At 64.2% G+C, this 111,829-nt stretch carries 111 protein-coding genes, 1 tRNA gene and 6 pseudogenes (1 of these 118 cut by a window edge); 68 read left to right on the top strand and 50 right to left on the bottom strand.

Annotated elements, in window-relative coordinates:
• Positions 1–1,372: pseudogene (locus FOM02_RS16200) on the top strand (EAL domain-containing protein) (it extends 1,371 nt beyond the left edge of the window).
• A 20-nt stretch (positions 1,373–1,392) separates the two neighbouring features.
• Here FOM02_RS16200 and FOM02_RS16195 read toward each other — a convergent pair.
• Entirely contained in the window at positions 1,393–1,653 is a 261-nt protein-coding gene (locus FOM02_RS16195; protein WP_092215985.1) for a hypothetical protein, read from the bottom strand.
• 265 nt (positions 1,654–1,918) lie between these two features.
• Between FOM02_RS16195 and rocF the strand changes: the two genes are divergently transcribed.
• From rocF to FOM02_RS16170, 5 genes are all read left to right on the top strand, one after another.
• A complete protein-coding gene (gene rocF, locus FOM02_RS16190) occupies positions 1,919–2,893 on the top strand; it encodes an arginase (protein WP_265441879.1) in 975 nt (324 codons plus the stop codon).
• A gap of 164 nt (positions 2,894–3,057) precedes the next feature.
• Positions 3,058–4,329, top strand: a complete 1,272-nt coding sequence (gene soxC / locus FOM02_RS16185) for a sulfite dehydrogenase (protein ID WP_265441878.1) — start codon at positions 3,058–3,060, stop codon at positions 4,327–4,329.
• Positions 4,316–4,858: a c-type cytochrome gene (locus tag FOM02_RS16180; RefSeq protein WP_265441877.1), complete on the top strand. Its 543-nt coding sequence runs from the start codon at positions 4,316–4,318 to the stop codon at positions 4,856–4,858. The genes soxC and FOM02_RS16180 overlap by 14 nt, the downstream gene beginning before the upstream one ends.
• 113 nt (positions 4,859–4,971) lie before the next feature.
• Positions 4,972–5,256 carry a hypothetical protein gene (locus tag FOM02_RS16175; protein WP_027562461.1) on the top strand — a complete coding sequence of 95 codons (285 nt, stop codon included), beginning with the start codon at positions 4,972–4,974 and terminating at the stop codon, positions 5,254–5,256.
• A 186-nt stretch (positions 5,257–5,442) separates the two neighbouring features.
• Positions 5,443–5,631 carry a hypothetical protein gene (locus FOM02_RS16170; protein WP_027562462.1) on the top strand — a complete coding sequence of 63 codons (189 nt, stop codon included), beginning with the start codon at positions 5,443–5,445 and terminating at the stop codon, positions 5,629–5,631.
• A 146-nt stretch (positions 5,632–5,777) separates the two neighbouring features.
• On the opposite strand, the gene FOM02_RS16165 is transcribed toward FOM02_RS16170, so the two are convergent.
• On the bottom strand, positions 5,778–7,064 hold the full coding sequence (locus FOM02_RS16165) for an NRAMP family divalent metal transporter (RefSeq protein WP_027562463.1): 1,287 nt from the start codon (positions 7,062–7,064) through the stop codon (positions 5,778–5,780).
• A 255-nt stretch (positions 7,065–7,319) separates the two neighbouring features.
• Positions 7,320–7,505 carry a hypothetical protein gene (locus FOM02_RS16160; protein ID WP_027562464.1) on the bottom strand — a complete coding sequence of 62 codons (186 nt, stop codon included), beginning with the start codon at positions 7,503–7,505 and terminating at the stop codon, positions 7,320–7,322.
• Between the two features lie 157 nt (positions 7,506–7,662).
• On the opposite strand from FOM02_RS16160, the gene FOM02_RS16155 reads away from it, so the two are divergent.
• Entirely contained in the window at positions 7,663–8,109 is a 447-nt protein-coding gene (locus FOM02_RS16155; RefSeq protein ID WP_265441876.1) for a hypothetical protein, read from the top strand.
• Between the two features lie 90 nt (positions 8,110–8,199).
• Here FOM02_RS16155 and FOM02_RS16150 read toward each other — a convergent pair whose 3' ends face one another.
• Positions 8,200–8,376: a hypothetical protein gene (locus FOM02_RS16150; protein WP_156950834.1), complete on the bottom strand. Its 177-nt coding sequence runs from the start codon at positions 8,374–8,376 to the stop codon at positions 8,200–8,202.
• A gap of 64 nt (positions 8,377–8,440) precedes the next feature.
• On the opposite strand from FOM02_RS16150, the gene FOM02_RS16145 reads away from it, so the two are divergent.
• Entirely contained in the window at positions 8,441–8,641 is a 201-nt protein-coding gene (locus tag FOM02_RS16145; RefSeq protein WP_265441875.1) for a hypothetical protein, read from the top strand.
• 229 nt (positions 8,642–8,870) lie between these two features.
• The gene (locus tag FOM02_RS16140; protein ID WP_027562466.1) at positions 8,871–9,119 is read left to right on the top strand and encodes a hypothetical protein; all 249 of its coding nucleotides are present in this window, start codon (positions 8,871–8,873) and stop codon (positions 9,117–9,119) included.
• A 40-nt stretch (positions 9,120–9,159) separates the two neighbouring features.
• Here FOM02_RS16140 and FOM02_RS16135 read toward each other — a convergent pair whose 3' ends face one another.
• Positions 9,160–9,297 carry a hypothetical protein gene (locus FOM02_RS16135; RefSeq protein ID WP_167336485.1) on the bottom strand — a complete coding sequence of 46 codons (138 nt, stop codon included), beginning with the start codon at positions 9,295–9,297 and terminating at the stop codon, positions 9,160–9,162.
• A gap of 143 nt (positions 9,298–9,440) precedes the next feature.
• On the opposite strand from FOM02_RS16135, the gene FOM02_RS16130 reads away from it, so the two are divergent.
• A complete protein-coding gene (locus FOM02_RS16130) occupies positions 9,441–9,656 on the top strand; it encodes a hypothetical protein (RefSeq protein ID WP_092215973.1) in 216 nt (71 codons plus the stop codon).
• Between the two features lie 339 nt (positions 9,657–9,995).
• Positions 9,996–10,190: a hypothetical protein gene (locus FOM02_RS16125; protein WP_084334722.1), complete on the top strand. Its 195-nt coding sequence runs from the start codon at positions 9,996–9,998 to the stop codon at positions 10,188–10,190.
• Here FOM02_RS16125 and FOM02_RS16120 read toward each other — a convergent pair.
• Both FOM02_RS16120 and FOM02_RS16115 read right to left on the bottom strand, forming a co-directional pair.
• Positions 10,168–10,392, bottom strand: coding sequence for a hypothetical protein (locus FOM02_RS16120; RefSeq protein ID WP_265441874.1), 225 nt, complete (start codon positions 10,390–10,392; stop codon positions 10,168–10,170). The two genes, FOM02_RS16125 and FOM02_RS16120, sit on opposite strands and share 23 nt — an antisense overlap.
• Positions 10,389–10,589, bottom strand: coding sequence for a hypothetical protein (locus tag FOM02_RS16115; protein ID WP_027562468.1), 201 nt, complete (start codon positions 10,587–10,589; stop codon positions 10,389–10,391). Before FOM02_RS16115 ends, FOM02_RS16120 begins: the two co-directional genes overlap by 4 nt.
• Before the next feature lie 336 nt (positions 10,590–10,925).
• Between FOM02_RS16115 and FOM02_RS16110 the strand changes: the two genes are divergently transcribed.
• The 4 genes from FOM02_RS16110 to FOM02_RS16095 all read left to right on the top strand — a co-directional run bounded on the left by FOM02_RS16110 (position 10,926) and on the right by FOM02_RS16095 (position 15,286).
• Complete coding sequence (locus FOM02_RS16110) at positions 10,926–11,102, top strand: hypothetical protein (RefSeq protein ID WP_167380798.1); 177 nt, start codon at positions 10,926–10,928, stop codon at positions 11,100–11,102.
• A gap of 217 nt (positions 11,103–11,319) precedes the next feature.
• Complete coding sequence (locus FOM02_RS16105; protein WP_265441873.1) at positions 11,320–12,039, top strand: DUF4261 domain-containing protein; 720 nt, start codon at positions 11,320–11,322, stop codon at positions 12,037–12,039.
• A 209-nt stretch (positions 12,040–12,248) separates the two neighbouring features.
• A complete protein-coding gene (locus FOM02_RS16100) occupies positions 12,249–12,881 on the top strand; it encodes an imm11 family protein (protein WP_265441872.1) in 633 nt (210 codons plus the stop codon).
• 743 nt (positions 12,882–13,624) lie between these two features.
• The gene (locus FOM02_RS16095; protein ID WP_265441871.1) at positions 13,625–15,286 is read left to right on the top strand and encodes an AHH domain-containing protein; all 1,662 of its coding nucleotides are present in this window, start codon (positions 13,625–13,627) and stop codon (positions 15,284–15,286) included.
• Between the two features lie 152 nt (positions 15,287–15,438).
• On the opposite strand, the gene FOM02_RS16090 is transcribed toward FOM02_RS16095, so the two are convergent.
• Positions 15,439–16,965 carry an FAD-dependent monooxygenase gene (locus FOM02_RS16090; RefSeq protein ID WP_265441870.1) on the bottom strand — a complete coding sequence of 509 codons (1,527 nt, stop codon included), beginning with the start codon at positions 16,963–16,965 and terminating at the stop codon, positions 15,439–15,441.
• A 143-nt stretch (positions 16,966–17,108) separates the two neighbouring features.
• Positions 17,109–17,318: a hypothetical protein gene (locus FOM02_RS16085; RefSeq protein WP_265441869.1), complete on the bottom strand. Its 210-nt coding sequence runs from the start codon at positions 17,316–17,318 to the stop codon at positions 17,109–17,111.
• Between the two features lie 616 nt (positions 17,319–17,934).
• Here FOM02_RS16085 and FOM02_RS16080 point away from each other — a divergent pair.
• Positions 17,935–18,273 (top strand): hypothetical protein, encoded by a 339-nt coding sequence (locus FOM02_RS16080; protein WP_322596965.1) that lies wholly within the window; start codon positions 17,935–17,937, stop codon positions 18,271–18,273.
• Between the two features lie 141 nt (positions 18,274–18,414).
• Here FOM02_RS16080 and FOM02_RS16075 read toward each other — a convergent pair whose 3' ends face one another.
• Entirely contained in the window at positions 18,415–18,867 is a 453-nt protein-coding gene (locus tag FOM02_RS16075) for a hypothetical protein (protein ID WP_265441868.1), read from the bottom strand.
• Positions 18,827–19,375, bottom strand: coding sequence for a hypothetical protein (locus FOM02_RS16070; protein WP_265441867.1), 549 nt, complete (start codon positions 19,373–19,375; stop codon positions 18,827–18,829). The genes FOM02_RS16075 and FOM02_RS16070 overlap by 41 nt, the downstream gene beginning before the upstream one ends.
• Positions 19,376–19,659: 284 nt before the next feature.
• On the opposite strand from FOM02_RS16070, the gene FOM02_RS16065 reads away from it, so the two are divergent.
• The 5 genes from FOM02_RS16065 to FOM02_RS16045 all read left to right on the top strand — a co-directional run bounded on the left by FOM02_RS16065 (position 19,660) and on the right by FOM02_RS16045 (position 22,998).
• Positions 19,660–20,946 (top strand): PBSX family phage terminase large subunit, encoded by a 1,287-nt coding sequence (locus tag FOM02_RS16065; protein ID WP_265441866.1) that lies wholly within the window; start codon positions 19,660–19,662, stop codon positions 20,944–20,946.
• A gap of 204 nt (positions 20,947–21,150) precedes the next feature.
• Complete coding sequence (locus tag FOM02_RS16060; protein WP_265441865.1) at positions 21,151–21,390, top strand: hypothetical protein; 240 nt, start codon at positions 21,151–21,153, stop codon at positions 21,388–21,390.
• Positions 21,391–21,412: 22 nt separating this feature from the next.
• Positions 21,413–21,667, top strand: a complete 255-nt coding sequence (locus FOM02_RS16055) for a hypothetical protein (protein WP_265441864.1) — start codon at positions 21,413–21,415, stop codon at positions 21,665–21,667.
• Positions 21,668–21,831: 164 nt separating this feature from the next.
• A complete protein-coding gene (locus FOM02_RS16050) occupies positions 21,832–22,407 on the top strand; it encodes a hypothetical protein (RefSeq protein ID WP_265441863.1) in 576 nt (191 codons plus the stop codon).
• Between the two features lie 330 nt (positions 22,408–22,737).
• On the top strand, positions 22,738–22,998 hold the full coding sequence (locus FOM02_RS16045; protein ID WP_265441862.1) for a hypothetical protein: 261 nt from the start codon (positions 22,738–22,740) through the stop codon (positions 22,996–22,998).
• A gap of 177 nt (positions 22,999–23,175) precedes the next feature.
• Here the strand turns inward: FOM02_RS16045 and FOM02_RS16040 are convergent.
• Positions 23,176–23,505, bottom strand: a pseudogene (locus FOM02_RS16040) (arylsulfatase); the annotation flags it as partial.
• Here FOM02_RS16040 and FOM02_RS16035 point away from each other — a divergent pair.
• The 4 genes and pseudogenes from FOM02_RS16035 to FOM02_RS16020 all read left to right on the top strand — a co-directional run.
• Positions 23,503–24,114 (top strand): annotated as a pseudogene (locus tag FOM02_RS16035) (hypothetical protein); the annotation flags it as partial. The pseudogenes FOM02_RS16040 and FOM02_RS16035 overlap by 3 nt on opposite strands.
• Positions 24,107–24,913: a WecB/TagA/CpsF family glycosyltransferase gene (locus FOM02_RS16030; RefSeq protein WP_027563152.1), complete on the top strand. Its 807-nt coding sequence runs from the start codon at positions 24,107–24,109 to the stop codon at positions 24,911–24,913. The pseudogene FOM02_RS16035 and the gene FOM02_RS16030, both read left to right, overlap by 8 nt.
• Positions 24,914–24,932: 19 nt before the next feature.
• On the top strand, positions 24,933–25,925 hold the full coding sequence (galE, locus tag FOM02_RS16025) for a UDP-glucose 4-epimerase GalE (RefSeq protein WP_027563153.1): 993 nt from the start codon (positions 24,933–24,935) through the stop codon (positions 25,923–25,925).
• A 230-nt stretch (positions 25,926–26,155) separates the two neighbouring features.
• Positions 26,156–26,497 (top strand): hypothetical protein, encoded by a 342-nt coding sequence (locus FOM02_RS16020; RefSeq protein ID WP_027563154.1) that lies wholly within the window; start codon positions 26,156–26,158, stop codon positions 26,495–26,497.
• Here the strand turns inward: FOM02_RS16020 and FOM02_RS16015 are convergent.
• On the bottom strand, positions 26,471–30,580 hold the full coding sequence (locus FOM02_RS16015) for a GAF domain-containing protein (protein WP_027563155.1): 4,110 nt from the start codon (positions 30,578–30,580) through the stop codon (positions 26,471–26,473). The two genes, FOM02_RS16020 and FOM02_RS16015, sit on opposite strands and share 27 nt — an antisense overlap.
• 296 nt (positions 30,581–30,876) lie before the next feature.
• On the opposite strand from FOM02_RS16015, the gene FOM02_RS16010 reads away from it, so the two are divergent.
• Genes FOM02_RS16010 through FOM02_RS16000 form a run of 3 tightly spaced genes read left to right on the top strand, consistent with a single transcriptional unit; the run spans position 30,877 to position 34,119 of the window.
• Positions 30,877–31,929, top strand: coding sequence for an Ldh family oxidoreductase (locus tag FOM02_RS16010; RefSeq protein WP_027563156.1), 1,053 nt, complete (start codon positions 30,877–30,879; stop codon positions 31,927–31,929).
• A gap of 21 nt (positions 31,930–31,950) precedes the next feature.
• On the top strand, positions 31,951–33,318 hold the full coding sequence (locus FOM02_RS16005) for an LLM class flavin-dependent oxidoreductase (RefSeq protein ID WP_027563157.1): 1,368 nt from the start codon (positions 31,951–31,953) through the stop codon (positions 33,316–33,318).
• A 15-nt stretch (positions 33,319–33,333) separates the two neighbouring features.
• Entirely contained in the window at positions 33,334–34,119 is a 786-nt protein-coding gene (locus FOM02_RS16000) for a fumarylacetoacetate hydrolase family protein (protein ID WP_027563158.1), read from the top strand.
• 102 nt (positions 34,120–34,221) lie between these two features.
• Here the strand turns inward: FOM02_RS16000 and FOM02_RS15995 are convergent, their stop codons facing one another.
• Positions 34,222–35,142 carry a LysR family transcriptional regulator gene (locus tag FOM02_RS15995; protein WP_027563159.1) on the bottom strand — a complete coding sequence of 307 codons (921 nt, stop codon included), beginning with the start codon at positions 35,140–35,142 and terminating at the stop codon, positions 34,222–34,224.
• Positions 35,143–35,203: 61 nt separating this feature from the next.
• On the opposite strand from FOM02_RS15995, the gene FOM02_RS15990 reads away from it, so the two are divergent.
• Together FOM02_RS15990 and FOM02_RS15985 are read left to right on the top strand one after the other, a co-directional pair.
• On the top strand, positions 35,204–35,674 hold the full coding sequence (locus FOM02_RS15990) for a hypothetical protein (RefSeq protein WP_108914623.1): 471 nt from the start codon (positions 35,204–35,206) through the stop codon (positions 35,672–35,674).
• 132 nt (positions 35,675–35,806) lie between these two features.
• Positions 35,807–36,244 carry a hypothetical protein gene (locus FOM02_RS15985; protein WP_231164148.1) on the top strand — a complete coding sequence of 146 codons (438 nt, stop codon included), beginning with the start codon at positions 35,807–35,809 and terminating at the stop codon, positions 36,242–36,244.
• A gap of 125 nt (positions 36,245–36,369) precedes the next feature.
• Here the strand turns inward: FOM02_RS15985 and FOM02_RS15980 are convergent, their stop codons facing one another.
• Positions 36,370–36,825 (bottom strand): Lrp/AsnC family transcriptional regulator, encoded by a 456-nt coding sequence (locus FOM02_RS15980; protein WP_027563162.1) that lies wholly within the window; start codon positions 36,823–36,825, stop codon positions 36,370–36,372.
• Between the two features lie 144 nt (positions 36,826–36,969).
• On the opposite strand from FOM02_RS15980, the gene FOM02_RS15975 reads away from it, so the two are divergent.
• Positions 36,970–40,419, top strand: a complete 3,450-nt coding sequence (locus FOM02_RS15975; RefSeq protein WP_028146506.1) for an indolepyruvate ferredoxin oxidoreductase family protein — start codon at positions 36,970–36,972, stop codon at positions 40,417–40,419.
• 75 nt (positions 40,420–40,494) lie between these two features.
• Positions 40,495–41,913 (top strand): indoleacetamide hydrolase, encoded by a 1,419-nt coding sequence (gene iaaH / locus FOM02_RS15970; protein ID WP_027562978.1) that lies wholly within the window; start codon positions 40,495–40,497, stop codon positions 41,911–41,913.
• 119 nt (positions 41,914–42,032) lie between these two features.
• Here the strand turns inward: iaaH and FOM02_RS15965 are convergent.
• Positions 42,033–42,945, bottom strand: a pseudogene (locus FOM02_RS15965) (LysR family transcriptional regulator).
• Between the two features lie 299 nt (positions 42,946–43,244).
• Here FOM02_RS15965 and FOM02_RS15960 point away from each other — a divergent pair.
• From FOM02_RS15960 to FOM02_RS15950, 3 genes and pseudogenes are all read left to right on the top strand, one after another.
• Positions 43,245–44,428 (top strand): annotated as a pseudogene (locus FOM02_RS15960) (HlyD family secretion protein).
• A 115-nt stretch (positions 44,429–44,543) separates the two neighbouring features.
• Complete coding sequence (locus FOM02_RS15955) at positions 44,544–46,160, top strand: MDR family MFS transporter (protein WP_027562975.1); 1,617 nt, start codon at positions 44,544–44,546, stop codon at positions 46,158–46,160.
• Positions 46,161–46,189: 29 nt separating this feature from the next.
• On the top strand, positions 46,190–46,651 hold the full coding sequence (locus tag FOM02_RS15950) for a carboxymuconolactone decarboxylase family protein (RefSeq protein ID WP_027562974.1): 462 nt from the start codon (positions 46,190–46,192) through the stop codon (positions 46,649–46,651).
• A 134-nt stretch (positions 46,652–46,785) separates the two neighbouring features.
• Here FOM02_RS15950 and FOM02_RS15945 read toward each other — a convergent pair whose 3' ends face one another.
• From FOM02_RS15945 to FOM02_RS15920, 6 genes are all read right to left on the bottom strand, one after another.
• Positions 46,786–47,646 (bottom strand): D-amino-acid transaminase, encoded by an 861-nt coding sequence (locus FOM02_RS15945; RefSeq protein ID WP_027562973.1) that lies wholly within the window; start codon positions 47,644–47,646, stop codon positions 46,786–46,788.
• A gap of 212 nt (positions 47,647–47,858) precedes the next feature.
• Positions 47,859–48,590, bottom strand: coding sequence for an amino acid ABC transporter ATP-binding protein (locus FOM02_RS15940; protein ID WP_027562972.1), 732 nt, complete (start codon positions 48,588–48,590; stop codon positions 47,859–47,861).
• 12 nt (positions 48,591–48,602) lie between these two features.
• Complete coding sequence (locus FOM02_RS15935; RefSeq protein WP_027562971.1) at positions 48,603–49,295, bottom strand: amino acid ABC transporter permease; 693 nt, start codon at positions 49,293–49,295, stop codon at positions 48,603–48,605.
• 3 nt (positions 49,296–49,298) lie between these two features.
• Complete coding sequence (locus FOM02_RS15930) at positions 49,299–50,030, bottom strand: amino acid ABC transporter permease (RefSeq protein WP_027562970.1); 732 nt, start codon at positions 50,028–50,030, stop codon at positions 49,299–49,301.
• A 125-nt stretch (positions 50,031–50,155) separates the two neighbouring features.
• A complete protein-coding gene (locus FOM02_RS15925; protein WP_027562969.1) occupies positions 50,156–51,067 on the bottom strand; it encodes an amino acid ABC transporter substrate-binding protein in 912 nt (303 codons plus the stop codon).
• Positions 51,068–51,155: 88 nt separating this feature from the next.
• Positions 51,156–52,541 (bottom strand): M20 family metallopeptidase, encoded by a 1,386-nt coding sequence (locus FOM02_RS15920; protein WP_027562968.1) that lies wholly within the window; start codon positions 52,539–52,541, stop codon positions 51,156–51,158.
• A 252-nt stretch (positions 52,542–52,793) separates the two neighbouring features.
• Between FOM02_RS15920 and FOM02_RS15915 the strand changes: the two genes are divergently transcribed.
• Positions 52,794–54,176: an LLM class flavin-dependent oxidoreductase gene (locus tag FOM02_RS15915; RefSeq protein WP_027562967.1), complete on the top strand. Its 1,383-nt coding sequence runs from the start codon at positions 52,794–52,796 to the stop codon at positions 54,174–54,176.
• A 187-nt stretch (positions 54,177–54,363) separates the two neighbouring features.
• On the opposite strand, the gene FOM02_RS15910 is transcribed toward FOM02_RS15915, so the two are convergent.
• Positions 54,364–56,025, bottom strand: coding sequence for a thiamine pyrophosphate-binding protein (locus tag FOM02_RS15910; protein ID WP_027562966.1), 1,662 nt, complete (start codon positions 56,023–56,025; stop codon positions 54,364–54,366).
• Positions 56,026–56,180: 155 nt separating this feature from the next.
• Between FOM02_RS15910 and FOM02_RS15905 the strand changes: the two genes are divergently transcribed.
• Positions 56,181–56,642: a TfoX/Sxy family protein gene (locus FOM02_RS15905; RefSeq protein WP_027562965.1), complete on the top strand. Its 462-nt coding sequence runs from the start codon at positions 56,181–56,183 to the stop codon at positions 56,640–56,642.
• On the opposite strand, the gene FOM02_RS15900 is transcribed toward FOM02_RS15905, so the two are convergent.
• From FOM02_RS15900 to FOM02_RS15890, 3 genes are all read right to left on the bottom strand, one after another.
• On the bottom strand, positions 56,596–57,102 hold the full coding sequence (locus FOM02_RS15900) for a GFA family protein (RefSeq protein WP_027562964.1): 507 nt from the start codon (positions 57,100–57,102) through the stop codon (positions 56,596–56,598). The two genes, FOM02_RS15905 and FOM02_RS15900, sit on opposite strands and share 47 nt — an antisense overlap.
• Positions 57,103–57,273: 171 nt before the next feature.
• On the bottom strand, positions 57,274–58,401 hold the full coding sequence (locus FOM02_RS15895; RefSeq protein ID WP_027562963.1) for an alkene reductase: 1,128 nt from the start codon (positions 58,399–58,401) through the stop codon (positions 57,274–57,276).
• A gap of 121 nt (positions 58,402–58,522) precedes the next feature.
• The gene (locus FOM02_RS15890; protein WP_027562962.1) at positions 58,523–60,019 is read right to left on the bottom strand and encodes an aldehyde dehydrogenase family protein; all 1,497 of its coding nucleotides are present in this window, start codon (positions 60,017–60,019) and stop codon (positions 58,523–58,525) included.
• A gap of 184 nt (positions 60,020–60,203) precedes the next feature.
• On the opposite strand from FOM02_RS15890, the gene FOM02_RS15885 reads away from it, so the two are divergent.
• The 3 genes from FOM02_RS15885 (at position 60,204) to FOM02_RS15875 (ending at position 62,848) form a co-directional block, all read left to right on the top strand.
• Positions 60,204–61,049 carry an SDR family NAD(P)-dependent oxidoreductase gene (locus tag FOM02_RS15885; protein ID WP_027562961.1) on the top strand — a complete coding sequence of 282 codons (846 nt, stop codon included), beginning with the start codon at positions 60,204–60,206 and terminating at the stop codon, positions 61,047–61,049.
• Positions 61,050–61,289: 240 nt separating this feature from the next.
• A complete protein-coding gene (locus FOM02_RS15880) occupies positions 61,290–61,487 on the top strand; it encodes a hypothetical protein (protein ID WP_265441861.1) in 198 nt (65 codons plus the stop codon).
• Positions 61,487–62,848 (top strand): flavin monoamine oxidase family protein, encoded by a 1,362-nt coding sequence (locus FOM02_RS15875; RefSeq protein ID WP_265441860.1) that lies wholly within the window; start codon positions 61,487–61,489, stop codon positions 62,846–62,848. The genes FOM02_RS15880 and FOM02_RS15875 overlap by 1 nt, the downstream gene beginning before the upstream one ends.
• 5 nt (positions 62,849–62,853) lie before the next feature.
• Here FOM02_RS15875 and FOM02_RS15870 read toward each other — a convergent pair whose 3' ends face one another.
• The 11 genes from FOM02_RS15870 to FOM02_RS15820 all read right to left on the bottom strand — a co-directional run bounded on the left by FOM02_RS15870 (position 62,854) and on the right by FOM02_RS15820 (position 72,458).
• Positions 62,854–63,060 carry a hypothetical protein gene (locus FOM02_RS15870; RefSeq protein ID WP_027562959.1) on the bottom strand — a complete coding sequence of 69 codons (207 nt, stop codon included), beginning with the start codon at positions 63,058–63,060 and terminating at the stop codon, positions 62,854–62,856.
• 181 nt (positions 63,061–63,241) lie between these two features.
• Entirely contained in the window at positions 63,242–63,655 is a 414-nt protein-coding gene (locus FOM02_RS15865) for a Rieske (2Fe-2S) protein (RefSeq protein WP_027562958.1), read from the bottom strand.
• 15 nt (positions 63,656–63,670) lie between these two features.
• Entirely contained in the window at positions 63,671–64,783 is a 1,113-nt protein-coding gene (locus FOM02_RS15860; protein ID WP_027562957.1) for an amidohydrolase family protein, read from the bottom strand.
• Between the two features lie 14 nt (positions 64,784–64,797).
• Complete coding sequence (locus FOM02_RS15855) at positions 64,798–65,862, bottom strand: amidohydrolase family protein (RefSeq protein WP_027562956.1); 1,065 nt, start codon at positions 65,860–65,862, stop codon at positions 64,798–64,800.
• Between the two features lie 151 nt (positions 65,863–66,013).
• Entirely contained in the window at positions 66,014–67,009 is a 996-nt protein-coding gene (locus FOM02_RS15850) for a hypothetical protein (protein ID WP_027562955.1), read from the bottom strand.
• Positions 67,006–68,127 carry a hypothetical protein gene (locus FOM02_RS15845; RefSeq protein ID WP_027562954.1) on the bottom strand — a complete coding sequence of 374 codons (1,122 nt, stop codon included), beginning with the start codon at positions 68,125–68,127 and terminating at the stop codon, positions 67,006–67,008. Before FOM02_RS15845 ends, FOM02_RS15850 begins: the two co-directional genes overlap by 4 nt.
• Complete coding sequence (locus FOM02_RS15840; protein ID WP_265441859.1) at positions 68,124–69,323, bottom strand: hypothetical protein; 1,200 nt, start codon at positions 69,321–69,323, stop codon at positions 68,124–68,126. Before FOM02_RS15840 ends, FOM02_RS15845 begins: the two co-directional genes overlap by 4 nt.
• The gene (locus FOM02_RS15835; RefSeq protein ID WP_027562952.1) at positions 69,320–70,195 is read right to left on the bottom strand and encodes a HesA/MoeB/ThiF family protein; all 876 of its coding nucleotides are present in this window, start codon (positions 70,193–70,195) and stop codon (positions 69,320–69,322) included. The genes FOM02_RS15840 and FOM02_RS15835 overlap by 4 nt, the downstream gene beginning before the upstream one ends.
• Positions 70,192–71,247 carry a hypothetical protein gene (locus FOM02_RS15830; protein ID WP_051378335.1) on the bottom strand — a complete coding sequence of 352 codons (1,056 nt, stop codon included), beginning with the start codon at positions 71,245–71,247 and terminating at the stop codon, positions 70,192–70,194. Before FOM02_RS15830 ends, FOM02_RS15835 begins: the two co-directional genes overlap by 4 nt.
• A 185-nt stretch (positions 71,248–71,432) precedes the next feature.
• Positions 71,433–71,708 carry a YiaA/YiaB family inner membrane protein gene (locus tag FOM02_RS15825; protein ID WP_027562950.1) on the bottom strand — a complete coding sequence of 92 codons (276 nt, stop codon included), beginning with the start codon at positions 71,706–71,708 and terminating at the stop codon, positions 71,433–71,435.
• A 54-nt stretch (positions 71,709–71,762) separates the two neighbouring features.
• Positions 71,763–72,458 carry a PspA/IM30 family protein gene (locus FOM02_RS15820; protein ID WP_027562949.1) on the bottom strand — a complete coding sequence of 232 codons (696 nt, stop codon included), beginning with the start codon at positions 72,456–72,458 and terminating at the stop codon, positions 71,763–71,765.
• Positions 72,459–72,559: 101 nt separating this feature from the next.
• On the opposite strand from FOM02_RS15820, the gene FOM02_RS15815 reads away from it, so the two are divergent.
• Both FOM02_RS15815 and hydA read left to right on the top strand, forming a co-directional pair.
• A complete protein-coding gene (locus FOM02_RS15815) occupies positions 72,560–73,168 on the top strand; it encodes a TetR/AcrR family transcriptional regulator (RefSeq protein ID WP_027562948.1) in 609 nt (202 codons plus the stop codon).
• 109 nt (positions 73,169–73,277) lie between these two features.
• Complete coding sequence (gene hydA / locus FOM02_RS15810) at positions 73,278–74,732, top strand: dihydropyrimidinase (RefSeq protein WP_027562947.1); 1,455 nt, start codon at positions 73,278–73,280, stop codon at positions 74,730–74,732.
• A 4-nt stretch (positions 74,733–74,736) separates the two neighbouring features.
• On the opposite strand, the gene FOM02_RS15805 is transcribed toward hydA, so the two are convergent.
• Positions 74,737–75,414 carry a peroxiredoxin-like family protein gene (locus FOM02_RS15805; protein ID WP_027562946.1) on the bottom strand — a complete coding sequence of 226 codons (678 nt, stop codon included), beginning with the start codon at positions 75,412–75,414 and terminating at the stop codon, positions 74,737–74,739.
• Positions 75,415–75,510: 96 nt separating this feature from the next.
• Between FOM02_RS15805 and FOM02_RS15800 the strand changes: the two genes are divergently transcribed.
• Positions 75,511–76,392 (top strand): LysR family transcriptional regulator, encoded by an 882-nt coding sequence (locus FOM02_RS15800; protein ID WP_027562945.1) that lies wholly within the window; start codon positions 75,511–75,513, stop codon positions 76,390–76,392.
• Between the two features lie 88 nt (positions 76,393–76,480).
• The gene (locus tag FOM02_RS15795) at positions 76,481–78,103 is read left to right on the top strand and encodes an ABC transporter substrate-binding protein (protein ID WP_027562944.1); all 1,623 of its coding nucleotides are present in this window, start codon (positions 76,481–76,483) and stop codon (positions 78,101–78,103) included.
• On the opposite strand, the gene FOM02_RS15790 is transcribed toward FOM02_RS15795, so the two are convergent.
• Positions 78,100–79,443, bottom strand: coding sequence for a glycoside hydrolase family 3 N-terminal domain-containing protein (locus FOM02_RS15790; protein WP_027562943.1), 1,344 nt, complete (start codon positions 79,441–79,443; stop codon positions 78,100–78,102). The genes FOM02_RS15795 and FOM02_RS15790 overlap by 4 nt on opposite strands.
• 187 nt (positions 79,444–79,630) lie before the next feature.
• Between FOM02_RS15790 and FOM02_RS15785 the strand changes: the two genes are divergently transcribed.
• Genes FOM02_RS15785 through FOM02_RS15775 form a run of 3 tightly spaced genes read left to right on the top strand, consistent with a single transcriptional unit; the run spans position 79,631 to position 83,434 of the window.
• Complete coding sequence (locus tag FOM02_RS15785) at positions 79,631–81,127, top strand: DUF4153 domain-containing protein (RefSeq protein WP_027562942.1); 1,497 nt, start codon at positions 79,631–79,633, stop codon at positions 81,125–81,127.
• 19 nt (positions 81,128–81,146) lie between these two features.
• Positions 81,147–81,851, top strand: a complete 705-nt coding sequence (locus FOM02_RS15780; RefSeq protein ID WP_027562941.1) for a response regulator transcription factor — start codon at positions 81,147–81,149, stop codon at positions 81,849–81,851.
• Positions 81,848–83,434: an ATP-binding protein gene (locus tag FOM02_RS15775; RefSeq protein ID WP_027562940.1), complete on the top strand. Its 1,587-nt coding sequence runs from the start codon at positions 81,848–81,850 to the stop codon at positions 83,432–83,434. Before FOM02_RS15780 ends, FOM02_RS15775 begins: the two co-directional genes overlap by 4 nt.
• Here FOM02_RS15775 and FOM02_RS15770 read toward each other — a convergent pair.
• A complete protein-coding gene (locus FOM02_RS15770; RefSeq protein ID WP_007597071.1) occupies positions 83,431–83,571 on the bottom strand; it encodes a hypothetical protein in 141 nt (46 codons plus the stop codon). The two genes, FOM02_RS15775 and FOM02_RS15770, sit on opposite strands and share 4 nt — an antisense overlap.
• A gap of 80 nt (positions 83,572–83,651) precedes the next feature.
• Between FOM02_RS15770 and FOM02_RS15765 the strand changes: the two genes are divergently transcribed.
• The 5 genes from FOM02_RS15765 to FOM02_RS15745 all read left to right on the top strand — a co-directional run bounded on the left by FOM02_RS15765 (position 83,652) and on the right by FOM02_RS15745 (position 88,075).
• Positions 83,652–84,221, top strand: coding sequence for an alpha-ketoglutarate-dependent dioxygenase AlkB (locus FOM02_RS15765; RefSeq protein ID WP_027562939.1), 570 nt, complete (start codon positions 83,652–83,654; stop codon positions 84,219–84,221).
• 202 nt (positions 84,222–84,423) lie between these two features.
• Complete coding sequence (locus FOM02_RS15760) at positions 84,424–84,852, top strand: DUF3606 domain-containing protein (RefSeq protein WP_027562938.1); 429 nt, start codon at positions 84,424–84,426, stop codon at positions 84,850–84,852.
• A 23-nt stretch (positions 84,853–84,875) separates the two neighbouring features.
• Positions 84,876–85,370, top strand: coding sequence for a hypothetical protein (locus FOM02_RS15755; protein WP_027562937.1), 495 nt, complete (start codon positions 84,876–84,878; stop codon positions 85,368–85,370).
• A 121-nt stretch (positions 85,371–85,491) separates the two neighbouring features.
• Positions 85,492–86,421, top strand: coding sequence for an alpha/beta hydrolase (locus FOM02_RS15750; RefSeq protein WP_322596987.1), 930 nt, complete (start codon positions 85,492–85,494; stop codon positions 86,419–86,421).
• A 430-nt stretch (positions 86,422–86,851) separates the two neighbouring features.
• Positions 86,852–88,075 carry an ABC transporter substrate-binding protein gene (locus FOM02_RS15745; RefSeq protein WP_027562935.1) on the top strand — a complete coding sequence of 408 codons (1,224 nt, stop codon included), beginning with the start codon at positions 86,852–86,854 and terminating at the stop codon, positions 88,073–88,075.
• Positions 88,076–88,347: 272 nt separating this feature from the next.
• Here FOM02_RS15745 and FOM02_RS15740 read toward each other — a convergent pair whose 3' ends face one another.
• Complete coding sequence (locus FOM02_RS15740; protein ID WP_027562934.1) at positions 88,348–89,910, bottom strand: adenylate/guanylate cyclase domain-containing protein; 1,563 nt, start codon at positions 89,908–89,910, stop codon at positions 88,348–88,350.
• Positions 89,911–90,104: 194 nt separating this feature from the next.
• On the opposite strand from FOM02_RS15740, the gene FOM02_RS15735 reads away from it, so the two are divergent.
• A complete protein-coding gene (locus FOM02_RS15735; protein ID WP_027562933.1) occupies positions 90,105–91,193 on the top strand; it encodes an enolase C-terminal domain-like protein in 1,089 nt (362 codons plus the stop codon).
• Positions 91,194–91,230: 37 nt separating this feature from the next.
• Here the strand turns inward: FOM02_RS15735 and FOM02_RS15730 are convergent, their stop codons facing one another.
• Both FOM02_RS15730 and FOM02_RS15725 read right to left on the bottom strand, forming a co-directional pair.
• Positions 91,231–91,653, bottom strand: a complete 423-nt coding sequence (locus FOM02_RS15730; protein ID WP_027562932.1) for a RidA family protein — start codon at positions 91,651–91,653, stop codon at positions 91,231–91,233.
• Between the two features lie 190 nt (positions 91,654–91,843).
• A complete protein-coding gene (locus FOM02_RS15725; RefSeq protein WP_027562931.1) occupies positions 91,844–93,271 on the bottom strand; it encodes a sulfatase in 1,428 nt (475 codons plus the stop codon).
• A gap of 173 nt (positions 93,272–93,444) precedes the next feature.
• Here FOM02_RS15725 and FOM02_RS15720 point away from each other — a divergent pair, with 173 nt between their 5' ends.
• The 6 genes from FOM02_RS15720 to FOM02_RS15695 all read left to right on the top strand — a co-directional run bounded on the left by FOM02_RS15720 (position 93,445) and on the right by FOM02_RS15695 (position 98,972).
• Positions 93,445–94,209 (top strand): FadR/GntR family transcriptional regulator, encoded by a 765-nt coding sequence (locus FOM02_RS15720; RefSeq protein ID WP_051378333.1) that lies wholly within the window; start codon positions 93,445–93,447, stop codon positions 94,207–94,209.
• Between the two features lie 31 nt (positions 94,210–94,240).
• Positions 94,241–95,593 carry an ABC transporter substrate-binding protein gene (locus FOM02_RS15715; RefSeq protein ID WP_027562930.1) on the top strand — a complete coding sequence of 451 codons (1,353 nt, stop codon included), beginning with the start codon at positions 94,241–94,243 and terminating at the stop codon, positions 95,591–95,593.
• Positions 95,594–95,626: 33 nt separating this feature from the next.
• A complete protein-coding gene (locus tag FOM02_RS15710; RefSeq protein WP_199820253.1) occupies positions 95,627–96,502 on the top strand; it encodes a carbohydrate ABC transporter permease in 876 nt (291 codons plus the stop codon).
• The gene (locus FOM02_RS15705) at positions 96,499–97,326 is read left to right on the top strand and encodes a carbohydrate ABC transporter permease (protein ID WP_027562928.1); all 828 of its coding nucleotides are present in this window, start codon (positions 96,499–96,501) and stop codon (positions 97,324–97,326) included. The genes FOM02_RS15710 and FOM02_RS15705 overlap by 4 nt, the downstream gene beginning before the upstream one ends.
• 67 nt (positions 97,327–97,393) lie before the next feature.
• Positions 97,394–97,855, top strand: coding sequence for an NUDIX hydrolase (locus tag FOM02_RS15700; RefSeq protein WP_027562927.1), 462 nt, complete (start codon positions 97,394–97,396; stop codon positions 97,853–97,855).
• A gap of 256 nt (positions 97,856–98,111) precedes the next feature.
• A complete protein-coding gene (locus FOM02_RS15695) occupies positions 98,112–98,972 on the top strand; it encodes a glyoxalase superfamily protein (RefSeq protein ID WP_027562926.1) in 861 nt (286 codons plus the stop codon).
• A 22-nt stretch (positions 98,973–98,994) separates the two neighbouring features.
• Here FOM02_RS15695 and FOM02_RS15690 read toward each other — a convergent pair whose 3' ends face one another.
• Positions 98,995–99,240 carry a hypothetical protein gene (locus FOM02_RS15690; protein WP_035732048.1) on the bottom strand — a complete coding sequence of 82 codons (246 nt, stop codon included), beginning with the start codon at positions 99,238–99,240 and terminating at the stop codon, positions 98,995–98,997.
• A gap of 11 nt (positions 99,241–99,251) precedes the next feature.
• Positions 99,252–99,725, bottom strand: a complete 474-nt coding sequence (locus FOM02_RS15685) for an L-2-amino-thiazoline-4-carboxylic acid hydrolase (protein WP_027562924.1) — start codon at positions 99,723–99,725, stop codon at positions 99,252–99,254.
• 296 nt (positions 99,726–100,021) lie between these two features.
• Here FOM02_RS15685 and FOM02_RS15680 point away from each other — a divergent pair, with 296 nt between their 5' ends.
• A complete protein-coding gene (locus FOM02_RS15680; protein WP_231164150.1) occupies positions 100,022–100,480 on the top strand; it encodes a DUF4440 domain-containing protein in 459 nt (152 codons plus the stop codon).
• A 69-nt stretch (positions 100,481–100,549) separates the two neighbouring features.
• Here FOM02_RS15680 and FOM02_RS15675 read toward each other — a convergent pair whose 3' ends face one another.
• The 3 genes from FOM02_RS15675 to cpdR all read right to left on the bottom strand — a co-directional run bounded on the left by FOM02_RS15675 (position 100,550) and on the right by cpdR (position 101,414).
• The gene (locus tag FOM02_RS15675; protein ID WP_027562922.1) at positions 100,550–100,777 is read right to left on the bottom strand and encodes a DUF2945 domain-containing protein; all 228 of its coding nucleotides are present in this window, start codon (positions 100,775–100,777) and stop codon (positions 100,550–100,552) included.
• Positions 100,778–100,904: 127 nt separating this feature from the next.
• Positions 100,905–100,979, bottom strand: a tRNA-Val gene (locus FOM02_RS15670).
• 75 nt (positions 100,980–101,054) lie between these two features.
• Positions 101,055–101,414 (bottom strand): cell cycle two-component system response regulator CpdR, encoded by a 360-nt coding sequence (cpdR, locus tag FOM02_RS15665; protein WP_007597092.1) that lies wholly within the window; start codon positions 101,412–101,414, stop codon positions 101,055–101,057.
• A gap of 326 nt (positions 101,415–101,740) precedes the next feature.
• Between cpdR and FOM02_RS15660 the strand changes: the two genes are divergently transcribed.
• The 6 genes and pseudogenes from FOM02_RS15660 to FOM02_RS15635 all read left to right on the top strand — a co-directional run bounded on the left by FOM02_RS15660 (position 101,741) and on the right by FOM02_RS15635 (position 110,123).
• Positions 101,741–102,631 (top strand): N-formylglutamate amidohydrolase, encoded by an 891-nt coding sequence (locus FOM02_RS15660; protein WP_027562921.1) that lies wholly within the window; start codon positions 101,741–101,743, stop codon positions 102,629–102,631.
• A 47-nt stretch (positions 102,632–102,678) separates the two neighbouring features.
• On the top strand, positions 102,679–102,933 hold the full coding sequence (locus FOM02_RS15655; protein WP_141263227.1) for a hypothetical protein: 255 nt from the start codon (positions 102,679–102,681) through the stop codon (positions 102,931–102,933).
• 224 nt (positions 102,934–103,157) lie between these two features.
• A complete protein-coding gene (gene hisN, locus FOM02_RS15650) occupies positions 103,158–103,940 on the top strand; it encodes a histidinol-phosphatase (RefSeq protein WP_027562920.1) in 783 nt (260 codons plus the stop codon).
• Positions 103,941–103,962: 22 nt separating this feature from the next.
• On the top strand, positions 103,963–104,928 hold the full coding sequence (locus FOM02_RS15645) for a Bug family tripartite tricarboxylate transporter substrate binding protein (RefSeq protein WP_027562919.1): 966 nt from the start codon (positions 103,963–103,965) through the stop codon (positions 104,926–104,928).
• A 298-nt stretch (positions 104,929–105,226) separates the two neighbouring features.
• Positions 105,227–108,619, top strand: a pseudogene (locus FOM02_RS15640) (response regulator); the annotation flags it as partial.
• 13 nt (positions 108,620–108,632) lie between these two features.
• A complete protein-coding gene (locus tag FOM02_RS15635) occupies positions 108,633–110,123 on the top strand; it encodes an HWE histidine kinase domain-containing protein (RefSeq protein WP_027558248.1) in 1,491 nt (496 codons plus the stop codon).
• Here FOM02_RS15635 and FOM02_RS15630 read toward each other — a convergent pair.
• Positions 110,120–110,341, bottom strand: a complete 222-nt coding sequence (locus FOM02_RS15630) for a hypothetical protein (RefSeq protein WP_027558247.1) — start codon at positions 110,339–110,341, stop codon at positions 110,120–110,122. The two genes, FOM02_RS15635 and FOM02_RS15630, sit on opposite strands and share 4 nt — an antisense overlap.
• Positions 110,342–110,482: 141 nt before the next feature.
• Here FOM02_RS15630 and FOM02_RS15625 point away from each other — a divergent pair, with 141 nt between their 5' ends.
• Both FOM02_RS15625 and FOM02_RS15620 read left to right on the top strand, forming a co-directional pair.
• On the top strand, positions 110,483–110,740 hold the full coding sequence (locus FOM02_RS15625; RefSeq protein WP_027558246.1) for a hypothetical protein: 258 nt from the start codon (positions 110,483–110,485) through the stop codon (positions 110,738–110,740).
• Between the two features lie 94 nt (positions 110,741–110,834).
• Positions 110,835–111,068 carry a hypothetical protein gene (locus tag FOM02_RS15620; RefSeq protein ID WP_235539807.1) on the top strand — a complete coding sequence of 78 codons (234 nt, stop codon included), beginning with the start codon at positions 110,835–110,837 and terminating at the stop codon, positions 111,066–111,068.
• A gap of 79 nt (positions 111,069–111,147) precedes the next feature.
• Here the strand turns inward: FOM02_RS15620 and FOM02_RS15615 are convergent, their stop codons facing one another.
• Positions 111,148–111,708: a type 1 glutamine amidotransferase domain-containing protein gene (locus FOM02_RS15615; RefSeq protein ID WP_027558244.1), complete on the bottom strand. Its 561-nt coding sequence runs from the start codon at positions 111,706–111,708 to the stop codon at positions 111,148–111,150.
• Positions 111,709–111,829 lie beyond the last annotated feature (121 nt).

Genomic DNA, 111,829 nt, shown 5'->3' with positions numbered 1-111,829 from the left:
TTTCCAGTATGGAGCGATCCTGCGCGACATTTCGGTTCGCAAGCGCGAAGCCGAACGTGTCCGATATCTTGCCGAACACGACGCGCTGACGGGGCTTGCCAACCGCAATATGCTGCATGCCGGGCTGGTCGACATGATTGCGGATGCGGAGCGGCGCTCCTGCGAGGTTGCGCTGCTAGTGATCGGGCTCGACGGCTTCCAGCGCATCAACGACATGCTGGGTCATTCCGCCGGCGACCTCGTGCTGCAGGCGGTCGCTGATCGCCTGAAGGAGCAGGCCGGAGATCGCTCAGTCGTTGCCCGGCTCAGCGGCGATGAATTTGCCATTGGGCGCGAAAGCGCAGATGGCGGCGAGCCGATTGCGGAGTTCGCCGAGGGCATCACGCGCGCGTTCGAGGCTCCGCTCACGACGGGCACGCGCCAGCATCGCGTGCGGATCAGCCTCGGCGTCGCCGTCTATCCGGAAGGCGGGCACAACGCCGACGATCTCCTGAGCAACGGCCATCTCGCACTTACCAAGGCGAAGCTGACGCGGCGCGGCAGCCACGTGATCTTCGAGAACGCGATCCGGCAAGAACTGGAGAACCGGCTGACGCTGGAGAGCGAACTGGCGCTTGCCGCAGACCGAGGCGAGTTTGAGTTGTTCTACCAGCCCCAGGTTCGGCTGGTTGACGGCGGCCTGGTCGGCGCTGAAGCGCTCATCCGCTGGCGGCATCCCCTGCGCGGCCACGTGTCGCCCGGCGAGTTCATGCCGGTGGTCAACACCTCGGCGCTCTCCGAGCGAATCGCGACCTGGGTGATGGAGACTGCCGCTCGTCAGGCGCGCGCCTGGGAGTTGTCAGGCAGCAGCGTGCGCGTCGCGATCAACCTGTCGCCGTCGCAGCTCCACTCCGGCGATCTCGCGCATTCGGTTGCGACCCTGCTCGACACGACGGGGCTCACGCCCTCGCTGCTCGAGCTCGAGGTCACCGAAGACATCCTGCTCCATGACGAGGCTCGCGTGCTCGACATGTTCAAGCGGATCCAGCAGCTCGGCGTGCGCATCCTGTTCGACGATTTCGGTACGGGCTACGCTAGTCTGAGCTATCTGAAGAAGTTTCCGCTGGATGGCCTCAAGATCGACCGCTCGTTCGTGCTCGACCTGCTCGCCGATTCCGACGATGCTGCGATCGTCGGATCGACGATTGGCCTCAGCAAGCAGCTCGGTCTGACAGTCGTGGCCGAAGGCATCGAGAATCGCGCCACGGCCGACTTCCTGGTCAGCATGGGATGCGAGGAAGGGCAGGGCTATTTCTTCGGCCGTCCGATGCCTGCCGCGGCGTTCGAGACACAATTTCTCACGGCTGAACTCGAAGCCGTCAGCGCCGCCTGAAGCACCCTCGATAGCGGCCGCTAGCGCCGGCGCGCGACCGCCACGCCAAACAGGAAAGCGACGAACAGACTCGCCAAGGGCGCTTCGCGCGTGATCGCTGCGACAGTCGCGAGCGGTCGTCCGGGCTTTCGCGCCTCATCGATTGCATGGGTGAGACGGTCGACGGCGGCGTGCAAGCCTCCCGCGACCTCGCCGATGGTCTGGGAGACGTCGGTTGCTGCGTCCATGGCGCGTTCGGCCATGCCGGGCTGGGGACTGGGCTGCGGTATTTCCGTGCTCAAGCGCGCGATCTCCGAACCTGACCGAAAGATTGAGACCGGCACCTTTGGCTATCCGCGCGAGCGCTCGTTTTGGAACAGCGGGCCCGAAGACCTTTGGCTATCCGCGACAGGCGCCGTTTTGAACGGCGGGTGCCGGCCTTGCAGTGGAAATGCGCCGTACGCCAATTAGTTCCGGCGGGACGCATTTCGTTGCGAAATCCCCGGGAAACGACGGGAGCGAATCTCTGTTAGGCTGGTGCAGCCTTGCTGAACTCGGGAGATTGCCGTGACCGACCGGACCATGGACCGAGCCCGGCGCATCGCCTTGCTCGGCGCGCCCATCGACATGGGGGCCTCGCAGCGCGGTACCTTGATGGGCCCTGCGGCGCTGCGCACGGCCGGCCTTGCGACGCTGCTCGAAAGTCTCGATTTCGACGTCGTCGATTACGGCGATCTCTCCGTCGCCGAGGTCACGGACCTCGCCGACAGGCCGCCCGTGAAGGCAAATCACTACCGCGAGATCCAGCGCTGGACGCGCGTGTTGAGCCGCAGAGGCTACGAGATCGCGCAAACCGGTGCGTTGCCGATCTTCCTCGGCGGCGATCACACCTTGTCGATGGGCTCGGTCAATGCGATGGCACGTCACTGGCAGGAGCGTGGGCGCGAACTGTTCGTGGTCTGGCTCGATGCCCATGCCGACTACAACACGCCGGAGACGACGATCACGGCCAACATGCACGGCATGTCGGCGGCATTCCTGTGCGGCGAGCCGGGCCTTGACGGCCTCCTGGGCGACGATCCGCGCGCCTCGATCGACCCTGACAGGCTCGATCTGTTCGGCGCACGCTCGATCGACAAGCTCGAAAAGGAATTGATGCGCGCGCGACGGATCAGGGTCGTCGACATGCGCCAGATCGACGAGTTCGGCGTCGCCGTCTTGATCCGCCGCGTCATCGAGCGGGTCAAGGCGAGCAATGGCGTGCTGCATGTCAGCTTCGACGTCGACTTCCTCGACCCTTGCGTGGCGCCGGGCGTCGGCACCACCGTGCCGGGCGGTGCGACCTATCGCGAGGCACATCTGATCATGGAGCTGTTGCACGATTCCGGCGTGGTCGGATCGGTCGACATCGTCGAGCTCAATCCATTCCTCGACGAGCGCGGCCGGACCGCGCGCACTGCGGTCGAACTGATCGGCAGCCTGTTCGGCCAGCAGATTACCGATCGGCCGACGCCGAGCAACGCGATCGCCCCGGGGGAGTGAGTCAAGCTGATCGCGTTTGTGCGCTGCAAGGAAAGGAACTGCTCCTGCGGCCGCTGGATTTAGACCAGCCCCGATCAAAATCGCCGGCTTTTGAAACAGCTGCGAATTGCAAATACCGCAGTCGGATTGTTTGATGCGGGGTCAGCGCCAGCCGAGGGCCCGCAATGAGCAGTACGATGCATCCCGACGACAATCCCGTGACGACCACGCGCCGCCGCCTCCTGACCGCCGGTTCGGCAGCCATTGGAGGTGCCGTTCTCGGCGCGGGCGCTTCTGCGGCCGCGGAGACGGACAATCTTCCGCCCAACGTTCCTGAGTGGATGAAGGCGCCGGGCGACCCCATGGGAAGCCAGCCTTACGGCGCGCCCTCGCCGTTCGAGAAGGGCGTGGTCAAAAACATCTCGAAGACTCTCAAGCAGTACATCTCGGCGTCCAGTCGTACGCCCTTGCAGGAGCTCGATGGCATCATCACGCCGAACGGGCTGTTCTACGAGCGGCATCACGGCGGCGTCCCCACCATCGATCCTGTGCAGCACCGGTTGATGCTGCACGGGCTCGTCGAACGGCCCCTGATCTTCACGATGGACGATCTCAGGCGATTTCCATCGGAGTCGCGCATCCACTTCCTCGAATGCTCCGGCAATCCCGGCTACAGCAGGCCCTACGGCAAGACGGCTTCGGACCTCGTGGGTCTGGTGAGCTGCGCCGAGTGGACCGGCGTCAGCCTGAAGCTGGTGCTTCAAGAGGCCGGGCTGAAGCCGGAGGCCAAGTGGGTGATCGCCGAAGGCGCCGACGCGGCAGCGCTGACGCGCAGCATCCCGATCGAGAAATGCCTCGAGGATGCCATGCTGGTCTACAGCCAGAATGGCGAGCGGCTGCGGCCGCAGCAGGGCTATCCGCTGCGGCTGCTCCTGCCGGGCTTCGAAGGCAACATGAGCGTGAAGTGGCTGCGGCGCCTGCATGTGACGGCGGAGCCGGTCTATTCGCGCGAGGAGACGTCGAAATACACCGATCTCTTGCCGGACGGCACTGCGCGCGAGTTCTCCTTCTACATGGAGGCGAAGTCGATCATCACGCGTCCCTCGGGCGGCCAGCGTCTGAGCGCGCCGGGCTTCCACGAAATCACCGGCATCGCCTGGAGCGGACATGGCAAGATCGCGCGCGTCGAACTGTCGGTGGACGACGGCAAAAGCTGGCAGGAAGCGCGCTTGCAGGAGCCGGTGCTGACGCGTGCCCTGACGCGCTTCCGTCTGCCGTGGCAATGGGACGGCAAGCCCGCCGTGATCCAGAGCCGCGCGATCGACGAGACCGGCTATGTGCAGCCGACGCTGGCCGAGCTGCTTGCAGTGCGCGGCGAGAATTATTTCTACCACAACAATGCGATCTGGCCCTGGCGCATCGCTCAAGACGGCGAGGTGACGAATGCGCTGGCGTAACACTTGCGGCGTGGTCTCTGCGATCCTCGCCGGCATCTGGGTAAACGTAGCGCAGGCACAAAGCCCCTTCGGTATCGGTCGGCCGGCAACGGCCGCCGAGATCGCAGGCTGGAATATCGACATCGGCCGCGACGGCAGCAATTTGCCGAAGGGAAGCGGCTCGGTCGCTCATGGGCGTGAGTTGTACGCTCAGCAATGTGCCTCGTGTCACGGCGACAAAGGCGAAGGCGGCCTAGGCGACCGGCTCGCCGGCGGACAGGGCACGATCGGAACGGCAAAGCCGGTCCGAACCGTTGGCAGCTACTGGCCTTATGCGCCGACATTGTTCGACTACATCCGCCGCGCGATGCCGCAGAATGCGCCGCAATCGCTGGGCGACGATGACGTCTATGCGGTGTCGGCCTACGTCCTGAGCCTGAACGGGCTTGTTGGGGCGGATGCGATCCTCGACGCCAAATCGCTGGCGGCCATCAGAATGCCGAACCGAGACAAATTCGTCGGCGATGCGCGTCCGGATGTGAAGAAGTGACCTATGGGAACGATCAAGTTCCGGGCTTCAGCTCGGAACTTGCCAAAGCTTAAGGGGAACTTGCGAGGACCAATTTGAATTAACCTCCGAGAGGAAACAGAGTGGGTCTTTCGATGGCAATGGATCGTTTCGCAAACTCCATGTCCTCGGCGCTTCGCCATCCCGGCGTGATTGCGCTGATCGTGGCCGGCTTGACGATCGCTGCAATGTTGATCGTCGACCACGGTCCTTGGAACCGAGCCAAGACTCAGCCGGCCCATGTCGCGATGTACGCAACCACGGGCGAGGCTGCGCGTGCCGCAGGCGCCGCAGTGCTTCCGACTGAATCGAGGTCGTCGCTCGAACCGGCGCGGCCGGGGCCGAAGACATCCCCGACGGTCAATCCCGTGACGCCGTAGCTCGCGCGGGCGGATCGCGACGCCGTCGAGCCAAGGCTTGCGTCGAACTCGCTCCAGGTCCGGGCGCAAGCCCCACTCCAGCCGCAACTGTTAAACTCGCTCCGGATCGCCGTGAATCCCGAAGGGGCGCGGCCGGCCCTGGCGTCCTTGGTGGGAAAGGGCCGTAGAATCGGATTGAGGATAGCCATGATCTTGCCAGGGATCGTCGCGAAATCGCACCAGGCTCTGACATCTTTGGCCACAATCCGAGCCGAGCTTCCGGCCATGCAATTCTTGGCCGTGATTTCGATTCTGGCGCTGCTCACGTTGAGCGGCGCTGCCATTTCCGATCAGCTTCTGACGGCCGATCAGCACGCCGCGCAAGGGGTGGAGTAGCGCGGCGGGCGAGGGCGCTTTTGTCTTCTGGGGGGACGACAGCAATGCTTTCGATTGATCAGTTTCTGCGGTTCATCGCCGTGCCGGCCGTGTTCGCGGCCTTCATCATCGCCTCGCAGATCTCGGCGGCGTTGTCGCCGCACTAGTCAGCCGATCAGGGACGAGCCGAGCAGCGCGAGGACGGCCAGCGCCATCAGCGCCGTGCCGAGCCAGCCCAGCGCGATCAGCCATGACCGCGCCCGGAAGCGGCCCATGATCGCGCGGCTCGAGACGATCAGCATCATCATCACCATGATCGGCACCGCGACGACGCCGTTGAGCACCGCGCTCCACACCAGCATGTGGATCGAATCGATCCCGGTGAAGCCGAGGCCGAAGCCGATCGCGGTCGCGGCGGCGATGATGGTGTAGAACCCGACCGCCTCGTCCGGCTTTGCCTCCAGCGTGGCGCGCCAGCCGAAGATCTCCGCGACGCCGTAAGCCGCCGAGCCCGCCAGCACCGGGATCGCGAGCAGGCCGGTGCCGATGATGCCGGTTGCGAACAGGGCGAAGGTGAAGTTGCCGGCGAGCGGCCGCAGCGCTTCGGCCGCCTGCGTCGCCGAACTGATGTTGGTGACGCCGTTGGCGTGCAGGACCGACGCCGTGGTCAGGATGATGAAGAAGGCGATGACGTTGGAGAGCAGCATGCCGGAGATGGTGTCGGCCCTGATGCGCGCAAGCTCCGGCTTGCCGCCGTGCTTCAGCTCGCGCAGCGGTTGGTCGTGCTTGCCGCAATTCATCTCCTCGACCTCCTGGGAGGCCTGCCAGAAGAACAGATAGGGGCTGATGGTGGTGCCGAGCACGGCGACCACCATCATGAAATAGTCGGCGCTGACATTCGCCTTCGGCCACACCGCGGCGAGCAGCGCCGTGCTCCACGGGATCTTCACGGTGAAGGCGGTTGCGACATAGGCGAACAGCGCCAGCGTGAGGAATTTCAGCAGCGGCGAATAGCGGCGATAGGGCAGGAACACCTGGAGCAGGGTCGAGCCGGCCGCGAAGATCAGGGCGTGCTCGTGGTTGAGGCCGCCGATGACGAGCGAGAGCGCCTCCGCCATCGCGGCGATGTCGGCGGCGATGTTGAACGTGTTGGCGGCGACGAGCATGGCGACCAGCGCCAGCACCGCCCAGCGCGGCGCGATCTGCATGACGTTGGCGGCAAGCCCCTTGCCGGTGACGCGCCCGATCTGCGCGCTGACGAGCTGGATCGCGATCATGAACGGCGTGGTCAGGAAGACCGTCCAGAGCAGTCCATAGCCGAATTGCGCCCCGGCCTGCGAATAGGTGGCAATGCCCGACGGGTCGTCGTCCGCCGCCCCGGTGATGAGGCCCGGCCCCAGCCGTTGCAGCAGGCTCGGCGTGGATTTCGTCGGGGTCAGGGCACTGTCGGTCATGGACAAGGGGGCTCGGGGTCGGTGCGGCGTCTTTTTAGCAAATGCAGGGGAGGGAACAAAAGTTCCTCGTGGCCATCCGCGGATGGCCACCCCTCGCACATTTCTGATTATGCTAAATTCGCTTGACCCGTCGGGCAAAACACCTGTAGATTGGCATCATCCCGAAAGCTTCGAAGCGCTGCCGCCCGGCAGCGAGCCTGGCCGCATCCGCCGGCGGAATCCGGGCGCCGAACATGCGCAGGCCCGCCTCGCGATCTATTTGACGCTGACGAACATGCCCCAGGCCGCGGCGAGCGCCGCGCCGGAAAAGACGATCAGCGGGTTCTCGCAGAACGCGCTGCCATAGCTGCACATGTTCGCGCCGAACTGGCCGAGCTCGTGATGGCTCGCGGAGTAGAACAGTCCCGACAGCACCAGCAATGCAGCGGCGACGTAATACATCGCAATCTCTCCAGCGCCCTATGTCCGGGCGACATCATGTCTGCCCGACATGTCCCAGCATGGCGCGAAGAAATTTCATTCCGCCGAATCCGCTTTGCTGCATTTGAGTTAAAGTTTGACCGTTCGGTGAAAGCACCTGCAAGATGACGGGATCAGGATGGCCGTCATGACGGATCGGGAAACAGAGATCTCGGCGGACGTCAAGGGCTGGTTCGCCGGCTGCGCGGCGGCAACGGCGGTCCTCTTTCTGTACGGACTGGTCGCGGCGCTCGCGAAGGGACTGACGTTTCCCTTGCTGTTCGCCGGGCTGTTCGTTGCCGCCGTCCACTTCGCTTTCATCGCCATGTTCACGGCCGTTCCGGCCGGACTGTTGATGTGGGGCGTGCGCAAGGCGCGGCTGGAGCTTGTCGCGCCTCTCTTTGTCGCCAGCGGTGCGGCGCTGGGCTTGTCCGGGAATTATCTCTTCAGCCCGTTCGACCGGGACCGCATGCTCTACGCCGCCGCGGGAGCGGCTGCGGGCCTTGCTGCGTGGTATTGCAGCAGAAGGCCTTGGCCAAGACGACGGAGCGCGCAGCGTCAGAGGGCGGGACGACCTAAAGAATGATCCGGAAAGATGCGCAGCGGTCTTCCGAAAAGATCATGCGCGAACAACAGGCTAGAGCGCGATGACGATTCATCCTGATCTCGTTGCCGCTTAGTCCGGGGACTTCGGTAGCCGCGTGATCCGCTCTTCCTGATCCGCCATGGCGTCGTAGGCTTCCGCCATCCGCAGATATTGAGTGCGCGTCGCTTCGTCGGCCATCAGCTCGGACTTCGCGCGCAGCTCTTCGGCCTGGTGGCGGTGCCGGGCTGCTTCGCTCACAAAGTCCATGGGTGATTCCCTCCGGGGCGGGGTTGAGACACTTCACTTAACGCATGTGAACGCGGAGGTTTCCATGGTTTGGCATATCTCGCCGATGTCGGATTCGCTGCACTCACGGGCACTTCTTGTCATGGAGGAAAATCGCAGGCTGCGCGAGGACAAGATGCGTCTCGACCGCGAATATGCCGAGCAGATCGAGGCGCTTCGCTTCGCGATCCTCGAAAGCGCGATGTCGCGCGCCGAGAGCAAGGCGCGCCGCGACAACAGGGGTTGAGGCCACCCAGGCAGGCGCAAGATTCTGACGAAACACGCCTGAAACAGTCCTGAAACCAGATCGTCCTGAACTCCTTCGCGTCCGGCCCCGACCAACGGAGCGAAAAGGAGACAATCATGATCCAGATCGGTTCGAAGGAAGAAGTCGCGTTTCTGCTGGCCCTGTTCGGCACCCATACCCAGCCCGTGAAAAAGCCGAAGCCGAAATCGCGGCAAGGATGAAGGATACCATGCCTGGCCTCGCCGAATGCCAGAGCCTCCTGCGCCTGTTGATCGCGAGGGGCGACCCCAAGGCCATCCCGCTCGCCAAGGGCGCCATCGATCAATATCTGAACACCGCGCCGGTCAGCGCCCGCGGGCGCGGCCTGCGCGTGCTCCAGCGCGATGCGCTCGATCAGTACGGTGTCGCGGTCGGCGTGCAGCGTTCGTTCGCCGAGACGGTGGATGCCTATATCGAGCGCAAGCTGGCCGAGGAATGAGGCGGCCGCGGGCAGCCAATCTTGCCACGCCCGTGCGCGGCTAGTTCATCTTGCGGCGCAGCTTCTGGATCACCTGCTGGAGGCTGGCTACATACTCTTCAATGAGGCGGCGAGCTTCCTCGGTCCGCGAGAGCTTGGCGGGCGGCGGGTCCTGTATCTTTGGAGGCTGGCGATCCATGGTTACAAGCCGCGCTGTTTGTCAGGCGCTCGGCTTGATCTATCGCAAGGGAGCAGATCCTATTTTTCGAACCAGGACCGGATGGGAACCAATCGGCTTAACATGGGTTAAGCTTGCGGGCGTTCTGTCCGGAAGCGGTTGGCATGATGCCGAATGACCGGGAATGGATCGAGATCCTTGTCGAGACGCGGATGAGGCGCATCCGCGCCGGCAACCAGGCCACGCTCCAGATGCTGCAACGGTCCATCGAGATGATCGCGTCCGCGGAGGCGCTGCTGGCCGCACCCGTGCCCCGGGTCTGGCCCAGATCGCAAGATCGGACGGAAGAACTGTCTGAGCACCAAAGTGACGCCGATTAACCTGGGGCAGGGAAACGCCCCTGCGAGAGCTGTATTCTCCTCCGCATGACGGATGACGATGAAAAGCGCGAGGATTCCGTGGTGCATCTCTGCCGCCGCTGCCCGGAATGCGAGGCATGGCCGAGGCTCGCGGACAAATTCCTGGACCCGCGCAGCGGCACGACCGTCCGTGTCTACCTGTGCGCGTGCGGCAAGCGCACCTGGGGTGACTGAATTCCGCTGCAGCCTTTCCTCGAAAGGTGTATGGTCACGTCATCACCGGCCGAGGCTCTGCCCGTAGGCGTCGGTGGCTGAGAGACCGATCGCGCTCCCGCCTGCATGAGCGAAGGGAGCGCGGCCATGATCGGCAAATCACTCATCGACAGCGTGCACGAGCTGGCTGCCGAGATCAGCGAGCAGAATGCCCGCATCCGCGAGCTGACGGCGCAAGCGGCCAGCGTGCTGAAGCAGCCGCGGCCGGACACCTTCCTCGGCCGCAAGACCCATGAGCCTTTTCCGAAAGAACAGGATTTCAGGACGGGCGTGACGGATTGACGATGCGACCCGATGTGGCGCCGGACGCCGCCTGCTTGAGCAGGCCGATCTTGCGGCCGAGCTGCCAGACCTCGACATTTCCCTGCCGGGTGAACTGCCGCGCGAAGGCGAGCGCCTTCTCGTCCGACAGGGCCTCGAACGCTTCGGCGGAGCGGAAGACGCCGTTCTCGCCGACCAGATAAGCGCGGTATTGCTGCGTCATGTCGGAGCCCTCAGGCCCGGCGAGCGAAGCCAGGACTCGATCTGTATCGCCGTCTCGTCCTGCCGCGCCTTGCGCAGCAGCATCTCGCGGCTGCGGCCCGGCGGCAGCGCGCGCGCCTGATCGCGCAGGCGTGTCACCTCTTCGGCCAGTCGCTGGTCGAGTGTCTTGGTCTGCTTGAATCGACGCCGCTTCTGCATGGCGCTGCTCCCTTGTTCGAGTGCGGGCGGGAAGCGCAATTGGCGTTCTCATCACCGATCGTTACCTCGGGCCTTGCGGTGATGGGTTAACCTTACGTTCCTTCCAGGCGGAGAGTCCGCATCATATGATACGTCGCTGCGAAGATTCTTTTGGCCAAGTCTGAGGCGTTTGAGCGAATTACTCATTTTACTGCGGTGCGATTTCTCAAGCTCGATTTTGAACAATGATGACCGCACGTCGTTGGCCAGACATCACCGGCCAAGGCTTTCGTCCGTAGGCGTCGGTGGCTGAGAGACCGATCGTGCTCCCGCCTGCAATGCGAGGGAGCACGCATCATGCGGATTTTCCGACCATTGCCTGTCGATCATGAGCAGGCCGAATTCATGCGGAAGTTGGCGCATGAATGCCGCGAGCTGTTGAAGCAACCGCTGCCTGATACGTTTCTCGGACGCAAGACGATGGATGCGCCGCGGAAGGAAGACGGGCAGGGCGGCGACGATCGTGGGGAATGAGGTTTGTGCCTTGGCTTGCGGGGAGCACGACTTCGCGCATTGCGCAGAACACCAAAACGAGCGTTTGACTGTGTTCTCTATTTGTTCTATGTAGCTGCATCTCAACCTTTGAGCGAGCCGTGATTGATCATCAGTCGCGCCTCGAACCTGCGTGGGGCGGCCGATGAGTAATTCGTTTCTCGCCTTGGTCTTGTTGGAATCCCCCGCAACTCCGGACATGGTCGCGCTTGCCAAAGCCGTTCGCGCGCGACATCCCGAACTGCCGATGGAGGTGGAAGGAGGCGACGAGGGCGCTCGCCAGGATTCGCCGCTCATTCGCTGTGGCAACGAACTTGTTGCGGTGATGTCGATGCCCGCGCCCATTCCAGAGGACTCTGGGCTATGGGCGCGCGCTTCGACGACATGGCCGCAAGCCGAGACGGTTGCGGCGCGCCACAGAGGGCATCTGATTGTTTCGGTGCTTGGCCAAAACCAACGGCAGCTGCCCACAGCTCGTCTGACGACGGCAGTCATCGGCGCATTGATTGCGACCATGCCGCAATGCTGCGGCGTGGTCTGGAATGGCAAGGTCGCGCGGCCGGCCGATCTGTGGCTCGACATGTCCAGCCGATCGTTCGCACCGTTCCCCGACTATCCCGTCTCGTTGTGGGTCGACATCCTGCCGTTCCGGTCGGACGTGGGCATCGGCGCGGTGACGATGGGGCTGTCGGCATTTGCCGACCGTGAGATTCAGTTCGAGACCCGCAAGCTGCCGCTTGCAACATTGCTCGACAAGGTCGACGGCCTTGCCGCCTATCTCGTCGAGCATGGACCAGTGGTCAAAGACGGCGATACGTTTGGCCGCGACGAACGTGAGCGCTTCGCGGTCAGATACAAGAACTCCGATCAGTTCGGCGGTCTGCCGGTGTTGTTCTGTAGCGACGGTTCGGTGCAATAGGGGCATGATAGAGCTAGATGACTTGCGGAAGGAGTTGCGCGTCGCATTCAGAAGGGTCGTTTGACACGTCGGGCAAAACACTGGCAGAATGGCATCATCGAGATGAGTTCGGATCAAGCCCGCGGGATGCCGCGGGCTTTATTGTTCGGCCATTGATATTGGTTCGTTGCATGTCACGACTTCGGGCACGACGTTCAATGGGGGCGGTTATGGATGACGAAAGGGCGGTTTCGATTGCGAAACGATCGCGAGCGCGGAAACGCCGCTACTACGAAATGGGACCTGACTACAGTGTAGGCGGCAAGCCGGGTTATTGGCTAGAAGACGAAAGTATCCTTCCTCCCTACGAGGTATTCCGTCTGCCGGCTTCTACGGCGCCTGCATCATTCGTGTTTGATAAGTCGAAAGGTAGTTTGCCGTACGACCTCGAGCCCTATTACGGTTGGTGGCTCATTTCGGATCGAACAAAGGCAGTGTTAGAGGGGCTTGACCCGGAGGCCTTTGTGTTTGTGCCGTGCCATGTGCGAGTGCCGCAGGGTAGCTACCACGGGCCGGACTATTGGCTCTGCGATGTTGTTCGCGTTCTCGACGCGCTGGATGAATCGCAATCGCGTCTAATCATTCGGATTGAGGACAATCCTCGCTCCCTCGATTTTGGAAAGAAGGTCTACCTGGCCCTGCCGGGCTCCAAACGGGTCTTTACGGAGGCTGCAATCGGCAAAGCGCATATCTTTCGGATGGCTCATGCTGAGGCAGACGTCATATGCGATCAAGACATGAAGGACGCGTGCAAGGCGGCGGGTCTCAAGAGAATTCGATTCAAAGACGTGTCGAAACCTTGAGCGCCCAGCCTCAGCCTCTTCATGCGATGATGTCTGGTTCGCTTGCAGGCGCAATGCTGTGCTGAATGCGCGCGAGACGCTGGCGCGTTCGATTCCATTAAGAGTTCAAGTCGACCAGTTTTGTTCGGCATGCAGAGAAGCTCGGGTTGCGCACTAGCGATCCTTCCGCGCGCTTCGTGCCGTCCACCCGACCAATCTTATGAGCGATGTGAAGGGCGCGCGATTTGCAGACGTCTGCATGGACAGCGGGCCTCGCGGCATTCAAATGCGCAGATCGAGGGATCGATGATCGTACCTCACCACGCTGCCGCAAACAACGCAGGCGAAGACCACGCCATAGACCTTCCTGACGGAACATGGGCATCAAGATGAGCGCAGCGGCTCGCGCTCACCGGCCGGGCTCACGCTAGCCCGCGATCTGCGCGCCGCCTCGTTTGTATATCGGGTTCGCTTGCTGCGACGTTGATCGCGGTTCGAGCGCCGATACGTTCTGCGCGCGACCCGAGTCGCAAGTGGCAAGACTTGTCCTCGTTCGGCCCGCCGAGCGGAGCATTGCTCTCCGAATCGCATGCGTCGCGGATGATGGCCGCTCCGTCTTCAAGCTCAAGCATTTCAGAAAATTGCAATCCGGTTTGGCAAGCTCGCGCGGCTCCCCGCTGCAGTCGCGCTCGCTCACCTCCATGGGTTTCCGCGTCGAAATTCATCTGCCCACGCCCCAACGAGGGCTCAATTGATGAGGGAGCATGTCTATTTTTTTCGATCATCATATTATCCTTGAGCGTTTTAGGAATCACCCAGCATTTCGCGATATAGACAAGGAAACGTTCGATATCGATTCTCCCGCAAACCGTATCTATTTGCCGGCTGATCGGAATCTTGCCGCCAAACTAAATGTTTCGCCTCATCCGGGAAGGCACGTTTCTTCGTATGTCGAAGCCGTCTGTAAGACGCTGCATCACATCGCACAGACGCCAAGCCCCAGCGATCGAGCTGAAGAGATAAGGAATCTCATTGATGCGATGCGTATCGGCTTTGCCAACGAGGATCTTTACGTGAATGTACCGATCGGCAAAACGGACGAGGACGTTGCTCTCGGTATAGAGAGGGTCTTCAAGGACTACAGAGCGTATCGCGACCGGTACCCGGACAAGCTCAGGAAAATTAAAGAGCTTGAGCAAAGAGGAGCAGATTCCGGCCTGCAGCATCTGATTAAATGGTGGCTCTACCTGGACAATGCCGAGAAAGAGAAACTGATCGATGAGGTGATCGCCCGAAATCCTGGCGTCAATGTAACTTCAGGCAATCGGGATCTGGACGGGACGCGGTGGCGATCCAAGTTCGCAGCGACTGATCCCTCGTCAAGTGGTTTTCGCACACCCGGCTCGGCCCCAGTCAACGCGACCGACTTTCCGCCGCTACCGGGCTACAATTCACCGGCTCTCGCAGGTCTGAACGAACCAGAGGGGTTCAGGCGAAGTGATCCGCGCTTCACAGGTGTGCTACCACCTTCTCTTGCGCCTAGTCCGAATGAACGACAGTTAGGCCAACTACCTCCGACCACCGCCGCGCCAACAGACCCATTGGTTCTTAGATTTGACCCGATGACTGGCGCGCCACTGCCATTCTACGAAAATCCGCTAATGCGTGATGCTCCTGGCAACGGTTCGTCTCTGGCACAGGATATTCTCCCTTGGTTGGCGGGCGGGGCCGCACTCGGCATAGCAGCCCCGTTCGTTCCGGCGTGGTTGGCCGCAATCCTAGCGGGTCTAGCGCTAACTTCTCGGGTTGCCAATGCGCAGGAGCCAGGTTCCGGAGCTGCGAGTGACATCGTAACTGATCCTGGAGGAGTATTCTCAACGGGCGCGCCCGCGTTCAACGCGTTCATTAACGGGGGCATGGCTGGCAACACGACGAGGAGCGGTGATCTTGTGTCACCGATGCCTGGATCGCCGCTCAGTCAGCGCGCGCCGCTTGGTCAAGACGCTGGGTCCGGCGGTTCCGTTTCCGATCGCTTCGGAAACTGGACCGACACGCCAGTTGACACGAGGTCTGTCGCGCCATCGAACGCACCAGGAGCTCCGCTCGCTGCTGACGCTGTCGCACCCGAAGAGGTTCGGCGTCTCACCCGCGTGAACGCGTCGAATGCGGGTAGCGTGTTCACGTCCGGGAGTACACCAGTCCCATATCTGCCTTCCACCGAGTTTGACGATCGGTTTGGCAACTGGACCGTGCCGACTGCTGACGGCCGGTCACGGCAGACGAGCGGGCCGATCGGCGGGCTCGCGAACGAGCCGAGCTACGTCATTCAACCACCGATTTTCGGAGTGGATGATCCGGGCAACCCGCGCAATGATGCTGATGAGTGGTTCTCCCGCTGGATACGGCCGCTCCTTCGCCCGGAGTGAACGTCAAGCTACGGAGTCTCGCGCCGCGTGACGTGCCGCATTTGATACGTCGGGCAAAACACCGGCAGAGTGGTATCATCGAGATCAAATCAGATCACGCCCGCGGCGCACCGCGGGCGTTGTTGTTTGATCGCATTTGAGATCTTCGTACGCTACGCCACAGCGGCCGGACCGAACCAGGTCGTGAGTGCCTCCACAAGTCCGCTTTCGCTCTCGTCTCCAACCCACGCCACATGCCCGTCGGGTCGCACCAGAACCGCATCGGGCGCGTTGACTTGTCCGATGGCGGGAAGTTCCCAGGCGCCGTCGTAGCTGGCGTTGATCGCGCTGAGGCGATTGGTCCAGGGCGCAATGTCGAAATTCCGTGCCTCGCCGAAATTAAGCAACACGCCTTGCGCGCCGTGCAGCAGCGTGAATAATCGCAACGGCCGGCCTTCGATCACCAGATCGAGATCAGGCATGCGGCGCCCCAGCAGCGGATGGCCTTCGCCGAGATCGTAGCGGATATCGAGCCCGCTCATCATTGCGCCAAAGCGTTTTCGCGGCTCGTCCATGGCAAGCAGCTCGAACATGATGTCGCGCGCGGCGTTGAGGCCGTCCTCGGCGCGGCGGAGCAGGGCGATCTGCGCCCTGGTGTTGCGCAGCACGCGCGCGGCGACGGGATGACGCTCAGTGTGGTAGGTGTCGAGCAGGATTTGGGGCGAGATGCCCTTGACGACCTGCGCCAGCTTCCAGCCGAGATTGACCGCGTCCTGCACGCCGGTGTTGAGGCCTTGCCCGCCGACGGAATGATGGATGTGCGCGGCATCGCCGGCGAGCAGCACACGCCCCTTGCGATAGGAGACGGCCTGCCGCGCCGCATCGGTGAAGCGGGAGATCCAGGCGGGATTCTTGAGGCCGAAATCGGTGCCGTAGACGGCGACGAGCGCCTCGCTGAGATCGCGCAAGTCCGGCTCGCCGGTGCGCTCGAGCGTTGCTTCGGTCACGACGACCAGCACGCGCCCGCTCTCCGCCTTGCTGAGACCATGGAAGCCGAGCGCGTCGTGACGCAGGCCGAAGGCGGGCTCTTCGCTCATCTCGACCTCGGCCATGAGATTGCTCAGCGTCGGATCGGAGCCGGCGAAGTCGATGCCGGCCGCCTTGCGCACCTGGCTGCGGCCGCCGTCACAGCCGACCAGATAGTCCGCCCGCAGCGTCTTGTCGCCGGACAGGGTCACGTCGATGCCGGTCTCGTCCTGTGCGAAGCCCGTCACCACGCAGTTGCGATAGACCGGCACGGCGAGCTCGGCGACCCAGCCCGCCAGGATGCGCTCGATGTGGCTCTGCCGCAGCGCAAGGCCGTAAGCGTGGCGCGTGGCGAGATCACTGATGTCGAGCCGGGTCCAGGCGAAGCCCGCGAGCTGGGCAATCTGTCCCTCGCGCAGGAAACGATCCGCGATGCCGCGCTGATCGAGGATCTCGATGCTGCGCGCGTGCAAGCCGCCGGCGCGCGTGCCGACCAGCTCATGGTCCGCGCGCCGCTCGAGGATGGCGACATCGACCTCGGCGAGCGCGAGCTCGGCGGCCAGCATCAGCCCGGTCGGGCCGCCGCCGGCGATGATGACTGCATGGTCGCTGGCTGCCGCGCGTGTTGCGCCGGCTCGGCCGCGCGAGCTGGATGTCGGAAGCAATACAGGCATGTGGTGACCCCTCGGCTTGTGGTTGGGCGGGGGTTCTACGGCAGGAGCGGGGACTTGAAGCAAGCCCCTTGCGCACCACATATTGAGCTGGGAGGAGGGACTTGCGTGTCAGCGCTCGCCGCATTGGCACGTCGCCGGTCCGCCTAATCGTCCTTAGACACATCGTCGGGCTTCGTGGGAACAGTGATGGTGCCGCCATCGCCGTGCACGAGATCGCGGCCGTTGTCCTCGCTCTCGCCGGCGTCCTCGATGATCGCCTCTTGCGTGTCGCGCTCCTTGTCGACGCGCGGCTTCGGTCCCGGCAGATCTCGCGATGTCTTTGGTGATGTCCTGGGTGAAGTCTCGACTGTCATTGGTGGTGCTCCTGATCGGCTAACGCTGCTTCCGCCAATTCGTTCGTTTGACACGTCGGGCAAAACACTGGCATAGTGGCATCGTCGAAAGAATTTGGTTCAGCCCGCACGGACAATCCGCGGCGGGCTTTTTCATGTCTGCCTCTTCGTGCTTGCCTCGTCATGTCTGCCTGGTGTGACGACGCATCTCGCGCGATGCGGCGTTGACACGTCGGGCAAAACACCGGCATATTGGCATCATCGAGAAACGTTCGTAACGCCCGCGCGGAGAAATCCGCCGCGGGTTTTTTCGTTCTCGATCCCAGACTCGGACGGTGGCCCACGCATCGCGGCCACGCACTCGCTTATACGCGCCTAAGGGAGCGCCGATCGGCGTGCTGCCGTCCGAACCATTGCTGGCCGTGCACGCGCGAACGTGCCGGCCTCGCGGCGCTGGGCGCTGTTCGCCCGCGTCGCTGCGGTCTCCGGGACCGGAGATAGGGTTCGCGCCCGAAACGATCGCGCCTCATTGCGCGATCTGCCGCGCATTTTCTTCTGAAGGAGAGATGATGACCGCTTATCTGATATCGCTCGCGCTCGCGGGCCTCGTTGCCATCGTGCTGTGGGAGACGTTCTCGTGAGCGAGGACATGAAAATCGCGCTCGTGAGTGAGCCGGTCCGCGTCCTATCGCGAAAGAAGACGTCCAGCGCGCGCACCCTGACCGAGATCCGCTCGCTCGCGCGCAGCCACACCAGAACGGCCATCCGTGTGCTCGTCGGCATCATGCGCAGCGAGGACGCAACGCCGGCGGCGCGCGTCTCGGCGGCCAACGCGATCCTTGATCGCGGCTGGGGCAAGGCCGCCCAGCCGGTCGAGAACGGCGAAGACGGGGTGCTGGAATTGATTCACCGGATCGAACGCATCATCGTGCACCCGAACAGCTCTAACGGCGGTGATGCCGTTCACGACGCTTGAGACAGCGGCGATCTCGATCCCCAATCTCGCCTCGCATGATCGTTTGACACGTCGGGCAAAACACTGGCAGAATGGCATCATCGACAGAAGTTGGTGATGCCCGCGTGGAATCCGGCGCGGGTTTTTGTTTGATGCCTTCTGCTAGTTCCTGGTCTGCTGACCTGTCCGGCGTTGTCCGGCGTAGGCGCGCTGCACCTGGTCGCTGCAATAGGACAGCCTTCGGCCATCGCCGGTAAAGTGCCCGTTGTTGATGATCCAGAGGATGACGGTCTTGTCGTCGATCTTCTTGAACATCAGGTTCTCGCGGTCCGGAGTAGAGGCCTTGTCTTGCACGCTGATGGATTCCGAACCCGAAGCAGGCTGCATCGTGCAGGCCGCGCCGAGTCTAACGGTGTCGGGAAGCTGAACCCGCGTGTTTTCGATCTTGCAGATGTTTGAGGCTGTCGTGATCGATTTGCCGGAGAACGCAACGATGGTGTCGTTGAACTTCGCGCAGCGGTCCTCGAAATCCCCGCCTGCCGCCGCGTAGACACCATCCCGCGGGTGCGCCTCCTTAAGGGCTCGATCCTGCTCGGCCTGCTGCTTCGCTTCCACCTTGGCTCTCAGCGTGGCCTCGGCAAGCGCGCGCTGCGTCGCCAGAGGGCAATAGGCCGCACGCCAGGGAGGATCCTTGAGCTTTCCGTTCAAGCTCTTCTGAACGGGAGATCGTCGTCTCATCGAGCCGTTTGATCAACATCACCTCGTTGAATTGCCTGTTCTCCCAGTTGGGATCGCGCGGGTTGAGATTTTGCGCGAGATTGTAGTCGTCACAGACCATTTCGACCTTCAGCGAGTCCGGGCCAAGATCGGTGATTCTCTTGACGTCGCAGCCCCATTCGTAACCGCTGACCGACTTCTCGCCGAGGTCGATCGTAAGGCTGCCACTTTCATCGCAGGATGATTGGAAATTCTTGCCGGGCTCGGCATAGACGCCGGCTTTGGGACGCCATTTGTCGAATGCCGGTGCAGACCGGTCCTGTGCGAGGGCGGCAGACGCGAATGTGGCCAGTGTGAGCACCAGCATCGCATGGTTCAGAAGTTTGAGGGCCGACGACTTCTTCACGCAAATCTCCCGTACCTCGTCAGATCGAATTCCGCGTCTGCGATCCCCTGCGGGTAAGATAGTTAAGCAATTATCCTGAGTTGAGCATGCCGGCCGAAGCTGCACCATCGTGAGCGCGGGCGGAGTGTGCGTTGGCTTTCCCTCTCTCGAATGGAGTTGGATATGTCCTGGGAAGACATGATGCGGAGAATCCTGCAGCCCAACCCGACACGGCAAACACCGAAGAGTGGTCCGCGATGTGGCGCAGGCGCACCGGCCTGCGCTAGGGCGAGCGAGCGCATCCATTGTCCATCCTGAAAATTCCGACGGCCAAAATCTTCGAGCCGCTGCTGGGCCCAGCGCGCTACAAGGGCGTTTACGGCGGTCGCGGCTCGGGCAAGTCGCATTTCTTCGGCGAGCTCCTGGTCGAGACCTGCCAGGCCGAGCGCGGCACGCTCGCGGTCTGCATCCGCGAGGCGCAGCGGACGCTGGCGCAATCGTCGAAGCGTTTGATCGAAGGGAAGATCGCTAGCCTCGGTCTCGGCCACGGCTTCAGGCTGTTCAGCGACAAGATCGAGACGCCCGGCGACGGGTTGATCATTTTTCGTGGACTTCAGGATCACACGGCGGACTCGATCAAATCTTTAGAAGGGTTTCGCATCGCCTGGATTGACGAAGCGCAGGGCCTGAGCGCGCGCGGTCTCGCGCTGCTGCGGCCGACGATCCGCGCCAAGGACTCCGAGCTCTGGGCGAGCTGGAATCCGCGGCGCAAGAGCGATGCGATCGACGATTTTCTGCGCGGGCGAGAGCCAGACGGCGCCGTCATCGTGAAGGCGAACTGGCGGGACAATCCCTGGTTTCCGGATGTGCTCGAGGAGGAGCGCTTGCTCGACCAGAAACTCTATCCGGAGCGCTACGATCACATCTGGGAGGGCGAATATGCGCGCGCCTTCGAGGGCGCCTATTTCGCCGCGCTGCTGTCGGAAGCGCGCGCGCAGGGCCGGATCGGAAAAGTCGCTGCGGATCCGCTGCTGCCGCTGCGCGCCTTCATCGACATCGGCGGCGCGGGCGCGGCCGCAGATGCCTTCACCATCTGGATCGTGCAGTGGGTCGGCAGCGAAATTCGCGTTCTCGATTACTACGAGAGCGTCGGCCAGGTGTTGGCCTTTCACGTCAACTGGCTGCGCTCGCGCGGCTACCGCAACGCGATCCTCTATCTGCCGCATGACGGCCTCGCCGCCAACAACATCACCGGCAAGCGCTATGAGGATCATTTGCGCGAAGCCGGCTTTACGGTCGAGCCGCCGGTGAAGAACCAGGGACCAGGTGCAGCGATGATGCGGATCGAGGCGCTGCGGCGGCTCGGCCCGCAGCTCTGGTTCAACGAGGACACGACCGAGCCCGGCCGCGAAGCGCTCGGCTTCTATCACGAGCGCAAGGACGAGGTGCGCAACATCGGTCTTGGCCCCGAGCACGACTGGTCGAGCCATGCTGCCGATGCGTTGGGACTGATGGCGATCTGCTACGAGCAGCCGGGCAGGGTGGCCGCCTTCAACCGGCCGATCCGATATGCCGAACAAGGATGGGCGTGAGAATTCGGCTGGCCAGCGCGCGAAGAGGTCAGGCTGAAATCGCCATCGCGCTTTAGCTTGTTGTTTGCGCATGATCTTTTCGGAAAACCGCTACGCACCTTCCTAATCATGCGTTGGGACCAACCTGTGGTTGACTATGTTCTCGTTACGTTCTATATAGTGCACACCCTGGCGCGCGTGAGTTCGGCCATGTCGAGGCTTGGAATGTTCGTCGAGCTGATCGGATACGGGGTGGCGCGTATCGCCCTTCCATTCCTGTCGTTGGGGCGCGTTTATGTCGAGGTGTTCAGCACAACCCCGGAGCGATTGCGATGGCCTGGCTATCGCCGCGATGCGACAGGTCGGATCGAATTGCGACAAGCCGCTGCGGCATGGATCGGGTTTGGGATCTGCCTCTTGGTGCTGCTTGCGATCGTCACCATGTTTCACGGCATGTTATTCTGAGTACGGCTGGAAAGATTGGCAAATGGAATATTTGCTGTACTGGCTTTTCTTTGAGCTCATCGGATGTTCGATCGCGCGAGTTGTCATTCCGGCGCTGTCGTTCGGTCAAGTCTATGTCCATCCAATGAACGCATCTCCAGAGCGCTTCAACTGGCTTGGCTATCGCCGTGACGAGGGCGGTCGAGCCATGGTCGCACGAGACGTTGCTGGGTTCATCGAGTTCATAATCATGATCGTTGTGTTTCTTGCGATCGTCTTGAGCTCCCATCTGTTCTGACTCTGGCCGCAGATGTCTGTCGTTTTGACCCGGATGCCTTCGACAGGGCGCTGACGAGAGGCGCGGGCGGCTCTGGTGAATTTTTTTTGGCAGGCACAGCGATCGATGTGCCGCCGATAACTGAAAAACCAGCAGGCCAACGCTAACAACCGAATAGGCCATTCATGCCGAAAATGTCGATTTCCGAAGTGAAGGCGATGCTCGCCTCCGAGAAAGCCAACGCGCTCGCTGCGATGTCGGCGGCCCGGCTTGCTGAGGAGCGCGCCGATGCTATGGACTACTATCTCGGTGACATGCGCAAGGACATGCCGGCGCAGGACGGCCGCTCACGTGCGGTGTCGACCGATGTCGCCGACACCATCGAAGGCCTGATGCCGTCATTGATGGACATCTTCGCTGGATCGGACGAGGTCGTGCGCTTCGAGCCGGTCGGCCCGGAGGACGTCGCGGCCGCGCAGCAGGAGACGGACTACGTCAATCACGTCTTCATGCAGCAGAATGGCGGCTTCATGGTCCTCTATTCCTTCATCAAGGATGCGCTGCTGTCGAAGGCCGGCATCGTCAAGGTCTGGTGGGAGGAGCGGGAGGAGGAGAGCCGGGAGACCTACTACGATCTCACCGACGACCAGTTCGCGCTGCTCGTCCAGGACGTCGCGGAATCGAACGGCGCGATGAAGATCGTCGCGCACACGGTGCAAGAGGGGACTGATCAGCGAGATACGTTGCAGACGGCGTCTTAGGGTTTTAAGGCCGGCGGCGACCGCCAGGCCATCGGAAGGTTGTCAGCGAGTTGAAGCGGAATTCACAGGAGAGGATATGACGGTCATGAACGCGCGAGGCATTCTAGGGACGGTGGTGCCAGTCTTCGTCGCTCTGTTTTGTCTCTCGATAGAACCCTGCGCGGCTCAGGAAGAAATCAAGTTGACGAAGTCCTTTACCATGTTGCCTCTACACTAACGACGATGGTTCGGTCACGATTTTGAGGAATTGGCGCAATAACAATCCCGTATGAGGCTCCTTATTGGGAGCGATCGTCCGTCCTGAGATCTCGACATTGAAAGGGTCCTTTCGTGTGGTTGCTGGAATTCCTCACGTGGTTCTTCGTGGACCTGATTTGGTGGCGGCTCAGCTATGAGGTCGGACGCCGCGTGTTGGCTCTTGTTTCGTTCGGCAAGATACAAGCCGGACCATACGACTCTTTCGGATATAACTGGCTCGGCTGCAAACGCGATCTGACGGGGCGCTTGGAAATCGAGTCAACTCTCGTTTCCGGCGTTGGAATGACCACTTCTTTCTTTGCGCTCGCGGTGATTTTGTACTTCATCGCTTAGGCCGTGTACCCATAAACCCGGCGGCGTGATGCGACTAAAGCAATGTCTGCTTTGCCCCTATAGCGACCGACTTCGGGCGGCAGCGCGTTATGTCGTGATGGGCCAAGAGGAGACGTTTCCTCGGCGCTAGGCGGGGCGATCTACAGGCCGCCCCACCACGCTGATCATGAATTCATGTTATTTGGCCATCGCCGTCCTTGCGGCCTCGATTTTCGCCTTCACTGCATCGAGGTTGAAGCTCGCGCCCTTCTGCATTGGCGGAAACTCGATCGCGGTCATGGCCAGTTTCTCGACCTCCTGCTGGACGAACACGAAGCGCCAGAATTCATATTTGAACCAATCGAAGTATTGTTGCGCGCCGTATTTGGTCCCGCTATCGGGCCAGCCCGTTCGCTCGAACGGATCGAGGCGAAGGTTAATCAGGTAGGGCACGTCAACCTTGGTCTTTTCGCCTAGCCATCCCCCGGGCTGGTCGATGAAGCGATACTTGAAGTCGTCGATGCCAACGCCTGGCGCGACATGCGCGCTGCCGTCGCCCGCCGCGCCGGCGGCAAGGCGATGCCGGTCATCGCGCTGGTCGGCGCCGGCGAGACCACCGGGCGGAGCGTAACAGCGCTGAATTTCGCCCTCGCGGCCGCGCGCGACGGCGTGCGCGTGCTGATGATAGATGCCGATCATCTGGCACATTCGCTCTCGAACAAGGTTGGCCGCAACGGCAAGAGCGAGCCGAGCCGGCTCGGCTGGCTCTCGAACGGCAGCAAGGCCGCGCGCGAGATCAAGACGGTCAATGGCATCTCGGTTCTGCCCGCCGCCGAAGGCGATGCCGGCAAGGCGGCTGAGGCCATCCGCAAGGCGATTGCGCAGGCGCGCTCCGCCGGCGGCTATGATCTCGTGATTCTCGACGGCCCCGTGACGCCGCTCAGCGCCGGCAGCCGCAAGCTGCTCGACGACACTGATGCGCTGGTGGCGGTGCTGCCGACCAGTCTCGACATCAACGACGGCCTGGAAGAGATTTTGAGCACGCTCGGCCGCGCCGAGCGCAAGCTCGTCGGCGTCGTGCTCGACGAGCTCACCCCCGCAACCCAAGCGCGCCAGCGAGGCAGACAATATGCTTGAGCGCCGCGTCAACCTCGACGGAAGGGCAGCCACAGCCGACGTGCCGCGGATCACCGTCGGCGGCCTGCGCATGGCTGCGCTCGACCTGGAAGCGACCGCCGACTTCATGATCGAGGCCACCGATCCCGACAAGCGCATCGGCCGTCCGCTGTTCCTGACCTCGGCGAACGGCGAAGTGCTGGCGCGCTGCTCGACCGAGCCGCAGACCGAGCGCCTGTTCCGCGCCGCCGACATGATCAATGCCGACGGTCAGCCGCTGGTGGCGGCCTCGAGGCTGCAATCCTGGTTTCCGCTGCCCGAGCGCGTCGCGACCACGGACCTGTTCCATGTCGTCGCGCGCAAGGCGGAAGCTGTCGGCCGCACCTTCTACATGTTCGGCGCCAGCGAGGTCGAGAACCTCGCCGCCGTCGAGAACGTCCAGAAGATGTATCCGGACCTCAAGATCATCGGGCGCAGCCACGGCTATCTCAAAGGCGAAGCGCTGCGCGCGAAGGTCGACGAGATCAACGCGCTCGCGCCGGATTACCTGTGGGTCGCGCTGGGCGTGCCCAACGAGCAGGCATTCGTCGAGGAATTCACGCCGCATCTCACCAATGTTGGCGTTATCAAGACGTCCGGCGGTCTGTTCAACTTCCTGTCCGGCAGCCGGGCACGCGCTCCGCTCTGGATGCAGAAGATCGGGCTCGAATGGGCCTGGCGGACCTTGCTCGAGCCGCGCCGCCTGTTCTGGCGCTATTTGACCACCAACCCCCGCGCACTCTATCTTCTCTTCAGCCGCAACCGGCCGTTCAATCGCTGAGAGAAGAGTAGATTACGACATGACCGACCGACCGACCGTCCTCGTCACAGGAGGCGCGGGCTATATTGGCTCGCACGCCTGCCGCGCTCTGGCCGCCGCCGGCTATCAGCCCGTCGTTTACGACAATCTCACGACAGGTCATCGCAATTTTGTGGCCGGGCCGCTGGTGACGGGCGATCTGCTCGACGGCGCGGCGCTGGCACGCGCCTTTGCCGATCACAAGGTCACGGCGGTGATGCATTTCGCCGCCGCCAGCCTCGTCGGCGAGTCCATGACCGACCCGCAGAAATATTACATCAATAATGTCCAGGGCACGCTGTCGCTGCTGCAGGCGATGCGCAATGCGGGCTGTCATCGTATCGTGTTCTCCTCGACCGGCGCCGTGTACGGCAATGCCGATTCCAAGGAGCTGCCGGAAGACTTTCCCTGCGCGCCGATCAATCCCTATGGCGCATCGAAGTGGATGATCGAGCGCATGCTCGCCGATTATCGTTCGGCCTACGGCTTCGGTGCGTTCTGCCTGCGCTATTTCAACGCCAGCGGCGCCGATCCGGCCGGCGGCATCGGTGAGCTGCGCGACAACGAGACCCACCTCATTCCGCGCGCCATGATGGCGCTCCAGGGCCATGTCGAGTTTGCCGTGTTCGGCGACGACTACGACACGCCCGACGGCACCGCGATCCGCGACTACATCCATGTCACCGATCTCGCGGCGGCGCATGTCGCCGCGCTGAAGCTGCTGGAACAGGGACATGCCGGCGGCAGCTTCAATCTCGGCACCGGCTCCGGCTTCTCGGTGCGCGAGATCCTCGACGCCATCAAGAAGGAGGCCGGGCGCGAGGTGCCGCACACCGTCAAGCCGCGCCGCGCCGGCGATCCGACCTACCTGGTCGCCGACCCCTCCGCCGCGCGAAAAGTGCTGGACTTCGTGCCGCGCCACTCCGACCTCGCCACGGTGATCCGCACCGCCTGGGCCTGGCACCAGAAGGCGCATCCGCTCAAGGTCCGTTAAGCAACCGTAACATCCGTACCTTGCCTGCCGCACCTCCAGGCGGCTAGAATGCCTGTTCATGGCCGCCGTTGGCGCATCGCCGACGGCCGCACATTCAGGCACGGCCGACGATGATGTCGGCATGCATGGCTCGCCCAATGTGCGCGAGCCGATTTTTCCGAACGCCAGTGTCGCGATCAAATCCGTACGTCGGCCTGTCATCGGATGCAGATTCTGGGAGTATCGACCGCATGCATCAGGCTGCACGCCTGGAGTTCGAGCGCGTGATGGATGAGTTCGTCCGCTGGCACGTCGTGCCCGCGGACGAGCGCTCGCCCGCGCCCGCCTGGTGGTGGGGGCCTGCCATGGCCGTGGTCGACGACCAGGAGCCGATGAACGGAGCATGGTGCACAGCGCTCGGCTTGAACGAGGGCACGAGCTTCGCCGAGGGTGCGCGCACGATTCTCGCGCTGTTCGTCGAGCAGACCTCGCTGACGGGACCGCAGGATTTTCCGAGCAAGGCGGAAGCCGGCGAGCACGAGGTCCGTGAGCTGCACCCGCAGCCGCTAGATGACAGCGCGTTTCAGCCCTGACGCCGCGGCGTCGCCCGAGCCCAGCTCCGGCTGGAGCGGCGGCGCGACCGGCAGCACCGTCGGCCGCAGCAGCTCTGCCATCTGCCTGGCCGGCAGCGGCTTGGAGATCAGATAGCCCTGCATCTCGTCGCAGCCATGGGTGCGCAGGAATGTCTCCTGCTCGGCGTTCTCGACGCCTTCGGCCACGACTGTCATGCCGAGCGCCTTGCCCATGCTGATGATCGCCTGCGCGATCGCCTGGTCTTCCGAGTCCTGCGGCAGGTCGCGCACGAAGGAACGGTCGATCTTGATGGTGTCGATCGGGAAGTGCTTCATCAGCGACATCGACGAATAGCCGGTGCCGAAATCGTCGATGGCCAAGCGAATGCCGCGGCTCTGGATGGCATCGAGTACCTTCAGCGCGCGCCCGACATTGCGCATCATCATGCTCTCGGTGACCTCGAGCTGGAGCAGCACCGGCGACATGCCGCTCGCAGCCAGCGCCTCGTCGACGTCCTGCAACAGATGCTCGTCGGCGAACTGCCGCGGCGACAGGTTGACCGCCATCGACAGTGGCAGGAGGCCGCGGCGCTGCCAGGCCATCGCCTGCGCGCAGGCTTCGTTCAGCACCCAGCGGCCGATCGGCACGATCAGGCCGGTTTCCTCCGCAAGCGGAATGAACTGCGCCGGCGAGACGCTGCCGAGATCGGGATGGGTCCAGCGCAGCAAGGCTTCGACACCCGTGATCTGGCCGGTCTCCATGTCGACCTTGGGCTGGTAGTTCAGCGTGAACTGCTCGCGCTCGAGCGCCCGGCGCAGCGCGCTCTCCAGCGACAACCGCTCGATCGACTGCGTCTTCACTTCCTTGGAGAAGAAGCGATAGCCGTTCTTGCCGTCTTCCTTGGCGAGATACATCGCCATGTCCGCGTTCTTGGTCAGCGTCTGCGCGTCCGAGCCGTTGGCCGGATACATCGCGATGCCGATCGACGCCGTGGTGTGGCACTCGTGGCCGGCCAGCTCCATGGGCTCGGCCAGCGCGGTCAAGAGCCCGGTCGCGATACGCTGGACGTCGTCGATCTCGCCGCACTGGTCGAGGATCACCACGAACTCGTCGCCGCCGAGGCGCGCGACGACGTCGCTGGCCCGCAGCGCGCCGCGCAGCCGGTTCGCGACTTCAAGCAGCAGCAGGTCGCCGGCCTCGTGACCGAGCGAATCGTTGATGACCTTGAAGCGGTCGAGATCGATGAACAGCACCGCGAAACGGTGATCGTGGCGCTGCGCCTCGTCGATCGCCGCCCGCAACAACCCGTTGAAGGTCTCGCGGTTCGGCAAATCGGTCAGGCTGTCATGCGAGGCGAGATACTCGATCCGCTCGTCCGCCCGGTTCTTCTCGTCGGCGCGGTCGAAATTCTCCATCGCAAAGGAGACGTTGTCGGCGAGACGCTGCAACAGCTCGACGAATTCCGCCGTGAATGTGGCCGATTCGGTCGACATGTAGATCATGACGCCGACGGGCTCGTCGTGCGTGATCAGCGGGAACGCCGCGCCCGACCGTGCGCCATCGCCTTCCAATATCTGATGGAAGGCGCTGACGCGGCTGTCGTTGACGTAGTCGTTGCTGACGCAGGGCTGGCGGGTGCGGAACGCGGTGCCGCTCATGCCGCGGCCCTCCGGCCGATCGGCATCGATGGACAGACGAACGTTGCGCGTGGTCTCTGCGGACGGCCCTGCCGCCGCAACGATCGCGAGCTGATCGCTACTGGCGCTGGCCAGAGCGATCGTCGTCGAGGTGAACTTGCCGCCGGTAGAGGCGGCCTGACACACCAGCTCGAACAGCTCGCTGCGCGACTTGGCGCGCACGATGGCCTCGTTGGTGGCGCTCAGGGCCGCGAACATCCGCGTCAGGCGCTCCTTCTGCGCCTCGGTCCGCGCCCGCTCCTCCGCGCGGTCGAAATTGTCGAGCGCAAAGGAGACGTTCTCCGCAAGGCGCCCCAGCAGCTGGATCAGGTCAGGCGTGAACGTGCCTTCGTCCGGCGAAAGGAACAGGAGGACGCCGACGGCATCGGTGCCGTTTTTTAACAGGGGGAAGCAGCCGCCCGACTTCGTGCCCTGATCGCGGGCGATGCGGCGCCAATGGGTCGCGCGAACGTCGGTGAGGAGCTCGTTGGCGACGCAAGGCGCCCTGGTGCGGAACGCGGTGCCGGCGAGCCCCCGCCCTTCGACCTCGTCGGCGGACGTCGCAAAGCGCCATTTCTCGACGTGATGGCGGCATTCGCCCTTGGTGACGGCGATGTCGAGATGGCGACCGGTCGGATCGACCATGGCGATGGTGGCCGACGTGAAGGTGCCGCCGAGCACGGCGGCGTCGCAGACCGCTTTGAACAATTCGTCGCGGGTCTTGACCCGCATGATCGCTTCGTTGGTGGCGCTCAGCGCCTCCAGCATGCCGCGCAGCCGGTTGCGCTGCATCTCGGCCTTGGCCTTCTCGTCCGCGCGATCGAAATTCTCGAGCGCGAAGGCGACATTGGCCTGGAGCCGCTGCAACAGCTCGATGAATTCGGGCGTGAACGTGCCGCGTTCTGGCGAGTTGAAAAGGAAGACGCCTTCGACGCGGTCGCCGTTGAACAGCGGCAGCGCCGCGGAAGACCCGATGCCGTTGCGGCGCGCGTTGGCGGCCCAGGGTGCGATCCGGTCGTCGCACAGCACATCGTTGCTGATGCAGGGTTGCCGCGACCGGAAGGCGGTTCCGGTCAGCCCCCGTCCTTCAGGCACCTGTTCGGAGGTGGAGAACTTGAAGCTGCGGACGACGTCCGCGTTCGGCCCGTAGCACGCGGCGACTCGGAGCAGCTCGGCATCGTGATCGACCAGCGCGATGGCGGCCGAGGTGAACTTGGCGCCCTTTGCCGTCGCTTCGCAGACGAGATCGAACAGCTCGGCCCGCGAGTGCGCGCGGAGGATCGCCTCATTGGTCGCGCTGAGCGCCGCATACATGCGCGCCAGGCGCTCCTCTTCCGCGGCGATCCTGGCCTTCTCGGTCTCGCGGCCGAAATTCTCGATCGCGAACGAGACGTTCTCGGCCATGCGCAGCAGCAGCGCGACGATCTCCTCGTCCTTGGCCCAGGAACGGCTGATGAAGAACAGCAGCACGCCGACACTCTCGCCGTGCCTGATCAGCGGCGCGACGACGCAGGCCGCGACCCCGGTGTTGACATTAGCCTGCTCCCAGGGCGAGCCCTTGGTGCGACTGGCGAGATCGTCCTCGACGATGGCCTTCTGCGTGCGGAACACCTCGCCGGAGAGGCCTTTGCCATAGGGATTGTCCGGATCGATCGAATAGCGCGCCTGGGTGACCAGTTGGAGATTTTCTCCGGTGGAGGCGACCGGGATCATCCAGTGCGAATCCGGCTCGCGCAGCAACACGATCGTCGCCAGCGACTTGCCGCTGTGCACGGAAGCGTCGCACACCAGCTGATACAATTCCTGCTCGGTCTTGGCCCGCAGGATGGCTTCATTGGTCGCGCTGAGCGCGCCGAACATGCGATTGAGCCGCCGCGTCGATCGATCGCTGGTTTGCCGCGCGGTCTCGCGCGCGAAATTCTCCAGTGCATAGGAAATGTTGGCCGACATGCGCTCGAACAGCGACACCATCTGCTCGTTGAGCGAGTTGGCCTCGCTGCGGGTCACATAGAGCACGCCGACGCTCTTGCCGTTGCAGAGCAGCGGCAACGCGGCAGCTGCGCCGATATGGGCGCTGGCCGCGCCGGCGCGCCACGCCAGCGACCGCGGATCGTTCAGATAGTCGTTGCTGATGCACAGCTTCTGATCGCGAAACGCCTCGCCGCCGACGCCCGACCCCTCGGGCGTGCCGGCTTGCGTGGTGATCAGGAGCGAGCGCAGCCGCGGAATGTCGTCGCCGCAACCGGCGGCGAAACGCAGCCGCTGACCATCCACATCCACCAGGAACACAGCGACGGCCAAAAAGTCCCCGCTCGAAAACCCGGCGTCGCAGACCTTCTGGTACAGCTCGTCCGGCGATTTCGCGTAGAGGATCGCTTCATTGATGGCGCTCAACGCCGCAAAGGTGCGCGCGAGTGTCGTCGGCACGTTCTTAGCTCCCGGGCATTTCTGCCTATTTCTCCCGGTGCCTTTATGAAGGGCGATGGCCTAAGTGGTCGTTATTGCCTGCGGCAAACCATCGATCAAAGTGAACGAGCTGCGAACGCGCGGCGTTAAACTCGCGAAAATGCCGCCACGCGGGACGAATCTTCGACCAAAGGCGCGCTCTCTTTACGAATTTGCAGCCCTGTATTGGTTTACGGGAGATTGATATCGCTCCCGCGCTTTGAGACGATGGCTCCCAACAAGCAGCCCATTAAGGGCACGAAAGCCGAGGGAACGCCATGCCGATCGTCAGAGCCGATCGCCTCACGCGCATCAGCGCCGCGCTGCTCCGGGCCGCCGGCGCGTCCGAGGAAGAGGCCGACGCGGTCGCCACCGGCTGCGTCAACGCCAATCTCGCCGGCCATGATTCCCACGGCGTGATCGCGGTTCCCACCTATATCGACCGCATCAAGGCCGGCCACATCGTGCCCGGCGCACCATGGACCATCGTCCAGGAGTCGCCGACCACGACCGTGATCGACGGCCATTGGGGTTTTGGTTTCCACGTCAACGCCAAGGCGATGGCGCTCACGATCGAGAAGGCGAAGACGGCGAATGTCGCCGCCTGCACCGTGTTCCGGCAGAGCCACGTCGGCCGCCTCGCCGCCTATCCCTTGATGGCGATGCGCGAGGGCATGATCGGGATCGCCACGGCGGATTCCGGCCGCTCGCCGAAGCACGTGGCGCCGTTCGGCGGCAAGGAGGCGCGGCTCGGCACCAATCCAATCTCGATCGCGGTGCCGTCCGATCTCGCGGCGCCGTTCTATCTGGACATGGCGACCTCTGCGGTCGCGGCCGGCAAGATCCAGCTCGCGGTCGCGCGCGGTGAGGAAATTCCCACCGGTTGGATCATCGACGCGGAGGGGCGGCACACCACCGACCCGACGCAATACCGCAAGGGCGGCGCGCTGCTGCCGCTCGGCGGCACCGAGGGTTACAAGGGCAGTGGCCTTGCCGCCATGGTCGAGGTGCTGTGCGGCCTGCTCACCGGTCTCGGCTTCGGCGTCGAACCCACGGGACGGCACAATGACGGATGCTTCATGGCGGTGTTCAACGTCGCCGCGTTCCGCCCGCTGACGGAATTCAAGCGCGAGGTCGCAGAATTCGCGCACTACCTGAAATCGACGCCGCCCTCCGAGGGCAGCAAGGGCGTCTACTATCCCGGCGAGATCGAAGGCATCCGCGAGCAGCAGCGCCTGCGTGACGGCATCGAGGTCGAGGATGCGACCTGGGAGAAAATGCGCGCCTTGGCGCGCGAGTACCGGCTCGACACGGTGCTCGACCTCACCTGACGCAATTTGGAGAACAGTAGCATGAATCGGCAGATGGTCCTGGTCGGCTTCCTTCAGGCGCAGAACTGCACGAACTTGCCGAGTTCCTGGCGGCATCCGGACTCGCGCGACGATTCGATGTCGGCGGATTATTACCAGGAGATCGCGAGGATCCTCGAAGCCGGCAAATTCCACATGGCTTTCTTCGACGATCGCCTGGCGATGCCGGACCGCTACGGCAACGACCATGCTCACACCGTCGAATACGGCATCCGCTGCGTGAAGATGGACCCGCTGATCGTGCTGACCACGATGGGCATGGTCACCGACAAGCTCGGCCTTGGCGCGACCTGCTCGACCACTTACTACGAGCCGTTCGACGTCGCCCGCCGCTTCGCAACGCTCGACCTGATGTCGGGCGGGCGCGCGGGCTGGAACGTCGTGACCTCGCTCAATGACGGCGAAGCGCTCAACATGGGACGCGACTCCCATCCCGAACATGATTCCCGCTACGACAAGGCCGACGAATTCATGGAGGTCGTGCTCGGCCATTGGGACACCTGGGAGGACGGCGCGATCATCATGGACAAAAAGAGCGGCCGCTTTGCCGATCCGAGCAAGGTGAAGCGGCTCGATCACAACGGGCCGGCCTTCAAGTCGCGCGGCCCGTTCACGGTGCCGCGCTCGCAGCAAGGCCACCCCGTCATCATCCAGGCCGGCGCGTCCGGCCGTGGCCAGCGCTTTGCGGGGCGATGGGGCGAGGTGATCTTCACTGCCGCGCGCAACCTCGCGGCCGCCAAGGAAGGCTATGCGTCCGTGCGCAACGAGGCCGCCAAGGCCGGCCGCGATCCCGACCAGATGTTCCTGTGCAATCTGACGACGCCGGTCTGCGCCGCGACAAAGGCCGAGGCCGAGGACAAGATGGCGCTGATCAACAAGCTGCCGCTCCAGATCGACGCGCTGTCGCTGCTCGCCGAAGCGCTCAACTACGATTTCGCGTCCAAGGATCTCGACGAGCCGCTGACGACGGAGGACTTGAAGAGCATGCAGGGCATTCTCGGCATCCGCGACGGCGTGCTGAAGACTTCCGGCAAGAGCAATCCGAGCGCGCGCGACTTCGTCACCTTCTCCGGCCGCGGCCAGGTGCATGACGCCATGGTCGGCGGCCCCAAGGAGATCGCCGACAGACTGGAGGAGATGTTCGTCGAGCGCGGCTGCGACGGCTTTGTCATCGCTGCGACCTACGTGCCCGGCTCCTATGCCGACTTCGTGCAGCATATCGTGCCGGAATTGCAGCGGCGCGGCCTGTTCCAGAAGGAGTATCGCGGCAAGACGCTGCGGGAGAACCTCGGCTTGACGCGGCCTCCCGCCGGCGCCTGGAAGGTGCAGCCGCGCGATGCCGCGGAATAACGGCGAGGACTGGACATGCGCTGGCTGAAATTCACGGCGTCCGGCAAAATCTCCTGGGGAATCGTCGAAGGCGACCAGGTGATCGCGGTCGACGGCGACCCCTTTGGCGAATGGCAGCGCAGCTCGCGCGTACATCCGCTTGGCGAGGTCAAGATCGAGCTGCCGCTGATCCCGCGGACCTTCTATTGCGTCGGGCTGAATTACCTCAAGCACCTGAAGGAGGCCGCGGACAAACGCGGCGAGGTGCCGGCTGTGCCCGACCGGCCCGAGATCGGCTATCGCGCGCAGAACGCGTTGATCGCCCACAACGAGGACGTCGTGATCCCCTCCTTCGCGACCGAGAAGATCCACTATGAAGGCGAGCTCGTCGTCGTCATCGGCAAGAAGGTGAAGCACCTCACCGAACAGAATGCGATGGATTGCGTGTTCGGCTACACCATCGGCAACGACGTCAGCGAGCGCTCCTGGCAGAAGGCCGATCGCGGCCTGTGGCGCGCGAAGAACGCCGACACGTTCAAGCCGATGGGCCCATGGATCGAGACCGAGGCCGATATTGCCAAAATGGAAACGGTCGTCCGGGTCAACGGCCAGGAGACCAACCGCTTCCATACCAACGACATGATTTTTGGTGTGGTCCCATTCCTGGTCGAGCTGACGAAATATTTTACGCTGTGGCCCGGCGATGTGATCTGGATGGGCACGGATGGCGCGTCGCCCGATATCAAGCACGGCGATGTCGTCGAGATCGACATCACCGGCATCGGGACGCTGCGGAACAGGTTTGTGCGGGAGGGGCGCTAAAGCGCGATGAGATTAGGATGAATCGTCATCGCGCTTTAGGTTGTTGTTTGAGCATGATCTTTTCGGAAAACCGCTGCGCACTTTTCCGGATCATGCTTTAGATCAGGCCGTTGTCCCCGAGCGCCCCTTCACATGGTCGATGAAGGCTCGCAGCTTCGGCATGATCTGCCGGTGGCCGGGATAGTAGAGGAATACACCCGGCGTCATCGGCGAAAATCGCTCCAGCACATGGACGAGCTTTCCTGCCGTCACGGCGCCGGTGGCCAGCGGCGCGGGCACCTGCGCGAGACCCACGCCTTCAATGGCGGCTCCGAGCATCGTGGGAAAGTCGTTGGCGATGAAAGGTCCCGAAACGACGATCTCGATCGAACGACCGTTGTCGTCGAGCGACCATGATGCAAGCGCACCGTTCGATCGCCGCAATCGCAAACATGCGTGCTCGCGCAGATCGTCCGGGCGTTCGGGCCGGCCGCGACGGGCGAGGTAAGCCGGACTGCCGACGATGATGAGAGGCAAAGGCTTGGTCAGGCGCACCGCGACCATGTCGGGAGCGATGAACTGGCCCAACCTGATGCCGGCGTCGAAACCTTCGGCTGCGAGGTCGACCAGCTCCTCGCTTGCAGCAAGCTCCACCTCGATCTCGGGAAATGCCTGGCAGAACGAGGCGATCAGCGGCTCCAGCAGGATCGGCACGACTGAGCGCGGCACGGTGAGACGCAGGAGCCCGGCCGGTCGCTGTCCGAGCTCACGTGCCGCCCCGCTTGCCGCAATGAGCTCCTCGAAGGCAGGCCTTGCGCGCGCAAGGAATCTTTCGCCGGCTTCGGTCAGACCGACGCTGCGCGTCGTGCGGATGAAGAGCGCGGCGCCGATGCGCGCCTCGAGAGCGCGCACCGCCTGACTGATGGCCGACGGCGTGACCCCGAGCTCGGTGGCCGCGCGGCGGAAACTGCGGTGCTGGGCGACGCTCAGGAACGCCTCCACACCGTCGAGCGCGCCCTGCCTGACTGTGAAGTTTTGCTTCATAGCCCATCAACATTATCGCGAATAGTGCCGCGCGAAAAGCGGTCTTACATCCGGAATGCTGATGAGCCGTACCGCCGCGTGCGCCGACATCGGCGACATCACGGCGACCGCCGTGACCGGAGACATGAAGCCGATGAAGACAATCCGCAACGTCGTATTGGCACTCACCCTCACACTGACAGGCGCTACTCTCATGGTCGATTCATCCCAAGCCCAAGCACAAGCCACCTCGCCGACAACCGCGGTTTTGGTCATTCTGACCGTCAAGGCGGGCATCACGCGCGAACAGGTGATGGCCGTCATGCCCGACGAAGTCAGGCAGACCGTTCAGCTCTATCTCAACGGGATGGTTCGAGAATGGTATTCGCGGTCCGACGGGCGCGGCGCCGTGTTCCTGCTGAACGTCAAGGACGTTGCCGAGGGACACGCGATCATGGACGGCCTGCCCCTCGCCAAGCAGGAGCTCGTGGACCACGAATACATCGCGGTCGGCCCGCTGATGCCGCTCCGTCTGCTCATGACAAAGCCCTGAGCCTCCGCGGAGGTCGAGCCGTTTCGATTTCATCCGACCGGACAGACAATCGCAAGGAATCCCAAAGTGCCTCCGAGCTTCAACCTTCCATTCGTGCTCAGTGTCGCCGGCGCCTTCCTGACAAGCGCGGTGGTGGCCGCCATCTACGTCTGGCCGGCACTCCGCGCCATGCCGCGCTATGACGCCTTGAGGCTTCTCGCAGCCTTCAACGCGTTCAGGTTCCTGGGCATGAACTTCATGGTCGCCGGGTTCGTCTCTTCGGAGTTGAGCCCGGATTTCGCCGGCCAGGTCGGCTGGGGCGATCTCATCGCCGCCACCCTCGCGCTCGTTTCGATGGCGGCACTCACCTGGCGATGGTCGATCGCCGTTCCGTTGGTCTGGATATTCAACGTCTGGGGCACGCTGGATCTTCTGAACGCCTACTACATGGGCGTGACGAAAATCCAGAATCCCGGCCTCTTCGGCGCCGGCATTTACATTCCGGCCGTTTACGTGCCGCTGCTGCTCGTCAGCCACGTTCTCGTCTTCATGATTCTGCTCAGGGGCGGGGCTGAAGCAAAAGCACCGTGACACGATCAACGGTGCCGTAGGGTGGGCAAAGGCGCTCTCGCGCCGTGCCCACCATCTTTCTGTCGCCGTGAACGAATGGCGGGCACGCTTCGCTTTGCCCACCCTACGGCACCGTGCCAGCCTCATCAGAACGGCAGCGCCACGCCGGTCTTGATCTCCTTCAGCACCACGTTGCTGCGGACGTAGCGGATGCCGGGGATGCGGAACATGAACTCGTCGAGGAAGCGGTTGTAGGCCGCCATGTCCTGCACGACGACGCGCAAATGGTAGTCGGCGTCGCCCGTGGTCGCAAAGCACTCCAGCACCTCGCGGCGCTTCGTGACCCGGGCGACAAATTCGTCGACGAACTTGGCATCGTGCCGCTCCAGCGAAACGTGGAGGATAGCGGACATCGCAAAGCCCGCCTGCTCGCGCGCGACCAGCGCCGCATAGCCGCGAATGACACCGCTCTCTTCCAGCGCACGCACCCGGCGCCAGCAGGCGGAGGTGGACATGCCGACCTCATCGGCCAACTGCTGGTTGGTGGCGCGGCCGTCCTTCTGAAGATGGGCGAGTATTCGCGTGTCCTGTTCTTCGATCATGAAAGCCTCTCAGATCGGGAACTTCTACCAAATTTGATAGCATAGCGCAAAATTCTACCGAATTTGTGATCTACGCGGGAAAAATAGGTAAGACCTACCAGCCGCCCAGGCCTAACCTTCGCTGATCGCCGCGCGAGGTCCGCCATGGACGCCATTCCGTCACTCGACAGTTACGAGCTCTCCGACCGCTACGACCGCGACGAGGGCCGCGTCTTCCTCACGGGCACGCAGGCCATCGTCCGCATTGCGCTCGACCAGATCAGGCGCGACCGTGCCGCGGGGCTCAACACCGCGGGCTTCATCTCCGGCTATCGCGGCTCGCCGCTCGGCGGCATGGATCTCGAGCTGTGGCGCATCCAGGAGCGATTGAAGCACGATGCGATCGAATTTCTCCCCGCAGTGAACGAGGACCTCGCCGCAACCGCCGTGCTCGGCTCGCAGCAGGTCGAGACGCAAGGAGACCGCGAGGTCGATGGCGTGTTCGGGCTCTGGTACGGCAAGGGCCCGGGCGTCGATCGCTCCGGCGATGCGCTCAAGCACGGCAATGCCTACGGCTCCTCGCCGCATGGCGGCGTGCTGGTGGTCGCCGGCGACGACCATGGCTGCGTCTCCTCGTCGATGCCGCACCAGTCCGACGTCGCCTTCATGAGCTGGTTCATGCCGACGCTGCACCCGGCCAGCGTCAGCGAATATCTCGAGTTCGGCGAATATGGCTACGCGCTGAGCCGCTTCTCCGGCATGTGGGTCGGCTTCAAGGCGATCTCGGAGATCGTGGAATCAGGCGCCTCCGTCGCGTTGCGCCCGCCCCGCGCCTTCCGCACGCCGGACTTCACGCCGCCGCCAGGCGGGCTGCACTATCGCTGGCCCGATCTGCCGGGGCCGCAGATCGAGGAGCGGCTGGAGGCGAAGAAGCACGCGGTCTACGCCTTCGCGAAGGCCAACCCGATCGATCGCCATATCTACGACATCCCCAATGCCAGCTACGGCATCGTCACTACAGGCAAGGCGCATCTCGATCTGATGGAGGCACTGCGCCTGATGGGGCTCGATGAGGCGGCCTGCCGCAGCATCGGCATCGACATCTACAAGGTCGGCATGGTCTGGCCGCTGGCGCTGCACGACGCGATGGAGTTCGTGAAGGGCAAGCGCGAAATCCTCGTGGTCGAGGAGAAACGCGGCATCATAGAGAGCCAGTTCAAGGAATATTTCTACGACTATCCCGGCACCAAGCCCGAGCGCATGGTCGGCAAGCACGACGAGCGCGGCGGGCGGCTGATCTCCTGGATCGGCGAATTGTCGCCGCGCGCGCTGGCCGGCGTGCTCGCGCGCCGGCTCGATCCGATGTTTCCCGGCCTCAACCTTGCGGCACGTGCGGCCGCCTTGATGCCGGAGGCCGCACGCACGATCACCGTCGCCGGTGCAACGCGCACGCCGTATTTCTGCTCGGGATGTCCGCACAACATTTCAACCAAGGTCCCCGAAGGCTCGAAGGCGCTGGCCGGCATCGGCTGCCATTTCATGGCGAGCTGGATGGACCGCGAGACCTCGTCGCTGATCCAGATGGGCGGCGAGGGCGTGAACTGGGCGGCATCGTCGCGATTCACCGGCAACAAGCACGTCTTCCAGAATCTCGGCGAAGGCACCTATTATCACTCCGGCTCGATGGCGATCCGCCAGGCGATCGCCGCCAAAGCCAACATCACCTACAAGATCCTGTTCAATGATGCCGTCGCAATGACCGGCGGCCAGCCGGTCGACGGCCCCATCAGCGTGCATGCCATCGCACACAGCGTCCGCGCCGAGGGCGTCGCGCGCATTGCGCTGGTCTCGGACGATCCCGCGCAGTTTGCTCCGGCGGACCTGCCGATCGGCGTCACCATCCATCCGCGCGAGGAGATGGATGCGGTCCAGCGCGAGCTGCGGGATGTCCCGGGCGTCTCGGTCCTGATCTACCAGCAGACCTGCGCCACCGAGAAGCGGCGACGCCGCAAGCGGGGGCAGCTCGCCGACCCCAAGCGCTTTGCCTATATCAACGACCTCGTCTGCGAAGGCTGCGGCGATTGCTCGGTCGAGTCCAACTGTCTCAGCGTCGAGCCGAAGGAGACGCCATTCGGCCGCAAGCGCCGGATCAACCTGTCGGCCTGCAACAAGGATTTCTCCTGCCTCAACGGCTTCTGCCCGAGCTTCGTCACCGTCGAAGGCGCGACGCGACGCAAGAAGAGTGCAAGCGAGATCGATGCGGTGGGCCGGGCCGCCACGCTTCCCCTGCCCGTCACCACAACGCTCGATCGACCCTACGATCTGCTCGTGACCGGTGTCGGCGGCACCGGCGTGATCACGGTCGGCGCGCTGATCGGCATGGCCGCGCATCTGGAACGACGCGGCGTCTCGGTGCTCGACTTCACCGGCTTTGCGCAAAAATTCGGCCCCGTGCTGAGCTATCTCCGGCTTGCCGCGTCCCCGGACGCGCTGCACCAGGTCCGCATCGACCAGGGCGCGGCCGATGCACTGATCGGCTGCGACCTCGTCGTCAGCTCCTCGCCCAAGGCATCCGGCACCTATCGCCGCGGCACCCGCGCGGTGGTCAACACGGCGGAGATGCCGACCGGCGACGTCGTGCGTTTCCGCGATGCTGATCTCGCCTCCCCCGCCCGCCTGCGCGCGATCGGCCATGTCATCGGTGAGAGCAATCTCGACACCATCAATGCCAATGCGCTGGCCGAACGGCTGCTCGGCGACGCCGTCTACGCCAACATCATCATGCTCGGCTTTGCCTGGCAGCATGGGCTGGTGCCGGTCTCGCTATCCGCACTGCTGCGCGCGATCGAGCTCAACGGCATCGCGGTCGAGCGCAACAGGCAGGCCTTTGCCTGGGGCCGCATTGCGGCTGCCGATCCGGACTTCTTGCCGGAGGCGAGCGCGACGCCGCAAGCCGAGACGCTGGACCAGATCATCGCCCGGCGCGCCGAATTCCTCACCGCCTATCAGGACGAATCTTATGCGACGCACTATCGGACAATCGTCGCAAAGGTCCGCAACGCCGAAACGGCCCTGAACAGCACGGCGCTGACCGAGGCGGTTGCCCGCGCCCTGTTCAAGCTGATGGCCTACAAGGATGAGTACGAGGTCGCGCGCCTGCATATGCAGAGCGGCTTCCGCGACGAGCTGAAGCGCGAGTTCGAGGACGGATTCAGCGTCCAGTATCACCTCGCCCCGCCGTTCCTGTCCTCCAAGCGCGATGCCCGCGGCCGTCCGCGCAAGCGCGCCTTCGGCCAGTGGATCCAGAGGCCGCTCGCCGTGTTGGCGCGATTGAAGGGATTACGCGGAACGCCGTTCGACCCGTTCGGCTACACGCATGAGCGGCGCACTGAACGGGAGCTGATCAGCTGGTATGAAGGGCTGATCGAGCGCATGCTCGGCAATCTCGACGCAGCGCGACTGTCCGACCTCGTTGTCATCGCAAAAGCGCCGATGGAAATCCGTGGCTACGGACCCGTGAAGGACGCCGCGATCGCCAAGGTGAAGCCCGAGGTCGAGCGGCTCGTTGCGAATTTGACGACATCGGTAACGCAAAAGATGCACGCCCACGATTGACGCGACACCAGTGAGGCCTCAGCCTCCAGACTTTAAGGGGCGCCTGTTGGCGCCTCCGCAATCAGGTGACGCATCATGGATTTCCACCAGTTGACCCTGAGCCAGGCCGCCGCCGACCTCCGCGCCGGAAAAGGCGCGAGCACATCACTCACGACGGAAGCTCTCACCCGTGCCAAGGCCCATGCCGATCTCAACGCCTTCGTGACTCTGGACGAGGCTGGCGCGCTGAAGGCCGCCGCCGCATTCGACGCGAGCGGCGACACCAGCAAGCCGCTCGGCGGCGTTCCCATCGTGATCAAGGACAATATCGAGGTTGCCGGACTTCCGTGCAGCGCCGGCACACCCGCGCTGAAGGACTACATTCCGAAGTCAGACGCGCCCGTGGTCGCCAGGCTGCGCGCCGCAGGCGCGGTCATCATCGGCAAGACCAGCATGCACGAGCTCGCTTTCGGGGTCTCCGGCTACAACACCGCGTTCAAGACCGGCGTGGAGTACGGTGTGCGAAACGCCTATGACCGCTCGCTGATCGCCGGCGGGTCCTCGTCCGGGACCGGCGCTGCGATCGGTGCGCGGATCGTTGCGGGCGGGCTCGGCACCGACACGGGCGGATCGGTCCGGGTGCCCGGCGCGCTGAATGGATGCGCCTCGCTGCGCCCGACGGTCGGTCGTTATCCGCAGCAAGGCATCGCGCCGATCTCGCACACCCGCGACACCGCAGGCCCGATGGCCGCGACCATGGCGGATGTTGCACTGCTCGACCGCGTCGTCGCCGGCGGCGACGACATCACACCGGCGGATCTGAAGCAGGTCCGCATCGGCATCGTGGGGACGATGCTGACCAATCTCGATGCCGACACCGAAGCCGCCTTCCACGCGGCGATCGCGGCCATGAAGGCGCGGGGCGTCACCATCGTCGAGATCGCGATGCCGCAGCTCGCCGAGCTCAACGGCCAGGTCAGCTTTCCCGTCGCGCTGTACGAGGCCTATGACGATCTGGCCGCCTATCTCGAGCATACCGGCACCGGCCTCAGCATCGAGGCGCTGGCGAAGGACATCTCCAGCGCCGACGTCAAGGGCATCTATGATGGCTTCGTGATCCCGCGCAAACTGCCGGCTCCCGATGGCACGCTGCTCGACGCCAAGCCGCTCTATGACGCCGCGATCAAAACCGGGCGGCCGGCACTTCAGGCGCTCTACAGCGGCACGTTTGCCGGCAACAGGCTGGACGCCATCGCCTTCCCGACCACGACGCGCGTGGCGATTGCCTCCAATCCCGACTCCAGCAGCTTGGAAAATTTCGGCCTGATCATCCAGAACACCGATCCCGGCAGCAATGCCGGCATTCCCGGTATCCAGATTCCGGTCGCGCTGGGCGCCACGAGCAAATTGCCTGTCGGTCTCGAGCTGGACGGCCCGGCAGGCAGCGATCGCCGGCTGCTCGCGATCGGCGTCGCGCTCGATGCCGTGTTCGGGCGGCTGCCGCCGCCGCGCTGACGCTATCGTAGGGTGGGCAAAGCGAAGCGTGCCCACGGCTTCCTTCGAATTCACGAAGAGATGGTGGGCACGGCACTTCGCGCCTTTGCCCACCCTACGGTTCTGCCGACGCGGCGCCGTCACGCATACGGATTGACCAGCTTCTGCTGCTCGGCGCTGTGGTGCACGAGCAGGTCGATGAAGGTCCTGACCTTGGCCGACAGATGATGCCGGTGCGGATAGACCGCGTTCATCGACAGCTCGACCGGTCGATATTCCGGCAACAACCGGATGAGCCGGCCGGCGTCGAGATCGTCCTGGACGAGAAACCCCGCCATCAGGCAGACGGCAGCTCCCTCCAGCGCCACCCTGCGCAGCGCTTCCCCGCTATTGGTGACGAAGCTGCCGGAGATGCGCACCGAGGCCGGCGCGCCCTTGCGATCGAAGAAGCGCCACTCGTCGCCGAACGGATAGTTCAGGTGACGGCCGCAATTATGCGCGGTCAGCTCCTCGAGCCGCTGCACCCGGCCGTGCTTCTCGAGATAGTCGTGGGAGCAACACAGCACGTGACGCCAGGTGGCAAGGCTCCGCACGATCAGGCTTGAATCGGGCGGGGGGGGTCATGCGCAGGGCGACATCGTAGCCTTCCTCGATGAGATCGACATCGGCCTCGCCCATGCGCAGATCGATCTTGAGCTCCGAATAGACCGACAGCAGCTTCGCCACCACGGGCGCGACGAACGGCACCATGTGGGTCGCAACGTGGATACGCAGCGTGCCGCGGGGCACCGATTGCAGTTCGCCCGCGATGTCGTCGGCCTGTTCGATATCGGCGAGGATCTGCACGCAGCGGTCGTAATAGGCCTTGCCGATCTCGGTGAGGTTGACCTTGCGCGTGGTGCGGTGAAGCAGCCTCACCCCGAGCCGGTCTTCCAGCGCCTGAACGTGATTGCTCACCATGGTGGTCGACATGTTGAGCTTACGGGCGGCTGCGGAGAAGCCGCCGGTCTCCACCACCCGGCTGAACACTTCGAGGCTCGTCAATCGATCCATGGCCGCCGATTATCCCATCTCGATCGATAATCGGAAGGAATTCACCCCGATTATCTCATCCGATCATACACACGCCCTCACCCGCTCGCAGATCCGTGCGGGCGCGATGGGTTAGCAGCAATCGCGCGACGGACGCGGCAATCGCTCTGGGGCAGTCGCCGGCCTGCTTCGGTAGATCATCACCAGCCAGGACGACGGTGCGGACTATCCACCTCCGATGGATAATCCTTCCCGAATTTCGCAAATTATCATCAGAGCCGGAACGAACGATAGTCTCACGGAGCCGACAGGAGACTGCTATGTCCGAGATGCCCCGCACCGAGAATTTCGAGCAAGCGACTGAAATCGTTCATGATTACGCCAAGAAGCCGCGGGCTATGCCGGCCCGGAACCTGGTCCGGCGCGCGGCATTGGCTCTCGCGCTGCTCGCAGGCACGGCGGCGGTCGCCTATTATGGCCACGACTACTGGACCAACGGCCGCTACCTCGAATCCACCGACGACGCCTATGTGAAGGCCGACTCCACGATCATCGCGCCGAAGGTCTCCGGCTATATCGCCAAGGTGCTGGTCGGCGACAATGAGCGGGTCAAGGCCGGCCAATTGCTGGCGAAGATCGACGACCGCGACTTCAGGGCGGCGCTGAACCAGGCGAGAGCCGACGTCGCCGCCGGCGAAGCCTCGGTGCGCAACATCGATGCGCAGCTCGAGCTGCAGCAGCCGGTCATCGAGCAGAGCACCGCCGATGTCGCCGCCGCCGACGCCAATCTGAAGTTCGCGCAGGAGGAGCGCGCCCGCTACGACGACCTCATGAAGTCGGGCTCCGGCACGATCCAGCGCGCGCAGCAGACCGATGCGGCGCTGCGCGCCAGCAACGCGCAATTGCAGCACGCCAAATCGGGCCTCGTCGCCGCGCAGCGCAAGGTCGACGTCCTCACCACCCAGCGCGCTCAGGCCGCGGCGCAGCTCGACCGCGCCCGCGCGGTCGCGCAGCAGGCCGGGTTGAATTTGTCCGTATGACCGAGGTCACCGCGCCTGTCGACGGCACCGTCGGCGCGCGCAGCCTGCGCGTCGGCCAGTTCGTGCAGGCCGGCACGCAGTTGATGGCGGTGGTGCCGCTCGACGCGGTCTATGTGGTCGCGAACTTCAAGGAGACCCAGCTCACGCATGTGCGCCCCGGCCAGCCGGTCGAGCTCCGCGTCGACAGTTTCCGCAACCAGACCCTGCACGGTCATGTCGACAGCCTGTCGCCGGCGAGCGGTTTGGAATTCGCGCTGCTGCCGCCTGACAACGCCACCGGCAACTTCACCAAGATCGTGCAGCGCGTGCCGGTGAAGATCGTGCTCGACGACCACAGCCTGACCGGACTGCTCCGGCCCGGCATGTCGGCGGTGCCGACCGTCGACACCAAGCAGACGGTGCTGGCCGAGCGCAATACGGCCAGGCATCTCGCCAACAACGCGCCTCGCCCGAACGGCAGCTGAGGTGGGTTGATCGGCAGGACTATCAATTCCTGCCGGACGATGCTTCCCCAACTTCCTCGATTATCGAAACCAATCGCCTGACGCATCCTGTCTCCATACCCGAGACGAGGCTTCCATGAGCACGCTCCAACCCGCCCTCAACGCCGCCTCCGCTGCCGGCATCCCCGCTCCGGCTGCGCCTGCCGCACCAGTCATTTCCGCAAAAACCTGGATCGCGGTGATCGGCGCCACGCTCGGCGCTTTCATGGCGGTGCTGAACATCCAGATCGTCAACGCTTCGCTGGCGGACATCCAGGGCGCGATCGGCGCCGGCATCGATGACGGCGGCTGGATCTCGACCTCCTATCTGATCGCCGAGATCGTGGTGATCCCGCTGTCGGGATGGCTCGCGCAAGTGTTCTCGATCCGGATCTACCTGCTCACCAACGCGGTGCTGTTCCTGGCGCTGTCGGCGGCTTGCGCGCTGGCGCAGGACCTGCCGCAGATGATCGTGCTGCGCGCCGTGCAGGGCTTTACCGGCGGCGTGCTGATCCCGATGGCGTTCACGCTGATCATCACGCTGCTGCCGCGCGCAAAGCAGCCCGTCGGCCTTGCCATGTTCGCGCTGTCGGCGACGTTCGCCCCCGCGATCGGCCCGACCATCGGCGGCTATCTCACCGAGAATCTCGGCTGGCAGTACATCTTCTACGTCAACCTCGTGCCCGGCGCGATCATGGTCGCCATGCTCTGGTATGCGCTCGAGGCCAAGCCGATGAAGCTGGCGCTGCTTCGCGAGGGCGACTGGGCCGGCATTATCACCATGGCGATCGGCCTGTCCGCGCTGCAGACCGTGCTGGAGGAAGGCAACAAGGACGATTGGTTCGGATCGCCCTTCATCGTCAAGCTCAGCGTGATCGCAGCCGTGGCACTGACCGCGTTCCTGATCATCGAGCTCACCGTGAAGAAGCCGCTGCTCAATCTGCGCCTGCTCGCGCGCCGCAATTTCGGCTTCGGCATGCTGGCGAATTTCCTGCTCGGCATCGCGCTCTACGGCTCGGTGTTCATCATGCCGCAATATCTGGCGCGCATCCAGGGCTACAATGCCGAGCAGATCGGCTTCGTGCTGGCCTGGACCGGCTTGCCGCAGCTCCTGCTGATCCCGCTGGTGCCGCGCCTGATGCAGAAGTTCGACGCGCGGATCATCATCGGCATCGGCTTCGTGCTGTTCGCTGCGTCGAACTTCATGAACATCTATATGACCAACGACTATGCCGCCGACCAGCTGCTGTGGCCGAACGTCGTTCGCGCCATCGGCCAGGCGCTGGTGATGGCGCCGCTGTCGGCGGTCGCGACGGCGGGCATCGAGGCGGAGAACGCCGGCTCGGCCTCCGGCCTGTTCAACATGATGCGCAATCTCGGCGGCGCCGTCGGCATCGCGCTGCTCCAGACCGTGCTGACCAAGCGCGAGCAGTATCACTCCAACGTGCTGATGCAGTCGGTCTCGATGTTCGAGCAGGCGACGCGGACGCGGCTGGAACAGCTCACGCAGTATTTCGTCAATCACGGCGTCCTCGACCGTGCGGATGCCGCGCATCGTGCCTATGTCGCGATCGGCCATACCGTGCAGAAGCAGGCCTTTATTCTCGCCTTCAGCGACACCTTCTATCTGCTCGGCATGGCGCTGATCGTCGCGCTCGCCGCCGTCCTGTTCCTGAAGAAGGCCGGCCAGACCTCGGCCGGCGGCGCTCACTGACCTCAATCCAGCAAGCAAGGAGAACGACCATGAAACCCCGCATGAACTTCTACCAGGCCGCCCCCGAGACGATGAAAGCGCTGATGGCGCTGGAGGAACAGATCCAGTCGACGGGCCTCGAGAAATCGCTGATCGAGCTCGTCAAGATCCGGGCCTCGCAGATCAACGGCTGCGCCTTCTGCATCAACATGCACACCGAAGACGCCCGCAAGCGTGGCGAGACCGAGCAGCGCATCTATCTGCTCAACGCCTGGCGGGAGTCCCCGCTCTACAGCGACCGCGAGCGCGCCGCGCTGGCCTGGACTGAAGCCGTGACGCTGATCTCCGAGACGCACGCGCCTGACGAGACTTACGATCAGGTCCGCGCGCAATTCTCCGACGCGGAGACGGTGAACCTGACCATGCTGATCGGCGCCATCAACGCCTGGAATAGGCTGGCAATCGCGTTCCGCGCGGTGCACCCGGTGAAGGTGAAGGCGTCGGTGGCGTAGGCCACAAGGACAAATCTCGTAGGGTGGGCAAAGGCGCACTTGCGCCGTGCCCACGCCTTCTCACGCATCCGCGGGAATGGTGGGCACGCTTCGCTTTGCCACCCTACGATAGCTACGATAGCGGAGTATGCGGCCTAAACCGCCGTCGCCTTGGCGAACTCCACATAGATCTCGCGCAACCGCGTGGCCATCGGGCCGGGCTTGCCGTCACCGACCTTCTTGCCGTCGATGGCGACGACCGGCTGCACGAACAGCGAAGCCGACGTCGCGAACGCCTCCTTCGCGGCCAGCGCCTCTTCCACCGTGAACGACCGCTCCTCGACGCGGAGCTGGCGCTCCTCGGCGAGTGCGACGACCGCCTTGCGGGTGCAGCCCGGCAGGATGGCGTTGGAGTTCTTGCGGGTGACGATGACGTCGTCCTTGGTGAGGATGAACGCCGATGACGAGCCGCCTTCGGTGACGTAGCCGTCCTGCAGCATCCAGGCTTCGCCGGCACCGGCTTCGGCCGCGGCCTGCTTCGCCAGCACCTGCGCCAGCAGCGCCACGCTCTTGATGTCGCGGCGCTCCCAGCGGATGTCGGGCACCGTGATCACGTTGATGCCGGTCTTGGCCGAGGCGGCGTTGATGATGTCCTTCTCGGAGGTGAACATCACCAGGCTCGACTTGACGTCGCCCTTCGGAAAGGCGAAGTCGCGGCCCTTGTCGGCGCCGCGCGTGACCTGGAGGTAGACGAGGCCGTTCTCGACCTTGTTGCGCGCGATCAGCTCCTTCTGCAGCTCGGTGATGCGCTCGACGGTCTCCGGAAGCTTCAGCTTGATCTCGCCGACCGACCGCTCCAGCCGCGCCAGATGCGAGGCGTTGTCCACCAGCTTGCCGTCGAGCACCGCCGAGACCTCGTAGATGCCGTCGGCAAACAGGAAGCCGCGATCGAGGATCGAGACCTTGGCGTCCGAGAGCGGGACGAATGAACCGTTGACGTAGGCGATCGAGTCCAAGGCGGGTCTCCTGGCGGGAAAGGGGGATTTGGCGCGCTTATAACCGAAATGGTGGCGCCAATCACCCTCGTTTCGTCATTCCGGGGCATTCGCAAAGCGAATGAGCCCGGAATCCATAACCACCATCGGGAGTATGGATCCCGGGCTCGCGCTACGCGCGCCCCGGGATGACGGCGAATTCAATTCTGGCGCGTCCCGGAATGACGGAGACCTTAGTGCGACAAAATCTTCGACAAGAACTTCTGCGCACGGTCGCTGCGCGGCTTGCCGAAGAAGTCGTCCTTCGGAGCGTCCTCGACGATCTCGCCGCGGTCCATGAAGATGACGCGGTTGGCGACCTTGCGGGCAAAGCCCATTTCGTGGGTCACGACCATCATGGTCATGCCTTCGCGAGCGAGGTCGACCATGACGTCGAGCACCTCGCTGACCATCTCGGGATCGAGCGCCGAGGTCGGCTCGTCGAACAGCATCACGATCGGGTCCATGGCAAGCGCACGCGCGATGGCGACGCGCTGCTGCTGGCCGCCGGAGAGCTGCGCCGGAAATTTCTGCGCCTGCTCCTTCAACCCGACGCGCTCCAAGAGCTGCATGCCCTTCGTCACCGCCTTGTCGTGCGACCGGCCGAGCACCTTCTCCTGCGAGAGGCAGAGATTGTCGATGATCTTCAGGTGCGGGAACAATTCGAAGTGCTGGAACACCATGCCGACGCGCGAGCGCAGCTTCGGCAAATTTGTCTTGGGATCGTTGACCTTGGTGCCGTCGACCAGGATGTCGCCGCTCTGGAACGGCTCCAGCGCATTGACGCATTTGATCAGGGTCGACTTGCCCGAGCCCGAAGGGCCGCAGACCACGACGACCTCGCCCTTGGTCACATTGGTGGTGCAGTCGGTCAGCACCTGGAAGGTCGGGCTGTACCATTTGTTGACGTGGCTGATTTCGATCATGATCGATGCGCTCTAGCGAATGATGGCGATGCGCGCCTGGAGGCGGCGAACGCCGAAGGACGCGATACAGGAGATGGTGAAGTAGACGACGGCTGCGAACAGGTACATTTCGACGAGGCGGCCGTCGCGCTGTGCGACCTTGCTCGCCGCGCCCAGGAAGTCCGTGATCGACAGGACGTAGACCAGCGAGGTGTCCTGGAACAGCACGATGGTCTGAGTGATCAGGACCGGCAGCATGTTGCGGAACGCCTGCGGCAGCACGACGTAGCGCATGGTCTGGGCGTAGGTCAGCCCCAGCGCGCTGGCTGCGGCCGGCTGCCCGCGCGAGATCGACTGGATGCCGGCGCGCATGATCTCGGAGAAGTACGCGGCCTCGAACATGATGAAGGTGATGAGCGAGGATGCGAACGCGCCGACGCTGATCGGGCGCGAGGCGCCTGTCAGCCACTGCCCGATATAGGGCACCAGGAAGTAGAACCAGAAGATCACCAGCACCAGCGGCAGCGAGCGCATGAAGTCGACATAGATGCCGGCGATGCGGCCGAGCAGCTTGAGGCCGGACAGGCGCATCAGGGCGAGCGCCGTGCCGAACACCAGGCCGCCGAACGCGGCGAGCGCGGTCAGCGTCAGCGTGAAGGTCATGCCCTCGTAGAACAGATAGGGCAGCGCGCGGCGGATGACGTCGAAATCGAAATTGCCGAGCATCGCTTATTTCCCCGTGATGTAGCCGGGGATCGCGACCCAGCGCTCGAGGAAGCGCATTCCGGTCACGACGACGGCGTTGACGAGGAGATAGAGGATGGTCGCGGCGGTGAAGGCCTCGAACACCTGGAACGAGAATTCCTGCATCGAGCGTGCCTGGCCGGTCAGCTCCAGCAGGCCGATGGTGATCGCGACCGCCGTGTTCTTGATGGTGTTGAGGAACTCGGAGGTCAGCGGCGGCAGGATGATGCGGAACGCCATCGGCAGCAGCACGTAGCGATAGCCCTGCACCGTGGTCAGGCCCAGCGCAGTCGCCGCCATCTTCTGCCCGCGCGGCAGCGAGCCGATGCCGGCCTGCAGCTGAACGGCGACGCGCGCCGACATGAACAGTCCGATGCCGATCGCCGCCGTCCAGAACGGCGCGTTCGGCAGTTGCTTCAGCCAGAGGCCCGCGGCCTTCGGCAGGATTTCCGGCAGCACGAAGAACCACAGGAACAGCTGCACCAGCAGCGGCATGTTGCGGAAGAATTCGACGTAGCAGAAGCCGAACCAGTAGGCGCCCTTCGAGGGCAGCGTGCGCATGACGCCGACGATCGAGCCGGTGATCAGCGCGATGATCCAGGCCAGCACCGCGGTCTCCAGGGTCAGCACCAGTCCCGACAGCAGCATGTCGAGATAGGTGCCAGTCCCCATCGGGTTCGGCTGGAAGAAGATTCCCCAGTTCCAGTTGTAGTTCACGTGTCCCCCGCGCGAACGCGCCAGTCAGAAATGTCCCGGCGCCTATGCAAATGTCCGGCCACTTCCCTCCAGAACGGCCGGCATGTCTTCCCTCTCCCCGCTTGCGGGGAGAGGGAAGCAGCATCTTACTTGTAGTCGTCCGGGTTCGGCGAGTCCGAAGGCTTGGCGAACTCGTTCTTCAGCTCGGAGGAGATCGGCGTGTTGAGGTTCAGGCCCTTCGGCGGGATCTTGGCCGTGAACCACTTGTCGTAGATCTTCTGGCCTTCGCCGGAGGTGTAGAGCGCAGCCGTCGCCGCATCGACCACCTTCTTGAACGGGGCGTCATCCTTGCGCAGCATGATGCCGTAGGGCTCGGGCTTGGAGAACGCGTCCTTGGAGATGGTGTAGTCGTCCGGTGTCTTCGAGCCGGCGACGAGGCTCGCGAGCAGGATGTCGTCCATGACGAAGGCGACCGCGCGGTCGGTCTCGACCATCAGGAAGGCTTCGGCGTGATCCTTGGCCGGGATGATGTTGGCGCCGAGCTTCTTCTCGACGTTGGCCTCGGTGAGCTGCTTGATGTTGGTGGTGCCGGCGGTCGACACCACGGTCTTGCCCTTGAGGTCGTCGATCGACTTCAGGCCGCTCGACTTCTTGAAGACGTAGCGGCTGGCGGTCAGGAAGTGGGTGTTGGTGAAGGCAACCTGCTTCTGGCGCTCGGCGTTGTTCGTGGTCGAACCGCATTCGAGGTCGATGGTGCCGTTGGCCATCAGCGGAATACGGGTCGCCGACGTGACCGGGTTGAGCTTGACTTCGAGCTTGTCGAGCTTGAGCTCCTTCTTCACGGCATCGACGATCTTGTAGCAGATGTCCATCGCGAACCCGACGGGCTTCTGGTTGTCGTCGAGATAGGAGAACGGGATCGAGGAGTCGCGGAAGCCCAGCGTGATGGCGCCGGTGTCCTTGATGTTCTTCAGTGTGCCGGTCAGCTCCTGGGCCCCGGCCTGGCTGACGGCGAAGGTCGCGGCGAGCGCGAGCCCGATGCTACGGAAATGTTTCACTTTTTTCTTCCCCTTTCAGGATGATGCGGGCGGGATGCAAGCACAAAACGGACCGGAATAGAATGTGACTTTTGGCTGGACCGGAGGCTCAGGTTAACGGCTTTGGCAATTCCCCGAGATCCCAGAACAGCCCGGCCATCACCGTCAAGGCCTCCTCGGTCAATGGCAGCAGGATGTGCTCGTTGGGCGCATGCTGGGAGCAGCCGGGATAGGAGTGCGGGACCCAGATCGTCGGCAGTCCCAAAATCTCGGAAAACACGTCATTGGGCAGCGAGCCGCCGAAATTCGGCAGCACCGCCGGCGGCTTGCCCGTGGTCTCTTTCACCGAATCCGCCGCCCATTTGATCCAGGGACTGTCGAAATCGGTGCGCGAGGCGGCAAAGCTCTGCGCCGCCCGCACCTCGACCATCGGAAAGCCGTTCTGAACCAGATGCGCGCGGATGGCCTCGATCAGGCCGTTGACCTCAGTGCCGACGACGAAACGCAGTTGCAGCACGGCATTGGCATGGCCGGGAATGGCATTGGCCGGCTTCTCGATATTGCCCGATGACATCGCCAGCACTTCGAGCGTGTTCCAGGCGTAGAGCCGCTCGGCCGCCGACAGGCCCTCCTCGCCCCAGTTCTCTGCCAGCGCCGGCTCGTCCGCTGTCGGGACCACCTGCACGTCGGCGAGATAGGAGCGGATCTGGTTGCTGAGCCGCGGCGGCTTCAGCGCCTCGAGCTGGAGACGGCCATAGCCGTCGACCAACGTCGAAATGGCATTGACCAGGATGGTCGCGGGGTTGGCGAGCACGCCGCCCCAATTGCCGGAATGATGGCCGCCGTCGCGCAAATTCACATCAAGATGGATGCGGATGCCGCCGCGGCAGCCCAGGAACAGCGTCGGACGGTCGGCCGACAGGCGCGGTCCGTCGGAGGCCATGAACAGATCGGCCTTCAGCGCGTCGCGGTTGAGATCGCAGACCTTGCCGAGATCAGGCGAGCCGATCTCCTCACCCATCTCGACGATGAACTTGGCGTTGAAGCCGAGCTTGCCGCCGCGGGCCGCGCGCACGGCGCGGAGCGCGGCCATGTTGATGCTGTGCTGGCCCTTGTTGTCGGCGGTGCCGCGGCCGTAGAGCCGCGTGCCCGCAACTGTCGTGCGCCAGGGATCGCGGCCGTCGCGCCACTCGCCTTCCATGCCGTCGACGACGTCGCCATGGCCATAGACCAGCACGGTCGGCGCGGAGGCGCTCTCGTGATGCTCGGCGAACAGGAACGGCGCCTTGCCGCTCGGGGATTCGACGATGCGGCTGGTGAAATCGAGCACGGCGAATGCCGGCTGCATCTCCTGTTCCAGATAGGCACGCAGTTCCGCGCCGCGCGACGGATTCTGGCTTTCGGTCCGATAGGCGACGCGGCGGTCGAGCTCGGCGAGAAATGCGCCGGACTGGAAATCCTCACGGGCGCGGGCGATGGCGTCGGCTCTGGTCATGACTTGTTTTCGGGGCTTTGAGACGAAGGACCCTATCCGAGGCAGGGTGCCCTTCGAAAGTGGCGGGGACTTGGGCAGTTCTTGTAGTTCGCTTGTACTTCTCTTCGGGTTTCGTTCTTGCTCGCTTGAGATTGGCTTGCCAGCCGCTGATTTTGGCCTTGCCAAGGGCAAACGATATGCAAGAACGTCGCCAGATTGGGGCGCACGTCTATCATTCGAAGAGCGCTCAGTACAGGGCGCCAGGGGACCAGCATGGCCAAAGAGATCAGGCTCAATGCCTTTGCGATGAATTGCGTCGCACACCAGTCACCGGGCCTGTGGACCCATCCGCGCGACCGCACCGCCGAATATAACCGCCTGCCCTACTGGATCGACCTCGCCAAAACGCTGGAACGCGGCCGTTTCGACGGGCTGTTCCTGGCCGACGTGCTCGGGGTCTATGACGTCTATGGCAACAGCCCTGACGCGGCCTTGCGCAATGCAGCACAGACGCCGTCGAACGAGCCGCTGCTGCTGCTCTCGGCGATGGCGGCGGTGACGAAAAATCTCGGCTTCGGCGTCACCAGCAATCTCTCGTTCGAGCCGCCCTACCCGTTCGCGCGGCGGATGTCGACGCTCGATCACCTCACCGAGGGACGGATCGGCTGGAACGTCGTCACCGGCTATCTCGACAGCGCCGCGCGCGGCGCCGGCAAGGACAAGCAGGCCGGTCACGACGACCGCTACGACATCGCCGACGAATATATGGAGGTCGTCTACAAGCTCTGGGAAGGCAGCTGGGAGGATGACGCCGTGCTGCGCGACCGGGCGCGCGGCATCTTCACCGATCCCAGCAAGGTCCATCGCATCAACCACGAGAGCGCGAACTACCGCATCAACAACACCATCCACCTCAGCGAGCCGTCGCCACAGCGCACGCCGGTGCTGTACCAGGCCGGCACCTCGCCGCGGGGGCGGCAATTCGCGGCCAAGCACGCCGAATGCGTGTTCATGTCGGGACCGTCGGCCAAGATCATCGCGCCGCGCGTCTCCGCGATCCGCCAGGAGGCAGCCGCGCTCGGCCGCAATCCGGCGGAGATCCTGATGTTCAACATGATGACGATCATTCTCGGCAACACCGAAGCTGAAGCCGCAGCGAAATATGCCGACTACCGCTCGCACATCAATCCGGAAGGCGCTCTCGCCCTGATGTCCGGATGGACCGGCATCGACTTCTCCGGCTACGAGCTCGATCAGCAGGTGCGTCACGTGCAGAACGACGCCGGCCGTAGCGCGCTGGACAACGTCACCCGCGGCGATCCGGACCGGGTCTGGACGGTGCGCGACGTCATCGAGCATGTCGGCATCGGCGGCGCGGGCCCGGTCGTGGTCGGCACGCCCGAAAGCGTCGCCGACAAGATCGAGGATTGGTTCGAGAAGACCGACGTCGATGGCCTCAACGTCGCCTTTGCGATCTCGCCCGGCGATTTCGAGGACATCGCCGATATGCTGGTGCCGGAGCTGACCAAGCGCGGGCGGTACAAGAGCGAATATGCGAAAGGCACGCTGCGGGAGAAGCTGTTCGGCGATGGCCGTGCAAGGCTCGGCGCACCGCATCCGGCGGCGGGGTATCGGGTGGGGAAGGAGGCAGGCTAGCGCCCCACGCTTTAAGTTCCGTCATCCTGAGGTGCGAGACCGGCGGTGCAAGCACCGCCGGACGAGCCTCGAAGGATGAACGGCCGAGATGCAGCCGGGCCGTCGCCCTTCGAGGCCTCCGCTTCGCTCCGGCGCCTCAGGGTGACGGTGATGAGGCAGAGGATGCTGTCGCTGCATCTTTCTTGCCCTACACCTTCCCGTCCACCATCACCTCGATCAGCTTCGTCCCTGGCCGATTGAACGCCGACGCCAGCGTCGCTTTCAGCTCGCGCGGATCGCTGATCCTGATCGCCTCGCAGCCCAGCGCTTTCGCGACACCGGCGAAATCGACGGGCGGATCGGCAAAGTCCATGCCGACGTAATTGTCGTCGCCATGGAAGGCGAGCAGGCGCTGCTTGATGATGCGGTAACCGCCATTGTTGGCGATGACGACGTTGAGCGGCAGCTTGTGATGCGCCGCGGTCCACAGCGACTGGATCGAATACATCGCGCTGCCATCGCCGGAGAAGCACACGACCGGGCGATCCGGGTTGGCGATGCTGGCGCCGACGGACGCCGGCAGGCCCCAGCCGATGCCGCCGGAGGCAAGGCCGTGATAGCCATAGCGGTCGCGATGCGGACGCAGGTTCGTGATCTGGCGGCTGGAGGTGAGGCCTTCGTCGACCAGGATCGCGTGATCGGGCATGGCCTCGACCATCTGCAGCACCAGATAGTCCGGATCGATGGGGTTGCGGCCCGCACTCTTGCCGATCTGCTCGACCAACGCGGCGCGGCGCGCGGTCCAGTTCTTTGGTGCCAGTTCAGCGAGACGCTCCCTGGCGCGGTTTGCGAGCGCCGCGCCGCCCATGTCTTTCAGCATCGGGATCAGCGCGCGCAGCGTTTCCTTGACGTCCGCCTTCAGCGCGATCTCGGCGCCGTAATTCTTGGCGATCTCCCAATCGACGAGGCCAATCTGCACGATGCCGAGGCCATCAGGCAGCGCGTCGACCTCGCTATAGACCGACATCCGCAAGGGATCGCCGCCGAGCGCGACCAGCAGATCGTGCGGCGCCAGCGTATCGCGTGCGACTTTCTGCACGCGCGCGAGCGTGCCGACAAAGCTCGGGCTCTCCGACAGGAAGTGCGCACCATAGGGCGTCGATGACTGGTAGGCAGCGGCGCCGAGCAATTCGGCGAGCTCTGCGGCTTCCTTCAGCGCATCGCTCTTGACCACCTCGTCCATGGTGACGATCACGGGGCGCTCGGCCTTGAGCAATCGCGCGGCGAAGGCCCGGAGCGCCTCGTCCGACGGTTTTGTGCGCGCGTCGATGCGGGTGGAGCGGCCGAGATCGATGCCGGCCTCACTGTTGAGGATGTCGCCGGGCAGCGAGATGAACACCGGCCCGGTCGGCGGTGTCATCGCAACCTTGGCCGCGCGGCGCACGATGCGCGGCAGATCCTCCAGCCGCGTCACCTCGACTGCCCATTTCACGAGCGGCTCGGCCATCCGCACCAAGGGACCGTACAGCACCGGCTCCATCAGGCCGTGGCCCTGCTCCTGCTGGCCCGCGGTCAGGATCATCGGCGTACCCGTGAACTGGGCGTTGTAGAGCGAGCCCATCGCGTTGCCGAGGCCGGGCGCGACATGGACGTTGCAGGCAACCAGCTTGCCCGAGGCGCGGCTGTAGCCGTCGGCAATCGCGACCACCAGGCTCTCCTGCATCGCCATCACATAGGTGAGGTCAGGATGGTCCTTCAGCGCGTGCATGATCGGCAGCTCGGTGGTCCCGGGATTGCCGAACAGATGGGTGATGCCTTCGTCCTTGAGCAGCGCGAGAAAGGCGGAGCGGCCGGTGATCTTGTTCTTCATGTTTCCTCCGTGCCGCGGACGTTGCTGCGGCCGGTCGCATGATGGCCGAACTCGGAGGCGACGCGCAATGGAGTGTCCTCATGGCTGCCTTGCGCGGGCGCGCGTAAGCTGGGAACATGGATCGACCCAGGCGTCAGCCCGCAAGGGGAAGCACAATGGCGTATGACGAAGAGACTGCGGCACGGGTGCGCAGATTGCTGGCCGGCCAGCGCCACGTGGCGGAAAAGAAGATGATGGGCGGCCTCTGCTTCATGGTCGATAACACCATGTGCTGCACCATCAGCGGCCGCGGCGGAATGATGATCCGCGTCGGCCCCGAGGCGCATGCGCGCATGCTGGAAGAGCCGCACACGACACCGATGGAGATGCGCGGGCGCATCATGAGGGGATTTGTGCGCGTCGCGCCGGAAGGCTACCAAAGCGGCGCCGATCTGAAGCGATGGGTCAAGCGCGGGCTCGACTTCGTAGCGGCGACGCCCAAGGAAACCAAATCGAAGAAGGCCGCGCCGCGCAAGGCAGCTGCCAGGACAATCGCGAAGACAATCGCCAAGACAACCGCCAAGCCAAAGACTAAAACTGCTCCTCGCGGCCAAGCTCGAACGGGTCCTCGCCGCTAGCGCGCTTCTTCTTTTTCGAGCGCTGCCAGACCACGCCGGGAAAGCCTTTCAGCGGCACCAGGGGCTCGCCGGTATAGGCCCACTCCTGCAGCTCCTCGATCGCGATGTGGTAGAGCGGCTGGCGACCGGTGCGCTCCGTAAACAGCGCGCGGGGGATGTTGACCATGTGGGGCCCGCGCGGACGCTCATAGGCGATCGGCGTGCCGCAATGCGAGCAGAAGCTGCGCGCGGTCTTGGTGGCCTTGTCCTCGTAACGGGTCAGCGCGGTCTTGCCTGACGTGATGCGGAAGCGCTTCTTCCAGCTGCCGACATAGGTGGCGTAGGCCGCACCATGCGCGCGGCGGCTTGCCGCGGAATGGTCGTGCCAGGCCCAGCGCGCGGGAACGTCGATCTCGAAGGTGACCTTGCCGCAGAGGCATTGGCCGGTGGCGGTTCCTGCGGCGACTGCGGCTTTGGCCATGGTGTTTCCTGAACGTCGTTATGGAGACGACAATACACGATTGTCATTCCGGGGCGCGACGAAGTCGCGAGCCCGGAATCCATTGGACGGCAAGCCAGGACGTTAGATGGATTCTCAGATGCGCGATTGCGCATCATAGTTCGATGCTGCGCATCGCCCCGCAATGACGGATCAGGCCGGCGTCAGCTCGTCATAGACAGGGTAATCCGTATACCCCTTCTCCTCGCCGCCATAGAACGTCGCGCGGTTGTACGGCGTGATCGGGTAGTCGTGCGCAAGGCGGTGCGGCAGATCGGGATTGGAGATGAAGATGCGGCCGAAGGCAATGATGTCGGCGTGGCCGTCGGCGATCGCCGCGTTCGCGGTCTCGCCGGTGAAGCCGCCGGCGGTCATCAGCACGCCGCTGTAGTGCGGGCGGAACAGCACCATCGCGGAGGGCACGTTCTCCCAGTGCACGTCGGCGCGGCCGGCGCCGCTGGAGCGCGGCTCGATGAAGTGGAGGTAAGCGAGGCCGAGCTTGTCGAGCGCCTTAACCACATGGGTGTAGAGCGGCATCGGATCGGGCTCGCCGGAATCATTGGCGATGCCGTGCGGCGACAGCCGCACGCCGACGCGGTTGGCACCCCAGACGTCGATCGCGGCCTGCGTGACCTCGAGCAGAAGCCGCGCGCGGTTCTCGATTCCGCCGCCATATTGGTCGGTTCGCTGGTTGCTGCGCGATTGCAGGAATTGCTCGAGCAGGTAGCCGTTGGCGCCGTGGATCTCGACGCCGTCGAACCCGGCGGCGAGCGCGTTCTTGGCGCCCTGCCGGAAGGCCTCGACGATGTCCTTGACTTCGTCGGTCTCCAGCGCGCGCGGCGTCTCGTAGTCCGAAATCTTGCCGTCGGCGGTCATCGCCTTCATGCCTTCGGCCTTGATCGCAATCGCCGAAGCCGAGACCGGCAGCTCACCGCCATGGAAGGAGGAATGCGAGACGCGGCCGACATGCCAGAGCTGAAGAAAGATGATGCCGCCCTTGGCGTGCACGGTATCCGTCACCTTGCGCCAGCCGGCGATCTGCGCCTCCGTATAGATGCCGGGTGTGGCCGGATTACCGCGGCCGTGCGAAAGCACGGGAGAAGCCTCGGCGATGATCAGGCCGCCCTTTGTTGCACGCTGGCCGTAATATTCGGCGTTGAGCGGCCGCGGCGAAAAGCTCTCGCGCTCGGCGCGCATGCGCGTCAGCGGCGCCATCGCGACGCGATGTGCAAGCTTGTACGGACCGACCTGCAACGGTTTAAACAACGCCTCGAATTTCATGCTGGCCCCGAAATGGCTATGGAAGGACGTGGATCATATAGCGAGGGGCGGGACCCGGAAAAGGTGCCGCCCCTCTAAAAGCAGATATTCCCTCCCGCGGAACGCCGGGAGAGAACAGGTCTTACGCCGTCTTGATCCAGACGGCCTTCACGTTGAGATATTCCTCGACATGCTGCTTGCCGGACTCACGGCCGTAGCCGCTCATCTTGTAGCCGCCGAACGGCACGGCCGGGTCCATCGCCTGATAGCAGTTCACCCACACCGAGCCGGCGCGCAAGCTCTTCGCGACCGCATGGGCCTTGCTGACGTCGCGCGTCCACAGGCCGGAGCCGAGGCCGAACGTGGTGTTGTTGGCGCGCTTGACCAGCTCGTCCATGTCCTTGAACGCGATCGCGGAGATGACGGGGCCGAAGATCTCCTCCTGCGCGATGCGCATGTTGTCCTGAACGCCAGCGAACACCGTCGGCGAGACGAAGAAGCCCTTCGACAGCGCGCCTTCGGTGACGCGGCCGCCGCCGGCGAGCGCCTTCGCACCTTCCTTCTGGCCGATGTCGAGATAGCCGGTGACGCGCTCGAGCTGCTGCTCGGAGACCAGCGGGCCGATCTGGGTGTTGGGATCGAGCCCGTTGCCGACTTGGAGCTTCTTGCCGAACTCGGCGACGCGGCCGACGAACTCCTCGTAGATCGACTGCTCGACGAACAGGCGCGTGCCGGCGCTGCAGATCTGGCCGGAATTGGCGAACACCGCCATCGCGGCGCCGGGAACGGCGGCATCGAGATCGGCATCGGCGAACACGATGTCCGGCGACTTGCCGCCGAGCTCGAGCGAGACGCGCTTGAGGTTGCCGGCGGAGGCGCGGATGATCGACTGGCCCGTGACGTGCGAGCCGGTGAAGGCGACCTTGTCGACGTCAGGATGCGAGGCAAGCGCGGCGCCCGCGGTCTCGCCATAGCCGGGCACGACGTTGACGACGCCCGGCGGAATGCCGGCTTCCAGCGCGAGCTCGGCGATGCGCAGCGAGGTCAGCGGCGCTTCTTCCGCGGGCTTGAGCACCACGGTGCAGCCGGTCGCGATCGCCGGCCCGATCTTCCAGATCGTCGCGGTAAGCGGACCGTTCCAGGGAATGATCGCGCCGACGACGCCGATCGGCTCCTTCAGCGTATAGGAGAAGATCTCGCCGGGCAGCGAGTTCTCGATGGTCTCGCCATGGATCGCGGTGGTCTGGCCGGCATAGTAGCGCAGCATGCCGACAGCGCGCAGGCGATAGGCACGGGTGCGGCTGACCGGCGCGCCCATGTCGAGCGTGTCGAGCTGCGACAATTCGTCAAAGTTCTTCTCGACGAGATCGGCGAGCCTGAGCAGCAGGTTCTGCCGCTCGAACGGCTTGACCTTGCTCCAGGGACCTTCGAAGGCGCGGCGGGCAGCCGCGACCGCACGGTCGATGTCTTCCTTGTCGCCCTCCGCGACGGTTGCAAGCAGCTCGCCGGTGGCGGGATTGTGGGTCTCGAAGCGCTTGCCGGAAGCCGCATCGACCCACTTGCCGTCGATCAGCATCTGCTTGTAGGACCCGTTGGCGAACGGATGGCGCGTGATCGGAATAGCCTGCGACACAGCCATGGCTGCACTCCCTGTCAGGTGATTGATTGGTTCGATCTGGGCGGGATCGTTAGGTCGAAGAGAATACAGCGCTGCCGGAAAGGCGTAAAGTCAGCGTGGAACGAAGCCCTGCCATGCCGACTTGTGCAGGGTCGTGCGAGCGCCATGTTATAGCTCGGCCCAGCCCCCGCTCCGGAGACCAATCATGCCACATTCCGCCATCGTCAAAGACAATGTTGCCGTGATCACGGGTGGCGCATCCGGCATCGGACTGGCCGCCGCCACAGCCTTCGCGCGCGCCGGCATGAAGGTGTGCATCGCCGACGTCGATCAGGCACGCCTGGCGGAATCCGCAACAAAACTGTCATCGATCGCGTCCGCCACACATGTGATGACCTTCGCCGTCGATGTCGGCAAGGCCGAGAGCGTAGCGGAACTGGAGCGCGCCGTACGCGAGCGTTTTGGCGGCACCGACATCCTGATGAACAATGCCGGCATCCAGCCCGGCAGCACGCTGTTCGCCGAGCCGGACAATTGGCAGCGGATCATCGGCGTCAACATGTGGGGCATCATCAACGGCTCGCGGATCTTCGCGCCGAACATGATCGCGCGCGGCAAGGCCGGCCTCATCATCAACACCGGCTCCAAGCAAGGCATCACCACGCCGCCCGGCGATCCCGCCTACAACGTCTCCAAGGCCGGCGTGAAGGCGTTCACGGAAGCGCTCCAGCACGAGCTGCGCAACACCAAGGATTGCAAGATCACCGCGCATCTGTTGATCCCCGGCTTCGTCTTCACCGGCCTCACCGCGAAGGGCCGCACCGAAAAGCCGGCCGGCGCCTGGACGGCTGAGCAGACGGTCGATTTCATGCTGACGCGGCTGGAGGCCGGCGACTTCTATATCCTGTGCCCTGATAACGACGTCCCGCGGGCGCTGGACGAGAAGCGTATGCTGTGGGCCGCCGGCGACATCGTCGAGAACCGCCCGCCGCTGTCGCGCTGGCATCCGGATTACGCGGATGCGTTCAAGAGATTTGTGGACGGGGAGTAGACCGCGCCACCGAGGCCCAGAAGCAGCGCCGCTCAACAGGCGCAGTGCGAGCACCAAAGTTTGCACGCGGCACCATAGCCGCGCCCCGCCCTCGACACGACCAGAGGTTGCGGGTTATCCTCGATCCCCGGACCCATCGAATTCGAGGGCCGCCCGGCGCCTCTCGCTGCACTCTCAATGGGGTCCTCGACCGTTTGAGATTGTTTTTCGATTTTTGATTTCGATCCGAGGATTTCGATCATGCGCTCGATTTACGCACGGCTCAATCGCCGTTACGGCAGGAAGTTCATCGGCTTCGACCGTCAGAAGCTGGTCAGTTCGACACTCGCGAACGCCATGGTCGTCGCGGCGGCCACACCTCCCCGCGACATGCCACGCCCGGCGCGGGTGGCGCGAGGCCGCGTGTCACGATCGTCGGAGCGGGACTCGGCGGCCTGATGGCCGGCTACACGCTCGCCCATTGCTGCGACGTGACGATTTTCGAGGCGCGCGAACGCGTTGGCGGCCGCGTCTGGAGCAAGAACAAGGCGAGCGGCGTGGTCGAAGCGGGCGGTGAGCTGATCGGCTACAATCATCCGCTGTGGCTGGCCCTGGCGCGCCAGTTCCGGCTGGGCCTCTCGCTGTTCACGCTGGACTCGAATTTCGACGCGCTCGATCTCGACATGCCGATCTATCTCGACGGTCGAAAGATCTCGAATCCGTTCGCGCTCAAGACCCTGTTCGAGCAGATGGAGGTGGCCTTCGGGCGGATGGCAAAGCGCGCGCGGCACGTGCACAAGCATGCGCCCTGGCTCACCTCCGATGCCGACGCGCTGGATCAGCAGTCCATGGCGGACTGGATTCGGGGCGAACCTTGTTCGCGTCTCGCCAAGCTCGCGATGAAGGAGCAGTTCAGCAACGACGCGGGTCAGCCCGTCGAGAGACAGAGCCTGCTCGCCAATTTCGCCGTGGTCCATGGCGGCGCGCTCAAGGGACACCCAGCCGCCTTTTTCACCCAGACCGAGACGCTACGCTGCTCGGAGGGCAATCAAGCGCTGGCCGAGCACCTTGCCGAGGAAATCAGGAACGTCGGAGGAGTGGTCCATCTGTCCTCGCCTGTCGTCGCGATCGACATCGACAAGGAGGGCGTGACGATCACGCCGGAGGGGGCGGCCTTCCACCTCGCCGACTACGTCGTGCTTGCGATTCCGCCGAGCTTGTGGCCCGGCGGTCGCTTCGCGAAGATCGAGATCACGCCACAACTCACGTCCGACCATTACATCTCGATGGGAACGGCCGTGAAATACCTCAGTCCGGTCAAGCGCCGCTTCTGGATCGACCATGGGCTGGCACCGGCCGCGACTTCGAGCCGCTTCGGCGTCACCTGGGAAGGCACCGACAATCAGATCGCGCCGCGCGGGCGCGAGGTCGAGCTCAGCCTGTTCGCCGGCAGCAGACCGGCACAGCAAGCCCTTCGACAATGGGAGCGCGGCGGCAAGTCCGCCGTCGATGCATTCTACGCCTCGCGGATCGGCCAGGTCTATCGCGGCTATGAGGACAATCTGTCCCAGCCCCCCGACTTCATTCCGTGGCCCGCCGATCCCTGGACCGGTGCCGGCTATTCCTGTCCCGCGCCCGGCGAAGTCATGCGCGCCGGACCGCTGCTCAACAGCGCATTTCACAAGCGCATGTATTTTGCGGGCGAGCACACCTGCTTTGCCTATTACGGCTACATGGAAGGCGCGCTTCAGTCCGGCCTGAAGGCAGGTTCGGCGATCCTGAGGACGATCGCGCGCTCGGGCAGGCGCAAATCCGCCTGAAACCGTTACAGCGTCTCTTGCTTGTGCCCGCAATTCTTGCAGGCGAACTTAACGCGGCTCTGGCCTTTTTCCGCCTGGACCCGGTTCGGCGCGCCGCACTTGCCGCAGACGGCCTCGATGCGGGTCGTGCCCTGCTTGACGACGATGGTCTTCTTTTCCATCGATTCGCGGATCAGGCGCTCGGCCTCCTCACGCAGGGATTGTTTCGACAAAGCTCATCTCCGCCTCTGGAAAGCGCGAGAGCCATATCGCACCTGCGTTGGAATCTCAATGCGTGATGAGGATCGCGGACCCATCAACGTGTCATTCCGGGATGGTCCGGAGGACCAGACCCGGAATCTCGAGATTCCGGGTTCGATGCTTCGCATCGCCCCGGAATGACGGTGTGTGACTTCAGACCTCGACAATCACATAACTGTCTTCGACATGCACCGGAAACGTCTCGGCGACATACGGGCCCTTCTGGAGTTCCTCGCCGCGCTCCACCGCGACCGGATATGATCGGATCTTGACGCGTTTCGGGTCGAACCAGGACTGGCCGTTGCGCATGTCGAATTCCCAGCCGTGCCAGGGACAGCGCAGCATCTCGCCGACGCGCGAGCGCTCATAGACGCCCGGCTCCGGCGAGGTCAGCCGCGCCACGCAGGCCGCTTTCTCCAGCGGCGCGCCCTCGTGCGGGCAGCGGTTCAGCAGCGCGAAGAACTCGCCATTGACATGGAACACGACAATGTCACGCCCGGCGATATCGACGACCTTGTTGGCGCCGGGCGGGATCTCCGAGGTGGTGGCGACGATGTGACGAGCCATGTCCTCTCAAAACCTTCAGAACTTGTAGACCGCGCGGGCATTGCTGCTGAAGATCTTCTTCCGCTCGGCCTCGGTCAGCGGCGTCTTGAAGGCGAAGCGCGGATCGTCGAAGTCCCAATGCGGATAGTCCGACGAGAACAGCAGACGGTCGATGCCGACCCATTCGATCAGCGCGCGCAGATGTCGCGCCTCGTCGGGCTCGTCGATCGGCTGGGTCGTGAACCAGAAATGCTCCCGGACATATTCCGACGGCTTGCGCCTGAGGTGCGGCACTTCGCTGCGGAAGCGCTCAAAGTGCTGGTCCATGCGCCACACCGCCGACGGGATCCAGCCGAAGCCGCCCTCGATGAAGACGATCTTCAGTTTTGGAAACCGCTCCGGCACGCCCTCGATGACGAGGCTCGCAAGCTGCGCCGCGATGGTGTGCGCGTTCGACTGGTGCTCCTCGACATAATAAGACGGCCAGCCGCCGCCGGTTGGCGCGTGGCCACCATAACCGCCGACATGGATGCCGAGCGGCAGGTCGAGCGCCTGCGCGCGCTCGTAGATCGGCCAGTAGCGGCGGCGGCCGAGCGGCTCGTTGGCGCGCGGCGAGACGTTGATCTGGATGTATTCGCCGATCTTCGCACAGCGCTCGATCTCGGCGATGGCAAGGTCCACGCCATCCTGCCCGACCAGGATCGAGGCCTTCAGACGCGGATCGCGATGTGACCAGAACGCCAGCTGCCAGTCATTGATGGCGCGCTGGATCGCGGCGCCGAACTCGAGGTTCTGCTGCGAGAAGATGAAGAGGTCGAGCACCTGCAAAATGCCGAACTCGACGTCGAGCGGATCGAGATGCTGCTTCTGCATAAAGGCGAGATCGGAGCCGGGCGGCCCGCCGGTCGGCGGCCAGGCGTCGCGCCGCGCGATCAACGGCGAGGACCGCGGATAGGGCGTGGTAAAGAGATACGGCGTACGCAGATGGCTGCCATATTCCCGCAAATGCTGCTGCCAGCGCTTCGGCAGGAACTCGTTGAGATCGTCCGTCGAGCGCAGGCTTGGATGCACATCGCAATCAACGATGCGCAGCCGCGTCGCGGTGGGCTTTTCGTCGTCACGCAGCGGACGGTCGATGACCTCACTCATGCGATCCTCCTGAATTAGTTGGCGAGTGACAGCCGCGGAAACGTCTCCAGCGGATTGTCGACACACATCTTTGCGATGATGCTCTTCGGCAGATTCGGCGGGATCGGATCGTCGCCGTCGAACTGCCAGTGCGGATAGTCGGACGCGAACAGGAACATCTTCTCGGAGCCGATCTGGTCGATGATCTCCTCGACACTTCTGGCGTCGCCGGGCGCATCGAACGGCTGCATGGTGACGCGAAAATTCTCGCGGATGATCGCGGCCGGCTCGCGCTCGACCCACGGCACCTCGACACGCACGCCGCGCCAGGTCTTGTTGGCGCGCCACATGAAGGCCGGCAGCCAGCTCACGCCCGATTCCATCAGCACGACCTTGAGGTTCGGGAACTTGCCGAACACGCCCTCATAGATCAGGCTCAGGATCTGGGCCTGAAACGCCTGTGCCTCGACGAAGTAATATTCGTAGCGGTGCGACGGCCAGCCGGCCGAGCTCGGCGCCTGCCGGTATTGCGTGCCGGCATGGATCGCGAGCGGCAGCTTGTACTTCTCGGCGAGCTGGTAGACCGGCCAGAAATGCCGCCGTCCCAGCAGCGTCTCGCCCTGCGCCAGCACCAGGATGGAGACGAAACGGTTGTCGCCGGCGCGGCGCTCGATCTCCTCGATGGCGAGATCCGGCGCTTGCATCGGCACCACGATGGAAGCGCGCAGGCGCGGGTCGCGCGACAGCCATTCGGCGGCGATCCAGTCGTTGATCGCCTTGCAGAAGTCGGCCGCCATATAGGCGTCGAACACGGCCTGCGCACCGTAGAGCACGTTGAGGATGGCGTGGCTGGCACCGAGCTGCTCGAATGCGCCCTTCTGCACCATCGCGAGATCGGAGCCGGGCTTGGCGCCATTGGCCAGCCGCCAGTCGGCGCGGCCCGAAAACGGCATGCTCGGCGGATAGGAGGTGAGATCGAGTCCGTCGATGGCGCGGCTCACCACCTGCTCTTTCCAGTGATCGCTGAGATAGGGAAGCAGCGTCGTGCGTGTGCCACCAACCGCCGGGTGGATGTCGCAGTCGATCCGCGTCGCCGCCATGGAGCTTCCTCGCGCAGGTCTTATTGGCGGCGTTCTTTGTGCGCCGCATGCGCAGAGTGCCCCTGCCCGCTTCGGCGCGCAAGAGCGCACGCCCGCGTGATCCGTCATGGCTCGGTTGCATCTCGCAGGCGCGATATGAGGCGCGACGGCGCTAGACGATCAGCTGATCGACCGGCAACCGGAAATGTCGCGGCGATGTCGATGCCGAGGGGCGGCCGACGCGGAACACATTGACGAGACGCACTTCGTCACCGAGCCGCGCCATCGCGCGCAGCCCGTCATTGAAGGCGGGATGATCGGCCAGCGACGACATCGGACAGGCTTTGAGGCCCGCGCGATCGATCTCCAGCCATGCCCGATAGAAATGGCGGCCGCTCAGAAGCGGATCCTCGCCACGCGGGCGGCAGAACAGCATCATGGCCGCCGCCGATTGCGTCTTGGCATGGTCGGACAGCAGGGGCGCCGCGAGACCGAGCCTGTCGAGCAGCGGGAACAGCGGACCCAGCACGAGGCGGGCGCCGACCGCCTCGATCGCGTTCATCGCAAGCGCCTCGCGATTGAGGCCGCTTTGCAGATAGAGGGGATCATTCGGCGACAGCCGCATCCATGTCAGCAACTCGCGCCGGAAATCAGCCGCACGAATGAAGGACAGTTCGGCCTCGTCCGCCCAGGCCGCGATGTCCGCGACCTGTTTGCGGTCGCGGATGCAAACGAGATCGTCGCGTGAGGCCGTGAGCTGTGCGAGCGATGCCTCGTCCTGGGACGATGCGGCGAAAGTGCTGCGCCAAGACATCCGCCGTGGCGCGTTGTCCACCAGCGGATCGGAGGTAGCACCGCTGCCGATCGTTAGCCTGCACACCACCGCATGGGGTGAGGTGGATTTCTGATCATCAATCGCAACGTCGGCAATCGACAGTCCACGCCGATTGAGCGCGAGGCTCATCCCCTCCAGCGCCGCGCCGTGCGAAACGCGCACATCGTGGCCGGTGGGATCGGCGACGGGTGCCCGCACCGTGGTGTCGTCGACCAGCGCCAGCCGGCCGTCGGCGAGCATCTGCCAGCGCGTCGGCTGAATGTTGTGAATGCTCGGCGCCAGCCGCGCCTCCGCGACGAGCTCGCGCAACAGATCCGGCGTCAGGAGGCTCATGACGCCGCCAACGGCTTGGTGAACAGATGCAGCCGGTGCAGCGGCCTGGCGCCGACCTTCTCGGCCTGACGCAACGAGGCGCCGTTGACGTCGGCGATCCAGGTTCCGCCGAGCGTGCGGTAGCCGGCCTCGCGCAGCGCCAGCGCGGTGCGATAGAGCATCGCGCCGTTGAGCCCGCGATTATGCAAATCGCGGCAGACCGACTGGTAGATCAGGACGGCGCGGGTGTTGCTGAAGCGGTGCTTCAGGAAACGAAACGGCGCCGACAGTCCGATCCGGCCCCCGACCGACTTCACCAGCGGATTGAGATCGGGGATCGCGATGATGGCGCCGGCCGGGCGGCCGCGGTGATAGACCACGGTCGAGATCCGTTTGTCGATGACCCACATCATATCGCCGGCCTGGAACAGATATTCGGCGGCTGTCGGCGGCACGAACATGGGGTTCTCGGCAAAGCCGTCATTGAGGATCAGGCGGGCGTCCTCGAGGCGCACCTTGAACGCGGAGCGTTTGATCGGCTGCCAGACGAAATCGGTGTCAGCGAGCACCGCGCGCTGCTTGTCGCCGAGCAGCTGCTCCGGCTGGCCCTGGTCCAGCGCGATCTCGAACGTCGTCATCGGGAAGACCGCCTTGTAGCCGGCGCGCGCGAGATGACGGGCGATGTGCGGCGCGCTCCACATCATGTCGGTGAAGGGCGCCTTGTCGAATCCATCTGTCATCACGCCGATCTGTTGCATCGCCGTGAGATTGAAATTGCCTGATATCGCCGTCATGCCGCGCTCGGTGAGCCAGCGTTCCGCCGCATGCAGCAGCGCATCCGCGACCTCGCCATCGTCGACGCAGTCGAAGAACCCGAACGCGCCGTCGCGCGTGCCATGCTTGCGATTGGAGGCGTCGTGGATCGAAGCAGCGATCCGCCCCATTGGCCTCCCGTCGCGATGCGCGGAGAACAGCGCGTAGCGGCCATGTCCCTCGGTGATGAAGGGATTCTTGGCGCGATCGAACATCCGGTCGAAATCGCTCCACAGCGGCGGCACGTAGGGACTGTCCGCGCCATAGGCATTCAGCGCAGCATCGAATGCGGCCCTGCGGTCGCCCTCGCGAATCTCCAGCGTCATGCGGCCTCTGGTGTGAGGGTGAGCAGCCGCTGCACCAGGGTGAGCGCCGTTTCGGTGGCGGGATCGGCCGAGGTAACGGGCACCGCCAGCGCGATCAGCTCGATCGGATCCTGCCCCAGCGCAATCACATGGGTGGCGCTGTGCGCCGTCATCAGCGACGTCATGCGCTCGACCGCAGGATGGGTGAGCGCCAGTCCCCACGGCGCCTCGGAACGGCGCAGCACGCGCGACGTCACCAGGAGCTCATGGAGCAGCGGCGGATCGTAAGGGGCGAGGTCGACGGCGCGAAAGCGCCGCGCGCTCTCGAAGATCGGATGGCGCGCGAGCTCGGCAATCAGCTCGGCGCGCGTCTGCGCGGGGGATCCGGCCATGGAGTTAAGCAGGCCCGGCTCCTGCGATTCGAACAGGGCTCGAAGCGCGTCGGTCATCATGCCGATGGTGAGCACGCCGGCCACTGCGACCGCGCAGAACCGGATCACCTGCGCCGCATCGACGTCCCCTGCCATGAAGGCGGCGGCAATGCCGAGCAGGGCCGAGCTCGCTAGCCGCACCGTCATCAGCGTCAGCCCGTGCCGCCGCGTCTCCGCGCCGCCGCCAGCGATCAGCATGACCGTGACCGTGAGCAGCGCGCCAAGTGCGCCGAGCCGAACCGGAATGTCCGGCCACAGCGTGCGGAAATCGGTGAGGATGAAGGGCAGCACCAGCAGCGCGCCGACGGCGAGCCGCCCGATGCTGCGGTTTTCGGAACCCATCAGCTCTGTCCGGTCGCGCCGCGCCAGCAGCAGGCCGCAGGTCACGAAGCCCACGAGCTGCAACAGCGCCAGCGCAATCGCGTAGGGTTTGCGAACTGCTCGAGGCCGAGCGCGCCGCCGAGCCCCCAGCACCACGGCGCCGGCGAGCGCGGCGATCTTCACCGCGCGCGGCGCATGCCGCCGCAAGATGCCTTCGGTCACGATCAGCGCGCCGAGCGGGATCAGCGCGGCCGGCAGCACCGACAGGCGATCGAGCAAGACGCTGCCGGTCCACCACGCTGCACCGCGGATCAGGAACAGCGAGGCAATCACGCCGAGTGCGACCAGCAGCCGGTGCGTCAGCGGGCTGCGGGGATCGCGCCGGTAGAACGTCATCATGGCCACGGCAAGGCCGATGGCGCCGCACAGATTGACGATGGAATCGGCGATCGCCCCCGCGCTCATTTGCCACCCGCAAGTTCGGCGATGGCGCGGCGGACCAGCGGGCGCATCAGCGCGGCCACGATGGCATTGCGCGGCTTCTCGATCGCGGGCCGGTGCGGATTGAGGAACCAGCCGCGGCAATCGGTGCCCGACTTGCGGCCAATGATGAGCGCGATGGCCTCATAGGCCATCAACATGCCGGTCGAGATCACCATGGGCGCGAACGACATCCGGCTGCGCCGCCCGGCGGCGACCTCGCCCGCGATCTCGAGATCGACATAGTTGCGCGAGGACGAATGCAGCATCACGTGCTCGATCTCGGCGAGCATCGCCGCGCGCCGATCGGCCTCGCTGATGTCGCGCCAGTCCTTGTTCCGCGTCGGATAATTCAGCCGCTCTTCGGGCCTCGGATCATCCGGGCGCACCACGATGACCGACGGCAGCGGCGACATGTAGGCGTCGATCACGGTGGCCGCCGCATCCCGCGCCGTTCGATAGAGGTGCACGCCGGCCGCGATGTCGTCCATGCCGTTGACGATCACGGGACAACGCTCGGCGATGCCGGAGAGCTCGCTGGTCCAGCTTTCGCCGAGCACGTCGATCTCGATGGTCGGATTGATGCGCCTCGCCGCCTCCGCGGCGACGTCGGCCTTCTCGCGGCCGACCTCGTCGGCGAAGGCAAACACCTGGCGGTTCAGGTTCGAGACCTCGAACCGGTCGATGTCGGCGATCACGAACTTGCCGACGCCGGCGCGTGCGAGCGCCATGAAGGCCGCGCCGCCCATGCCGCCGACGCCACAGACGAACACGCGCGCCTGCCGCAGCAATTGCTGCTCGCGCTCATCGATGAAGCCGAGATTGCGGCCGGTGAAGGAATAATAGTCGAAATTCATCGCCCGCCCTCTGCATCGCTACGGCGCGGCCTCAGCGAGCCATACGCGCGGGTATCGTCCAGCCAGTAGACCAAAGGCAGCACCAGCCGTTGCAGCGCGAGCATCGCCGACGCTGCGAGCAGCGCCGGCAGCGAGCCATGCGGCACCTCGCTCAGGACGTAGCGCCGCGCGCCGGCGAGATCGATGCGGCCGAGCTGGAGCACGTCGTCACCGCGCGCGTAGTCCAGCTCACGCTCACAGAAATCGTTGTAGATGGTGTTGCGGTGCTTCGGCGCGGACTCAAATGTCTTCTTCAACGCGTCCGAACCGCCGGTATAGGCGTTGGTAATGATCGAGCGCGCCTCGTCAAAACCCGCTTCCTCGCCGACGCCGAACACGGCGCGGTGACGGGCCAGAATGCCGCGGGCGAGCTGCAGATGCGCAAAGCTCTGGTGCGCGCCGGGCAGCGGCGACGGATACACATCCGAGAAAGTATCGCTGACCATGCCGACCACCGACGGCACCTGGGTGACGTTCGAGATCCATTTCGGACGGAGCCCATCGCGGGCAAACAGCACCAAAGCCGTCAGTCCGTAGAGCACCCAGGACAGGCCCTGCCCGCGGACGTCAGGGTCGACCATCACGAGCCCGAGATGGGTGACCTCGACCGGCCGGCCGTCGAGCGCGACGTTCATGACCGACAGCGCGTTGAAGGCGATCGGGCGCCCGCTCTCCTCCTCGCAGATCAGCGTGACGATGGCGCGCGCCAGCCGCTCCGGCTCGCCTGAGAAGATGCCGTAGGTCAGGCTGTCCTGCGGCAGCGTCTTGGCCGCGACGATGCGAAGCTGGTCGACGAGCGTATCGAGCTCCGCGCGAGGCAGCGACAGCCCCGGCGATTCGATGATCCGTGTGCGCAGTCCCGGAGATGTTCGCAAGCTGAGATCGATGGTCGGCTGCGACAGCGCGCCGAGCCAGAAGCCGGCCTGTCCGCGCAACCTGGCGGCTATTGCACCGAGCTTCGCAAAACCCTTCTTCGCGCGCGGTGCCGATTCGCCGTTTTCCAGAGACGCCATCTGCCTGCCCTCGATCGGGCGATCTGTGCGCTCGCACGTATTAAGGAGCGATAAGCTCAACCTGGCGCTGTCGCCCCAGGGTAAATGAAACCTTCAGAGGCACCCGACAATTTCCCTTGCGGCGCGGGAGCAGCGGAGCACATTGCTCCGCCACTCTTGCTCGTTGCCGGGTTCAAGCCGCTGTCTCAAGCCGCCTTGGAGACCTCCATCAGCAGACGCTCGGCCTTGGCATCCTCGATACGGTTCATCAGCCGACTGCTCTCGTGATTGTCGCGCACGGTCTTGGTCAGGGTGACGCAGGTCTGGATCAGCATCACGATGCCCATGGTGAGATAGCCCTTCATCCAGAGGTCGATCGGCAGGAAGAAGACGCCGAGCGCAACGAGGAAGGCGGAGGCTGCGAAGGACGCGTAAGTGAAGGTCACCCAGGCGCCGCTGTGGGGTTGGCCGTTCTGGTTCATGATGGTCTCCTGTTGGTTCGAATGATGATGGGGTTTGAGAGATCGGGTTCGAGATCAGGCAGTCGGGGTGCGCTTGGACTTCAACCGCGCCAGCACGTCGTCCGCGGTCGTCTTGAGCCGGGGGCCAAAGCCCTGCTCGGCGAGTTTCTCGGCGGTCGCGAGCGGACCGGTGGCCGCATCGAGCACGACCAGCGCATCGTCCGCGGCCTGGGCTTCCAACTGCCGCTCGCGCAGGCGCCGCAAGGTGCTCTCCGCTTCCGGCAGCGTGGATTCGTAAGGGCGTGCTGCCTCGATACCGCTGCGGCGAAGCGAGCGCACCGCTTCCGAAGCGCGGGCGACGCGACGGCCGCGGTCGAGCTCGGTGATGCGGGCCTGCGCATTCGCCACATGCCGCTTCAGCCGAACGATCTCGGTCGCGAACAGTGCGCGGGCCGTCATCGCCGCATCGCGGTCGGCCTCGAGCCCTGCGATGGCTTCGGCCGCTTCCTTGGCGAGATCCTCGCGGCCGCCATCGAGCGCCGCAACCGCGCGCGTCTCGAGATCGGCGATACGGGCGACGGTCGCCTCGAGCTTGCGGCCTTCCTGCTGGTCCTGGGCGATCGCCAGCGCCAGCGTCCGCTTGCTGCGCTCGACGGCCGCGGCCGCATCGCGCATCTGCTGGTCGAGGATCAGAAGGGCCGTCCGGTCCTCCAGCTCCTCGCCCGCGGCGGCCACGCTGCCGCGGAAAAGTGTCACTACGGTCTTGAACATTGGCTGCTCCCTGTTATGAGCGTTGCTCACAGGCGCTTTGTAGCACATCTTGAGCGTCGCTCAAGATAAATTTGAGCAACGCTCACAACTTTGGTTAACAAATGTCTAAAGCCTTGGAACGTCGAGAGAAACTTCGGGCCGACCTGATCCTGGCGGCAGAACGGACGATCGCAAGCCGCGGGTTGGCCGGCCTGAAAACCCGCGATCTCGCCCGCGAGATCGGCTGCGCCAATGGCGCGGTCTACAATCTCGTGGCCGATGTGGACGAGCTGATCCTGCGCGTCGGCTCGCGCACGCTGCTTCGCCTCGACGAAGCACTCAGCGCGGCGGAGAGCGCGGGCGAGCCATCGCCGCAGGAGACGTTGGTTCGCATCGCGATTGCCTATTGCGATTTCGCCGCGGAGAATCTCGAACTCTGGCGCGCGCTGTTCGAGCACCGCATGGAGGCCGACAAGGCCGTGCCCGACTGGTCGATCGACGACCAGATGCAGCTGTTCCGCCACATCTACCAGCCGCTGGCCGTCCTGTTTCCAAAGCGCAGCCCCGAGGAGCTCGGCATCACCGCACGCAGCCTGTTCTCGGCCGTGCATGGCATGGTGGCGCTGGGGCTGGAGCAGAAGCTGGTCGCAGTTCCCCTGCCGGCGCTGCGCAAGGAGATCGCGGGCCTCGTGCGTGCGATGATCGACGGGATGATCGCGCGGGCGGCGTAGAGAGTGCGCGGCAAAACGACCGGCTGACTAAAATTTCGCCTGTCGCATCGCGCACGCCGCCCTTAGCCTTCGTGGCGGAACGTCCCCTTGTCTCGCTCCGGAGTCTCCCATGCCCCTCCTCATCCGCGGCGGCACGGTCGTCAATCACGATCATTCGCGCCGCGCGGACGTGCTGATCGACGGCAAGACGATCGTGGCGATGGGTACGTCGCTCGAGGCCCCCACTGGCGCCGAAATCATCGACGCCGGCGGCGCCTACGTCATGCCGGGCGGAATCGATCCGCACACCCATCTCGAGATGCCGTTCATGGGCACGGTGACCGCCGACGATTTCGAATCGGGAACGAAGGCGGCGCTCGCCGGCGGCACCACGATGGTGGTGGATTTCTGCCTGCCCGATCCCGGCCAGTCGATGCTCGCGGCCTATCAGGAGTGGCGGCACAAATCCGAGAAGGCGGTGACCGACTACGGCTTCCACATGGCGGTGACGTCTTGGTCGAAGCAGATCCATGACGAGATGGAGACCGTGGTCAAAACCTACGGGATCAACACCTTCAAGCATTTCATGGCCTACAAGGGCGCGCTGATGGTGAACGACGACGAGCTCTACAACTCGTTCGCGCGCTGCGCCCATCTCGGCGCCATGCCCGTGGTCCATGCGGAGAACGGCGACGTGGTCGCGTTGATGCAGGATGCGCTGATCGCGCGCGGCGTCACCGGCCCCGAAGGCCACGCCTATTCGCGGCCCCCGGAGGTCGAGGGCGAAGCCACCAACCGCGCCATCATGATCGCTGATATGACGGGCACGCCAGTCTATATCGTGCACACCAGCTGCCGTGAGGCGCATGAGGCGATCGCGCGGGCGCGCGCGGCGGGCAAGCGCGTCTATGGCGAGCCGCTGATCCAGCATCTGCTGCTGGATGCCGATGAATACCAGAACAAGGACTGGGATCATTCCGCGCAGCGCGTGATGTCGCCGCCGTTCCGCGACAAGTCGCACCAGGAAAGTCTTTGGGCCGGCCTGCAGGCCGGCTCGCTCCAGGTGGTCGCGACCGACCACTGTGCCTTCACCACGGAGCAGAAGCGGTTCGGGCTCGGCGATTTCAGGAAGATCCCGAACGGCACCGGCGGCCTCGAAGACCGACTGGGGCTGCTCTGGACCGCGGGCGTCGCCACGGGACGGCTGACCAAGGAGGAGTTCGTCGCGGTCACCTCGGCCAACATCGCCCGCATCCTCAACATCTATCCGCGCAAGGGCGCGGTCGCGGTCGGCTCGGATGCCGATGTCGTGGTGTGGGATCCGAAGGCGAGCAAGACCATCAGCGCGAAGCGGCAGCTGAGCCGGATCGACTACAACGTGTTCGAGGGCTTTTCCTGCACCGGCGGTGCCGCGGTGACGCTGTCGCGGGGCCGCATCGTCTGGAAGGATGGCGATCTGCGCGCCGAGGCGGGCGATGGCCGCTATGTGGAGCGGCCCGCCTTCTCGCCGGTGCATGTGGCGAATTCGACATGGAAGGAATTGACCGCTCCGCGCGCGGTCGCACGCGGAGCCGTGACGCCGTAGTTGCTCAAGCCGCCTTACCGGCCCGCAACCGGTCGAGCACCGGCAGCAGCTCGGACGGATCGGGGCGGTGGGTGTAGTCCGGGTTCACCTCGGCATAGGCGATGATGCCGTCTCCGCCGATGACGTAGCGCGCGGGCATCGGCAGCACCCAGGACGGATCATCGTTGAACGTCGGCAGATCGTTCTTGAATGACTTGTAGAGCGAGACGAGAGCTTCCGGCAGTGCGAAGCGAATGCCGAAGGCGTCGGCGATTTCGCTCCTGACGTCGCTCAGGATCGGGAACGACAGCTTGTTGTCGCGCTGCGACTTGCGGCTGTTCGGGGCGGTCTGCGGCGAGATCGCAACGAGGCTGGCGCCGCGCGCAGCGATCTCCGGCAGCGCCTCCTGGAGCGCCTGGAGCTCGAGGTTGCAGTAGGGGCACCAGACGCCGCGATAGAACGACACGACCAGCGGTCCCTTCGCGAGCAGATCGCGCGAGGACACCGGCTTGCCGTCGGGATCCATCAGGGTGAATTCCGGCGCGACATCGCCGGCCTTCTTCGCGCGCTGCGCCTGGCCGCTGGCGATCAGTTCGGCGGTGGCGCGGTGCATGGTGTCCAGCGCCTCCTTCGTCGGTTTGATCGGAAAGCGGCCGCCTTCGAAATCGGCTTTGAAGGCGTCGAGTCTGTCTTGCAGGGCCATGGGAAACTCCATCGGTTGCTGTGGCCCGCTCTAATTGGATTATTTGAAAACGAATGGGTATACGGTCCATATGGACAACATTTATCTGGATTTCAAATGAGTGACCGATTGCAGGAACTGGCCGTGTTCGTCCGTGCGGCGGAGAGCGGCAGCTTTTCACAGGCGGCACGCGAGCTGGCCCTGTCGCAGCCCTCGGTGTCGCGCATCATCGGCGAATTGGAAACACGTCTCGGCGTCAAGTTGTTGCTGCGGACCACACGGCGCATCACCGTCACAGATGCCGGTGCGCTGTTCCTGACCCGCGCGCGCGAAGTGCTGGCCGATATCGAGGATGCCGAGGACGCAGCGCGCGGCGTCGACTCGCTTCGCGGCACGCTGCGCATCACGATGCCGATCGTCTACGGCACGAGGCACATTATTCCGCGCCTGCCGAAATTCCTTGATGCGCATCCCATGCTGCGCGTCGAGCTGTCGGTTGCCGACGAGCGGCATAATCTCGTCGTGGAAGGCACCGACGTCGCGATCAGGCTCGGCCCGCTGAGCGACTCCGGCTTTGGCGCACGGAAGCTTGCGACCCTGCCGCGCTTTCTCGTCGCATCGCCGTCCTATCTGGCCAAACGCGGCACGCCGAAGACGCCGGCCGATCTCGCCTCGCATGATTGCATCTTCGGTCCCGGCCTGTTCGGCCACACCACGTGGTCGTTCACCCGCAACGGTGCCGAGACCTCGGTCGATGTCCGCGGCCGCATCACCACCGATTCCGGCCCCGGCGTGTTCGCGACCGTGCTGGCCGGGCTCGGCATCGCGATGACCTCGCCGGTGATGGCCGGTCCCGAGATCAAGGCGGGCGCGCTGATTCCCGTGTTGAAGAGCTACAAGCTTGCGCCGGTCGACGTCTACGCCGTGTTCCCGGCGGGTCCGCGCCCCTCGACCAAGGTGCGTGCGCTGGTCGATTTCCTGGCGGAGGAGTTGAGATAGGCCAGAAGCGGATGCGACGTCGTGAAGCGCGGCTGATGGCATGCGCCTTGCCTCTTTGTATCGCAGATCTCTCGCAACAGAGGCACTCATGAGCGCATCATCTTTCGACATAAGCCGCCGCAATGTGATGCTTGGCAGCCTGAGCGTCGCCGGATTGACCGCTATCGCGCCGAGCTGCGCCTGGGCGCAGGGGCGCAGCGAGACGCTCCTGGTGGTGCAGGAGCTCGGGCCGAACTCGCTCGACATGCAGGGCGTCGGCTCCAACCAGACCGTGAACGGCCTGTCCTGGAATTGCTACGACCGCCTGCTGACCTATGCCTCGAAGACGCTCCCGGACGGGACGGTCTCGTACGACCGCGAGAAGCTCGCGCCTGAGCTCGCGGAAAGCTGGGAGGTCGCGGCCGACGGCATGTCCTGCACCTTCAAGCTTCGCAAAGACGCGAAATTCCACGACGGCACGCCTGTGACCGCCAAGGACGTCAAATGGTCGTTCGATCGCGCGGTGAAAGTCGGCGGCTTTCCGACCTTCCAGATGTCAGCGGGATCGCTGGAGAAGCCCGAGCAGTTCGTGGTGGTCGACGACCATACCTTCCGCATCGACTATGTGCGCAAGGACAAGATGCTGCTGTTCAACGTCGCCGTCGTCGTTCCCTTCATCATCAACTCGGAGCTTGCGAAGAAGAACGCGACCGCCGAGGACCCCTGGGCGCTGGCCTGGCTGAAGAACAACGAGGCAGGCGGCGGCGCCTACAGGATCGAGAGCTGGAAGCCCGGCAGCGAGACCGTGCTGGCACGCTTCGACGACTGGAAGAGCGGACCACTGCCGAAGGTCAAGCGCGTCATCGCCCGCGACGTCCCCTCCGCCGGCACCCGCCGCGCCATGCTGGAGCGCGGCGATGCCGATATTTCCAGCGGCTTTGCGCCGCGCGACTTCGAGCAGATCATCAGGGAGGGCAAGGTCAAGGTCTCCGGCGTGCCGATCCCGAATGCGCTCTGGTACGTCGCGCTGGACACGGCAAAGCCGCCGTTCGACAATGCGAAGCTGCGCCAGGCCATCGCCTGGGCGATGCCCTATGAGCAGATCCAGAGCAGCGCGTTCTTCGGGCGCGCCGTTCCCATGTACGGCGGGCCTGCCGAAGTCTCAAAACCGGTCTGGCCGCAGCCGTTTCCCTATGTCACCGATCTCGACAAGGCCAAGGCGCTGATGAAGGAAGCGGGCTTCGAGGCCGGCCTTGAGACGACCTTGTCGCTCGACGCGGGCACCGCGACCGTCGGCGAACCGACCGCCATCCTGATCCAGGAGAGCCTCGCCAAGATCGGCATCAAGACGTCAATCGAAAAAATCCCCGGCGCCAACTGGCGCACGACGCTCAACAAGAAGGAGCTGCCGCTCGCGCTCAACCGCTTCAGCGGCTGGCTCGATTATCCCGAGTATTACTTCTACTGGAATTTTCACGGCAACAATTCGATCTTCAACATCTCCTCCTACCAGAACAAGGAGATGGACGCGCTGATCGAGAAGGCGCGGTTCACCACGGAGGAAGCGGAGTGCGACAAGGCGGTGAAGGATTTCATCGCGCTCTGCATGCGCGACGTTCCCGTCGTTCCGCTCAACCAGCCGATCCACGACGTCGCCATGCAGAACACCATCACCGGATACGAATTCTGGTTTCACCGCGAACCGGATTACCGCCAGTTCGCGAAGGGCTAGTTCCGACGCGCGACGCTGATTGCGCCTGAAGAGGCTCGCGCCTGCTCGGCCGGAAAACCGCGCTCCAGCCGCGCCGCGCTCGCATGCAACATCGCCGCATCGAGCCTGCCCTGCCGTGATCCCTGCAGGGCGCAGGAAAAGACCCGGTAGAATTGCGCGCCGTCATAGGCGACCAGCAGCAAATCGACGCCGGCATTGATCGCCTCGACCACGGCTTTGCAGACGTCGTTCTGGTAGATCGCGCCCATCACGAGGTCGTCGGTCATGACGACGCCCTGATAGCCCCATTTGCCGCGGATGATCCCGTCGACGACGCGCTTCGAATGCGAAGCAGCGCGATTGGGATCGACGGCGGTGAGCGTGACGTGCCCGACCATCAGCGCGCCGCGCGAATGCGACAGCACCTCGCGGAACGGCAGCCAGTCGGTTGCCTCCAGTTCCTTGACGGGAGTGTCGAGATTGGCGCTGAAATGATGCGTGTCGGTGCGCACGCGGCCGATGCCCGGGAAATGCTTGAGCGTCGCGCCGACGCCTGTCTCTTCCAGCCCGCGGACATAGGCGCTCGCGATCGTGCTGACGACGACGGGATCGCTCGCGATCGCGCGCCGGCCGATCAGCGTGTGGAAGTCGAGGCGGTTGCGCCGCTGCGGCGGCTTCAGATCGAGCACCGGCGCGAGATTGAGGTTGATGCCGAGCCCGGCAAGTTCTCGGCCGTGGATGCGGCCGAACTCTTCGGCCTTGGCCTGCTGGTCGTCAGGCGCAAGCCCGGTGAGCGTCGCCAGCGCCGGCACCTTGGTCAGCGGTGGCGCGAGATGCCCGACGATGCCGCCTTCCTGATCGGCGGCGACGACCAGCGGCGGGAGATTCGCGGCACGCCGCTTGTCCTGGAGCGCCGCGATGTCGGCGCGCAGTGCTTCGATCGTCCGCCCACGGATATTGTGCCTGGTGACGTAGACGCCGCCGATCAATCCCTGCTCGGCAAGGCGCGCGACCTCGGGAAAGGAAGAATAGCCGACCATGAAGTGAGGCCCGAGCTGACGCGTCTCGGCTGCGCCGGCAGAAAGAACGTCGTGCTTGCGTAGCTCGAACCTGAGATGGGCTGCTAGCATCAGGACCGGCGGCAGGCACCACAGCATGACGAGCAGCTTGCCTGCGATGGTGCGCCAGCGCCCTCTCCGGAGCAGGACGATGACGATCAGGATGCTTGCGACGACAAGCGCGATGTTTCCGGCGCCGCGCAGCGGGACCAGATAGGGATCGTTCTTGTTCGCGGCCACGAATGCGACGAATGGCGCGGCAAGCCAGAGCAGGATGAGACCGATACGGCGGAGGAATTGCATGATGCGTCACGCCCAAGGTGATGAACGCATCGCACCTATCAGGGCGACTGAAGCTGCGCGAGGGGCAAAGGCGCACCTGCACGAAAACTGCAAAAGACTCCTGAAACCGTGCAGACGAAGGCCCCGGCTTCTGCGCAAGCGCCGTGCAGACTGCACGATATCGCTATTCACCAAAGGTCATTTGCAGATGACGAGCCTGGCTACGACGCCGACGACGGACATCCAACCGATCAGGCCTTCGACAGTATCGGCCAAGCTCGCGATGGCGCTGGTGCTCGCCGCACTCGCCGACTGGCTGTTCTATGGCCAGCGGGCCGGGCTATCGCTGGTCGTGTTTGCGGTCGCAATCGTCTGCGCCTCGCTCCTCGCCAACCACGCGTCCCTGGACATCCGCCGCGCGGCGATCGGTGCCGCCGTCATCATCCTCGGACTCGTGCCCGTTATCGAAGAGCTCAACACGCTTTCGTTCCTGATCCTCATTATAGCGCTGGTCATCGCCCTGCTGCTGGCAACCAATCCTGAAACGACCGGCCTCGCCGACCGCGCCCGCGCGCTGCGAAACTTCGTCCTGTTCGGCCCCTTCAGAGTCTTCCCCGACGCGCTTCAGGTCTTCAACATGTCGGCGTTCACGCGCGGCATCGCGCTGTGGCTGATGCCGGTGGTGCTGGGCACCGTGTTCGTCGCGCTGTTCGCCGCCGCCAATCCCGTGATCGAGCAATGGGTCTCGCTGCTTAATCCAAAGATCATCCTCGAATATGTCCGCGTCCCGCGCGTGCTGTTCTGGATCCTGATGCTGGCGCTGGTCTGGCCGTTCATCCATGTGCGCTGGCGGCGCAAGAAGATTGCCATAACCACCCAAACCGATGTCGCTGAGCCAGAGCCGCTTGCGCCCTTCATCTCGCCGGAGTTTCTGGGTCCCTCCACCATTCTGCGCTCGCTGATCCTGTTCAACCTGCTGTTCGCGGCGCAGTCCGTGCTCGACGGCATCTATCTCTGGGGTCGCGTCGCGCTGCCCGATAATGTGACCTATGCGGCCTATGCCCATCGCGGCGCCTATCCGCTGATCGTGACGGCCCTGCTCGCCGCCGCCTTCGTGCTGGTCGCGATGCGCCCGGGTGGCCCGGCCGAGAAATCCAGGGTGATCCGGCCGCTGGTCTATCTCTGGGTCGGGCAGAACGTGTTGCTTGTCGCCTCCTCCATCCTCCGCCTCGACCTCTATGTCGACATCTACATGCTGACCTATTGGCGGATCGCGGCCTTCATCTGGATGGGGCTGGTCGCGCTCGGGCTGATCCTGATCGTCGCTCGCATCGTGCTCGACCGCTCCAACGAGTGGCTGGTCAGCGTCAATCTGATCGCGCTGGCGGTTGCGCTCTATGGCTGCTCGCTGGTGAACCTCGATGCCTTCATCGCCAACTACAATGTCGCCCACAGCCGGGAGGCATCGGGCAACGGCGTGCAGATCGACATCAACTATCTCCTCACGCTCGGGCCGCAGGCGCTGCCCGCCATCGACAAGGCGATCATGCTCAGGCCCGGCAATCCCGAGAGCTGCCTTGTGTCGCGCCGCGACCGGCTTGTAGAACAGCAGCGCCAGGATCTGGCCTGGCGAAGCTGGGGCTTCCGAAACTGGCGGCTCCAGCGCAGGCTGGACGCCCAGGCGACGAATCAGCCGGCGGGCTGACGAGGCAGCGGAGAGATTCTTGGCGCATCGCATTCTCATCGTCGACGACGAGGGCCACATCCGCGAGGTCATCCGCGTCGCCCTGAAGAAGGCCGGCATGGACGTGATCGAGGCGCGCGACGGCAAGGAGGCGCTCACCCGCTTCGCCTCCGACAGGCCCGATCTGATGGTGCTCGACATCGGCATGCCGGAGTTCGACGGCCTCGACGTCTGCCGCGAGATCCGAAAAGTCTCCGACGTGCCGATCCTGTTCCTGTCGGCGCGCGACGAGGAGATCGACCGCATCCTTGGCCTCGAGATCGGCGGCGACGACTACGTGACAAAACCGTTCAGCCCGCGCGAGCTGGTGGCGCGGGTCAACGTCATCCTGCGCCGGCTCAGCCCGCGCAACGGCGAGGACAAGACAGGTCCGGCCGCGCTGGTGCAAGGCGGCCTCCTGATTGATCCCGAGCAGCATGTCGCGACCTTCGCCGGCACGCCGCTGAAACTGACCGCGATCGAGTTCGGCATCCTGCTCGCGTTCCTGACTCGGCCGACCTCGGTATTCAACCGCGAGCAGCTGATGCGCGCGGCCTACCAGCTCAACATCCAGGTCTCCGACCGCACCATCGACAGCCACATCCGCAATATCCGCGCCAAGCTCGCGGCGCAGAATTGCGAGAACGTGATCGAGACCATCCACGGCGTCGGCTTCAAGCTCGGCCGCTGCGAGAAAGAGGCATGAGCGCGGCGCCCGACAAATGGCGGCCGTCGCTCACCCTCGTGATCTTCACGGTGCTGGCGACGGTCGGCGTGCTGCCGCTGGTCGGCCTGTTCTTCTTCCGCCTCTACGACAACCAGCTGATCCGCCAGACCCAGGCCGAGTTGATCGCGCAGAGCCGCGTGCTCGCGACGATCTATGCGCAGGAGGTCACAGCAAGGCTCGGCAGCGGCCTCACGCTCGGCGCCGAGGTGCCGCCGAACATGCTGCCTGACCCCGGCGACCCCGTCACCCCGATCCGCCCCGCGCTCGACCTCACCGCCAACGATCTGCTCAGGCGGCGGCCGGATGCGCTGCCCGCGCCGCAAGCAGCTCAGCCTGCTTACGTCGAGATCGGCGCAAGGATGACCCCGATCATCCGCGAGACCCAGAAGGTGACGCTGGCGGGATTTCGCATCCTCGATCCTCAGGGCGTCGTGATCGCCGGGCGCTACGAGGTCGGGCAGTCGCTCGCCCATATCGAGGAGGTCGCGGACGCGCTGCACGGGCAGTACCGCGCCACCTTGCGCAACCGCGTGCCGGACAAGCCGCCGCCGCCGATCTATTCCTTCAGCCGCGGCCTCGGCGTCCACGTGTTCTCGGCGATGCCTGTCATCGTCAACAACCGCGTCGCCGGGGTGATTTACACCACGCGGACACCGAGCAACATCTTCGACCACCTCTACCAGGAGCGGGCTAAGTTCGTACTGGCCGGGCTCGCGGTGATCCTCGGCACCATCGCCATCGGCCTCGTGTTCTCCCGCACCATCACCCTGCCGATGCGCGAGCTGATCGACCGGGCCGCCAGAATTGGCCGCGGCGACCGCGAGGCGTTTCGGCCGCTGCGGCATTACGGCACCCGCGAGTTCGCCCAGCTCTCGCACAGCTTCCTCGGCATGGCCGAGCAGCTCGCTAGGCGCTCCGACTACATCGCGACGTTCTCGGCCCACCTCACCCACGAGCTGAAATCGCCGCTGACCTCGATCAAGGGCGCCGCCGAGCTGTTGCAGGACTCGGTTCAGGGCAAGGCTGGCAGCCTGACGCCGGCCGAGCAGAAGACCTTCATCGCCAACATCCTGTCCGACACCCAGCGGCTGGAGGCGATGGCGCAGCGGCTGCGCGAGCTGGCGCGGGCCGAGAGCCTGCCGCAGAACGAGCGGACGGAGCTGGCGCCCGTGATCGCCGACCTCAGGAGCCGGTTTCCGGCGAGCTCGATCGAAGCCAGCGGCAGCCTCGACCGTGCGATCGGGATGTCGTCGGAGAAGGCGCTGATCGTGCTCTCGCACCTCGCCGACAACGCGATGCGGCACAAGGCGGGGACAATCAGGCTGGAGGCGGTCGACGCGCGGACGACCCTGCTTGTGACGGTCAGCAATGACGGCGAACCGATCTCGGCGCCGAACCGCGCCAGGATATTTGATGCGTTCTTCACCACCCGGCGGGACCAGGGCGGTACCGGGATGGGCCTTGCGATTGCGCGCGCGGTGATGGCGAGCCATGGTTGCTCGATCAGGCTCAGGCCCACCGACGAAGGGGCCGCCTTCGAACTTCAGTTTCCAATCGCCTAGATCGCGAACACCCAGGCCGCGACGATGGTGCCGATGGTGACGAGACCTGCGATGGTCCAGCCGGCGGCGTATTCCAGCTCGGGATGACCGGTGGCCCGCATGATCTCTGCCGGATCGGCGGTATGCTTCTCTGCCATGACAGCCTCGCACGTTACTTCCCGCGTCAATAGATAAGTCGCATCAGCCGCCATTAGGTTCCATCACGGAAATGCGAGAAATGACGCAGCTAGGTTTGTTCGCCGATCCGGACAGCGGTCCCGCCGGGCTTCGCTATGCGGACAATTTTATCGACGCCGCCGCCGAGCAGGATCTGATCGGCCGCATCGCAGCATTGCCGCTCCAGCGCTTCCAGTTCGGCGCCTTCGAGGGCAACCGCCGCGTAGCCTCGTTCGGCTACCGCTATGACTACACGCTACAGCGGCTCACCGAGGCGGATCCGATCCCGGTGTGGGTGCTATCAGTCGCGCGCCGGGTCGAGGCCTGGGCCGGCCTCCCTGAGGGCAGCGTGCGGCAGGTGCTGTGCACCGAATACGAGGCCGGCGTCGGCATCGGCTGGCATCGCGACAAGCCGCATTTCGACAAGGTGCTCGGCCTGTCGCTGGGCTCGCCTTGCAAATTCCGCTTCCGCCGCCGCAGCGGCGACAAATGGCAGCGCCACACGCTCGAGGCCCTGCCGCGCTCGCTCTACATGATGGACGGCGAGGCGCGCTCGCAATGGGAGCACAGCATCCCGCCGGTCGAGGCACGCCGCTATTCCATCACCTTCCGGACCATGAAGCGGGTGTGACGGGGCAGCCCCAAACAAGACTGCGAAAACAACCCCATGCACAGTAGAAAGTCTCAACCGGCTCGAGGCGGGGTCGCACGCGACAAATATCTGACACATCGGTGCTAAACGGCCGCGCCGCCCAATCGATGCGGGATTGGCATCTTGCCTTCCAAATCCGGTTGCATGCTAGACTGGATGCCATCCAGGGCAGGAGGGATGCATGGCCGACAACAAGGCAAAGCGGGGCGGGGCCGATCGGGCGCTGATTGCGCTCACCGAGAAATACGAAGTCGCCTACTGGTCGAAGAAGTTCAAGGTGACGCCGGCCAAGCTGAAATACGCCGTCAAGAAGGTCGGCCATTCCGCCAGGAAGGTCGAGGAGTACATCAAGCTCCAGAAGCACCGTGCCGCCGACAAGAGCCGGATCGCGCTCAGCGAGCCCTACGAGGTCCGCTACTGGTCGAAGAAGTTCAAGATCACTCCGGCCAAGCTGAGGCTCGTGGTGGGCGCGGCCGGCCATTCTTCCAAGAAGGTCGAGGCCTATCTCGCGGCCCAGAAGGCGGCGAAGAAGAAAAAAGCCAAGAAAACTACGAAGAAGACCACGAAGAAGGCCGCCAGGAAGGCCGCCACGCGCAAGAAAGCCGCCTGAAACGGCAGGTCGGTGGAGCAAAGATGAAATCCGTTCGATCGATCCTCGCCTGCGGCCTCATCGCTGCCTGCGCGCAAAGTGCCGCCGGCGCCTCCGATGCAGCACCTGCAAAAGTCTCGGGCTCGACGGCGCTGGCGCTCGCGGGCGTGATCGCGCCGCTGTCGCCGGACCTGACAGGGCCCGAGAAGAAGGCGATGGCGATGCTGTTCGCCGCCAATGCCGACATTCCCTACAAGAAGCCGATCGTGGTGACGGCGGACAAGATCGTCTGCCGCACCGGCAATGTCGATATCACCGTCCGCAACTGCGAGGTGAGCTTCGGCAAGAAGACCAAGACCGTGAACGGCTCCACCGCAAACGAGATCTTCGCCACGGAAGCGCTGGCGGGCGTTCCGCCTGACGGCGCGGCCGGATCGAATTTCGAGAGCCTGAGCAAGCTGAGCTGCACGATCGACCCCAACGCGATCAGGCGGAAGGACGGCAGCGGGGCGGATTGCACGTTCCAGCCGGGGAATTGAGGCCCCGAGAGGCGGCCAACAGCGCCGTGAAATCGCCTCAAGCCCAGCTAACTAATAAGGCGAATTGAAAAGACAGGCCCGATCGGCGACCCATGATAAGGCGCGCAAGGCCGGCACCAATATGAAGAATTATCTCGCATTTTTCCTGCTTCTGACCGTCACGACAGCCTCAGCGCATGGCCCGATGCCTGCGCGGCTGCCCACCCCGTCCGATCTTGTCCTGGCAGGCCTCACCGATTCCGACACGACCGCCGGCGGCACCGCGCGGCTGTGCGAGGATGTCACCTTCTCGCGCGGCCTGCGCTATGGCGAGAGCGAAGCCAACGTGCTCGACGTCGCCGCCAGCACGACCAAGGCGACGACGCCGCGGCCGGTGCTGGTGTTCGTGACCGGCGACACCTTCACCGGCGACCGTGGGGCGCCGGACATATCGCGCGAGGTCCAGGACCAGGCGATGTGCTTTGCCGCGCGCAACGACATGATCGGGGTGCGGGTCAATTATCGCCTGGCGCCTGCGGCGACCTGGCCGGTCGGCGCGACCGATGTCGCGGCGGCGCTGTCCTGGGTCCGCGGCAATATCGATCTGTTCAATGGCGATGCCCGCGAGATCGTCGCGGTCGGCTACGGCGCCGGCGCGTTCCATGTCGCAACCTTGCTGGCGCATCCCGAGCTCCAGACCGATCGCGCCGAGGTCGCCGCCGTGGTGCTGGTGTCCGGGATCTACCGCGCCGGCAAGGACGCCAGCGACAGCGTGAAAGCCTATCTCGGCTCGGACGCCGCTCAGTATGACAAGCGGTCGGTCTATCCCGGGATCCTCAATGTCGATGTGCCCATCGTGCTGGCCTGGGCCGCGGACGATGCTGCCAATCTCGTCGCACAAGGCGAGACGCTGAAAAAGACGCTCTGCGGCGCCGGCCACTGTCCGCGCAGCGCGCTGCTGCGCAGCCGCGACAGCATCGCCGCGGCGTTCGGGCTTGATGGTTCGGGCGACAGTCTCGCCGAGCCGACACTGCTGCTGGTGCATCAGCTGGAGGCACGCGGGCTACCGTAGCAGGTACGGTCGAGGGCCAGCTCCGGCAACGACATGGCCGGACCGCACTTGTGGGCTACGCCCCTAACCGCGACAATCAGTCCATCACCGTCACCCTGAGGTGGCCGCCTCTTCGGCGGCCCTCGAAGGGCGACGGCCCAGCTCTCTCCACGCGGCCACGGCGGTGGCCGTGCATCCTTCGAGGCTCCCCGTGGGACGCTCTGCGTCCCACGTTTCGCACCTCAGGATGACGGAGTTGATGCGAAACGTTTGGTCTCAGACCTGAATGCACCGGCGCGTCAGCACGCCTGCCGCTTTCGTCCGCACCGCCGGATGCGTCGCAGTGAAGCGGGCGCCTCGGCCACAGGAATGCCAAACGCTTGACCTAAATCAAGCGGCCTTGGAGCGGATCGGGTCGACCTCGTTGGGGGCCAACGACAAGGTGTCGAACATGCGCGTCACCGGCAGACTGCTGTTCGTTCTCATCGTCGCTTTCGCCTCGCTCGGGGCGATGTCGCAGCAACACACCGAACAACCCGCAACCGACAACGAGATCCGCATCGGCAATGTCATGCCGTATTCGGGGCCGCTCTCGGAGTTCGGCGCGATCGGCACCGCGGAGGCCGCGTATTTCGACATGGTCAATGCGCGCGGCGGGATCAACGGCCGCAAGATCCGCTTCATCACGCGCGATGACAATTCCGATCCGGCGACCGCGCTGGACCTGACCCGCAGCCTGGTCGAGAAGGACGGCGTGCAGCTGATGTTCGGCTCGTTCGGCACGCCCGGCAATATCGCGACGCGCTGGTATCTGAACGAGAAGAGAATCCCGCAGCTGTTCGTCGCCTCCGGCGACGAGGAGCTGAGCCAGGCCAAGGCGTTTCCGTGGACCATGGGCTGGCAGCCCTCGTTCCGCTCCGAAGGGCGCATCTATGCCAATTACATCCAGGCCTACTACCCCCGGAAGAAGATCGTGGTGCTCTGGCAGAACGATCAGTTCGGGCGCATGCTCTACAAGGGCATCCAGGAAGGGCTCGGCGATCTGAACCGTCAGGTCCTCGTCGACATCGCCTTCGACATCAATGACGAGCATCTCGACGGCCACGTCTCGATCCTCAAGCGCGCGGGCGCCGACATCTTCGTCTTTCTCGGCGTGCCGTCGACGGCGTCCAAGGTGATCAAGCTGGCGGCCTCGCTGAACTGGCGCCCGGTCTTCATCGTCAACGATGCCTCCGCCTCGATCGCCAATGCGATGGCGCCGGCGGGCCTCGAAAATTCATCCGGCGTGATCTCGGCGGCGTTCCTGAAGGATCCGAGCGATCCCGCCTGGAAGGACGATGCCGGCATGAAGGATTGGTTCGCCTTCATGGACAAGTACCATCAGATCGAAAGCACCAACAGCAGCGCGGCGGTCTACGGCTACGCCGCGGCCGAGGCGCTGACGAAGGTGCTGAAGCAATGCGGCGACGATTTTTCGCGCGACAACATCATGCGGCAGGCGGCATCGCTGAAGGCCTATCAGCCCTCCGTCGCGCTGCCCGACATCCGGATGAACACCTCGCCGGACAGCTATCTGCCGATCCGGCAGATGCGGCTGGTGCAGTTCGACGGCCGCTCCTGGCAGCCGTTTGGCGACGTGATCGAGACGGCGTTCACGGAGGGGGCGGCGAGGTGAGGTGACTGAGGCGCCGCGTTGGCGCTTCGCTGCAGTCAGCGTGACGATCATACTCGCACCTTTTGCTGGGCCACCCCTCTCCCCCGCCCTCCCCCGCAGGGGGAGGGAGCGCAGCGGAGCATGCGGCGACACCTCGCCTCAATCCGACTTTCGCAAATTGACTAGAGCGCACTCGCGCCACAACAAAGGTGCGTTCCCTCCCCCCTTGCGGGGGAGGGTTAGGGAGAGGGGTTCACACGGGGACTCTCTCGATAAGAGCTGCGATGGCCCTCTCACGCCGGTTTCAGTGAGGCGAGCGCGTTCTCCAGCAGCGTGCGCACGCGGGCGGCGTCGCCTGACTTCACCACGGCGGGATCGAGATAGAGCTCGAGGCCGGGCGCGCGCTCGGTGATGATGCCGCTGCTTTCGGCTGCGGCATCGTTCAGCGCGTCGACCGAATAGGGAATCACCTCGCGGCTGATGCCCTTCATCGTGATCGCCGGCAGCGCGTGGGCTCGGACGATGTCGCTGACGAGGGCGAAGGTCTCGTAGCTCAGCACGATGCCGCCGGGCTCGGCGATCGACTGCAGGCGCGCGGCGAGGTTCGCTTCCGCGCCGATGATGGTGTAGTCCATGCGGTCGCTGCTGCCGAAATTGCCGACATTGCAATAGCCGGAATTGATGCCCATGCGCGAGCGGAACGGCTGCTCGATGCCGGACGCTCGCCATTTCGCGTTGAGCTCGGCGAGGCGCTGCTGCATGCGCCAGGCCATCTGGAGGCAGGCCTGCGCGTCGGCGCGGTCGCCCTTGGTCTCGGGATCGCCGAAGAAGATCAGCATGGCGTCGCCGATGAACTTGTCGACCGTGCCGCCATGCTCATGCGCGATCGCCGACATCTCCGTGAAATATTCGTTGAGGAGCTGGGTCAGCAATTCGGGCTGAAGCCGCTCGGTGGTCGCGGTGAAGTTCTGGATGTCGGAGAAGAAGATGGTGAGCTTCTTGCGCTCGGTGTGGATGGTGACGTCCTTCTGGCCGGAGAAGATGCTCTTGTAGACCTGCGGCGGGATGTAGCGCGAGATCTTCATCGACAGCGAGGCGAGGAAGTCGTTGGCGGATTCGAGCTCCTTGTTCATGGTCTTGATGCGGCTCGCCTGCCGGCGCTGGAGCGAGAGGAACGAGAGCCCGCTGCCCGCGGCGATCAGGAAATAGGCCAGCAGGAATTTGAACGAGAAGATGTTGGCGGCGATCGGCTGGGCGATGATCACCTCCTGGATGCCTCTGATATCACCGACCTTCCAGTCCTTCTTCGGGCTTTCGGGGTGGCTGTTGTGGCAGCTGACGCAGGCCGGGCCCATCGTGACGGGCGCGACCAGGCGGACCTTGTCGGAGAACAGCGAAGTCTCGGTATCGACGATCTTCTGCTCGGGGTCCTTGCGCAGCGCATCGAGCGCGTCCTTCTCGAACTTGTCGAGCTGGTGCGGGGCGCGGTTCTGGAACGGGAAATCCGAGACGAAACGATAGGTGATGTTCTCCTGCTGCGCGCCGATCACCCGCCCAAGCTCCAGCGACAATGTCGCGGGGATCGGAATCGCGCCGGGGACGGATTCATAATTGTGCACGACTTTGGTGGTGCCGTTGGGATTGGCGAGGATGCGCCCGACCACGTTGGAGGCATAATAGCTGCGAACGCTCGTGATCACCGAGTTGAGATCGGCGGCCTGCCGGCGCAGCGCCGTCTTGCTGAGTTCGGTCAGGTCCAGCCAGACCGCGAGCGGCAGCGCGAGCAGGAGGAAAGCGATCGCGGCGCCCGTCAGGAGGCCGCTCTTGCGCTGCTCTTCGGAGATCTCTTGTTTCACTCTGTGGCTCCGTTGTGTGCGATTTTGCCGCAAATCTCTCCGGATTTGCGGCGCAGCCTGCGGCGGCACAGAGCCAATAAACACAGGTTCGCGCAACCCCATTTTATGGTGGTCGCGGCAGCCACCTTTTCGTTTCATGATGATTGTTTAAGATCGGCCTGAACCTGCATTTCACGCCGCCGGGAGACCCTGGAATGACCGATATCCGCATCAAGCGCTTCGATGCGCGCCCCGTGATCGCGCCGATGAACCTGCCGCTCCAGACCTCGACCGGCGCGGTCGCCAAGGCGCCGCTGGTGCTGATCGACTGCGAGACCGACCAGGGCGCGGTGGGGCATGCCTATCTGTTCTCGATCACGCCGTCGGCCCTGAAGCCGCTGACCGCGATGGTCACGGAAATGTCAGAGCTGCTTGCGGGCGATCCGCTGCTGCCGTTCGAGATCGAGCGGAAGCTGACCCAGCGCTTCACGCTGCTTGGCCTTGCCGGCCTGCAGCGCCTGGCGCAATCCGGCATCGACATGGCGGCATGGGACGCGCTGGCCCGCAGCAAGGGCCTGCCGCTGGCGCGCCTGCTCGGCGGCGCGCCGAAACCGGTCAAGGCCTACAATTCGAAGGGCCTCGGCATCATGCCGGCGGGCGCCGCTGTGGAAGAAGCCCAGAAGCTGCTGGCCGAAGGTTTTCACGCCGCGAAGATCCGCGTCGGCCGGCCCGATGCGCGGGACGATCTCGCCGTGGTGCGTGCGGTGCGCAAGGCCGTTGGCGACGAGGTGACGCTGATGTGCGACTACAACCAGGCGCTGACGGTGACCGAAGCGATCCGCCGGGGCGAGATGCTCGACGACGAGGGCCTGACCTGGATCGAGGAGCCGATCCGCCACGACGACTATGAAGGCAATGCCCGCATCACGGACGCGCTGCGCACGCCGGTCCAGATCGGCGAGAATTTCGACAGCGCGTTCTCGATGCAGGCGGCACTGGCCGCCGAGGCGTCCGATTACGTGATGCCTGACGTGCAGCGCATCGGCGGCGTCACCGGCTGGCTGCGCGCCGCCGCGCTCGCGCACGCTGCCGGCATCGAGATGTCCGCGCATCTATTCTCGGAGGTCAGCGCGCATCTGCTCTGCGTAACCCCGACCGCGCACTGGCTGGAATATGTCGACTGGGCCGACGCGGTGCTGGCGAGCCGGCTGAAGATCAAGGACGGCTTTGCGCTGCCTAGCGAGGAGCCGGGGAACGGGATTGCGTGGGACGAGGCGGCGGTCGCCAAATATCTCGTCAAATAAGGCCGCCTGTCGCCGCGTCGATCACCGATCGACGGGCCTACGACCGAACAGCGGCCACCATGTTCAGCTCGACCGGCGCTCCCCGCGGCAACTCGGCGACGCCGACGGACGTCCGCGTATGACGACCGCGATCGCCGAGGCGTTCGATCAGCCGATCGGAGGCACCGTTCATGACTTGCGACTGTTGGGTAAATCCAGGCGCCGAAGCAACATATCCCACGACCTGCAAAACCTGGACGATCTTGTCCTCTCCACCTGTCGCGTGGTTGATGGCCGCAATACAGAGATCGGCGCAGAGGGAAGCAGCCTCTTGTGCGGCCGCGATATCGACGCCTGCACCGACCTTGCCTGCGTACAGCAGATCTTCGCCGCGACGCGGCAGCTGACCACTCACATACGCAATTCCACCATGGATGATCACCGGCAGGTAGTTGCCGCCGGGCTTGTTTACGTTGCTCATCTCGCCAATCTGCCTTCTTTTCACATCCGGCGACGCGACACGTCTCGACGAGACATTGCCGCGGTGGATGACCGAACAATGGCAGGCAGCCAACAGCGGATCAAGACCGCGAAGCCGTTATGCCGACGACGGCGCACCAGCTGGAATATGTCACCTCGCCCTGCAGGTGGTGCCAGGGAGCGGGCCGCCCTCACCGCGCCGCCGCGTTCAGATCCATGGTCTCGAGCAGGCTGTTCTGGCGCCAGTCGATGAAGGCGTCCTTGAGGCGGCTCACCTCGCCGGCATGCTCGGGCACGCCCCAGAGATTGTGCTGCTCGAGCGGATCGGTCTCGAGGTCGAACAGCTGGCCGTCCGCGGCCCCGTGGATGAATACGACCTTCCACCTGTTATCGCGGACCATGGTGATCAGCCGCGCACCGGTCATGGCGACGTCGCCGGCCTGCTCGGAGAACACGAAGTCTCGGCCGGCCCATTCCTCGCCCTTCAGCGCCGGCAGCAGGCTGTGCGCCTGACACGGCTTTGGATGCTGTGCGCCGGCGAGGTCGAGAATGGTCGGGCCGAGATCGAACAGCTGGCATTTTTCGCGGATGCGGCGGCCGTCGGAGAACAGGCTGGGCGACCAGAAGAGCAGCGGGATACGCGTGACAGGCTCGTACATCGACCATTTCTGGCTGAGACCGTGCTCGCCGAGATTGTCGCCATGGTCGGACATGAAGATGACGACGCAATTGTCGAGATAGCCCTTGTTGTCCAGCATCTCGATCAGGCGGCCGATCTGCTCGTCGATCATGGTGACGTTGGCGTAGTAGTGCGCGCGCAAGCGGCGCATCTCTTCGTGCGTCGGCGCGAGCTTCCATGACACCGCGTCGTGGTCGACCTCGGTGTCGTGCCGGCGCTTCTCCTTCAGATACGCCGGCAGGCCCTCGATCTCGGCCTCGGTCGGCTGCGGCACCGGCAGGTCGTTGCGGGCGAGATAGTGCTCCAGATATTCCGGGAGCGGATCATAGGGCGGATGCGGTCCGGGCAGGCCGATCTGCATGAACAGCGCCTCGGGCTTGGGGCGCGTCTCCAGCCACCACATCGCGGTTTCCGCGACGAAGATGTCGGGATGCAGCGATTTCGGCATCTCCCAGGTGAAGGCGCCCATGCGGTCGCCATAGTCAGGCAGGCTGCGATAGCCGGCGCGCGACGGCTTGGTCAGCTTGTGCGCGGCAAAGGCCTTGTCGAGCTCGTCGGCGAACCAGCGTCCCTCGAAGAAGCGATCCTTGTTCTCGACCACGAAGCGCTCGTGGAAGCCTGCCTTCGCGTCATAGGGGATGGTGTGCATCTTGCCGACATTGACGCAGTGATAGCCGGCTTCGCCGAGATTGCTGACCCAGGTCTTCTGCCAGTGCTGCCCGTTCTTCAGCACGCCCGAGGCATGCGGATAGAGACCGGAGAACAAAGCCGCGCGCGAGGGCACGCAGCTCGGCGCGTTGATGAAGCAATTGTCGAAATAGACGCCCTCGCGCACCAGGCGATCGAGATTCGGCGTCTTCATGTAGGGATGGCCCGTCGCCGCAATCGTGTCGAACCGTTGCTGGTCGGTCATGACCAGGATGATGTGGGGCTTTGTCACGATGGTTTTGTCCTGCGCGGCGTTGAGACAATAGAAAATATGTCTGACATAATAATTCTTGTCAAACCGCAGCCTGCAGGATTATCCTGCAGATATGAGCCATAATTTCTGGCGGCCGCCCCATTCGCACGTGCAATAAATCAGACATTTAATTCCACGAATCCGGGATCAACGTGGCAAAATCTCCTAGCAAGGACAGCGCGCAATCGAGCGCCCAGGTCGCCCGCGAGGTGGCGCGGCTGATCCTGACCGGCGTGTGGCGCGAGGGCACGACGCTACCGCGCGAGATCGAGCTGGCGTCGCGCTTCGATGTCAGCCGCGCCTCGATCCGCGAGGCGCTGTCGCTGCTGAAGGCGAAAGGCCTGATCGCCTCGAAGCAGAAGGCCGGCACGCATGTCCGCGCGCGCTTCGACTGGAACATGCTCGACGAGGAGCTCTTGAACTGGACGCTGTCGGCCTTGCCGACGCAGGAGTTCGCCAAGCAGATCATGGAGGTCCGCCGCATCGTCGAGCCCGAGGCCTGCGCGATCTGCGCGCTGCGCGGCACCGACGAGGATTTTGCCCGGATCGAGCGCGCCTATCGCGGCATGGACGCAGCCGGCATGGACCGCGCTGCCTATGCCGAGCCGGATTTGCAGTTTCACCGCGGCATCCTGATCGCCACCGGCAACGATTTCCTGATCGCCTTCGGCGCGACGGTGGCCGCGGCCCTGCGGATGTCGTTCAACCTGTCGAGCACCAATCCCGGCGCGCCGCGCAAGAGCCTGCCCTATCACCGCGCCGTGCTCGACGAGATCTGGGCGCGCAATCCGGACGGTGCGCGCCAGGCCATGCACAAGCTGATGGATCTCACCGAAGGAAACATCGTCACGGCCATGTCGCGCCAGAAGAAAAAGGACGCCGAGGACGAGAACGCCCGCAGCAGACGGGCGCGTTGACACCGGCAAACAATAATCGAGGGAGACAAACATGAAGACCGCATCGCGCGCGAGTTCGCTCACCCGCCGTAAATTGCTCAAGGCCAGCGCCGCGACCGCCGCGCTCGCGGCATTCCCCGCACCGCTGATCGCACAGACAAAACCGTTTGCCGGCGTCACCTTGCACGGCGCCTCGTTCCAGCACCGCTTCTTCACGCTGCTGCAGAAATACATTCCCGAGTTCGAGGAAAAGACCGGCATGAAGGTCGACCTCCAGCTCTCCGCGCTGCCCGTCTACAACCAGCAGGCCAATCTCGAATTGTCCTCGGGCGGCTCGGCCTATGATTTCGTCAACGTCACCTTCACGCTCGCGACCCGCTGGATCGCGGCGGGCCTGCTCGCCAACCTCGACGAGTTCACGGGCGATGCCAATCTGACGCCTGCCGACTGGAATCCGAAAGACTTCGTCGACGGCGCGCAGGTGCCCTATCGCGACGCCAAGGGTGCGACCTACGGCTACTCCTGGGAAGGCGGCGCGATGCTGATGGGTCTGTCGCGCATGGACCTGATGGAGAAGAAGGGGCTGAAGATCCCCAAGACCTTCGCCGAGCTTCAGCAGGTCTGCGCCGAGATCAACGGCACCGATGGCGTCAGCGGCCTGGTGTCGTGGTTCCTGCACAACTGGAACCTGCCGCCCTACATCCAGGGCTTTGGCGGCAACATCTTCAAGAATCCGCCCGGCGACCCGATGCCGGCGCTGAACACGCCCGAAGCGATCCAGGGCGTCGAGTTCTACGCGAACCTCCTGAAGAGCGCGCCGAAGGGCATTCTGACCTACACCGAGGACCAGGCCCGGCAGGCGATGCTGACCGGCCGCGCCAACATCTTCATCCATTCCAGCGCCTGGGTGACGCCGATCCTGCTCTCCGACGAGAGCAAGGTGAAGGAGACCTCGCGCGTGGTGCGCTCGCCCGCCGGCCCCGTGCACGACCATCCGGCCTCGAATAGCCAGGGGCTCGGCATTCCCAAGAACGCCAAGAACCAGAAGGCGGCGTGGGAATTCATCAAATGGGCGCTGTCGCCCGAGATCTCGATGAAGCTCGTCAAGGAGCATGGTCACTCCTCGGTGTGCCGGCGCTCGATCATCACCAGCGACGATTATCGCAAGCTCAACACTGTCAACGGCCAGGACCTTGGCGCGCTCTATCTCGAGGTGCTGGAGCTGCCGGGCAAGGGCGAGAACTACATGGCCTATCGTACGTCGAAGGAGTTCCCCATCGTCGGCGATGTCCTCAACAAGGCGTTCGAGCAGGTCGCCACCGGCCAGTTGCCGGCCAAGGACGCGATGAACGCAGCGCAAGATCAGGCCATCGCCGCACTCCGCCGTGCCGGGACAAAGCTTTGAGCGAGAGCGGAATTGGCCGAGAGTGGATTTGACTTGGAGCGCCGAAGGTTCATCGCCTTCGCGCTCACCCCGAGCCTGATCGTGCTGTTCGCGGTGGCGGTGCTGCCGGCGATCTATCTTATCGTAACGAGCCTGACGCCGTTCCAGCTGACGACGCCGGGCTCGGCCACCGATTTCAGCGATCCGTTCCGCAACTATGCCCTGCTGCCGGGCGACCCCCGCTTCGTCAACTCGCTGGCCGTGCAGGCCAAGCTCTCGGTCGCGAGCGTGCTGTTCCAGGTGCTGCTCGGCATGCTGCTGGCGCTGCTGCTGAACGTGCCGTCGCGCTTCGTCGAGTTCGCGCGCACCTTCTTCCTGATACCGATGGTGCTGCCGCCGATCGTGGTCGCGGTGATCTGGAAGCTGATCTACGCGCCCGACATCAGCCCGCTCTATTATGCGGCGCAGGCGCTGCATTTCACCCTGCCGGCGCTGACCTCCAGCGTCGACTTCGCGCTGACCGCGATCATCATCGCCGACACCTGGGAATGGCTGCCCTTCACCTTCCTGATGGTGCTCGCGGCGCTCCAGACCATTCCGGATGAATATTCGGAAGCAGCCCTCGTCGACGGCGCGAGCAAGCTTCAGATCTTCTGGTACGTGACGCTGCCCTTCATCACGCCGATCCTGGTGATCTCAGGCATGTTCCGCCTGATCGACAGCGTGAAGGCATTTCCGCTGATCTTCCTCCTGACCGGCGGCGGGCCAGGCACCGTCACTGAAGTCACGAACTACTATGCGTACCTTCTCGCCTTCGACACCAACGAGATCGGCTATTCGAGCGCTGTCACCGTGGTGATGCTGCTGCTTGTCTGCGGCATCAGCCTGGGCCTGGTCTGGATGGGCCGGCGCAAGGAGGCGCTGGCATGAGCGAATCCTCCCTCCGCAAGGCCACGCCCGGTCGGCTGGTCGCGATCACGGTCACGCTGCTGATTCTGCTCTCGCCGTTCCTGTGGCTGTTGCAGATGAGCTTCAAGACCAACGATCAGATCCTGCAATTCCCGCCACCTTTGATCTTCACGCCGACGCTTGAGAACTACATCTCGCTCTGGCACAGCGCGTTCTCGGCCTCCTTCGTCAACAGCCTGCTCAGCGCTTCGCTCTCGACCGCGCTGGCGCTGCTGTTCGGCGTGCCTGCCGCCTACGCGCTGTCGCGCTGGGCCGGACGCGGCAAGCATGCGCTTTCCTTTGCGATCCTGGTGACGCGCATGGCGCCGCCGATCGCGTTCACGATTCCCTTCTTCCTGTTCTACCGCTGGATCGGGCTGCTCGACACCATCACCGGCCTCGTGCTGGTCTACACCAGCTTCAATCTGCCGCTGGTGATCTGGATGATGCAGCCGTTCTTCGACACCATCCCGGTCTCGCTGGAGGAGGCAGCCCTCGTCGACGGCGCGCGGACGCGCACGGTGTTCACCAAGATCGTGCTGCCGATGGTGACGCCGGGCATCGCCGCGACCGCGATCCTGTGCTTCCTCTACGCCTGGAACGATTTCTTCTTCGCGCTGATCCTGACCCGGACCAATGCGCGCACCGCGCCGGTCGCGGTCGTCAACTTCATGAACTACGAGGGCTGGGAATGGGGCAAGATCGCCGCCGGCGGCTCGCTGGTGATGGCCCCGGTGCTGATCTTCTCGCTCGCAGTGCGGCGCTATCTCGTCTCCGGGCTCACCGCCGGCGCGGTCAAGGGGTGACATGATGAAAGCTTTGGGCCGGCGCGCCCCGATTGCGAAAGCGCCCGAAGCCGACTAACCATGCCCCATGACCACATGGCGGCCTCACCCTCACATCCGCGTCGTCGCGATCGGCCTGCACTGGCGGGACGGGCTGCTGTTGGCGGCGGAAGTGCGGGACGATGCGGGGCGGATCAAGGGCGTGCGCCCGCTCGGCGGCGCGATCGAGTTCGGCGAGAGCTGGCGGACAGCGCTCGTGCGCGAATTCAACGAAGAGCTCGGTATCGACGTCACCATCACGAGCGAGCCGCTGGTGATGGAGAACATTTTCGCGCACGAGGGATCGACCGGACACGAGGTGATGTTCGTTGCGGAGGTCACGTTCCCCGACGGCGCGTTCGGCGGCGAGGACCGCATCGACTTTCGCGAGGATAATGGAGAGGAGATCGTCGCGCGCTGGTTCAACCTCGCCGATCTCGACGCGGAGGGCGGGCCGAGCCTCTATCCGACCGGATTGAAGGAGGTGCTGCTTCGGACGGTCAAGAGCTGACCAACATCAAGAATGCTTATGCGCGTGCCTGCATCAATTGGAGCCATGAGTGACACAGCTTTATCGCGAGATCGATGACCGGTTGACAATCACGAGGCTCTCAAGCACAATTTTTGCCAGGTAGATACCGCCTGCCGCTTGCGCCCTTCGGGGTATGGTGAAGTGTATCAGACCGCCGCACGCTTCCTTTGCTCGAGCGAACGGGTCAGTAACGCAAGCCCTGACATTCTCCGTTCATATCGCAAAGGAATAGAAGATGCGCGATTTCCGCGACGCCAAGGTCATGGCGCAAACGCTTCGCGAAGCCCTCAGCAGCACCCGATCAGTCTCCCTCACCGTCAGCGAGAGCCTCGAGCTCGTCGCGAAGATGTTGGGCTTGGCCGATTGGAATGTGCTCGCCGCCAGAATCCGCTCGGCGGAGCAACCCGGCCCGGACCGCAATAACGAGGCGGGCAGAACAGTCGATGGTTCGGATCAATCCGGCTCGAAAGCCAAGGAGATTCAGTTGCCGCAAGCGACTCTGGATCGCTATGCCGGAACCTATCAATTCCATGGCGCTGTCTTCACCATCACGCGTGACAATGACCATCTCTCGGCACGGCTGACCGGCCAAGGCTCGGTTGCCTATTACGCGGTGAGTGAAACGGAATTCGTCGCGCGGGATATCGAGGTCGCGTTTCGTTTTACCCTCGGACCGGACGGGATTCCGACGGCCGTGATCCTGCACCAGCATGGCAACGACCACACCATGCAACGCATCGACGCAGCCGCAGCACAAGAGCTCCAGCGCGCGATCGAGACGCGCATGAGCAGCCGGTCCGCCAATCCCGGCAGCGCCGCTGCGCTTCGTCGTCTCGTCGAGAGCGTCGCAGCGGGCCAGCCCAACTATGGCGAAATGAGCGCATCTCTGGCTGAAGCTACCCGCAAGCAATTGCCGCGTCTGCAACCCGGCCTCGCCGATATGGGTCCGATCACGTCGATCGAATTTCTCGGTGTCGGCGCGCAAGGCCAGGACGTCTATTCGGTCTGGCACCAGGGCGGTGCCGCGTCGCACTGGCACATCACGCTTGGCAGCGATGGCACGATCATCTCGGCCTTCGTCACGGCGGGGCCATGATCTTCGCGGGGCGCCAGGCCGCCTACCACACCTCCGCCCCCGGTATTTTCTTGCGCACCGCGATGCGCTGGATCCAGAGGCAGCGACGGACCGACCTGTTGGAGCGGCCGACGGCGGAGATCCCCTCGCCGGCCTGAAGCAGCGGCGCCACGGTCTGCCGCAGCTCGCGGCAGCGCTGGAGCTCGGCTTGCCAGTCGATGACGGCAGCCTCGGCGCGTGACGCCATCAGGGCCAGCACCGCCAGGGCAAGACAGCCAGCCCGCATCATTTGCAGTCCCTTCACTGTGACCTGCCTCCATCGCGCCGGTAGCGGAAATTGCAATGAGGCGCGCCTTGCATGATCGTCTGGGTGCGCGTGAGCTTGACGTCGGGGCCGAACCCTTCCGCGGTCGCAAAGTCCGCGGTGCAGACCAGAAGGAAGCCGAGCTCCGGCTCGCCGAGCGCCTTGTAGAACTCGGCATAGGCGCAGCGCGTCACGTCGAACGCAAAGGCGTCCGGCGTCTGCTCGATCACGTCATAGGCGAGCGCGTCGTCGCGGGCGTAAGTCCTGAACGCCGAAGACACGGCCTTGCCGAGATCGGCTTCGTTCTTCGCCTTCCAGAACTCCTCGCCGAAGCCACGATAGAGATCGCCGAGCGCCTTGCGAACCAGCGCGTTGGCGCTTGCCTCGCCGAGTTCGGCCTGCAGCGCCTTGACCAGCGGCACCAGCACCTGCGCCTGGATCTTTGCTTGCTCGATGACGGACACGCTCATGGGCGGCCTCGTTGTCTGAAGGGAGATCGTACCCCGGATAGAGCCACCGGACGATAGCTCAACTTCGCGTTGGAGGCGAGCTTGCCTGGTGCGTGCCACGACATCCGATGGCCGCGACTAACCCTTCCGTGATCTCGGCGCTGCCGCCGATCGTGCAATTCTGAAAACGCGGCCGCAGCCATCGATGGTATGTCGATCACCATTCAAACGATGCTTGCCAATGACCAGAGGTGAACATGACCCGGCCCGAAACGTCTCCCAGCACCATCAGGCCACGACGATCTTCACGACGCGTTATGGCGGTGACTGCGGCGCTGTTTCTCGCTGCAACGTTCTGGTCGCCCGGAAGCGCGCGCGCCGCCGCAAATGACGCCGAGGCACGAGCCATCTTCGAAAAATTCATCGCGGCGCAGAATGCGCATGATGCGGACGCGGTAAAGGCCATGCTGCTGAATTCGCCCGGAACGCTGTTGTTTGCCAGAGGCATCGAGACGCGCGGCCGCGATGACGTCGCGGCCCGGTTCAAGACCTATTACGAGGGCACCTGGCACCTCGAGCCCGACATGTCGAAATTCCACGTCGCCGTGCTCTCGAACGAGGTCATGCAGATCCTCGTCCCCATCGTTTTCACGCGCGCGCTTCCGGGCAAACCGCCCCAGCAGAATACGTTTCTGATCAGCCAGACCTATGTTCAGGACGCGAACGGCTGGCACGTCGCCTCAATCATGCCGGTCGCGAATACGGAACTGAAATAGTCGGAGATCCCGGAGGGGCATCGTAGCCCGGATGGCGCGGAGCGCGATCCGGCCACGGGCTTGTGCCGCTCAGCTGCGCAGCAGCCGCAACGCCCGGCCCTTGTGCAGGGCGACGTGGCCGGTCTTGTCGCTCTTGATCTCGTATTGCGGATCGTCCGGGCTCGCGTGGTGCGTGTAGCCCTTGTAGTCGACGTCCCCGGTGTGGACGCGCAGGATATGGCCGCGCACCCGGCCAGCCTCGGAATTCCAGCTGACGTGATCGCCGCGCTTGAAGGCTTTTGTGGAGGTTTTGGGCATGGCGGAACAATGCCTGGCGCATGGGCACGTTCCAAGACGCCCCAGTCCGTCTACGCTCTCCGAGCTACGCCGGACACGCTTCGCCGTGATTTTCCAGGCTGTGCCACGCGAAGCCGAAGGCGAAGCGTGGTGGGCACGACAGGGATCGAACCTGTGACCCCTACCATGTCAAGGTAGTGCTCTCCCGCTGAGCTACGTGCCCTAATAGTCCACTTACGTCGGGTGGGGTCCCTATAACGGCTCAGGGGACCCGGCGCAAGGACGGAACAGGCCTGATTTAGGCCGCCAGCATCTTGTTCACTTCGCTGACCAATTCGCGCAGATGCACAGGCTTGGACAGCACCTTGGCGTTCTTGGGGGCGTCCGAATCCGAGTTCAGGGCGACCGCCGCAAAGCCGGTGATGAACATGATCTTGATGTCGGGATCGAGTTCCGAAGCCCGGCGGGCGAGCTCAATGCCGTCCATTTCCGGCATCACGATGTCGGTCAGCAGCATCTCGAACGGCTCTTCGCGGAGCCGCTGATAGGCGGCCATACCGTTGTCATGGGACGAGACCTGAAAACCGGCATTTTCCAGCGCCTTGACCAGGAAACGGCGCATATCGTTGTCGTCTTCGGCGAGCAGGATCTTTGGCATGGCAGGAAACGTCGAATCCCCAGAGGATATCAGCAGAGCTCACTAAGCCCGACAGAGGGTAAATTTGGGGTGAAAATCTTAACCCGCGCCGGCTCGCGCTGCCCGCTCCTTGTGAACCCGAACGGGCTGCGAATCAATCGAGCCGACGGAGCCGATCCCCACCTCGATGCCCGCACGGTTAAGACAAGTTCCAGCGCCCGTCACATCTTTTCGCTTGGCAGAATGGTTGCGATTCCGGACAATGACGACACATAAGAGCCGGTCGACCGGCCGAATCATTCGATCCGGGGCCCGGATCGTGCGGCGAAGGGACGAAGCCTGAGAAGATGACGCGGTTTGACGGCGAGGTGTCGCCAGCCTTCGAGATCGTGGAGCCCGCCGCATGGCGCGCGCCAATCATCTTCAACTCGCCCCATTCCGGCTCGACCTATCCGGACGAATTCCTCAGCGCCTCGCGGATCGACCTGACGACGCTGCGGCGCTCCGAAGATTCCTTCATGGACGAGCTGATCGGCCATCTGAGCACGCGCGGCTTTCCGACCGTGCGGGTCAACTTTCCCCGCTCCTATGTCGACGTCAATCGCGAGCCCTATGAGCTCGATCCGCGCATGTTCACCGGCCGCCTGCCGAGCTTCGCCAACACCCGTTCGATGCGGGTCGCGGGTGGCCTCGGGACCATTCCGCGCGTGGTCGGCGACGGACAGGAGATCTACCGCGAACGGATCCTGGTCGACGATGCGCTGGCGCGGATCGAGACGCTCTACAAGCCCTATCACCGCGCGCTGCGTCGGCTGATCAACAAGGTGCATCAGATGTTCGGCACCGTGGTGCTGGTCGATTGCCATTCGATGCCGTCGGTCGGCGTCAGCAGAGACGAGCCGCGCCGGCCCGACGTCGTGATCGGCGACCGCTACGGCACCAGCTGCACGCCGCTCTTGCCTGACCGGGTCGAGGAGACCCTGGGCGGGCTCGGCTATTCGATCGGCCGCAACAAGCCCTATGCCGGCGGCTTCATCACCGAGCATTACGGCAATCCCGCAAGCGGCCTGCACGCCGTGCAGCTCGAGCTCAATCGCGCGATCTACATGGACGAGCGGCGGCGCGAGCGCAGCCCGCGCTTTGCGCAAGTCGCTTCCGACTTCGGCGTGCTTGCCGACGTGCTGGCGACGACGATTCCGTTCGGCGATCTCGGCCCGTTCCAGGCCGCAGCGGAATAGACGACAGCTTTTTCTTTGGACGATCGCGCCGTGCGCGATGGGCGCGAATGCGTTTTCGCTTCGCCGCTTGCGCGCGCCAAAATGAAAACGGAGGCGGCAAGAAAAAAGGGCCGCTTCTAATGAAGAAGCGGCCCAAGTCTAGGGAGGAAACGCCCAAGGAGGGCAGCGGTAACGCAGAGCGCTACCGCACCGCAACAATATGCGGCCGCGCCGCACAAAGTGCAAGGGCTTTTGAGCCATTTCCCATGCAATATGCACATGGCTCAATTGCTTTAAGAGAAACCCAGATTCAGTTTCTTTGATAAGGAATTTCAATGGGTTGATAGTCGTTTGCATACGAACAAGGCATGCTCGGAACTAAGTTTTCAACTCCGTGATCGATATTTGGCCAGGATATGACTGAGCTGAGGCAGCCGCCCGCGGCATTCAAAATACCAGGGGCCAAATCAAGACAGCGCTGCACGCGAGAGGCGATTTGAGCTAGGCAGGTGGAAGCTTCATCCGACTTTCGCTTCGAGGATACGCCGTGACGGTGATCGACTTCTCCGCCTTCATCGGACGGCTCGCCACCGCCTCCGGCGAGACCATCTTGCCGTTCTTCCGCACCTCGCTGTCGATCGACGACAAGAGCAAGACCAAGGATTTCGACCCCGTCACCGAAGCCGACCGCGCCGCCGAGGCGGTGATGCGGCGGCTGATCAAGGCCAGCTTCCCCCAGCACGGCATCGTCGGCGAGGAATTCGGCAATGAGCGCGAGGACGCCGACTATGTCTGGGTGCTCGACCCCATCGACGGCACGAAATCCTTCATCGGCGGCTTTCCGATCTGGGGCACGCTGATCGCGCTGCTGCACAAGGGCACGCCGGTCTACGGCATGATGCACCAGCCCTTCATCGGCGAACGCTTTTCCGGCGACAACGGCTCGGCGAACTACAAGGGCCCCTCCGGCGAGCGCCGGCTCCAGGTCCGCCGCTGCGCCTCGCTGTCGGAGGCGACCACCTACACCACCTCTCCGCTGCTGATGAACGAGCGCGACCGCGCCATTTTCGGCCGCATCGAGCAGGGCGCACGGCTGTCGCGCTATGGCGGCGACTGCTACTCCTATTGCATGCTGGCGGCCGGCCATGTCGACCTCGTGGTCGAGACCGAGCTGAAACCTTACGACATCGCGGCCCTGATCCCGATCGTGACCGGCGCCGGCGGTGTCGTCACCACCTGGGAAGGCAAGCCGGCGCAGGGCGGCGGCCGCATCGTTGCCGCCGGCGACGCAAGAGTTCATGAAGAAGCCTTGAGGCTGCTCAACCAATAACAAACGCGAGCGGGAGGCTTGCATGACCATCTCACGCAGGCTGCTCGTTGGATTATTGCTGCTATTGCCGTCATTGGCATCGGCGCAGAATTTTCCCGCAAAACCGATCAAGCTGATCGTGCCGTTTCCGGCCGGCGGTCCCAATGACATCATCGCCCGTGTGATCGGCCAGCGCATGTCGGAGCTGTCGGGCCAGCCGGTGCTGATCGACAATCGCGGCGGCCAGGGCGGCGTGCTCGGCACCGACGCGGTGTCCAAGGCAGCGCCCGACGGCTACACCATCGCGATCTCCTCGGCCGGCGCGCTCGCGATCAGCCCGAGCATGGAGCGCGTCGCCTACGACACCCAAACCGACCTCACGCCGGTGACGCTGGTTGCGACCGTGCCGGAAATGCTTGTCGTCGCCACCAACGTGCCCGTGAAAGACATCGGCGAGCTGATCGCGCTCGCCAAGGCGCAGCCCGGAAAGCTCAACTTCGCCTCCTCCGGTCCCGGCAGCCTGCCGCATCTTGCCGGTGAACTGTTCAAGCTCACAGCGAAGATCGACATCGTGCATGTGCCCTATCGCGGCGCCGCTCCGGCCGTGAACGATCTCCTGGGCCAGCAGGTGCAGATGACGTTCCTCGATCTCCCCGTCTTGCTGCCGCAGGTCAAGGCCGGCGCGTTGAAGCCGATTGCCGTCGGATCAGTCGAGCGCGCGCCGACCGCGCCCGACGTGCCGACCACCAAGGAAGCGGGCTTTCCCGACCTTCGCATCGAGAACTGGTACGGCATGGTGGCGCCCAAGGGCACGCCGAAGGAGATCGTCACGGCGCTGCATGGCCTCGCGACCAAGGCCATGGCGGATCCCGCAGTGAAGGAGAAGCTCGCCGCGCAAGGCGCGACGCTTGTCGGCGATGAGCCGGAGCATTTTCGCGCCTTCATTGCCGACGAGACGAAGAAGTGGGCGCAGGTGATCAAGGACGCCGGGGTCGAGACGGCGAAGTAGCTTTCTCTTACCCTCCCCTGGAGGGGGAGAGCCGATCTCTCACAACGCGACAGGTGCGTTCCCTCCCCCCTTGCGGGGGAGGGCTAGGGAGGGGTTCACACGGGGACTCCATCGATCGCGCAAAGAAACTTCTTCACGACAGTCACACCTTTTGCTGGGCCACCCTCTCCCCCGCCCTCCCCCCGCAAGGGGGGGAGGGAGCGCAGCGGAGCATGCGGCGACACCTCGCCTCAATCCGACTTTCGGATAAGGAATTTCAATGGGTTGATAGTCGTTTGCATACGAACAAGGCATGCTCGGCGACTTGTCCCGCAAGATCACCGTGGACGTGAAGGGCGAAATCCTCGAGCTGAAAAACACCATCAACACCATGGTGGACCAGCTCAACGCCTTCGCCGGCGAAGTGACACGCGTGGCGCGCGAAGTCGGCACCGAGGGCGAACTCGGCGGCCAAGCGCAGGTGCCCGGCGTCGCCGGCACCTGGAAGGATCTCACCGACACCGTGAACTTCATGGCGGCCAACCTGACCGAGCAGGTCCGCGGCATCGTCAAGGTCGTGACAGCGGTCGCCAACGGCGATCTCAAGCAGAACCTCACCGTGAAATCGAAGGGCGAGGTCGCAGCCCTCGCCGATACCATCAACAACATGACCGAGACGCTCGCGACCTTCGCCGATCAGGTCACTTCGGTGGCGCGTGAGGTCGGCGTCGAGGGCCGTCTCGGCGGTCAGGCCGACGTGCCCGGCGCCGCCGGCACCTGGAAGGACCTCACGGGTAACGTCAACCTTCTGGCGGCCAACCTCACCTCGCAGGTGCGCGCGATCGCGGAAGTGGCGACCGCCGTGACCAAGGGCGATCTGACGCGATCGATCCAGGTCGACGCCCGCGGCGAAGTGGCCGAGTTGAAAGACAACATCAACACGATGATCACGAACCTCCGTCTGACGACGGACGTGAACACCGAGCAGGACTGGCTGAAGACCAATCTCGCCAAATTCACCAACATGCTGCAGGGCCAGCGCGACCTGGCCACCGTCGGCCGACTGCTGCTCACCGAGCTGTCACCGCTTGTGAATGCCCATACCGGCGTGATCTATCAGGTCGAGAACGAGGACAATCCGCAGCTCTTGCTGCTCGCCTCCTATGCCAGCGACGGCGTCTATCCCTATCAGCGCGTGCTCCAGTTCGGCGAAGGCCTGATCGGCCAGTGCGCTCTCGACAAGCGGCCGCGGGTGGTGGCCGACATTCCGTCCGATGTCGTGCCGATCAACTCGGCATTGTTCCGCGTCGCGCCCAAGAACCTCGTCGTGCTGCCGGTGCTGTTCGAGGGCCAGGTCAAGGCCGTGATCGAGCTCGCCTCGCTGGTCTCGTTCACGACCTCGCAGATGACGTTCCTGGAGCAGCTCACTGACTCCATCGGCATCGTGCTCAACTCGATTGAAGCGACGATGCAGACCGAAGGCCTGCTCAAGCAGTCGCAGCAGCTGGCCGGCGAGCTCCAGACCCAGCAGCGCGAATTGCAGCAGACCAACGACCAGCTCGAGCAGAAGGCGCAGCAGCTCGCCGAGCGCAACGTCGAGGTCGAGCGGAAGAACCAGGAGATCGAGCAGGCCCGCCGTGCGCTGGAGGAAAAGGCGACCGAGCTCGCGCTGACCTCGAAGTACAAGTCCGAATTCCTTGCCAACATGAGCCACGAGCTGCGCACGCCGCTGAACTCGATCCTGATCCTGGGGCAGCAGCTCACCGACAATCCGGACGGCAACCTCACCCTCAAGCAGGTCGAATTCGCCCGCACCATCCATGGCGCCGGCACCGACCTGCTCAACCTCATCAGCGACATTCTCGATCTCTCCAAGATCGAGTCCGGCACGGTGACGGTCGACGCCGAGGAGATCCTGACCGCGAACCTGCTCGAGACCGTCGGCCGGCCGTTCCGGCACGAGGCGGAGAACCGCAACCTGTCGTTCAAGATCGACCTCGATCCGAACCTTGCGCGCAGCATCGTCACCGACTCCAAGCGGCTGCAGCAGGTCCTGAAGAACCTGCTCTCCAACGCCTTCAAGTTCACCGCCGAAGGCGAGGTGTGCCTGACGGTCGCCGGCGCCGTCGGCGGTTGGGGCACGGATCACCCGGTGCTGAACTCCGCGCCGGCCGTGATCGCATTCGAAGTCTCCGACACCGGCATCGGCATTCCCCTGGAGAAGCAGAAGCTGATCTTCGAAGCGTTCCAGCAGGCCGACGCCGGCACCAGCCGCAAATACGGCGGCACCGGCCTTGGTCTTGCCATCAGCCGCGAGCTCGCAAGCCTGCTCGGCGGCGAAATCCATCTGCGCAGCGCGCCGGGCAAGGGCTCGACCTTCACGCTCTATCTGCCGCTGAAATATTCCGGCCCGACGCTGGCGCCGCGCGCGCCCGCACCGCAGGCCTATAGCCAGCCGCCCGCGCTGCAGCCGTCCGCGCCCGAGCAGCAGCGCGTCATCGAGCAATTGCCCGACGACCGTCTCAACCTCGAACCCGGCGACACCATCCTGCTCATCGTCGAGGATGATCCGCATTACGCGCGCGTGCTGGTGGATCTCGCCCGCGACAAGGGCTTCAAGGTCCTGGTCGCCGCGCGCGGCGCCGAAGCGCTGGAGCTTGCCAAGCAGTACCAGCCGCGGGCCGTCTCGCTCGACGTGTTCCTGCCCGACATGCTCGGCTGGACGGTGCTGAGCCAGCTCAAGCACAATCCGCTGACCCGCCACATCCCCGTACAGATCATTACGCTCGACGAGGACCGCCAGCACGCACTGGCCCGCGGCGCCTTCTCCTTCGTCAACAAGCCGACGACGACGGAAGGCGTGGCAGCTGCGCTGACGCAGATCAAGGAATATGCGCAGCCGCGGCGCAAGCGGCTGCTGATCGTCGAGGACAATGAGGCCGAGCAGCTCTCGATCCGCGAGCTCCTGCACCATGACGACATCGAGATCGTGGCAACCGACACCGGCGCGGGCGCGCTCTCAACGCTGCGCGAGGCGCCCTGCGACTGCGTCGTGCTCGACCTCAGGCTGCCTGACATGAGCGGCTTCGAGGTGCTCGACCAGATCCGCAAGGACGATGCGCTGTCGAACATTCCCGTCGTGGTCTTCACCGGCCGCGAGCTCTCGGCGGAGGAAGACGCGGAACTCCACACCATGGCGCGCAGCATCGTGGTCAAGGGCGTGGAATCGCCGGAGCGCCTGCTCGACGAGACCGCTTTGTTCCTGCACCGCGTGATCACGGAACTGCCGGTCGAGAAGCAGCGCATGCTGGAGAAGCTGAACAGTTCCGACGAGGATCTGATCGGCAAGACCGCCCTGTTGGTCGACGACGACGCCCGCAACATCTTCGCGCTGTCGAGCGTGCTGGAACGGCGCGGCATGAAGGTGCTGACGGCGACGACCGGCAGCGAGGCGGTCACACTGGTCGAATCCAACCCGGAAATCGCCATCGTGCTGATGGACATCATGATGCCGCAGATGGATGGCTATCAGACCATCGGCGTCATTCGCGAAAATCCGGCCTTCGCCCGACTTCCGATCATCGCGCTGACCGCCAAGGCGATGAAGGGCGACCGTGAGAAATGCCTGGAAGCCGGCGCGTCCGATTACCTCGCCAAACCCGTCAACACCGATCAATTGCTGCTTGCGATCCGCATGTGGCTGCACCGTTGAGCTGGATCCGCGAATGGACCACGAAAAGGTCAATATCCTCCTCGTCGACGACCAGCCGGCCAAGCTGCTCGCCTACGAGGTGATCCTGAAGGATCTCGGCGAGAACCTCGTGATCGCTTCGTCCGGCCGCGAGGCGCTGGAGGTGCTGCTCAAGACCGAGATCGCGGTGATCCTGGTCGACGTCTGCATGCCCGAGCTCGACGGTTTCGAGCTCGCCGCGATGATCCGCGAGCATCCGCGCTTCCAGAAGACCGCGATGATCTTCATCTCGGCGATCCAGGTCAGCGACATCGACCGGCTGCGCGGCTACGAGATGGGCGCGGTCGACTACGTCCCCGTGCCTGTTGTGCCCGAGGTGCTGCGCGCCAAGGTCAAGGTGTTTGCCGAGCTCTATCGCAAGACGCGGGAGCTCGAGCGGCTGAACCAGGACCTCGAGGATCGCGTCCGCGCCCGCACGGCGGAACTGGAGAACTCCACCGCGAAGCTGCGCGAGAGCGAAGAGCGGCGCAGCATGGCGATCGCCGCCGGCAAGATGGGATCATGGGACTGGGACTGGATCAACGGCGACTGGATGTGGGACGAGGGCCAGTTCCGCATCTTCGGCGTGACGCCGGAGACCTTCAACGTCACATCGGCGAACATCCAGGCGCTGCTGCACCCGGATGACATCGATCGGTTCGGCGAGGCGGTTGCGGCATTCAACACCGGCGCGCGTGCCTATGAAGGGGAATTTCGCGTCAACCGTCCCGACGGCGAGGTGCGCTGGTGCGTCGGCACGGCGGCCGCAACGCTGGACCACGCCGGCCGTGTCGTGCGGGTGAGCGGCGTCACGGTTGATATCACCGAGCGCAAGCGGGCCGAGGAACGGCAGAATCTGCTGGCGCGGGAGGTCGATCATCGCGCCAAGAACGCGCTGGCGCTGGCGCAATCGATCGTGCGCCTGACCCGGGCCGACGAGGTCAAGGCCTATGTCAACGCCGTCGAGGGCCGCATCAACGCGCTGGCGCGCGTGCATACGATCCTGTCGCTGTCGAGCTGGCAGGGCGCCGAGCTCTCCAGGCTGATCGACGAAGAGCTTGCGCCCTATTCGCTCGGCGGCCAGATCAAGCTCGCCGGTCCCGAAGTTCAGTTGCTGCCGGCCACCGCCCAGACGCTGGCGCTGGCGCTGCACGAGCTTTTCACCAATTCGGCAAAGTATGGCGCGCTCTCGACGCGGTCCGGGCGGCTCATGATCGGCTGGCAGGTCGAGGACGACCTTCTCAAGCTGACCTGGGAGGAATCCGGCGGCCCGCTTGTCAGGACGCCGAAATCGCGCGGGTTCGGCACGCGCAGCCTGCTTGCCAGCGTCGAGTCCCAGCTCGGCGGACAGGCGCAATTCGATTGGCGAGCGGAGGGCCTGTTGTGCCGCCTGGACGTGCCGCTGACACGCAAGTCTGCGGCGACGACGGCACCCGGCAAGTTCGAGGCGGCCGGCTCCGTCGAATTGCAGCGCGCATCCGGTTAGCCCGACGCCGCGCTGGTCCTGCGCTGTGCCGTCTGCGGTTCGCGAGCGATGCGCCCCTCAAGCCAGGCTTCCGTTCGGGCCAGATCGCGCAGCGCCTTCGCATAGCGGCGGGCCGCGCTTCGCTCCGCGCCGCGCGGCAACTGGCGTGCCTTGCGCAAGATGTCCGCGGCCGCGTTGCGATAGGCCAGCGAGCGGTAAAGAAAAACTACCTTACCCATATCGAATGTTCCCGTGTTGCTGGCCCATATCCTCGCAAGCCCGGCATGAACGTCGGATGAAGCGCGCGACGGAATTCCTTGATCCGGATGGAACCAAAGAACGTCTCGCGCGTTTGCCTGCTGGATTCGGGACGCAGTTCCATGCGCGCGAAAAAGTCATCGGATCTGATTTCTCCCACTGGCATCATCAAGCTGATGACGCATGCGATGATGGGCGCAGCCCTCGGCCTCGCCTTCAGCCTCGCGCTCATCCTGTCCAATCCAGCGGTCGCCAATCTCTTGAATGACGGCGGTCGCCAGGCCGTCATCGTCTTCACCCTCACACTCGTGACGACCTTCGCGATCGGCGCGACACTCACCGGCGTCGTGTTCATCCTCGCAGAGGACAAGCAACCTTGAAGCTTGCGTGAAGCGAGCGAAATCTTTGTTGGGAACTCCTGCGACGGACGGCGGTTGGCAGCCTGCGTCATTTTAACTCAGGGAGTTCCCCCGCATGAAGACGACCAAGCTCGCTCTCGCCGTGATGCTGGCAACCGGCCTTGCAGCCGCCCCGTTCGCCGCGCAGGCCAAGTCGCACAAGGCCAAGCATGGATCCTCGATGTCATCGTCGCAGACCACCGGCGCCAACACCAAGCCCTCCAAAGGCCCCGACGCCTCCGGCCAAGGCGGTTCTGGCCCGGGCTCCGATCAGGGCGGCACGATGACCAAGGGCGGCATGAGCAAGTAAGCTCAAATAGCTTCGGCCGCATCTCAAACAAAAGCCCCGCGGCAACGCGGGGCTTTTCGTCGAAACAGTGCAGCAAAGGTCAGGCAGCGCTGCGCTGGACGTGACGACCTTCCTTCACCTCTTCGATGATCTTGGCGCTGAAGGCGTCGAGGTCGCCGGGGTTGCGCGAGGTGATGACGCCCTGATCGACGACGACTTGTGAGTCTTCCCATGTCGCGCCGGCGTTGATGACGTCGGTCTTGATCGACTTGTATGACGTCATCTTGCGACCCTTGGCGATGCCGGTCTCGATCAGGAGCCAAGGCGCGTGGCAAACGGCAGCGACAATCTTCTTGGCGTTGAATATCTCCTTGATGAAGGACAGCGCCTTCGGCTCGACGCGCAAGAGATCCGGATTGATCTGGCCGCCGGGCAGCACGACCGCGTCGTAGTCGTTGCTGGAAACCTGGTCGAGCGTCTTGTCGACCTTCACCGGACGTCCCCAATCTTTCTTGTCCCAGCCCTTGATCTCGCCCGCCGCGAGCGAGACGACGTGGACCGTCGCGCCAGCCTGCTTCAGGCGATCGCGCGGCACTTCCAGTTCCGATTGCTCGAAACCGTTGGTGGCGAGAATGGCAATCGTCTTGCCCTTGAGATCCATGGAACGCTCCATCGCTATGAGAGGAGCCCGGTCAATCGGTCGAACCGGCTTCCGTTCCGAGCAACCGGCGGCATCTCACGGGGATGTGCGGCTTGCCGCAGCGGCCTGATGGCGGTCAAGT

It is taken from the genome of Bradyrhizobium sp. SEMIA (assembly GCF_014844175.1).
Taxonomy (GTDB): domain Bacteria; phylum Pseudomonadota; class Alphaproteobacteria; order Rhizobiales; family Xanthobacteraceae; genus Bradyrhizobium; species Bradyrhizobium arachidis.
Note: the sequence above shows the minus strand (reverse complement) of the source record. Positions and strands in the feature narration are given on the sequence as shown.

Bases quoted from the DNA above. Each gene is read 5' to 3' on its own strand.
- soxC (WP_265441878.1), top strand. From the start codon at position 3,058: ATGAGCAGTACGATGCATCCCGACGACAATCCCGTGACGACCACGCGC.
- FOM02_RS16180 (WP_265441877.1), top strand. From the start codon at position 4,316: ATGCGCTGGCGTAACACTTGCGGCGTGGTCTCTGCGATCCTCGCCGGC.
- FOM02_RS16175 (WP_027562461.1), top strand. From the start codon at position 4,972: ATGGCAATGGATCGTTTCGCAAACTCCATGTCCTCGGCGCTTCGCCAT.
- FOM02_RS16170 (WP_027562462.1), top strand. From the start codon at position 5,443: ATGATCTTGCCAGGGATCGTCGCGAAATCGCACCAGGCTCTGACATCT.
- FOM02_RS16165 (WP_027562463.1), bottom strand. From the start codon at position 7,064: ATGACCGACAGTGCCCTGACCCCGACGAAATCCACGCCGAGCCTGCTG.
- FOM02_RS16160 (WP_027562464.1), bottom strand. From the start codon at position 7,505: ATGTATTACGTCGCCGCTGCATTGCTGGTGCTGTCGGGACTGTTCTAC.
- FOM02_RS16155 (WP_265441876.1), top strand. From the start codon at position 7,663: ATGGCCGTCATGACGGATCGGGAAACAGAGATCTCGGCGGACGTCAAG.
- FOM02_RS16150 (WP_156950834.1), bottom strand. From the start codon at position 8,376: ATGGACTTTGTGAGCGAAGCAGCCCGGCACCGCCACCAGGCCGAAGAG.
- FOM02_RS16145 (WP_265441875.1), top strand. From the start codon at position 8,441: ATGGTTTGGCATATCTCGCCGATGTCGGATTCGCTGCACTCACGGGCA.
- FOM02_RS16140 (WP_027562466.1), top strand. From the start codon at position 8,871: ATGCCTGGCCTCGCCGAATGCCAGAGCCTCCTGCGCCTGTTGATCGCG.
- FOM02_RS16135 (WP_167336485.1), bottom strand. From the start codon at position 9,297: ATGGATCGCCAGCCTCCAAAGATACAGGACCCGCCGCCCGCCAAGCTC.
- FOM02_RS16130 (WP_092215973.1), top strand. From the start codon at position 9,441: ATGATGCCGAATGACCGGGAATGGATCGAGATCCTTGTCGAGACGCGG.
- FOM02_RS16125 (WP_084334722.1), top strand. From the start codon at position 9,996: ATGATCGGCAAATCACTCATCGACAGCGTGCACGAGCTGGCTGCCGAG.
- FOM02_RS16120 (WP_265441874.1), bottom strand. From the start codon at position 10,392: ATGACGCAGCAATACCGCGCTTATCTGGTCGGCGAGAACGGCGTCTTC.
- FOM02_RS16115 (WP_027562468.1), bottom strand. From the start codon at position 10,589: ATGCAGAAGCGGCGTCGATTCAAGCAGACCAAGACACTCGACCAGCGA.
- FOM02_RS16110 (WP_167380798.1), top strand. From the start codon at position 10,926: ATGCGGATTTTCCGACCATTGCCTGTCGATCATGAGCAGGCCGAATTC.
- FOM02_RS16105 (WP_265441873.1), top strand. From the start codon at position 11,320: ATGGTCGCGCTTGCCAAAGCCGTTCGCGCGCGACATCCCGAACTGCCG.
- FOM02_RS16100 (WP_265441872.1), top strand. From the start codon at position 12,249: ATGGATGACGAAAGGGCGGTTTCGATTGCGAAACGATCGCGAGCGCGG.
- FOM02_RS16095 (WP_265441871.1), top strand. From the start codon at position 13,625: ATGTCTATTTTTTTCGATCATCATATTATCCTTGAGCGTTTTAGGAAT.
- FOM02_RS16090 (WP_265441870.1), bottom strand. From the start codon at position 16,965: ATGCCTGTATTGCTTCCGACATCCAGCTCGCGCGGCCGAGCCGGCGCA.
- FOM02_RS16085 (WP_265441869.1), bottom strand. From the start codon at position 17,318: ATGACAGTCGAGACTTCACCCAGGACATCACCAAAGACATCGCGAGAT.
- FOM02_RS16060 (WP_265441865.1), top strand. From the start codon at position 21,151: ATGTTCGTCGAGCTGATCGGATACGGGGTGGCGCGTATCGCCCTTCCA.
- FOM02_RS16055 (WP_265441864.1), top strand. From the start codon at position 21,413: ATGGAATATTTGCTGTACTGGCTTTTCTTTGAGCTCATCGGATGTTCG.
- FOM02_RS16050 (WP_265441863.1), top strand. From the start codon at position 21,832: ATGCCGAAAATGTCGATTTCCGAAGTGAAGGCGATGCTCGCCTCCGAG.
- FOM02_RS16030 (WP_027563152.1), top strand. From the start codon at position 24,107: ATGCTTGAGCGCCGCGTCAACCTCGACGGAAGGGCAGCCACAGCCGAC.
- galE (WP_027563153.1), top strand. From the start codon at position 24,933: ATGACCGACCGACCGACCGTCCTCGTCACAGGAGGCGCGGGCTATATT.
- FOM02_RS16020 (WP_027563154.1), top strand. From the start codon at position 26,156: ATGCATCAGGCTGCACGCCTGGAGTTCGAGCGCGTGATGGATGAGTTC.
- FOM02_RS16010 (WP_027563156.1), top strand. From the start codon at position 30,877: ATGCCGATCGTCAGAGCCGATCGCCTCACGCGCATCAGCGCCGCGCTG.
- FOM02_RS16005 (WP_027563157.1), top strand. From the start codon at position 31,951: ATGAATCGGCAGATGGTCCTGGTCGGCTTCCTTCAGGCGCAGAACTGC.
- FOM02_RS16000 (WP_027563158.1), top strand. From the start codon at position 33,334: ATGCGCTGGCTGAAATTCACGGCGTCCGGCAAAATCTCCTGGGGAATC.
- FOM02_RS15995 (WP_027563159.1), bottom strand. From the start codon at position 35,142: ATGAAGCAAAACTTCACAGTCAGGCAGGGCGCGCTCGACGGTGTGGAG.
- FOM02_RS15990 (WP_108914623.1), top strand. From the start codon at position 35,204: ATGAGCCGTACCGCCGCGTGCGCCGACATCGGCGACATCACGGCGACC.
- FOM02_RS15980 (WP_027563162.1), bottom strand. From the start codon at position 36,825: ATGATCGAAGAACAGGACACGCGAATACTCGCCCATCTTCAGAAGGAC.
- FOM02_RS15975 (WP_028146506.1), top strand. From the start codon at position 36,970: ATGGACGCCATTCCGTCACTCGACAGTTACGAGCTCTCCGACCGCTAC.
- iaaH (WP_027562978.1), top strand. From the start codon at position 40,495: ATGGATTTCCACCAGTTGACCCTGAGCCAGGCCGCCGCCGACCTCCGC.
- FOM02_RS15955 (WP_027562975.1), top strand. From the start codon at position 44,544: ATGAGCACGCTCCAACCCGCCCTCAACGCCGCCTCCGCTGCCGGCATC.
- FOM02_RS15950 (WP_027562974.1), top strand. From the start codon at position 46,190: ATGAAACCCCGCATGAACTTCTACCAGGCCGCCCCCGAGACGATGAAA.
- FOM02_RS15940 (WP_027562972.1), bottom strand. From the start codon at position 48,590: ATGATCGAAATCAGCCACGTCAACAAATGGTACAGCCCGACCTTCCAG.
- FOM02_RS15935 (WP_027562971.1), bottom strand. From the start codon at position 49,295: ATGCTCGGCAATTTCGATTTCGACGTCATCCGCCGCGCGCTGCCCTAT.
- FOM02_RS15920 (WP_027562968.1), bottom strand. From the start codon at position 52,541: ATGACCAGAGCCGACGCCATCGCCCGCGCCCGTGAGGATTTCCAGTCC.
- FOM02_RS15915 (WP_027562967.1), top strand. From the start codon at position 52,794: ATGGCCAAAGAGATCAGGCTCAATGCCTTTGCGATGAATTGCGTCGCA.
- FOM02_RS15910 (WP_027562966.1), bottom strand. From the start codon at position 56,025: ATGAAGAACAAGATCACCGGCCGCTCCGCCTTTCTCGCGCTGCTCAAG.
- FOM02_RS15905 (WP_027562965.1), top strand. From the start codon at position 56,181: ATGGCGTATGACGAAGAGACTGCGGCACGGGTGCGCAGATTGCTGGCC.
- FOM02_RS15900 (WP_027562964.1), bottom strand. From the start codon at position 57,102: ATGGCCAAAGCCGCAGTCGCCGCAGGAACCGCCACCGGCCAATGCCTC.
- FOM02_RS15895 (WP_027562963.1), bottom strand. From the start codon at position 58,401: ATGAAATTCGAGGCGTTGTTTAAACCGTTGCAGGTCGGTCCGTACAAG.
- FOM02_RS15890 (WP_027562962.1), bottom strand. From the start codon at position 60,019: ATGGCTGTGTCGCAGGCTATTCCGATCACGCGCCATCCGTTCGCCAAC.
- FOM02_RS15885 (WP_027562961.1), top strand. From the start codon at position 60,204: ATGCCACATTCCGCCATCGTCAAAGACAATGTTGCCGTGATCACGGGT.
- FOM02_RS15880 (WP_265441861.1), top strand. From the start codon at position 61,290: ATGCGCTCGATTTACGCACGGCTCAATCGCCGTTACGGCAGGAAGTTC.
- FOM02_RS15875 (WP_265441860.1), top strand. From the start codon at position 61,487: ATGGCCGGCTACACGCTCGCCCATTGCTGCGACGTGACGATTTTCGAG.
- FOM02_RS15865 (WP_027562958.1), bottom strand. From the start codon at position 63,655: ATGGCTCGTCACATCGTCGCCACCACCTCGGAGATCCCGCCCGGCGCC.
- FOM02_RS15860 (WP_027562957.1), bottom strand. From the start codon at position 64,783: ATGAGTGAGGTCATCGACCGTCCGCTGCGTGACGACGAAAAGCCCACC.
- FOM02_RS15855 (WP_027562956.1), bottom strand. From the start codon at position 65,862: ATGGCGGCGACGCGGATCGACTGCGACATCCACCCGGCGGTTGGTGGC.
- FOM02_RS15850 (WP_027562955.1), bottom strand. From the start codon at position 67,009: ATGAGCCTCCTGACGCCGGATCTGTTGCGCGAGCTCGTCGCGGAGGCG.
- FOM02_RS15845 (WP_027562954.1), bottom strand. From the start codon at position 68,127: ATGACGCTGGAGATTCGCGAGGGCGACCGCAGGGCCGCATTCGATGCT.
- FOM02_RS15840 (WP_265441859.1), bottom strand. From the start codon at position 69,323: ATGAGCGCGGGGGCGATCGCCGATTCCATCGTCAATCTGTGCGGCGCC.
- FOM02_RS15835 (WP_027562952.1), bottom strand. From the start codon at position 70,195: ATGAATTTCGACTATTATTCCTTCACCGGCCGCAATCTCGGCTTCATC.
- FOM02_RS15830 (WP_051378335.1), bottom strand. From the start codon at position 71,247: ATGGCGTCTCTGGAAAACGGCGAATCGGCACCGCGCGCGAAGAAGGGT.
- FOM02_RS15825 (WP_027562950.1), bottom strand. From the start codon at position 71,708: ATGAACCAGAACGGCCAACCCCACAGCGGCGCCTGGGTGACCTTCACT.
- FOM02_RS15820 (WP_027562949.1), bottom strand. From the start codon at position 72,458: ATGTTCAAGACCGTAGTGACACTTTTCCGCGGCAGCGTGGCCGCCGCG.
- FOM02_RS15815 (WP_027562948.1), top strand. From the start codon at position 72,560: ATGTCTAAAGCCTTGGAACGTCGAGAGAAACTTCGGGCCGACCTGATC.
- hydA (WP_027562947.1), top strand. From the start codon at position 73,278: ATGCCCCTCCTCATCCGCGGCGGCACGGTCGTCAATCACGATCATTCG.
- FOM02_RS15805 (WP_027562946.1), bottom strand. From the start codon at position 75,414: ATGGCCCTGCAAGACAGACTCGACGCCTTCAAAGCCGATTTCGAAGGC.
- FOM02_RS15800 (WP_027562945.1), top strand. From the start codon at position 75,511: ATGAGTGACCGATTGCAGGAACTGGCCGTGTTCGTCCGTGCGGCGGAG.
- FOM02_RS15795 (WP_027562944.1), top strand. From the start codon at position 76,481: ATGAGCGCATCATCTTTCGACATAAGCCGCCGCAATGTGATGCTTGGC.
- FOM02_RS15790 (WP_027562943.1), bottom strand. From the start codon at position 79,443: ATGCAATTCCTCCGCCGTATCGGTCTCATCCTGCTCTGGCTTGCCGCG.
- FOM02_RS15785 (WP_027562942.1), top strand. From the start codon at position 79,631: ATGACGAGCCTGGCTACGACGCCGACGACGGACATCCAACCGATCAGG.
- FOM02_RS15775 (WP_027562940.1), top strand. From the start codon at position 81,848: ATGAGCGCGGCGCCCGACAAATGGCGGCCGTCGCTCACCCTCGTGATC.
- FOM02_RS15770 (WP_007597071.1), bottom strand. From the start codon at position 83,571: ATGGCAGAGAAGCATACCGCCGATCCGGCAGAGATCATGCGGGCCACC.
- FOM02_RS15765 (WP_027562939.1), top strand. From the start codon at position 83,652: ATGACGCAGCTAGGTTTGTTCGCCGATCCGGACAGCGGTCCCGCCGGG.
- FOM02_RS15760 (WP_027562938.1), top strand. From the start codon at position 84,424: ATGGCCGACAACAAGGCAAAGCGGGGCGGGGCCGATCGGGCGCTGATT.
- FOM02_RS15755 (WP_027562937.1), top strand. From the start codon at position 84,876: ATGAAATCCGTTCGATCGATCCTCGCCTGCGGCCTCATCGCTGCCTGC.
- FOM02_RS15750 (WP_322596987.1), top strand. From the start codon at position 85,492: ATGAAGAATTATCTCGCATTTTTCCTGCTTCTGACCGTCACGACAGCC.
- FOM02_RS15745 (WP_027562935.1), top strand. From the start codon at position 86,852: ATGCGCGTCACCGGCAGACTGCTGTTCGTTCTCATCGTCGCTTTCGCC.
- FOM02_RS15735 (WP_027562933.1), top strand. From the start codon at position 90,105: ATGACCGATATCCGCATCAAGCGCTTCGATGCGCGCCCCGTGATCGCG.
- FOM02_RS15730 (WP_027562932.1), bottom strand. From the start codon at position 91,653: ATGAGCAACGTAAACAAGCCCGGCGGCAACTACCTGCCGGTGATCATC.
- FOM02_RS15715 (WP_027562930.1), top strand. From the start codon at position 94,241: ATGAAGACCGCATCGCGCGCGAGTTCGCTCACCCGCCGTAAATTGCTC.
- FOM02_RS15705 (WP_027562928.1), top strand. From the start codon at position 96,499: ATGAGCGAATCCTCCCTCCGCAAGGCCACGCCCGGTCGGCTGGTCGCG.
- FOM02_RS15700 (WP_027562927.1), top strand. From the start codon at position 97,394: ATGACCACATGGCGGCCTCACCCTCACATCCGCGTCGTCGCGATCGGC.
- FOM02_RS15695 (WP_027562926.1), top strand. From the start codon at position 98,112: ATGCGCGATTTCCGCGACGCCAAGGTCATGGCGCAAACGCTTCGCGAA.
- FOM02_RS15690 (WP_035732048.1), bottom strand. From the start codon at position 99,240: ATGATGCGGGCTGGCTGTCTTGCCCTGGCGGTGCTGGCCCTGATGGCG.
- FOM02_RS15685 (WP_027562924.1), bottom strand. From the start codon at position 99,725: ATGAGCGTGTCCGTCATCGAGCAAGCAAAGATCCAGGCGCAGGTGCTG.
- FOM02_RS15680 (WP_231164150.1), top strand. From the start codon at position 100,022: ATGGCGGTGACTGCGGCGCTGTTTCTCGCTGCAACGTTCTGGTCGCCC.
- FOM02_RS15675 (WP_027562922.1), bottom strand. From the start codon at position 100,777: ATGCCCAAAACCTCCACAAAAGCCTTCAAGCGCGGCGATCACGTCAGC.
- cpdR (WP_007597092.1), bottom strand. From the start codon at position 101,414: ATGCCAAAGATCCTGCTCGCCGAAGACGACAACGATATGCGCCGTTTC.
- FOM02_RS15660 (WP_027562921.1), top strand. From the start codon at position 101,741: ATGACGCGGTTTGACGGCGAGGTGTCGCCAGCCTTCGAGATCGTGGAG.
- FOM02_RS15655 (WP_141263227.1), top strand. From the start codon at position 102,679: ATGCGTTTTCGCTTCGCCGCTTGCGCGCGCCAAAATGAAAACGGAGGC.
- FOM02_RS15645 (WP_027562919.1), top strand. From the start codon at position 103,963: ATGACCATCTCACGCAGGCTGCTCGTTGGATTATTGCTGCTATTGCCG.
- FOM02_RS15635 (WP_027558248.1), top strand. From the start codon at position 108,633: ATGGACCACGAAAAGGTCAATATCCTCCTCGTCGACGACCAGCCGGCC.
- FOM02_RS15630 (WP_027558247.1), bottom strand. From the start codon at position 110,341: ATGGGTAAGGTAGTTTTTCTTTACCGCTCGCTGGCCTATCGCAACGCG.
- FOM02_RS15625 (WP_027558246.1), top strand. From the start codon at position 110,483: ATGCGCGCGAAAAAGTCATCGGATCTGATTTCTCCCACTGGCATCATC.
- FOM02_RS15620 (WP_235539807.1), top strand. From the start codon at position 110,835: ATGAAGACGACCAAGCTCGCTCTCGCCGTGATGCTGGCAACCGGCCTT.
- FOM02_RS15615 (WP_027558244.1), bottom strand. From the start codon at position 111,708: ATGGATCTCAAGGGCAAGACGATTGCCATTCTCGCCACCAACGGTTTC.